This window comes from Afipia sp. OHSU_II-C1 (assembly GCF_000497575.1).
Taxonomy (GTDB): domain Bacteria; phylum Pseudomonadota; class Alphaproteobacteria; order Rhizobiales; family Xanthobacteraceae; genus Afipia.
Genome location: NZ_APJI01000016.1, coordinates 57672 through 169152, shown reverse-complemented (window position 1 = coordinate 169152; position 111481 = coordinate 57672). Strand labels below are relative to the sequence as shown.

120 protein-coding genes and 2 pseudogenes (2 of these 122 only partly in view) are annotated in these 111481 nt (G+C 61.4%); 41 read left to right on the top strand and 81 right to left on the bottom strand.

Annotated elements, in window-relative coordinates; translation table 11 throughout:
• The 10 genes and pseudogenes from I554_RS26495 to I554_RS0118705 form a co-directional block, all read right to left on the bottom strand.
• Positions 1–1692, bottom strand: a pseudogene (locus tag I554_RS26495) (bifunctional [glutamine synthetase] adenylyltransferase/[glutamine synthetase]-adenylyl-L-tyrosine phosphorylase) (its annotated part extends 1191 nt beyond the left edge of the window); the annotation flags it as partial.
• An 11-nt stretch (positions 1693–1703) separates the two neighbouring features.
• Complete coding sequence (locus tag I554_RS0118745; protein WP_024574052.1) at positions 1704–3134, bottom strand: ATP-binding protein; 1431 nt, start codon at positions 3132–3134, stop codon at positions 1704–1706.
• The gene (locus I554_RS0118740) at positions 3118–3843 is read right to left on the bottom strand and encodes a response regulator transcription factor (protein ID WP_024574051.1); all 726 of its coding nucleotides are present in this window, start codon (positions 3841–3843) and stop codon (positions 3118–3120) included. Before I554_RS0118740 ends, I554_RS0118745 begins: the two co-directional genes overlap by 17 nt.
• A 373-nt stretch (positions 3844–4216) precedes the next feature.
• Complete coding sequence (locus I554_RS0118735) at positions 4217–5809, bottom strand: Do family serine endopeptidase (protein WP_024574050.1); 1593 nt, start codon at positions 5807–5809, stop codon at positions 4217–4219.
• Positions 5810–6003: 194 nt separating this feature from the next.
• Positions 6004–6525 carry a cytochrome c-type biogenesis protein gene (locus I554_RS0118730; protein ID WP_051373146.1) on the bottom strand — a complete coding sequence of 174 codons (522 nt, stop codon included), beginning with the start codon at positions 6523–6525 and terminating at the stop codon, positions 6004–6006.
• Between the two features lie 212 nt (positions 6526–6737).
• Entirely contained in the window at positions 6738–8729 is a 1992-nt protein-coding gene (locus tag I554_RS0118725; RefSeq protein WP_024574048.1) for a heme lyase CcmF/NrfE family subunit, read from the bottom strand.
• Positions 8726–9205, bottom strand: coding sequence for a cytochrome c maturation protein CcmE (gene ccmE / locus I554_RS0118720; protein WP_024574047.1), 480 nt, complete (start codon positions 9203–9205; stop codon positions 8726–8728). Before ccmE ends, I554_RS0118725 begins: the two co-directional genes overlap by 4 nt.
• Before the next feature lie 278 nt (positions 9206–9483).
• A complete protein-coding gene (gene ccmI / locus I554_RS0118715) occupies positions 9484–10584 on the bottom strand; it encodes a c-type cytochrome biogenesis protein CcmI (protein ID WP_024574046.1) in 1101 nt (366 codons plus the stop codon).
• A gap of 196 nt (positions 10585–10780) precedes the next feature.
• Positions 10781–12199 carry a hypothetical protein gene (locus tag I554_RS0118710; protein WP_024574045.1) on the bottom strand — a complete coding sequence of 473 codons (1419 nt, stop codon included), beginning with the start codon at positions 12197–12199 and terminating at the stop codon, positions 10781–10783.
• A 103-nt stretch (positions 12200–12302) separates the two neighbouring features.
• Positions 12303–12890: an ABATE domain-containing protein gene (locus I554_RS0118705; RefSeq protein WP_024574044.1), complete on the bottom strand. Its 588-nt coding sequence runs from the start codon at positions 12888–12890 to the stop codon at positions 12303–12305.
• Between the two features lie 112 nt (positions 12891–13002).
• Between I554_RS0118705 and I554_RS0118700 the strand changes: the two genes are divergently transcribed.
• Complete coding sequence (locus I554_RS0118700) at positions 13003–13881, top strand: alpha/beta hydrolase (protein WP_029659619.1); 879 nt, start codon at positions 13003–13005, stop codon at positions 13879–13881.
• An 86-nt stretch (positions 13882–13967) separates the two neighbouring features.
• Here I554_RS0118700 and I554_RS0118695 read toward each other — a convergent pair whose 3' ends face one another.
• The 5 genes from I554_RS0118695 to I554_RS0118675 form a co-directional block, all read right to left on the bottom strand.
• Positions 13968–14441 (bottom strand): RT0821/Lpp0805 family surface protein, encoded by a 474-nt coding sequence (locus I554_RS0118695; protein WP_024574042.1) that lies wholly within the window; start codon positions 14439–14441, stop codon positions 13968–13970.
• An 83-nt stretch (positions 14442–14524) separates the two neighbouring features.
• Positions 14525–15925: a sensor histidine kinase gene (locus I554_RS0118690; RefSeq protein WP_024574041.1), complete on the bottom strand. Its 1401-nt coding sequence runs from the start codon at positions 15923–15925 to the stop codon at positions 14525–14527.
• A 158-nt stretch (positions 15926–16083) separates the two neighbouring features.
• Entirely contained in the window at positions 16084–16779 is a 696-nt protein-coding gene (locus I554_RS0118685) for a response regulator transcription factor (protein ID WP_024574040.1), read from the bottom strand.
• A gap of 101 nt (positions 16780–16880) precedes the next feature.
• The gene (locus I554_RS0118680) at positions 16881–17453 is read right to left on the bottom strand and encodes a 3TM-type holin (RefSeq protein ID WP_024574039.1); all 573 of its coding nucleotides are present in this window, start codon (positions 17451–17453) and stop codon (positions 16881–16883) included.
• Entirely contained in the window at positions 17440–18231 is a 792-nt protein-coding gene (locus I554_RS0118675) for a glycosyl hydrolase 108 family protein (protein WP_024574038.1), read from the bottom strand. The genes I554_RS0118680 and I554_RS0118675 overlap by 14 nt, the downstream gene beginning before the upstream one ends.
• Positions 18232–18547: 316 nt before the next feature.
• Between I554_RS0118675 and I554_RS0118665 the strand changes: the two genes are divergently transcribed.
• The 3 genes from I554_RS0118665 to I554_RS0118655 all read left to right on the top strand — a co-directional run bounded on the left by I554_RS0118665 (position 18548) and on the right by I554_RS0118655 (position 22509).
• The gene (locus I554_RS0118665) at positions 18548–19210 is read left to right on the top strand and encodes a hypothetical protein (RefSeq protein ID WP_024574036.1); all 663 of its coding nucleotides are present in this window, start codon (positions 18548–18550) and stop codon (positions 19208–19210) included.
• Positions 19211–19449: 239 nt separating this feature from the next.
• Positions 19450–21390, top strand: a complete 1941-nt coding sequence (locus I554_RS0118660) for a glycosyltransferase family 39 protein (RefSeq protein WP_024574035.1) — start codon at positions 19450–19452, stop codon at positions 21388–21390.
• Between the two features lie 72 nt (positions 21391–21462).
• On the top strand, positions 21463–22509 hold the full coding sequence (locus tag I554_RS0118655; RefSeq protein WP_024574034.1) for a DUF4214 domain-containing protein: 1047 nt from the start codon (positions 21463–21465) through the stop codon (positions 22507–22509).
• Positions 22510–22515: 6 nt separating this feature from the next.
• Here I554_RS0118655 and I554_RS0118650 read toward each other — a convergent pair whose 3' ends face one another.
• The 5 genes from I554_RS0118650 to I554_RS0118630 all read right to left on the bottom strand — a co-directional run bounded on the left by I554_RS0118650 (position 22516) and on the right by I554_RS0118630 (position 30541).
• Entirely contained in the window at positions 22516–24297 is a 1782-nt protein-coding gene (locus I554_RS0118650) for a DUF2793 domain-containing protein (protein WP_024574033.1), read from the bottom strand.
• Positions 24298–24492: 195 nt separating this feature from the next.
• The gene (locus tag I554_RS0118645) at positions 24493–28350 is read right to left on the bottom strand and encodes a glycoside hydrolase/phage tail family protein (RefSeq protein WP_024574032.1); all 3858 of its coding nucleotides are present in this window, start codon (positions 28348–28350) and stop codon (positions 24493–24495) included.
• Between the two features lie 216 nt (positions 28351–28566).
• Complete coding sequence (locus I554_RS0118640; protein WP_024574031.1) at positions 28567–29007, bottom strand: NlpC/P60 family protein; 441 nt, start codon at positions 29005–29007, stop codon at positions 28567–28569.
• Positions 29004–29900 carry a DUF2163 domain-containing protein gene (locus I554_RS0118635; protein ID WP_024574030.1) on the bottom strand — a complete coding sequence of 299 codons (897 nt, stop codon included), beginning with the start codon at positions 29898–29900 and terminating at the stop codon, positions 29004–29006. The genes I554_RS0118640 and I554_RS0118635 overlap by 4 nt, the downstream gene beginning before the upstream one ends.
• Positions 29897–30541: a DUF2460 domain-containing protein gene (locus I554_RS0118630; RefSeq protein ID WP_024574029.1), complete on the bottom strand. Its 645-nt coding sequence runs from the start codon at positions 30539–30541 to the stop codon at positions 29897–29899. The genes I554_RS0118635 and I554_RS0118630 overlap by 4 nt, the downstream gene beginning before the upstream one ends.
• A 93-nt stretch (positions 30542–30634) precedes the next feature.
• On the opposite strand from I554_RS0118630, the gene I554_RS0118625 reads away from it, so the two are divergent.
• Entirely contained in the window at positions 30635–30871 is a 237-nt protein-coding gene (locus I554_RS0118625) for a hypothetical protein (protein WP_024574028.1), read from the top strand.
• On the opposite strand, the gene I554_RS0118620 is transcribed toward I554_RS0118625, so the two are convergent.
• The 7 genes from I554_RS0118620 to I554_RS0118590 form a co-directional block, all read right to left on the bottom strand.
• Positions 30868–31452, bottom strand: coding sequence for a phage tail tape measure protein (locus I554_RS0118620; RefSeq protein ID WP_024574027.1), 585 nt, complete (start codon positions 31450–31452; stop codon positions 30868–30870). The two genes, I554_RS0118625 and I554_RS0118620, sit on opposite strands and share 4 nt — an antisense overlap.
• 3 nt (positions 31453–31455) lie before the next feature.
• A complete protein-coding gene (locus I554_RS0118615; RefSeq protein WP_024574026.1) occupies positions 31456–31656 on the bottom strand; it encodes a rcc01693 family protein in 201 nt (66 codons plus the stop codon).
• Positions 31653–31982, bottom strand: a complete 330-nt coding sequence (locus I554_RS0118610) for a gene transfer agent family protein (protein WP_024574025.1) — start codon at positions 31980–31982, stop codon at positions 31653–31655. Before I554_RS0118610 ends, I554_RS0118615 begins: the two co-directional genes overlap by 4 nt.
• A gap of 150 nt (positions 31983–32132) precedes the next feature.
• Positions 32133–32540 carry a phage major tail protein, TP901-1 family gene (locus tag I554_RS0118605; RefSeq protein ID WP_024574024.1) on the bottom strand — a complete coding sequence of 136 codons (408 nt, stop codon included), beginning with the start codon at positions 32538–32540 and terminating at the stop codon, positions 32133–32135.
• A 10-nt stretch (positions 32541–32550) separates the two neighbouring features.
• On the bottom strand, positions 32551–32961 hold the full coding sequence (locus I554_RS0118600; protein ID WP_024574023.1) for a DUF3168 domain-containing protein: 411 nt from the start codon (positions 32959–32961) through the stop codon (positions 32551–32553).
• A 185-nt stretch (positions 32962–33146) separates the two neighbouring features.
• Positions 33147–33467 (bottom strand): phage head closure protein, encoded by a 321-nt coding sequence (locus I554_RS0118595; RefSeq protein ID WP_024574022.1) that lies wholly within the window; start codon positions 33465–33467, stop codon positions 33147–33149.
• Complete coding sequence (locus tag I554_RS0118590; RefSeq protein WP_024574021.1) at positions 33464–34033, bottom strand: head-tail connector protein; 570 nt, start codon at positions 34031–34033, stop codon at positions 33464–33466. Before I554_RS0118590 ends, I554_RS0118595 begins: the two co-directional genes overlap by 4 nt.
• 74 nt (positions 34034–34107) lie before the next feature.
• Between I554_RS0118590 and I554_RS0118585 the strand changes: the two genes are divergently transcribed.
• Together I554_RS0118585 and I554_RS0118580 are read left to right on the top strand one after the other, a co-directional pair.
• Positions 34108–34875, top strand: a complete 768-nt coding sequence (locus tag I554_RS0118585) for a trypsin-like serine protease (protein ID WP_024574020.1) — start codon at positions 34108–34110, stop codon at positions 34873–34875.
• 109 nt (positions 34876–34984) lie between these two features.
• The gene (locus I554_RS0118580; RefSeq protein ID WP_029660816.1) at positions 34985–35395 is read left to right on the top strand and encodes a YbaY family lipoprotein; all 411 of its coding nucleotides are present in this window, start codon (positions 34985–34987) and stop codon (positions 35393–35395) included.
• A gap of 372 nt (positions 35396–35767) precedes the next feature.
• Here I554_RS0118580 and I554_RS25720 read toward each other — a convergent pair whose 3' ends face one another.
• From I554_RS25720 to I554_RS0118530, 9 genes are all read right to left on the bottom strand, one after another.
• Positions 35768–35980 carry a hypothetical protein gene (locus I554_RS25720; RefSeq protein WP_024574018.1) on the bottom strand — a complete coding sequence of 71 codons (213 nt, stop codon included), beginning with the start codon at positions 35978–35980 and terminating at the stop codon, positions 35768–35770.
• A gap of 71 nt (positions 35981–36051) precedes the next feature.
• Entirely contained in the window at positions 36052–36432 is a 381-nt protein-coding gene (locus I554_RS0118565; RefSeq protein ID WP_024574017.1) for a DUF2019 domain-containing protein, read from the bottom strand.
• On the bottom strand, positions 36429–37331 hold the full coding sequence (locus I554_RS0118560) for a hypothetical protein (RefSeq protein ID WP_024574016.1): 903 nt from the start codon (positions 37329–37331) through the stop codon (positions 36429–36431). The genes I554_RS0118565 and I554_RS0118560 overlap by 4 nt, the downstream gene beginning before the upstream one ends.
• A 183-nt stretch (positions 37332–37514) precedes the next feature.
• A complete protein-coding gene (locus I554_RS0118555; RefSeq protein WP_024574015.1) occupies positions 37515–38786 on the bottom strand; it encodes a phage major capsid protein in 1272 nt (423 codons plus the stop codon).
• Between the two features lie 105 nt (positions 38787–38891).
• Positions 38892–39266 carry a hypothetical protein gene (locus I554_RS0118550; RefSeq protein WP_152527746.1) on the bottom strand — a complete coding sequence of 125 codons (375 nt, stop codon included), beginning with the start codon at positions 39264–39266 and terminating at the stop codon, positions 38892–38894.
• A gap of 5 nt (positions 39267–39271) precedes the next feature.
• Complete coding sequence (locus I554_RS26055; protein ID WP_051373144.1) at positions 39272–39994, bottom strand: hypothetical protein; 723 nt, start codon at positions 39992–39994, stop codon at positions 39272–39274.
• Positions 39991–40503: an HK97 family phage prohead protease gene (locus I554_RS0118540; protein ID WP_024574012.1), complete on the bottom strand. Its 513-nt coding sequence runs from the start codon at positions 40501–40503 to the stop codon at positions 39991–39993. Before I554_RS0118540 ends, I554_RS26055 begins: the two co-directional genes overlap by 4 nt.
• A gap of 241 nt (positions 40504–40744) precedes the next feature.
• Positions 40745–40936 (bottom strand): hypothetical protein, encoded by a 192-nt coding sequence (locus I554_RS0118535; protein ID WP_024574011.1) that lies wholly within the window; start codon positions 40934–40936, stop codon positions 40745–40747.
• A gap of 3 nt (positions 40937–40939) precedes the next feature.
• Positions 40940–41155 carry a hypothetical protein gene (locus I554_RS0118530; RefSeq protein WP_024574010.1) on the bottom strand — a complete coding sequence of 72 codons (216 nt, stop codon included), beginning with the start codon at positions 41153–41155 and terminating at the stop codon, positions 40940–40942.
• Positions 41156–41251: 96 nt separating this feature from the next.
• On the opposite strand from I554_RS0118530, the gene I554_RS0118525 reads away from it, so the two are divergent.
• On the top strand, positions 41252–42328 hold the full coding sequence (locus I554_RS0118525) for an acyltransferase (RefSeq protein ID WP_024574009.1): 1077 nt from the start codon (positions 41252–41254) through the stop codon (positions 42326–42328).
• A 4-nt stretch (positions 42329–42332) separates the two neighbouring features.
• On the opposite strand, the gene I554_RS0118520 is transcribed toward I554_RS0118525, so the two are convergent.
• The 3 genes from I554_RS0118520 to I554_RS27630 all read right to left on the bottom strand — a co-directional run bounded on the left by I554_RS0118520 (position 42333) and on the right by I554_RS27630 (position 45301).
• Positions 42333–43505, bottom strand: coding sequence for a phage portal protein (locus I554_RS0118520; RefSeq protein WP_024574008.1), 1173 nt, complete (start codon positions 43503–43505; stop codon positions 42333–42335).
• 217 nt (positions 43506–43722) lie between these two features.
• A complete protein-coding gene (locus tag I554_RS0118515; protein WP_024574007.1) occupies positions 43723–44991 on the bottom strand; it encodes a terminase family protein in 1269 nt (422 codons plus the stop codon).
• Positions 44978–45301: a hypothetical protein gene (locus I554_RS27630; RefSeq protein WP_244432787.1), complete on the bottom strand. Its 324-nt coding sequence runs from the start codon at positions 45299–45301 to the stop codon at positions 44978–44980. Before I554_RS27630 ends, I554_RS0118515 begins: the two co-directional genes overlap by 14 nt.
• A gap of 163 nt (positions 45302–45464) precedes the next feature.
• Between I554_RS27630 and I554_RS27625 the strand changes: the two genes are divergently transcribed.
• Positions 45465–45890: a hypothetical protein gene (locus tag I554_RS27625; protein WP_244432786.1), complete on the top strand. Its 426-nt coding sequence runs from the start codon at positions 45465–45467 to the stop codon at positions 45888–45890.
• Here I554_RS27625 and I554_RS27355 read toward each other — a convergent pair.
• Positions 45880–46044 (bottom strand): hypothetical protein, encoded by a 165-nt coding sequence (locus I554_RS27355; protein WP_192817746.1) that lies wholly within the window; start codon positions 46042–46044, stop codon positions 45880–45882. The genes I554_RS27625 and I554_RS27355 overlap by 11 nt on opposite strands.
• A 206-nt stretch (positions 46045–46250) precedes the next feature.
• Positions 46251–46628 carry a response regulator gene (locus I554_RS0118495; RefSeq protein WP_024574005.1) on the bottom strand — a complete coding sequence of 126 codons (378 nt, stop codon included), beginning with the start codon at positions 46626–46628 and terminating at the stop codon, positions 46251–46253.
• Between the two features lie 125 nt (positions 46629–46753).
• Here I554_RS0118495 and I554_RS0118490 point away from each other — a divergent pair, with 125 nt between their 5' ends.
• Both I554_RS0118490 and I554_RS0118485 read left to right on the top strand, forming a co-directional pair.
• On the top strand, positions 46754–46939 hold the full coding sequence (locus I554_RS0118490) for a hypothetical protein (RefSeq protein ID WP_024574004.1): 186 nt from the start codon (positions 46754–46756) through the stop codon (positions 46937–46939).
• Between the two features lie 138 nt (positions 46940–47077).
• Positions 47078–47317 (top strand): hypothetical protein, encoded by a 240-nt coding sequence (locus I554_RS0118485; RefSeq protein ID WP_024574003.1) that lies wholly within the window; start codon positions 47078–47080, stop codon positions 47315–47317.
• A gap of 99 nt (positions 47318–47416) precedes the next feature.
• Here I554_RS0118485 and I554_RS0118480 read toward each other — a convergent pair whose 3' ends face one another.
• From I554_RS0118480 to I554_RS0118460, 5 genes are all read right to left on the bottom strand, one after another.
• Positions 47417–48133 (bottom strand): RES family NAD+ phosphorylase, encoded by a 717-nt coding sequence (locus I554_RS0118480; protein WP_244432785.1) that lies wholly within the window; start codon positions 48131–48133, stop codon positions 47417–47419.
• Positions 48124–48522: an MbcA/ParS/Xre antitoxin family protein gene (locus I554_RS0118475; protein WP_024574001.1), complete on the bottom strand. Its 399-nt coding sequence runs from the start codon at positions 48520–48522 to the stop codon at positions 48124–48126. Before I554_RS0118475 ends, I554_RS0118480 begins: the two co-directional genes overlap by 10 nt.
• A 537-nt stretch (positions 48523–49059) precedes the next feature.
• Positions 49060–49269 (bottom strand): hypothetical protein, encoded by a 210-nt coding sequence (locus I554_RS26485; protein ID WP_034473364.1) that lies wholly within the window; start codon positions 49267–49269, stop codon positions 49060–49062.
• Positions 49270–49391: 122 nt separating this feature from the next.
• Positions 49392–50987: an MDR family MFS transporter gene (locus I554_RS0118465; protein WP_024574000.1), complete on the bottom strand. Its 1596-nt coding sequence runs from the start codon at positions 50985–50987 to the stop codon at positions 49392–49394.
• A gap of 199 nt (positions 50988–51186) precedes the next feature.
• A complete protein-coding gene (locus I554_RS0118460) occupies positions 51187–51705 on the bottom strand; it encodes a YcgN family cysteine cluster protein (protein ID WP_024573999.1) in 519 nt (172 codons plus the stop codon).
• A 316-nt stretch (positions 51706–52021) separates the two neighbouring features.
• Between I554_RS0118460 and I554_RS0118455 the strand changes: the two genes are divergently transcribed.
• The 3 genes from I554_RS0118455 to I554_RS0118445 are packed head-to-tail and all read left to right on the top strand — an operon-like array spanning position 52022 to position 55464.
• A complete protein-coding gene (locus I554_RS0118455; protein WP_024573998.1) occupies positions 52022–54298 on the top strand; it encodes a PBP1A family penicillin-binding protein in 2277 nt (758 codons plus the stop codon).
• 24 nt (positions 54299–54322) lie between these two features.
• Entirely contained in the window at positions 54323–54901 is a 579-nt protein-coding gene (locus I554_RS0118450; protein ID WP_024573997.1) for a DUF1214 domain-containing protein, read from the top strand.
• A complete protein-coding gene (locus I554_RS0118445) occupies positions 54898–55464 on the top strand; it encodes a DUF1254 domain-containing protein (protein ID WP_024573996.1) in 567 nt (188 codons plus the stop codon). Before I554_RS0118450 ends, I554_RS0118445 begins: the two co-directional genes overlap by 4 nt.
• A gap of 63 nt (positions 55465–55527) precedes the next feature.
• Here the strand turns inward: I554_RS0118445 and I554_RS0118440 are convergent, their stop codons facing one another.
• The 4 genes from I554_RS0118440 to I554_RS0118425 form a co-directional block, all read right to left on the bottom strand.
• On the bottom strand, positions 55528–56145 hold the full coding sequence (locus tag I554_RS0118440; RefSeq protein ID WP_024573995.1) for a TerC family protein: 618 nt from the start codon (positions 56143–56145) through the stop codon (positions 55528–55530).
• Between the two features lie 221 nt (positions 56146–56366).
• Positions 56367–56708: a hypothetical protein gene (locus tag I554_RS0118435; RefSeq protein WP_024573994.1), complete on the bottom strand. Its 342-nt coding sequence runs from the start codon at positions 56706–56708 to the stop codon at positions 56367–56369.
• Between the two features lie 142 nt (positions 56709–56850).
• On the bottom strand, positions 56851–57579 hold the full coding sequence (locus I554_RS0118430; RefSeq protein ID WP_024573993.1) for a hypothetical protein: 729 nt from the start codon (positions 57577–57579) through the stop codon (positions 56851–56853).
• A gap of 63 nt (positions 57580–57642) precedes the next feature.
• The gene (locus I554_RS0118425; protein WP_024573992.1) at positions 57643–57849 is read right to left on the bottom strand and encodes a hypothetical protein; all 207 of its coding nucleotides are present in this window, start codon (positions 57847–57849) and stop codon (positions 57643–57645) included.
• Positions 57850–57975: 126 nt separating this feature from the next.
• Here I554_RS0118425 and I554_RS0118420 point away from each other — a divergent pair, with 126 nt between their 5' ends.
• Positions 57976–58974: a DUF2336 domain-containing protein gene (locus I554_RS0118420; RefSeq protein ID WP_024573991.1), complete on the top strand. Its 999-nt coding sequence runs from the start codon at positions 57976–57978 to the stop codon at positions 58972–58974.
• On the opposite strand, the gene I554_RS0118415 is transcribed toward I554_RS0118420, so the two are convergent.
• Positions 58971–59318 carry a DUF1491 family protein gene (locus I554_RS0118415; protein ID WP_024573990.1) on the bottom strand — a complete coding sequence of 116 codons (348 nt, stop codon included), beginning with the start codon at positions 59316–59318 and terminating at the stop codon, positions 58971–58973. The genes I554_RS0118420 and I554_RS0118415 overlap by 4 nt on opposite strands.
• A gap of 62 nt (positions 59319–59380) precedes the next feature.
• Here I554_RS0118415 and I554_RS27350 point away from each other — a divergent pair, with 62 nt between their 5' ends.
• The gene (locus I554_RS27350) at positions 59381–59539 is read left to right on the top strand and encodes a hypothetical protein (RefSeq protein WP_192817745.1); all 159 of its coding nucleotides are present in this window, start codon (positions 59381–59383) and stop codon (positions 59537–59539) included.
• Between the two features lie 3 nt (positions 59540–59542).
• On the opposite strand, the gene I554_RS0118410 is transcribed toward I554_RS27350, so the two are convergent.
• Together I554_RS0118410 and I554_RS0118405 are read right to left on the bottom strand one after the other, a co-directional pair.
• Positions 59543–60178: a peptidoglycan-binding domain-containing protein gene (locus I554_RS0118410; protein WP_024573989.1), complete on the bottom strand. Its 636-nt coding sequence runs from the start codon at positions 60176–60178 to the stop codon at positions 59543–59545.
• Entirely contained in the window at positions 60171–62000 is a 1830-nt protein-coding gene (locus I554_RS0118405; RefSeq protein ID WP_024573988.1) for an ATP-binding protein, read from the bottom strand. The genes I554_RS0118410 and I554_RS0118405 overlap by 8 nt, the downstream gene beginning before the upstream one ends.
• A 440-nt stretch (positions 62001–62440) precedes the next feature.
• Between I554_RS0118405 and I554_RS0118395 the strand changes: the two genes are divergently transcribed.
• Entirely contained in the window at positions 62441–62899 is a 459-nt protein-coding gene (locus I554_RS0118395) for a DUF5330 domain-containing protein (protein ID WP_024573987.1), read from the top strand.
• Positions 62900–63014: 115 nt separating this feature from the next.
• Positions 63015–63440 carry a SufE family protein gene (locus tag I554_RS0118390; protein WP_024573986.1) on the top strand — a complete coding sequence of 142 codons (426 nt, stop codon included), beginning with the start codon at positions 63015–63017 and terminating at the stop codon, positions 63438–63440.
• 4 nt (positions 63441–63444) lie between these two features.
• On the opposite strand, the pseudogene I554_RS27620 reads toward I554_RS0118390, so the two are convergent.
• Positions 63445–63555 (bottom strand): annotated as a pseudogene (locus I554_RS27620) (DNA replication protein); the annotation flags it as partial.
• Between the two features lie 137 nt (positions 63556–63692).
• On the opposite strand from I554_RS27620, the gene I554_RS27345 reads away from it, so the two are divergent.
• The 4 genes from I554_RS27345 to I554_RS0118370 are packed head-to-tail and all read left to right on the top strand — an operon-like array spanning position 63693 to position 67099.
• Positions 63693–64829 (top strand): hypothetical protein, encoded by a 1137-nt coding sequence (locus I554_RS27345; RefSeq protein ID WP_192817744.1) that lies wholly within the window; start codon positions 63693–63695, stop codon positions 64827–64829.
• Positions 64830–64841: 12 nt separating this feature from the next.
• Entirely contained in the window at positions 64842–65483 is a 642-nt protein-coding gene (locus tag I554_RS0118380; protein WP_024573984.1) for a hypothetical protein, read from the top strand.
• Between the two features lie 36 nt (positions 65484–65519).
• A complete protein-coding gene (locus I554_RS0118375) occupies positions 65520–65996 on the top strand; it encodes a GNAT family N-acetyltransferase (protein WP_024573983.1) in 477 nt (158 codons plus the stop codon).
• On the top strand, positions 65993–67099 hold the full coding sequence (locus I554_RS0118370; protein WP_081710809.1) for a DUF4238 domain-containing protein: 1107 nt from the start codon (positions 65993–65995) through the stop codon (positions 67097–67099). The genes I554_RS0118375 and I554_RS0118370 overlap by 4 nt, the downstream gene beginning before the upstream one ends.
• 30 nt (positions 67100–67129) lie before the next feature.
• Here the strand turns inward: I554_RS0118370 and I554_RS0118365 are convergent, their stop codons facing one another.
• Together I554_RS0118365 and I554_RS27495 are read right to left on the bottom strand one after the other, a co-directional pair.
• Positions 67130–67639, bottom strand: coding sequence for a hypothetical protein (locus I554_RS0118365; protein ID WP_024573981.1), 510 nt, complete (start codon positions 67637–67639; stop codon positions 67130–67132).
• A gap of 3 nt (positions 67640–67642) precedes the next feature.
• Positions 67643–67849 carry a hypothetical protein gene (locus tag I554_RS27495; protein WP_024573980.1) on the bottom strand — a complete coding sequence of 69 codons (207 nt, stop codon included), beginning with the start codon at positions 67847–67849 and terminating at the stop codon, positions 67643–67645.
• Between the two features lie 911 nt (positions 67850–68760).
• Here I554_RS27495 and I554_RS0118350 point away from each other — a divergent pair.
• Both I554_RS0118350 and I554_RS0118345 read left to right on the top strand, forming a co-directional pair.
• Positions 68761–69405 (top strand): LapA family protein, encoded by a 645-nt coding sequence (locus I554_RS0118350; protein WP_034473359.1) that lies wholly within the window; start codon positions 68761–68763, stop codon positions 69403–69405.
• 130 nt (positions 69406–69535) lie between these two features.
• Positions 69536–70528 carry an acyltransferase gene (locus tag I554_RS0118345; RefSeq protein ID WP_024573977.1) on the top strand — a complete coding sequence of 331 codons (993 nt, stop codon included), beginning with the start codon at positions 69536–69538 and terminating at the stop codon, positions 70526–70528.
• On the opposite strand, the gene I554_RS26945 is transcribed toward I554_RS0118345, so the two are convergent.
• The 15 genes from I554_RS26945 to I554_RS0118265 form a co-directional block, all read right to left on the bottom strand.
• Complete coding sequence (locus I554_RS26945; protein WP_024573976.1) at positions 70431–70817, bottom strand: hypothetical protein; 387 nt, start codon at positions 70815–70817, stop codon at positions 70431–70433. The genes I554_RS0118345 and I554_RS26945 overlap by 98 nt on opposite strands.
• Positions 70818–70832: 15 nt before the next feature.
• A complete protein-coding gene (locus I554_RS0118335; RefSeq protein ID WP_024573975.1) occupies positions 70833–72011 on the bottom strand; it encodes a hypothetical protein in 1179 nt (392 codons plus the stop codon).
• 7 nt (positions 72012–72018) lie between these two features.
• Positions 72019–72351 carry a hypothetical protein gene (locus tag I554_RS0118330; protein ID WP_024573974.1) on the bottom strand — a complete coding sequence of 111 codons (333 nt, stop codon included), beginning with the start codon at positions 72349–72351 and terminating at the stop codon, positions 72019–72021.
• Positions 72348–73187: a hypothetical protein gene (locus I554_RS0118325; protein ID WP_024573973.1), complete on the bottom strand. Its 840-nt coding sequence runs from the start codon at positions 73185–73187 to the stop codon at positions 72348–72350. Before I554_RS0118325 ends, I554_RS0118330 begins: the two co-directional genes overlap by 4 nt.
• Positions 73188–73193: 6 nt before the next feature.
• On the bottom strand, positions 73194–73520 hold the full coding sequence (locus I554_RS0118320) for a hypothetical protein (protein WP_024573972.1): 327 nt from the start codon (positions 73518–73520) through the stop codon (positions 73194–73196).
• Entirely contained in the window at positions 73521–75056 is a 1536-nt protein-coding gene (locus tag I554_RS26045) for a hypothetical protein (RefSeq protein WP_024573971.1), read from the bottom strand. It lies immediately after the preceding gene.
• A 595-nt stretch (positions 75057–75651) separates the two neighbouring features.
• Complete coding sequence (locus tag I554_RS0118305; RefSeq protein ID WP_024573969.1) at positions 75652–76449, bottom strand: hypothetical protein; 798 nt, start codon at positions 76447–76449, stop codon at positions 75652–75654.
• On the bottom strand, positions 76446–76967 hold the full coding sequence (locus I554_RS25700) for a hypothetical protein (protein WP_024578189.1): 522 nt from the start codon (positions 76965–76967) through the stop codon (positions 76446–76448). Before I554_RS25700 ends, I554_RS0118305 begins: the two co-directional genes overlap by 4 nt.
• A 53-nt stretch (positions 76968–77020) precedes the next feature.
• A complete protein-coding gene (locus I554_RS0118295) occupies positions 77021–77269 on the bottom strand; it encodes a DUF6074 family protein (RefSeq protein ID WP_024573967.1) in 249 nt (82 codons plus the stop codon).
• Entirely contained in the window at positions 77266–77466 is a 201-nt protein-coding gene (locus tag I554_RS0118290; protein WP_024573966.1) for an AlpA family phage regulatory protein, read from the bottom strand. Before I554_RS0118290 ends, I554_RS0118295 begins: the two co-directional genes overlap by 4 nt.
• Before the next feature lie 303 nt (positions 77467–77769).
• Complete coding sequence (locus I554_RS0118285) at positions 77770–79080, bottom strand: integrase arm-type DNA-binding domain-containing protein (protein ID WP_024573965.1); 1311 nt, start codon at positions 79078–79080, stop codon at positions 77770–77772.
• Between the two features lie 155 nt (positions 79081–79235).
• Positions 79236–79748, bottom strand: coding sequence for a DUF6456 domain-containing protein (locus tag I554_RS0118280; RefSeq protein WP_029659328.1), 513 nt, complete (start codon positions 79746–79748; stop codon positions 79236–79238).
• Positions 79745–80119 (bottom strand): helix-turn-helix domain-containing protein, encoded by a 375-nt coding sequence (locus I554_RS0118275; protein ID WP_024573964.1) that lies wholly within the window; start codon positions 80117–80119, stop codon positions 79745–79747. Before I554_RS0118275 ends, I554_RS0118280 begins: the two co-directional genes overlap by 4 nt.
• 147 nt (positions 80120–80266) lie before the next feature.
• The gene (locus I554_RS0118270; RefSeq protein WP_024573963.1) at positions 80267–80680 is read right to left on the bottom strand and encodes a MucR family transcriptional regulator; all 414 of its coding nucleotides are present in this window, start codon (positions 80678–80680) and stop codon (positions 80267–80269) included.
• Between the two features lie 186 nt (positions 80681–80866).
• Complete coding sequence (locus I554_RS0118265; RefSeq protein ID WP_024573962.1) at positions 80867–81844, bottom strand: hypothetical protein; 978 nt, start codon at positions 81842–81844, stop codon at positions 80867–80869.
• A 327-nt stretch (positions 81845–82171) separates the two neighbouring features.
• Between I554_RS0118265 and I554_RS0118260 the strand changes: the two genes are divergently transcribed.
• Entirely contained in the window at positions 82172–83821 is a 1650-nt protein-coding gene (locus I554_RS0118260; RefSeq protein ID WP_024573961.1) for a glycosyltransferase family 39 protein, read from the top strand.
• A gap of 122 nt (positions 83822–83943) precedes the next feature.
• Positions 83944–84723 carry a class II aldolase/adducin family protein gene (locus I554_RS0118255; RefSeq protein ID WP_024573960.1) on the top strand — a complete coding sequence of 260 codons (780 nt, stop codon included), beginning with the start codon at positions 83944–83946 and terminating at the stop codon, positions 84721–84723.
• A 118-nt stretch (positions 84724–84841) separates the two neighbouring features.
• Here the strand turns inward: I554_RS0118255 and I554_RS0118250 are convergent, their stop codons facing one another.
• Both I554_RS0118250 and I554_RS0118245 read right to left on the bottom strand, forming a co-directional pair.
• Entirely contained in the window at positions 84842–86242 is a 1401-nt protein-coding gene (locus tag I554_RS0118250) for a M20/M25/M40 family metallo-hydrolase (protein ID WP_024573959.1), read from the bottom strand.
• Between the two features lie 48 nt (positions 86243–86290).
• Positions 86291–88006 (bottom strand): helicase HerA-like domain-containing protein, encoded by a 1716-nt coding sequence (locus I554_RS0118245; protein WP_024573958.1) that lies wholly within the window; start codon positions 88004–88006, stop codon positions 86291–86293.
• 466 nt (positions 88007–88472) lie between these two features.
• Here I554_RS0118245 and I554_RS0118240 point away from each other — a divergent pair, with 466 nt between their 5' ends.
• From I554_RS0118240 to I554_RS0118185, 12 genes are all read left to right on the top strand, one after another.
• Entirely contained in the window at positions 88473–88838 is a 366-nt protein-coding gene (locus tag I554_RS0118240; RefSeq protein ID WP_024573957.1) for a hypothetical protein, read from the top strand.
• A 26-nt stretch (positions 88839–88864) separates the two neighbouring features.
• Positions 88865–89287: a DUF4332 domain-containing protein gene (locus tag I554_RS0118235; RefSeq protein ID WP_024573956.1), complete on the top strand. Its 423-nt coding sequence runs from the start codon at positions 88865–88867 to the stop codon at positions 89285–89287.
• Between the two features lie 105 nt (positions 89288–89392).
• On the top strand, positions 89393–90247 hold the full coding sequence (gene folP / locus I554_RS0118230; RefSeq protein ID WP_024573955.1) for a dihydropteroate synthase: 855 nt from the start codon (positions 89393–89395) through the stop codon (positions 90245–90247).
• Positions 90244–90609 carry a dihydroneopterin aldolase gene (gene folB, locus I554_RS0118225; RefSeq protein WP_024573954.1) on the top strand — a complete coding sequence of 122 codons (366 nt, stop codon included), beginning with the start codon at positions 90244–90246 and terminating at the stop codon, positions 90607–90609. The genes folP and folB overlap by 4 nt, the downstream gene beginning before the upstream one ends.
• A gap of 6 nt (positions 90610–90615) precedes the next feature.
• Positions 90616–91107, top strand: coding sequence for a 2-amino-4-hydroxy-6-hydroxymethyldihydropteridine diphosphokinase (folK, locus tag I554_RS0118220; RefSeq protein ID WP_024573953.1), 492 nt, complete (start codon positions 90616–90618; stop codon positions 91105–91107).
• Positions 91108–91191: 84 nt separating this feature from the next.
• Positions 91192–93054: a methylmalonyl-CoA mutase family protein gene (locus I554_RS0118215; protein WP_024573952.1), complete on the top strand. Its 1863-nt coding sequence runs from the start codon at positions 91192–91194 to the stop codon at positions 93052–93054.
• Positions 93055–93058: 4 nt separating this feature from the next.
• Positions 93059–93523: a GFA family protein gene (locus I554_RS0118210; protein ID WP_024573951.1), complete on the top strand. Its 465-nt coding sequence runs from the start codon at positions 93059–93061 to the stop codon at positions 93521–93523.
• Positions 93524–93567: 44 nt separating this feature from the next.
• Entirely contained in the window at positions 93568–95727 is a 2160-nt protein-coding gene (scpA, locus tag I554_RS0118205) for a methylmalonyl-CoA mutase (protein WP_024573950.1), read from the top strand.
• 24 nt (positions 95728–95751) lie between these two features.
• Positions 95752–96747, top strand: a complete 996-nt coding sequence (gene meaB, locus I554_RS0118200) for a methylmalonyl Co-A mutase-associated GTPase MeaB (RefSeq protein ID WP_024573949.1) — start codon at positions 95752–95754, stop codon at positions 96745–96747.
• Positions 96747–97394 carry a pyroglutamyl-peptidase I gene (locus I554_RS0118195; RefSeq protein ID WP_024573948.1) on the top strand — a complete coding sequence of 216 codons (648 nt, stop codon included), beginning with the start codon at positions 96747–96749 and terminating at the stop codon, positions 97392–97394. The genes meaB and I554_RS0118195 overlap by 1 nt, the downstream gene beginning before the upstream one ends.
• Positions 97395–97495: 101 nt before the next feature.
• Positions 97496–98743, top strand: a complete 1248-nt coding sequence (locus I554_RS0118190; RefSeq protein ID WP_024573947.1) for a multidrug effflux MFS transporter — start codon at positions 97496–97498, stop codon at positions 98741–98743.
• Between the two features lie 143 nt (positions 98744–98886).
• Complete coding sequence (locus I554_RS0118185) at positions 98887–100257, top strand: TIGR03808 family TAT-translocated repetitive protein (RefSeq protein WP_024573946.1); 1371 nt, start codon at positions 98887–98889, stop codon at positions 100255–100257.
• Here the strand turns inward: I554_RS0118185 and I554_RS0118180 are convergent.
• The 6 genes from I554_RS0118180 to I554_RS0118155 all read right to left on the bottom strand — a co-directional run bounded on the left by I554_RS0118180 (position 100213) and on the right by I554_RS0118155 (position 106711).
• On the bottom strand, positions 100213–100542 hold the full coding sequence (locus tag I554_RS0118180) for a TIGR03809 family protein (RefSeq protein ID WP_024578266.1): 330 nt from the start codon (positions 100540–100542) through the stop codon (positions 100213–100215). The two genes, I554_RS0118185 and I554_RS0118180, sit on opposite strands and share 45 nt — an antisense overlap.
• 161 nt (positions 100543–100703) lie before the next feature.
• On the bottom strand, positions 100704–102989 hold the full coding sequence (locus I554_RS0118175; protein WP_024573945.1) for a DUF4384 domain-containing protein: 2286 nt from the start codon (positions 102987–102989) through the stop codon (positions 100704–100706).
• An 81-nt stretch (positions 102990–103070) separates the two neighbouring features.
• Entirely contained in the window at positions 103071–103691 is a 621-nt protein-coding gene (locus tag I554_RS0118170) for an OmpA family protein (protein WP_024573944.1), read from the bottom strand.
• A gap of 204 nt (positions 103692–103895) precedes the next feature.
• Positions 103896–105383, bottom strand: coding sequence for a S8 family serine peptidase (locus tag I554_RS0118165; RefSeq protein ID WP_024573943.1), 1488 nt, complete (start codon positions 105381–105383; stop codon positions 103896–103898).
• A gap of 90 nt (positions 105384–105473) precedes the next feature.
• Positions 105474–106145: a hypothetical protein gene (locus I554_RS0118160; RefSeq protein WP_024573942.1), complete on the bottom strand. Its 672-nt coding sequence runs from the start codon at positions 106143–106145 to the stop codon at positions 105474–105476.
• Entirely contained in the window at positions 106142–106711 is a 570-nt protein-coding gene (locus I554_RS0118155; protein WP_024573941.1) for a sigma-70 family RNA polymerase sigma factor, read from the bottom strand. The genes I554_RS0118160 and I554_RS0118155 overlap by 4 nt, the downstream gene beginning before the upstream one ends.
• Positions 106712–107010: 299 nt before the next feature.
• Here I554_RS0118155 and I554_RS0118150 point away from each other — a divergent pair, with 299 nt between their 5' ends.
• Both I554_RS0118150 and I554_RS0118145 read left to right on the top strand, forming a co-directional pair.
• Complete coding sequence (locus tag I554_RS0118150) at positions 107011–108171, top strand: GGDEF domain-containing protein (RefSeq protein ID WP_024573940.1); 1161 nt, start codon at positions 107011–107013, stop codon at positions 108169–108171.
• A gap of 67 nt (positions 108172–108238) precedes the next feature.
• Positions 108239–109348 (top strand): DUF2336 domain-containing protein, encoded by a 1110-nt coding sequence (locus tag I554_RS0118145; protein ID WP_024573939.1) that lies wholly within the window; start codon positions 108239–108241, stop codon positions 109346–109348.
• A gap of 24 nt (positions 109349–109372) precedes the next feature.
• Here I554_RS0118145 and I554_RS0118140 read toward each other — a convergent pair whose 3' ends face one another.
• Positions 109373–110014, bottom strand: coding sequence for a DUF1109 domain-containing protein (locus tag I554_RS0118140; protein WP_024573938.1), 642 nt, complete (start codon positions 110012–110014; stop codon positions 109373–109375).
• Between the two features lie 2 nt (positions 110015–110016).
• Positions 110017–110562: a sigma-70 family RNA polymerase sigma factor gene (locus tag I554_RS0118135; protein WP_024573937.1), complete on the bottom strand. Its 546-nt coding sequence runs from the start codon at positions 110560–110562 to the stop codon at positions 110017–110019.
• Between the two features lie 233 nt (positions 110563–110795).
• Here I554_RS0118135 and I554_RS0118130 point away from each other — a divergent pair, with 233 nt between their 5' ends.
• On the top strand, positions 110796–111481 hold the 5' portion of the coding sequence (locus I554_RS0118130; protein WP_024573936.1) for a hypothetical protein. Its footprint extends 46 nt past the window's final position; only the first 686 of its 732 coding nucleotides appear in the window; it begins with the start codon at positions 110796–110798; the stop codon falls past the right edge of the window.

The following is a 111481-nucleotide window of genomic DNA, read 5'->3' as shown; positions in this document are numbered from 1 at the left end:
CAGCCGCCCGCCCCGCTGCAAGGCCTGCAGGAAGCGGTCGAACGCCATCACCGCGTCATCGGGCTCCTCGGCGCGCGACAGCCCGCGCATCAGGTCAGGAACGAACTCGTTGAAGGCCTGCCGCGTCGCCTCAACCTTGAACACGCGGTACTCGCCGCTCAGCCAGCGCTGGACGGTCTCCGCCACCATCTTCGGCTTCTTGAAACCCAGCGTGAGAAGATGTTCCAGCAGCCGATTATCGTCAGGCCCCTTGCCGTAATCGATGTCCGGCAGCTTCTCCGTGCCGGTCGGGTCTCCCTCGAACAACCGGCTGTAGTGGTTCTGCACGCAGTTGAGATGCGCCAGCAGATCCTTCGCAAACGCGGCGCGGTCGTCGTATCCGAAGAACCGCGCGAAACGCTCGACGGCCTCTGCCTCGGTCGGCAGCGCATGGGTCTGTTCGTCGGCGATCATTTGCAGCCGATGCTCGACCCGCCGCAGGAATTCATAGGCAGAGGTCAGTTCGTCGCGCGCCTCGTTCGTGATCCAATTGCTGGCGGCGAGAATGTTCAGCGCCTCCAGCGTCGGACGCACGCGCAATTCGGGATGCCGTCCGCCCGCGATCAATTGCTGGGTCTGGGCAAAAAACTCGATCTCGCGAATGCCGCCGCGGCCAACCTTGACATTGTGGCCTTCGACCGAAATCTCGTTCTGACCGCGGAACGTCTGCATCTGCCGCTTCATGTCGTGAACATCGGCGAGCGCGGCGAAATCCAGATGCTTGCGCCAGACGAACGGAGCAATCTCCGCCAGCAAAGCGTTGCCGGCCTTCTGGTCGCCCGCGCAAGGCAGCGCCTTGATCATCGCGGCGCGCTCCCAGGTGCGGCCCTCGCGCTCGTAATAGTGCAGCGCCGCCGCTGTCGAGATCGCCACCGGCGTGGACGCCGGATCGGGCCGCAGCCGCAGATCGACGCGGAACACGTAACCGTCGGCGGTGCGCTGTTGCAGCAGGCGCGACAGCCCCTGCGCAACCTTGACGAAAAACGGTGACGGCTCGATGTCCTCTGCGAGGGTCGGTGCTTCCAGTTCGTAGAACACGATCAGGTCGATGTCGCTGGAGTAGTTCAGCTCATGCGCCCCCATCTTGCCCATGGCAAGCACGACAAGGCCGCTGCCGACTTCAGGATGTTCGGCATCAGGGGGCAGCAGGCGTCCGCGCGCCGCCTCCTGTTTCAGCAGAAAACGGATGGCGCACTGAACGGAGGTCACCGCAACGTCGGTCAGGGCCCGCGTCACCCGCATCACCGGCCAGACGCCGCCGATGTCGCACAGCGCGATCATCAATGCGGCTTCGGATTTCATCCGGCGAAGCACCGTCATCACATCGGCTTCGGTCGCAGCGGCGGCGACATCGGCCACCGCCTTGTCGATCAGCGCCGCGAGATGATCGTCGGGATCGCATTGAAGGAGCCGCACAACGCGGCCCGCATCGGCGCGCATCAGGTCGAACAGATAGGGCGAGGCTTCCGCGATGCCTTCAAGGATCGCTTTGGCATGCGGGAAGGAACCGGGCACCTTCCTGAGCGCGGTCGCGACGTCAGGCGGCACGTCGCCCAGCCAGTCGGCCAGCCGCCGCTCGGCGTCCTGCGATGCAAACAGTTTCGGTCCGGCCACAAAACGGGCCGCCAGGGTGGGCCGGTCGGCGCGGCCCATCTCAGGTGAACTCATACAGTCTTCTGTTCCACGCCCCGGCTCGGGATCACAAGCGTCACGCGCAGCCCCGGCTGGCTGTCGGCGAGTCGCAGGTCGCCACCATGCAACGTCGCGACTGCGGATGCCAGACTCAAACCGAGCCCCGATCCGGGCTGGGTCCGGCTGGCCTCGAGGCGGACAAAGCGTTCGACCGCACGCTGACGGTCGGCCTCTGGAATGCCAGGCCCGTGGTCTGTGACACTGAGAAGAACATTGTCCCCGTCCCGCCGCGCTTCGATCAGAATATCCGGGGGTTTTGAGCCCGCAGCAGCATCCACGGAAGTCGCCGTGGCAGCCGGCTGGCCATACTTGATGGCGTTCTCGACCAGATTGGCCAGCGCCTGGCTGATCAGTTCGCGGTTGCCATGAATCGTGGCGGGATCGGCTGCGACCTCCAGGGCCAGGCCTTTGTCCTCGGCTAGCGGTTCGTAAAGTTCGTGGATACCGTGGGCGACTTCGGCAGCGTCGAAATCGGTCATGTTGTCGCGCGCCTGGCCGGACTCGGCACGTGCGATCATCAGGAGTGCATTGAAGGTCCTGATCAGGCCGTCGGACTCATCGATGGTCCGCTCCAGCGCCGCGCGGTACTCACTCTCGTTGCCAGCTTTCGCCAGCGCATCCTCGGCGCGGTTGCGCAGCCGCGTCAGCGGCGTCTTGAGATCATGGGCGATATTGTCGGACACCTCCTTGAGTCCGACCATCAGCGCCTCGATGCGCTCCAGCATCGCATTGAGATTTTCCGCGAGCCGGTCGATCTCGTCGCCGCTTCGCCCCACCGGCAATCGTTCGGACAGATCGCCCGCCATGATCCGCTGCGTGGTGCCGGTCATGGCGTCGATCCGGCGCAGCACGCGGCGAGCGACGAACACGCCGCCGCTGAGGCCGAGCACGACCACGATCAGCACCGACCATTGCGCTGCCTTGGCGACGATGGCGAACAGCCGCCGCCGCTCTTCGAGATCGCGTCCCACCAGAATCCGGAAGCCGCCGGAAAGCTGGGACACTTTCACCAGCGCGAAGTGGCTCTTGGTGTCGGTCTCTTCAAGCCGCTTGTAAAATGTCTCGGCCCAGCCGGGATGATCCATCACGCCCGGCTCAAGCGAGGCGACATTGCCGGCAACGCCCTGTCCCTGGGGCGTGGTGACGAGATACAGATTGGCGCCTGGGCGCAGTGCGCGTCCTTCGACTGCGGCGACGAGTCCGCGCAAGCCGCCGCGCGTATACTGGTCGGTCAGTTCACCCAATTCGGAATTGACGGTGTCGGTGATCTGCTCGGTGATCATGCGCCGCGTGTTCCAGGCGAAGTAGCCCAGCAACGACGCGGCGAACAGCGCAAACAGGAACAGGTAGACCAGCGTCAGCCGGAACGCGGTCGTTCGTATCAGTTTACCGAATGCCGTCACGGATCATGTATCCGGCACCACGAATGGTGTGCAGCAGCGGACGATCCTGTCCCTTGTCAATCTTGGAGCGCAGCCGCGAAATATGCACATCGATCACGTTGGTCTGCGGATCGAAGTGATAGTCCCACACGTTTTCGAGCAGCATGGTGCGGGTCACGACCTGCCCCGCATGTTTCATCAAGTATTCGAGCAGCCGAAATTCGCGCGGCTGCAAAGTGATCTCGGTGGTGCCGCGCTTGACCTGGTGCGAGAGCCGGTCGAGTTCGAGATCGCCGACGCGATAGGTCGTTTCTTCGGATGGACCGCCGTGGCGGCGCGACAGCACTTCGACGCGCGCCAGCAGTTCGGCAAATGAATAGGGCTTCGGCAGATAGTCGTCGCCGCCGGCGCGAAGTCCCTTGATGCGGTCGTCGACCTGGCCGAGCGCCGAAAGGATCAGCGCCGGGGTATGATTGCCCTTGCCGCGCAGGGTACCGATGATCGACAGCCCGTCGCGCTTGGGCAGCATGCGATCGATCACGAGTACGTCGTAATCGCCGGACTCTGCCAGCGCGAGGCCTTCCTCGCCGTCACCCGCATGGTCCGCGATATGGCCGACCTCGCGAAATGCCTTCACGAGATAGTCCGCCGACTCGCGGTCGTCTTCAACGATGAGCAGTCGCATCTGTGATTCGGTCTGGGTCTGAGCAGCGGAGCTTTGTGTCACCATGGCGCGACGATCGTCCTCATGCAAGGCAGCGGATGACGTGCCCGCGGCCGCCAGCCCCGACAAGAGAAAGAGAACGGGCGGCGAAGCTGGGGGACTTCGCCGCCCGCATTGCACGACCGACTGGAGTGCGATCGCGCCGCTTTCGACGGAGGGGGGCGTTTTCCATCGAAAGCATCCCTGCATGATGCTGAAAATCGCATCATGCCTTGATTTCAAGGGACGGGCTTGTGGCCCGCCCCCGGGAAGGAGCCGTCGGCGGGGGCTACTTTGCCGGCGACAACTCCCCATTTCTCACCCGCTTGCGCGGATGTTAAACTATCGAAGTGGGCATGATCTGATCCGAAAACCGGTGCCCACTTTTCGGGATCATGCCTCAACCCTTGGCGACCGGCATCGCGACGAAGCGCGACGAGTCTCCGGACTTCACGCGAACCAGAACGCTGTTCTTGTTCTCGCTGCGCGCGGTGTTGATCGCCTCGCGGACTTCAGCCGGGTTCGAAACCAGCTTGCCGGCGACTTCGAGAATGACGTCGCCTTCCTTGAAGCCGCGCTCAGCCGACGGGCTGTTCGGATCGACGTCGGTCACGACCACGCCTTCCTTGCCCGCGCCGGCCACGCTGTTCGCGGGAGCCAGCGTCAAACCGAGGTTCGGCACGGTGACGTTGCCACGGCCCGACTTGCCGCTGTCCTTCTGATCGGTATCGGCACTTGCAGCCCTGGCGTTCGGCAATTCGCCGAGCGTCATGCTGAGGATCTTGTCCTGGCCCTTGTGAACCACGACCAGCTTGACCGTCTGACCCGGCGCCATGCTGCCGATGGTGCGGGCGAGTTCGCGCGCATCCTTCACCGGCTGGTCGTTGACCCGCGTGATCACGTCACCGGATTCAACGCCCGCCTTCGCAGCCGGACCGTTGGCCTGCGGCTCCGCAACCAGCGCGCCTTCGGTCTTCTTCAGACCGAGGCTTTCGGCGATCTCAGGCGTCACCTGCTGGATCTGAACACCGATCCAGCCGCGGCTGACCGTGCCCTTGTCCTTGAGCTGCTGCACGACACTCTTCACGGTCGAAGCCGGGATCGCGAAGGCAATGCCGACGCTACCGCCCGACGGCGAATAGATCGCAGTGTTCACGCCGACAACATCGCCTTCGGTGTTGAAGGTCGGACCACCAGAGTTGCCCTTGTTCACGGGCGCGTCGATCTGGATGAAATCGTCATACGGACCGTTGCCGATGTCACGGCCGCGGGCTGAAACGATGCCGGCGGTCACGGTGCCGCCGAGGCCGAACGGATTGCCGACCGCAAGCACCCAGTCGCCGATCCGCGGCTGACCGTCAGACAATTTAGCGAACGGCATGTTGCTGACGCCATCGACCTTGATCAGCGCGAGATCGGTGCGCGGATCGGTGCCGATCACCTTAGCGGTGTGAACCTTGCCGTCGTCTGTGGTGACTTCGACCTTGTCGGCACCATCGACCACGTGATTATTGGTCACGGCGAAACCATCAGCGGAGATGAAGAAGCCCGAGCCCTGCCCGGTCATCTGACCACCGCCACGACCACCGCGGCCGCCACGGCCACCGGGGAATCCATCCGGACCGCCGAAGCGGCGGAAGAAGCGCTCCATCGGCGAGTTCGGCGGGAACGGATTGTCTTCCGGGCTCGCGTTTTCGCCCGTGGTCACCTTCTCCGCGATCTTGACGCGCACCGAAACCACCGAGGGCTTCACGCGCTCGACGATGTCGGCAAAGCCGATCGGCTGCTGAACCTGACGAACTTCCTTGTTGACCTGCGCATGCGCGGTCGTGGTCAGCAGGTCGAAGTTATTCGACGGGCTGAGACCATAAGCGGCGACGCCGAGGCCCGCGACGACCGAAGCCATCAGCGCGAACTTGCGCGCGGAGAAAATGGAACGGCGGGGAGCGACGTAGGATGGAAGTTTGGAAAGATCGGTGGGGCGGTCGGTCATGAACAATCTCCAGAAGGGCGCGAAAACGGGGTGCGAATCTCGCGGTGCATGTGTGCACCTGTGCTCTGGAAGATGGGGGGCGCAGCCTTACCGCGCTCTGACGGGGGAATTAATGTTTTGTAATGAAAACAGGGCCTCAGCGGCCCTTGATGCCTGCGCCGGATCGAGATCGGAACCGGCGCGCGAAAAGCCCGCTAAACGGACGTTTTCGGCGGTTCCTCGCCCGCGATGAGCTTCTCCAGCCGCGCCTCTTCCTCGGGGGTGAGTTGGAATGACGCACCCTCCTCGGCTGCGGCAGCCCTGTTGCGGCGGCGGTTACCGAACCAGAGCGCCAGCCCGCCCCCGGCCAGCACCAGCGGGGGAATCAGCCACAGCAAAAGAGTCCGGCTTTCGACGCGCGGCTTGAGCAGCACGAACTCGCCGTAGCGCGCGACGAGGAAGTCCATTACCTGCTGATCGGTGTTGCCGGCAGCGATGCGCTCGCGCACCAGCAGGCGCAGATCGCGCGCCAGCGGCGCGTCGGAATCGTCGATCGACTGATTTTGGCAGACCATGCAGCGCAGTTCGCGCGACAGGTTGCGCGCCCGCGCCTCCTGCGCAGGATCGGCCATGATCTCGTCAGGCTGCACGGCTAAGGCGACGGAGGGCAGGAGAACGGCACCAACAATCAACAGAATCGCTACGCTGGAAGCCAATGCGCGCGAAACACGGAGGATGCGCCCCCTCTCCCCCACGGGGAGAGGGTTGGGGTGAGGGGCGCTGGATGTCAGAGTTGAAATCCGATCCCCCTCACCCGGCGCTGCGCGCCGACCTCTCCCCATCGGGGAGAGGTGAAGAAACATCCGCAGACGTTCGCTCCATGCGCGATGTCGTCCCGCCAAATGCGCGGACGACATCGCAAATATCTTTGCGTTCGCGCGCAACATCCCTACTCCGCAGCCTGCAACGCGCCGGAAGTCTTGTTTGCCTTTGCCGGCTTCGGCGCACCGACACGCAGCCGGCGGTCGGTCAGCGACAGGAATCCGCCGAACGCCATCAGCACCGGCCCGAACCAGATCAGCAGCACCATTGGCTTGTGATAGATACGGACCGCCACCGACCCGTCGGCGTGAGCATCGCCGAGCGAGACATAAATCTGGCTCACACCGCGTGTCAGCAGCGCGGCTTCCGTGGTTGACATGCCGCGCGTCGCGAAATTGCGCTTCGACGGCGACAGGATGCCGATGGTCTTGCCGTCCTGCATGACCGTGAAGTGCGAAATTGCCTCGCGGTAATTCGGCCCCTGCTGCTGCGTCACATCATCGAGCCGCACCTGATAACCGCCGACAGTGACGACATCCTTCGGCTGCATCGAGGCGATGCTCTCGCTGTTCCACGTCGTCTCGCAGACGATTCCGATCAGCGCGATCCCAAGCCCGGCGTGCGCAAAGGCCGACCCCCAGGTCGAGCGCGGCAATCCTCGTGCGCGGCTCAATGAGATCGCGAACGGCGCGCGGAACAGTTGCGTGCGCTCGACAATGTCTGTGAGCGAGCCGAGCACCACGAACGCCGCGACGCCGATCATCAGCGGCGCGAACGCGCCGCCGCCCTTGGTCCAGGCCCACAGCACGGCCATGGTCACCAGCGCGACAATGCCCGCCGCAGTCAGGCGCTGCGCCGCACCGACGATGTCGCCGCGCTTCCACGCCAGCAGCGGCCCGAACGGCACCGCGAGCAAGAGCGGCAGGAACAGCGGCGCAAATGTCAGATTGAAGAACGGCGCACCGACCGAGATCTTGTCGCCGGTGAGAACCTCAAGCGCTAGGGGATACAGTGTGCCGACGAACACCGTCGCGCAGGCTGTTGTGAGCAGCAGGTTGTTCAGCACCAGCGCGCCTTCGCGCGAAATCGGCGCGAACAAGCCGCCCTGCTTCAACGCCGCCGCCCGCCACGCATACAGGCTGAGGCTGCCGCCGATGAACAGGCACAGGATCATCAGGATGAACACGCCGCGCGCGGGATCGCTGGCGAAGGTATGCACCGAAGTCAGCACACCGGAGCGCACCAGGAAGGTGCCGAGCAGCGAGAGCGAGAATGTCAGGATCGCCAGAAGAATGGTCCAGACCTTCAGCGCGTCGCGTTTCTCCATCACCACCGCCGAATGAAGCAGCGCAGTGCCCGCGAGCCACGGCATCAGCGAGGCATTCTCCACCGGGTCCCAGAACCACCAGCCGCCCCAACCGAGTTCGTAATAGGCCCAGTACGACCCCATCGCGATGCCGAGCGTGAGAAAAATCCATGCCATCAGCGTCCATGGCCGCACCCACCGTGCCCATGCAGCATCGATGCGGCCTTCGATCAGCGCGGCCACCGCAAAGGAAAACGAAATCGAGAACCCGACGTAGCCGAGGTAGAGCATCGGCGGATGGATCGCGAGGCCGATGTCCTGCAGGATCGGATTGAGGTCACGGCCCTCGATCGGCGGATTGGCAATCCGCGCGAACGGGTTCGAGGTCGCGAGAATGAACAGATAGAACGCCGCGCCGATCCACGCCTGCGCCGCCAGAACGAGCGCACGCAACGTGCGCGGCAGGTTATTACCGAATGCCGCCACCATCGCGCCGAACAACGCCAGGATCAGCACCCACAGCAGCATCGAGCCTTCGTGATTTCCCCATACGCCGGTGATCTTGTAGATCATCGGCTTCAGCGAATGGGAATTCTCATAGACGTTTGCGACCGAAAAATCCGACGTGACATGCAGCCATGTCAGTGCCGCGAACGACAGCGCGGCGAATGCGAACTGCGTCAGCGCCGTGGAGCGCGCGACATTCATCAGCGCAGGATCACGCAGACGCGCGCCGATCACTGGCACCACCGACTGGATCAGCGCCAGAACCAGCGCCAGCACCAGCGCGTAATGTCCCGCCTCGGCGATCACTTCGCGCTCCCCTGCACGTTTTGTGCGGACGGCTTCTTGTCGTAGTCGTCCTTCCAGTGGCCGGTCTTTTTCAGTTCGTCCGCGACGGCCTTGGGCATGTAGGTTTCGTCATGCTTGGCAAGGACCGTGTCGGCCTTGAACACGCCCTGCGCGTCGAGCGCGCCCTCTGAAATGATGCCCTGCCCCTCGCGGAACAGATCTGGAAGAATCCCCTGATAAGTCACCGGCAGGGTTGCATTTCCATCGGTCACATCAAACTTCACTTTAAGCTGCTCGCCGCGCACCAGCGATCCCTCGCGCACCATGCCGCCGAGGCGGAAGCGCTGGCCGGGCTGAATGTGCTTTTCGGCGGCCATGGTCGGCGTGGAGAAGAACAGGATAGAGTCGCGCAGCCCGTTCAGAACAAGTGCGGCCGCAATCGCCAGCACCGCCAGCGCACACCCGATCAATGTCAATCGCCGCTGCTTGCGCGTCATAGTATCATTTCCGTTTGTATCTGAATGCTTGCCGTCCTCGCGCTCTGCTCCCTCTCCCAAATGGGGAGAGGGTTGGGGTGAGGGGCGCTAGATGCTCGAAGTGAAATCCGATCCCCCTCACCCGGATTGCTTCGCAATCCGACCTCTCCCCGTCGGGGAGAGGTGAAAAGAGCTCCGTCATTGCGAGGAGCACTCGCGACGAAGCAATCCATTCTTTCTGTTCCAAAAGATGGCTTGCTTCGCTTCGCTCGCAATGACGTGGCTGATGCAACTCGCATTTACCCGTCCAATCCAAGGCTCTTGAGGCCGTCATTCAGAAGCTGCAGCCGCGCGGCATCGTTGCCAACCGCGCCCCGCGCATCGATCAGCGCTGCCTGCGCCTTGTCGCGTTCACCGAGGACCATATAGGCCCGCACCAGCCGCAACCAGCCCTCGACATCGTTGCCGTTATCCTTCAGCCGCGTCGCGAGACGATCCACCATGCTGCGGATCATGATGTTGCGATCGCCTTCGGTCATGTCCTTGGCAGCCGCGATCGTGTCGTCGGACAGTTTGGGCGCGACAACGCCGACGCGCACCAGCGCGCCCTGCACCAGCGGACGCCACGGCGCATCGGCCGGCGCCGACGCCAGCATTGTGCGCCAGATGTTGACGGCATCGTCCTTGCGGCCATCCTGCTCGGCAGCGAGGCCGGTGAAATAGCGCGCCTTCACCTCATTCGGATCGAGCGCGATGGCGCGGTCGAACTCGGCCTTGGCTTCCGCAGTCACGACGCCGCCGCTTGCGGCGGCCATTGCTTCGCCGAGATCGGCGCGGCGCGATGCGCTCTCGCCGTTGTAGGTGATGGAATTGCGCCAGGCCCTCACCGCGTCGTCATAACGGCCGATCCGCGCCAGCACCGGCGCGAGCACGTCCCAGCCGCGACCGTCGGTCGGATTTTTCTCGAGATGGGTTTCGACCTGCGCCACCAGCTTGTCCATCGACGCGGTCGCGACAGCCGCGCGGCTGCGCTCCGCGAGCGGAAAGTCGCCGAGCGATGGCGAGCCGAATTTCGCGTAAAGTCCCGCGGCGAACAGCGGCAGGCCGATGAGCGCGATCACGGCGACCGCCCGGCGGAGCGAAAGGCTCGACGTCGATGGAGCAACCGCTGCGGCGTCCGACGCCGCGAGCAGACGGCGGCTGATTTCGATGCGCGCCGCTTCCGCCTCTTTTTCTCCGATCATACCAGCGGCGGCATCGCGCTGGACCTCGGCGAGCTGATCCTTGTAGACGACCGCTTCGCTGCCCTCACGCGCCGAGGCATTGCTGCGCCCGAGCGGCCACAGCACGGCAAATACCGCTGCGGCAGTCATCAGCGCGAACACGAACCAGAGCGTCATTTCAAAGGGTTCCCGGCAAAGTAGAACCGTTACAAGCGGCTATTCCGTGCCGGGTTACACCATGGCTGGCCGATGGGCGCAATTGACATTTCCGTCACGGATTCAATGGGATTCGAGGCCATCTTGCGGCCTTTTGAGAATCGCAGCGTCAGGTGGAGGCAATAGCGCGCGGGGGTCTTGAGACCCTTGCGCCAGATCAACCGGCGCGTGGCTGCTTGGCAGGTTTTGCGGGCTCGGCCGCCTTGCGCTCCACCGGCCGCGCCATCTCGGCCGCCTTGCTCATCAGCGAGGCGTAATCCGGTCCGAACATCACCTCGCAGAACCGGATTGCGGCCTTCATCTGCATCAGGCGGAAAGCGCGGACCCTCTGGTCGTGGGTGCGCAGCGATTCCACCAGCGTCTCGGTGGCCTTCTCGACATAGTGCTGCAATTCGGTATGCGCGCGCAGCGACACTTCGTTGATCGCAAGCTCGCTGGCGTAGTTGCGGCACACGGCGACGAAATCGATCAGCGCCGCTGTCTCCTCGACGTCCACCGGATCGATCCGGTTCGCGGTGGTAACGTCCTTGTCCGGCCCCTGCCGTAGCAGCCGGCGCACGCGGCCCGGCACGCTGTCGATTTCCGATTGCAGCGAATTGGAAATTTCTGAGCGGATCGCGGCGAGCTGCTTGCCCCACGCCGAATCTGAGCGGATGTCGAGTTCGGTGCGCAGACCGCGAACGCCGTCATGCAGCGTCTTGAGATGGTTGGATGTGTCCTGAAACTGGCCGCGCTTGATGTCGTTGCGCAGCTCGGCGGCCACGCGCGACAGATCGTGGATCGCCATCGTCACGGTGACGCCGAACGGCGTGCCGGCCACGCGGATCTCGTCGTCAGATGCGGCCACCGCGATGCCGAGGCGGACGATCTGCCAAGGCGACGCGAGCCGCTGCATCACCAGCGAGATCGCGAACGGCAGCACCTGCGGAGTTTGCAGCGACGGAACGTTGAGCGCAGCCATTGTCGAAGTGATATGGGAATCCGCGAACACCCGGATATGTCCGGTCAGCTTGTTGTTGAGCTTTTCCAGTGCATCGTTGGCGCTGAGCACGGCGCCGATCGGCACGATATCCTCGACTACACTCGGCGCGCCGAGGCGTCCGAGTGTGCGCTGTCGCTCGCCGCTGGACAGCGCGCCGGTAACATTGGCGATCGCGTCTGAAGCTGCAGCCTGCACGGCACGGACAGCGGCATTGATTTCGGGTGTGGCAGTCGCCTGCGCCAGCGCCGCCTCGAACGCGCGAACCGCATCGGGAGCGCCCTCGCGGCCGAGCCAGATCCAGATCGGGCCCAGCGACGAGCGCCTGATCTGGCCGGGCCTGACATGGGGAATGTTTTCGACCAGAAACGGCTCGAGCGGACGGAACACCAGCCGCATCGGGTCGCTGGTGCGCGGGGTCATGTCCTCGCTCGGCGCGCGCACGATCATGCGCAGTTGTTCGAGCACGAAGCCCGCCACTGCAACGTCCTCGCCGCGCTCGATCGCACGCTCGAACTCGCGCATCAGCAGCGCCTGCGCCTTCGGCGGCAGCTGCCCGAGATACTCTCTCAATCGCTCGATCGACGATTGGCTCATGCGCCCAAACGCTCACCTTCGGTGACACCGGCGGGTGTCCACCGGGTGTCATAGCCGGGGCGTCGTTAATTTGGCGTTGAGGAGACCGGCCGGAGCGTGCGGCTCAGCCCTGCCTGCGCTGGCGAAACGCAGCGACCTTGTTCCGGTTGCCGCACAGCGCCATGCTGCACCACCGGCGCCGGTGGGACTTGGTGCGGTCGTAGAACCACATCACGCAGGTCCTGTCCTCGCACTTGCGGATCAGGTTGAAGTCGCCGGTGGCGAGCAGTTCGGCGGCTGCTTCCGCGACAGGCCCGAGCACCTGATCGGGCGTCTTCAGCGTCCGCCGGCGCGTCAGCCGCAAGCCCGGCTCGTCGCAGACAAGTTCCGAATGACCGGGCGACTTTGCGAGAAGGTCGTTAAGCGGCGACGGATCGATCGCACCGCCGCCTTTACGATCCACCACCAGCGCGCGCACCGTCTCGCGCAGGCGGCGCGCGGATGTCAGCAGACCCGGCATGGCGGGCGGAAGTTCGCCTTCGCCGTACCCCCCCGTCCGCACCAGCCAGTCCCGCACATCGGCATCCGAGGCCCACGAATCCACGGCTTTCCCGTCGATCTGCGCCAGGGTGTTCAGCATGTCGAGCACCGGATGATCCGCCGCCACATGGGGCAGGACAGGCTCGGACGGATCGAAAATCTGTTGGGTCATCATTGTCTCTCGCAGCCATGAACGTAACCATCAAAATAGCATTTGACAAGTTACAGCCCAGTTTGTAACCAGCAAAGACAGCTTTAACGGTTTCAACCCCGGAGTGCCTGCGATGTCCCCCTTATCCGTACCCGCCACCTCAATCCGGACCATCGACGCCGACGGCGTCAAAGTCTTCTATCGGGAGGCCGGGCAGCCGGACGCGCCCGTCATTCTCCTGCTTCACGGCTTCCCGACCTCCTCCCATATGTTCCGGACGCTGATTCCCCAACTCGCCAGCAAGTATCGTGTCATTGCACCCGATCTGCCCGGCTTCGGCTTCACAAGCGTCCCCTCAGAACGCAACTATCGCTACAGCTTCGATTCACTTGCAAAGACGGCGCTTGCCTTCGTCGACGCACTCGGTCTGAAGCGTTACGCCATCTACGTTTTCGATTACGGCGCGCCGGTCGGCTTCCGGCTGGCTCTCGCCCATCCAGAGCGTGTCTCAGCCATCGTCTCGCAGAACGGCAATGCCTACGAGGAAGGCCTGAGCGATGCGTGGAATCCAATCCAGCGTTACTGGCAAGACCCGACACCCGAAAATCGCGATGTGCTGCGCGGCTTTCTCACGCTGGACGGAACGCGCATGCAATACGTCACCGGTGTCAGTAATCCGGAGACGATTGCGCCGGAGTCCTACATGCTTGACCAGGCGCTGCTGGAGCGGCCGGGTAACGACACCATCCAGCTCGACCTGTTTCTCGATTACGCCTCGAACGTGAAACTGTATCCGGCGTTTCAGGATTACTTCCGGTCGGCGAAGCCTCCGATGCTCGCCATCTGGGGCAAGAACGATCCGTTCTTCATTCCGCCGGGCGCCGAAGCCTATCGCCGCGACAATCCCAATGCCGTCGTCGAGCTTCTCGATACTGGCCACTTCGCGCTGGAAACCCACGCGCCGGAGATTGCATCATCGATTGACCGACTGATGGCACGCGCGGCCGCTTGAGTTCATGAATCAAAAAGCCGCCCGGCTCGTCGGATGACGAACCGGGCGGCGATGAAGCGGACTCGTTTACGTGATCGGAAGTGCTGTCAGCCCACTGCCGTCCAGGTGCCGTCCGGATTGCGGCAGGCTGTGCCACGCTCGGCGGTCGGCTGACCGTTGATATAGACGGTGTGGGTAAAGGCCCGGCAGCGAGTCCCGCGCTTGGTATAGGCCGGACCCGGCACGATGTTGCCGTAACGGCCGGTGTCAGGATTACGCCAGTCCACAGGCGCGCCCGGCGCACCCCGATCGAGGGCGGTCATCTCCGCCTCGTAGGCGTATTGCCGATCCTGATCGTCCATCGATGCACCGATCCGGTTGCCGATGAGACCGCCGATTGCCGCGCCAGCCATTGCGGCCCCAACGCGCTCACCCGTGCCGCCGCCAATAGCCGAACCGATCAGCGCACCGCTCAATGCGCCAATGACGGTTCCGGAATTTTCCTTCGGTCCGCTGTCGGCGGCACAGCCGCCGAGCGTCAGCGCGGCCGCGAACAGAATGGCTGCTTTCGGATGATGCATATTGTCGTCCCCAAATTCGCTGCGGACACAAATCGTCCGGCGGGCGCTTTGAACGGACGAATGGGGCGAGAGAGCGGCGGGTTTCAGATTCCCGGCAGCACCAGTTCCGCCCGCAGGCCGCCGATCGGGGCCGCGCTGAGCGTGAGGCTGCCACCGTAAAGCGCGGCCAGATCGGTGACGATGGACAGGCCGAGGCCGGAACCCGGCTTGGTCTCATCCAGCCGCTTGCCGCGGCGCGCCACCTGCGTCCGTTCCGCCGGTGACAATCCCGGGCCGTCGTCATCGACGATGATGCGCAGCGTCGGATCGAGTGCGCCGCCGGGAGTCAGTTCCAGCAGCACCTCAATGAAGACCTTCTGCGCCGCCCACTTGCAGGCGTTGTCGACGAGATTGCCGACCATCTCCTCGAGATCCTGCTTCTCGCCGCGGAATTTCGCACCGGCATTGACTTCGGCATCGATGAGAATGTCACGGTCACGATGAATCTTTTCCATCGTCCGCGCCAACGCTTCAATCACCGGCGCAACCTCAGTCACGGTGCCGATGGTGGTGACACGGGCGGCGATGCGCGCGCGCTCCAGATGATGCGCGACCTGATCGCGCATGATGTCGGCCTGCTCCAGAACCTTGATCGCCAGCGGATCGTCCCGGTTGGCGCCCGCTTCATTGACGATCACCGACAGCGGCGTCTTGATCGCATGGGCAAGATTGCCGACATGGGTGCGCGAGCGTTCGACGATGGCGCGGTTGGCGTCGAGCAGCGCATTGGTTTCGCGCGCGAGCGGCGCGATCTCCTCGGGAAACTCTCCCTCCAGCCGGTCGGCCTGACCCGAGCGAATGGCCGCCAGCGAATTGGAAATGCGCTTGAGCGGCGCGAGGCCGTAACGCACCTGAAAGATCGTGGTCAGCAACAGTCCGACAGTGAGCGCCGCGAACGTCACCGCCAGATAAGTATTGAACGCCCAGGTCTCTTCCTCGATCTCGGTGGCGTCGCCCGCCACCGTCGCGAGGAATTTTCCCTCGGTGCCGAGATCGACCGGCCGCTCCACCATGCGCAGATGCTGGTTTTCCGGTCCGATGACATAGCCGAGCCGCACGCCGGACTGATCCAGTTCGATACCTTTGTCTTCGAGCTTGGGCAGCGACGCATCCCACAGCGACCGCGACGCGCGCACCTCCGGCTTGTCGCCATCGGTTCGCGCCATGCGCCAGTACCAGCCGGACAACGGCAGTTCGAACAGCGGCTCGCCGAGTGACTGCACGGATCGTTCGGACTTGTCGCTCTTGTCGCTCGGATCGTCAGGCTGCGCGGCTTCGGCGATCAGGGTGCGGAGATAGAAATTGAGCCGGCGGTCGAAGGCGCGCTCGGTCGAACGCTTGTAGACCGTCGACAGCACGATCCCGGTGATGACAAGGATCAGCACCACCCACGCCGTCGCCGACAGGAACAGTCGTGTTGCGAGGGATTTCGCGTGACGATTCAAAAAAACTCATCCCAAGTATGGCGCTTGCCCAGTGACGTGTTCGACCGCGTCATTGCGAGGAGCGCTTGCGACGAAGCAATCCAGCTCTTCGCACTGCCTTGGATTGCTTCGCTTGCAATGACGGTGGGCGATTCCGCTCCGCCTGAGCCTATCACACTTTACCGCGCGTCGGTTGCGGAAGCCTTTGTATCCGCCACCGGCGGCGCCAGCAGATAGCCAAGGCCTCGCACGGTCTGAATAATATCGACGTCGAGCTTCTTGCGGATGCGGCCGACGAACACTTCGATCGTATTCGAGTCGCGATCGAAGTCCTGATCGTAGAGATGCTCGACCAGTTCAGTGCGCGACACCACGCGGCCGGAATGATGCATCAGATACGCCAGCAGGCGATACTCATGCGACGTCATCTTGATCGGATTTCCGTTGACGCTGACGCGGTTGGTGCGCGTATCCAGCATCACCGGCCCGCAGGTCAGTTCGGACTGGGCATGGCCCGCGCTCCGGCGCAGCAGCGCGCGGATGCGCGCGAGGACCTCTTCGAGATGAAACGGCTTGGCGACATAGTCGTCCGCGCCGGCATCGAAGCCCTGCACCTTGTCGCTCCAGCGGTCGCGTGCGGTGAGGATCAGCACCGGCATGGTGCGCTTGTTGCGCCGCCAGGCCTCCAGCACCGAAATGCCGTCCATTTTGGGGAGTCCGATGTCGAGCACCACGGCGTCGTAGGGCTCGCTGTCGCCGAGGAAGTGCCCCTCCTCGCCATCGAATGCGCGGTCAACGACATAGCCTGCGTCCGACAAGGCCGTCGTGAGCTGGCGGTTGAGATCGGGATCGTCTTCAACAACAAGAAGGCGCAACGTCGTCTCCAGTGACAGGCTTGCAATAACCTAACATGAACGCCGCGGCGGTGAATGCTCCATGAACGGAAGCCGGGCCGGAGATTACTTTTTCTCCATACTCATTTCTTCTTCGCGACCGCCTTGACCAGCTTGTCAAACGCGCCGGGGGTCTCCTGACCGGTCGCGAGACAGAGTTTTTCCCGGGTTCGGCCGCTGACGTAAACGCCTAACACGCCGAATCGGAACCCCCAATAGCTGACCAGAAGGCCGGTCGCGCCGATCAGGGCGTTGATCGCCGTCATATCGCCGGTCCAGAATTCGTGGACAAGGACCACCCAGAGTGCGGCGCACTCCAGTGTTAACTCCAGCGCGTAAAGGGGGCGCCAAAGCCGCTGGAATAAATCCTGACTGGAGAGTTCCGCCCGGATTGTCGCCTGTGTCTCGGCGACCGAACCGCGGGCGGCTTCTGCTTCGGCGCGGACAGCTTCGGCCCACGTATTCTCGGCCTGCGCGATCCGCTCCGCACCGCAGGTCGGTAGCGCCTTGCCGACGGCCTCGGGCGTTGCGTCCGACGCACCGACGGCTTCCGCCAGGATGCGTCCCGCCGCGCCGCCGAGCGGCCCGCCAAGCGCGGTTCCGAGAATCGGCGCGCCAAGCCCGATCACCTGTTTGGCGATGTCACCCCAATCCATTGGATGTCCTTTCCGAGTGTCCCGTGACCGCCGCCTCTTGCTGCCGGCGGTGACGCCAGCGCCAGATCAGAAACACCGCGACTGACGCCGCGAGCGCGGCCGCGATAACAAGTGCCGCCACCTCGAAGCGTGACGTAACCGCTGCGGCCGCGGTGCCTGCCGCGATCACCGCGCCGGCTGACGCGGGACCGGCAGGGTTCTTCACCGGCACAACGGCTTTCCCTGCTGAGGTCTCAGAAGACGTCATCGTGACCAAGGCACGTCCCTGCGCCATGGCGGTTGCGGCCGCGCGCACCCCGTTGACGCGCGCCGTCCAGCCGCGTCCGAACACCGGAAAGATTTTCAGCCCTTGCAAAAACGCCAGCCGTTCCGTGCAAATCGCGGCAACAAGATCACTCGCATTGCATCCGGCAGCCGCAGCGATGACCTCATTCGTGATCGTGCTTGCGGTGTCCGGCATCTCGAGCACGCGGCGCAGCACCTTGCCGGCACGGCCGATGCCGGAGTTCACGCCGTAATCGAACACCGCATAATCGACGCCGGCGGGAAGCTCGTCGCAGCGCATCGCATTCCAGTAGCGCTCGCGATAGATCTTCCGCGCAACACTCTGCGGCATCGTCCGCACGTCATCGGCCGTGGCGTTGCCCTTCCAGTAGCGCCGCGCATCAATGAGCGTGATGCCGAAGTTGGTCGGTCCGCCGGGATCGGAAGGATGATCGGTATAACCGCCCTCGTCTTTCAGAAGACGCGTGAGCGATGCGTCGTATGACGACAGCATGACTCAGATCCTCGTCTTCAGGACATTCGCCCATGCAATGATTTTCGGCACACACAAACCGGTAAGCACGCCGAAGGCGTACAGGACCGCGAGCCCGACAATGGTCAGGAAGGTCATGGATGTTCTCCGTTTTCAGAGGCAGATGAACCAGACGAAGACGCAGGAAAGCGTCAGCAGGATTCCGATGGCAGGCCAGCGCATGGGCTTGGCTCTATGGGTTCGCGGCCCGCGAAGGCCGGCTGGTCAGATCGATATTTCCTGGGGTTATTGCCGGAGTGGCCGGCGCGCGGCGGCCACAACGTGATACGACCATCGCATGCTCAGAGCCCTGGCGGACCGCACATCGAGTTTCATCGGACGGAAGATCATCCCCTCCGGGGGTGAGCGTTTCCGGATCGGATTATCGCTGCGGTCGTTCCCCTACTTCCATCACGCGCATAATTGCGGTTTTCCCGGCAAGCGGAAAACCGAGCGCACGATCGAGCTGGCGCTGGCGGACTTCTGGCTGGACAGGGTGACGGACGCTGTCGAGGTCGGTGCCGTTACACCTTATTATTGGCCGGGACGGGTCAAGCACGTCATCGATCCCGCGGATCAGTCACCTCACGTCACACAACAGGCATCTCTGCTCGAGGTGGATCTTACCGGCCGAAACGTTCTCAGCATTTCGACGGTCGAGCACATCGGCGAACAGCGCTACGGCATGAACGAAACCGCGACGCCGATGCAGGGACTGGAAAAGCTGTTCCGGGAATGCGCGCGTTATCTCGTCACATTTCCTGCCGGCTACAACCCGATCCTCGATGAATTCGTATTCGCGGGCGGCGCGGACAAATTCGGCAAGGTCCGCTATCTCGTCCGCAACCCGGACGAAAGCTGGCGCCCGGCACCTCGCTCGCTGGCGTGGCGCGCCTATGGCGGCGACGGAATCACCTGGGCGAACTGCGTTGTCGTGATCGAAAAAGGCGGCGTTCTGTAGCGGTATTTGCTGCAATCCGGGCGCGTCTGGCGGATGCCCGGGAGATGTGGCATGTAGCAGACCGGCCGGTGAATTCGCATCTTTCCCACTGCAGAAAAGCACTCATGACCATTTCGACTGTCTTGCGGAAGCCGCCCGTCATTTTAGCTGCGGGGACCCTTCTGGTCGCTCTTGTGGTCTTCTTCCGGATTCACGCGCTGTACCCCACCGTATTCGGGGATGAGTGGACGTACAGCAGGATGTCCCGTCTCGAGCCCCTGCCTCGCGCGGCCATTCCCTCGTTCCTGTATCTTTCGCTCTACCGGCTGACGAATTTCTGCGGCGACGGGTTTCTGTCCTGCGCCCGGCTGATGAATGTCGCGTTTTTCTTCTCCGCAATCCCATTCATCTATCTCATTGCGCGGAAAGTCGCGACGCCGGCGCTGGCGGTCTGGATCGCCCTTCTCGTCGCGATCGATCCGATGAATTCCTACACGGCCTACTTCATGCCGGAGGCGATGTTCTTTTTCGTCTTCTGGCTATTTGCGTGGAGCGTGCTGCGGCTCGACGCAGCACACAAGTCCGTGGACCTGATCGTTCCCGCTGTTCTGTTCGGGTTTCTGGCTCTCGTCAAACCGCATCCGATCTTCATGTACCCCGCGCTGATCGTGTATCTCGGATACATGTCCCGGCAGGCGACGTATGCCGCATGGCTAAGGCTGTGGGCGATGCGGTCCGCGATCTTCGTTGGTGTTTCACTGCTTGCGAAACTGGCGATCAGCTCCATCTTCGCGGGAAAGGCCGGCCTGACACTGTTCGGCGGCTTTTATGGCTCAATCGTCACGCACGCCAACGGCCCCGAAAGATATGTCGAGTTGGCCTTGAAGTCGGCGACAAGCCTCAGCGGCCACCTGATGATCCTTTCCATTCTGTTCGGAACGGCCATCTGCGCCATGTTTTATGTCGCGGCGAAAGCCCTCAGTGAGAAAGACGACGGTGACGGCTCCCGGCGCATCGCCATCTTCACTTTTCTCGTCATCGGATCGATGGTCGGGCTGTCGGCGATTTTCACCGCAGCCATCGCGGGCTTGGGGCCTTCGGAGTCCCTCGCGCGCGTTCACATGCGTTACTACAACTTTGCACTGCCGCTTCTGCTCATTCTGGCCGGTGCGGGAATTGCCGATCATTCACGCCGCAGACTTAACATCGGCGTGACGATCGCCGTCGCCATTGCCGCTCTCACGGCCTACGCCATTGCCACCCGCATTTCAGGAGCGATCCCGACATGGGTGGACGCCCCGGAAGCCACGGCGGCGTCCGATCTGCCGTCACGCTTCTATCTCCTTGCCGTTTTTGGCCTGCTGGCCACCGTCGTATGGGCTTTCAATCAGCGCGCAGGCAGCAGGATATTCCTGCTCGCCTTTGCTCCAGTGATGATCGTCCTCAATCTGTACGCGGTGAATGAGTTCGCCCAGCGGTTTGAGAAGCCGGATGTCTACGACCGGGCGGGTATTGTTGCCCATCAGCTCTTTCCCCCGTCGGAGCGTTCGAACATCATTCTGTATGGACCTGATACAGGCTACCTCACCAAGGTCCTGTTCCATATCGACAGCCCGCTGCCGAAAACGGTGGGAACAAACCCGGCATCGCCTCCAGATCTCTCATCCATCCGCAACTCACAGAAGATCGCTATCGTATTCGAACCCAATACCGGCGCTCCTGCCGGTGTGACGGAAATACATGCGGACGGGTACTCGATCTTCAGGAGCGCGGTCCGTCCCGAACTTGAACTCGATCTGGATTTCACCAAACCCATTCAGTTTCCCGGACTCGCCAGCGCAACAGGCATCTCTGTCCCGGAACACTGGGGGGCATGGTCCGAGGGCGCCCTCGTGACATTGAAGTTCAGAAAGAACTTGCCGGAATCCCTGCGCGTTCACCTGCGCGCGAAAGCGTTCGGCCCGAATGTCGGCAAGCCATTCACGATGCGCGTCGGCGACCAGGCCAGGGATTTCTTACTCACCGACATTCCCCGCAACATCGAACTCAAATTCGGCAATCCCGGCGCAAGCGACACCATCACCATCGCGGTCCCTCAACCGGCCTCGCCTCACGAAACCGGTGTCGGCGGCGACCCTCGCAAGCTCGGAATCGCCATGATAGAATTCCGGATCGAGAAGCTGGACGGGTCCGGCAACTAGAACACCTCACAAGAAACTGCGGTCTCGGCACATGCGGCTGCCGAAACCACGGACACCTTCTGGAGACAGACAATGGGTTTGGGTTCTGTTCTGAACCTCATCAAATATCGCAACGTCGTCGATGAGCTTTACCGCGGCCTGCTCGGCCGGGAGGCCGATGCCGATGGCCGTGCGCACCATTTGAACCTGCTCAGGAGCGGCGTGCCGCTGTCGCAACTCATCAGCGGCCTGGTCTCGTCCGATGAATTCAGACAGAAGAATCCGAAGAGCGGTGAAGAAGAGCCCGAAGGCTGCTCGAAGGCCGAAGCGATCGCCATGTTCGCGAAATTCGAGGACCCGGACCGCAAGCCACGCGAAGGCTTCACGACAAATTTCATGGGCGGCGTCGTGGCCGTCAACGTGATCGACATGCTCGGCGGCCGATCCGGCTTTGTCGAAGGTTACCCGATTCCGGCGAACATTCAGGGCCGCACCATCGAGTGGATGGGCACACTGCAATCCGTGCTCGATGCACGTGGCTCCTACTCCATCGTCGAACTCGGCGCCGGATGGGCGCCGTGGTGCGCTGCCGGATATGTTGCCGCTAAGAAAATGGGGATCACCGACATTTCCGTCGTCGCGGTCGAAGGCGACAAGGGCAAGATCGCCTTCATCCGCGACAACTTTGCAGCGCATGGAATCGACGAGAAAGCCACCACGATCACCTATGGCGTCGTCGGCCCGTTCGACGGCTTCGCGGAGTTTCCCGACCTGTCGGTCGATCCCAACATCAACTACGGCCTTGCCGCGGACTTCAATGCCGCGAAAAAAGACGTCAAGATGCTGAAGGTCCCTGCCTTCAGTCTCAAGACCATCCTGGCGCCGTTCGACCGCGTCGATCTTATTCACTGCGATGTGCAGGGCGCGGAAGCCGACGTGTTCGAGGCCGGAAGGGATGTCGCGCTTGCGAAGGTCAAACGCGTCGTCATCGGCACCCATTCGCTCGACATCGAAAGGCGTTTGATCGGAATCTTCAAGGGCTGGGTCTGCGAAGGCATGACATCCGGCGAATACATCGTCCCGTCGATCCTGACCCGGGACGGCTGCCAGATCTGGCGCAACCCCAATCTCACATCGTAACGTACACTACAGGATCTGCCCGCCGGTCGCGGTGGTGCCGTTCGCATTGCCAGGAAAATACGCGGTGGATGGCGTCGCCTGCGCGCCGGACGTGAAGATCACGCTGTTGCCCTCGATGGCGTAGCGCGGTCCGGTGGTCGCGCCGCTGTAGGTGTTGGCGTTTCCATAGATTAGCGACAGCGTATCGGCATGGGCGAAGCCGCCGGCGAATGCCGGTGTGCCGGTGATGGTCACCGTCGCCGCCTGATAGCGGATCGAGCCGCCGATGCTGGCGTGCAGATGATAGTAAGCGCCGCCGGTGATGCTGTAAGCGACGAAACCGATGATCGATCCGCCTTGCAGCGCCATCATGTGAGCAACATCGCATGCCCCGAATTCCATCTTGCCCGTGATGTTGCACTGGGCACCGAGATCGGCGGAGATGCCGACGCCTGCCGTGGTGGTGATCTTGAGACCTTCCACCGAGACCACGGCATAATTCGAGCAGTAAATGGCGTTGGCGCCGCCACCGCTGATCACGACATTCGCCGGCGTCGTGGTGTCGCCCTTCACCTTGATCGTCCCCGCGCCGATCTGCGGAGAACTCACCTGAAATCCTGCGAACGTTCCCGCGCCGAGCTGGATCGTGACATTGAACCCGCCGAGATCGAGCTTGTTGTAGACGGTGTCGATCGCCTTCTGCACGGTCAGAAATGCGCCGCCCGATGTATTGGCCAGCCCGTCGTTGCTGTTGCTGCCATCCGAGCAGACATAATAGGTCCTGGCTGCGGTCAGCAGCTCGCGGACCACGGGGGCTGGACGCGCGATCGCATACCAGCGCGACGCGGTGCCGTCATAGCGCAGCAGCGCTGCTCTCTTCGCGCCAATCACGACATCGCTGCCGAGCGCAAAGCGATTGGCGGCGGATGAGGACGCGCTCTCGTTCAGGAGCGTGATGATCTGGCTGCCGGTATTGAGGATGACGACGACGCGGCCCTCTGCCCCGCCCGCCAGACCCGAGACGCTGCGCGATGCATCGGACGACAGGTTGACGACAGATGCCGAACTGAAGCCGGTTGGACTGTAATCGTTCTGGTTCGAGCTGATCTGCGACGGCGAGATGACACCCGTCAGCAACATCCCGCGTGAAAACGCCGCGTTACCCGAACTCTGATCGATGGCCAGCGCCTCGACAAACGCCGATCCATCGCTCGAAACCTTGAGCCTGAAGGCATCCGATCCAATCAGGCCGAACTCGGCGCGGCCGGAGAACGCATCGGAGAACACCACCGATGCGGTTTTCGCGCTGCTCTCCTTGGAGATTTGCAGGCGCATGTCGCCGGTGCCGCCGCCGGCGACAGTGACTGCGCCGAACAGCGCGGCATTGGATTTCACCGTCAGAAGATTCGGACTGCTCGCGGTATCGTTGATGCCGAGTTGAGCGACACTGCCTGACATGGCGCCAGCGCCGCCCGCGACATCGGTCCACGCCGTCCCGTCATAGACCAGCAACGCGCCATCGGCGTCGCACCACGCACACCAGCCGGGCTTCGGGACCAGAAAGCGCCATGCGCCGTCTTCATAAGCGGCAACCGCGTCAGCGTGTCCTGCCCATGCGCCGGTCGGCCCCGCCGCGACGATATGACGGTCGCCTTCCGCCGGTGCGGTGGGAGGCGCGGTGCGATCGGCATCGAGCACGCCAATCTGCACCACGGCGTCCAGAATCCGCAACGCCTCGTTGTGCGTGACATGCTTCTGCGCCTGGCTGCCTTCGATGAAAGGCATCCCGAGATGAACTGTGTCTGTCATGAGAGAGATAACTCTGTTTGCGATGAAATACGCGGCTCTCCGCCGGCATGATCAAGCTCCCTCTCCCGTGGGAGAGGGTTGGGGTGAGGGCGTAGAAGCTATCGAGAGAGCGTACTCCCTCACCCGATGCACTTCGTGCATCGACCTCTCCCCACGGGAGAGGTCACGCAGAACTGGACACCTTCGGCGACACCCTCAGAGTGCGAGGGTGAATTCTGCCGGATGGCCGCGTCCGACGGTGCTCGACATCTGCGAGACGCGGCCATGCAGGCTCGATTGCGGCGTGCCGAAATCGGCAAGTTCGTCGGCGCTCGCATACAGCACGGATGGCAATGCCGACGAGATGCTCCGCACCACGGAGGAGCCCGAAAGAATATCCAGCGTGTAGGCCTCGGTGTCTTCACCAAGAGGCACCTCGACAGTCCAGTTGTCGCCGTCGCGGCGGGTCCGCCTGATCCAGGAGACATGGATGCCGTCAACCCCACGCACCGCTTTGACATGCACAGGCGACAGCGGAAGCAGCGCAGTCGGTTGCGGTGTCACCGTGAGCGCGAGTGTCGACGGATCATCATGGCTGCGGCCGGTCGCCACGATGCGCAGATCGATGGCGCGATCGAGTGCACCAAGGCCGCGCGCAATCGTCGCCACATGATCGTCGAGCAACACAAACGGCGAACCGGCGGGCAATGGACCGGCAATCGCGTATTCGCTGCCCGCCTGCCCGCGCAAGAGCCGCGAGAGCTTGTAAGTCTTATCGTCCACCAGCTCGGCGTTGGCGAACTGCAGGATCTCCCATTCACCTGATGCGTTCAGCACCGCTGCCGCATTGGCGCCGTCAAGCACGCGCGCATCGGCCACGGACGCCAGCGCGCCGCCGTAAAGCATCACGCGCGCTTTACTTCCGCGATCCCAGCGGCTCGTGGGCCCGGCGGGAAGCGGATCGAGCGTCTCTCCGATGATCGAGGGCGCGAACGCCGTCGCCGCTTTCTCGAAACTCAAACCGTCAGCCGAGCGCCACACCGTCACCGAACCCGGCCAGGGATCGGCGAAAATCGCCAGACGCGTCAGCACGGGCGGCTCGGATGAATCGATGCCCGGCAGACTGAGCACCAGCGCCTGCACCGGACCTAATGCCGGTGGAATGGCTGGCGGTTTCACCCGCGGCGCGGACAACGGCACGGAGAAGACCTCCGGATCGATGCTGCGCGCCTTGACCTGCCGCGATTGCGTATCGACCAGTTCCGAAATCTCGAACAGCCGCCGCCGCGCATTGATGGTCACGCCGATCACATCGCCCGGTGCGAGCGCCAGCGCGTTCATGCCGAGCGAAAATTCCGCGCTTTCGCGCCCGGCCCACAGATCCTGCAGCCAGATGTCGGCGCGGCGTGTCGCGGCGGCATCATCGGTGATGACGGCGAAATCCGAATGCAGGGTGCGGTTCGATCCGCCGACCAGCCGCCGCGAGGTGACGGCAGAGCGGCGATAGTCCGCCGCGCCATCCGTGAAGCCGAACGAGATTTCGCGCGGCAACTCGGTTTCCTGCCCGCGTGTCAGCCGCGCCCGTGCTCCCTTCTGCGGATCGACCATCTCGTCCTCATCGATCTCCGCCACTGGCGGCACGCCGCGCTGGACGAACGTCAGGTCGCCGCCCGCCACCGTCGCGTCGAACGCATAGGCCATCGCCAGCGGATCGATCGCGGCACGCGGCGACATCGGCCGGTCGATGACATAGCCGTCGCAGCTTTCGCGCAGATTGTCGGTGCGCGCGTCCGTGACATTTGCATCATCGAGGATCGCGCCGACCAGTGCATCGAGCGGCGCGGCACCTAGCCGTCCGGTCAGCCAGTGCCCGGTCTGCCAGTTCGGGCCGTCGCTCCAGACATCTTCCGCTGCCGGAAACACCGGATAAGGCCGCGCGTCCCAGGTCCACAGGTGCAGACCGGAAACATCGAGCATCCGCCCGCCGTAAACCGGCGACACCGGATTAAGCGTCGCCGCCCCGAAGTCGGGATCGAACGCAGCGATAACCGCCTCGAGATAGCGGCGCTGGATCAGATCGTCGCGCTGACCGTTCGAGAAATATGGAACGGTGCCCTCGATCGACCGTGCATCGGGAAACGCGCTCGGCTGGTTCGCGCCCTTGTCCACGGCGGGACACCCCACTTCCGTCAGCCAGATCGGCTTGCTGCGCGGCGTCCATGACGTTGCGCTTCCGACTTCGACGCCGCCGACGCGCTCGATGTGCGGGTTGGCCCACCAGCTCCACAAATCCTTCGCCCGATAGATCCACGGCTTGCCGAGGCCGTCGGTGATCGGCGCGCGTGTCTGTGCAGAACGCGCGGCATCGTCGGCATAATACCAGTCATAGGCCTCACCGCCGCTGAGGTTCGCCATGAGGTAGTCGCGATCATGGATCGATAACGCGATGGTCGCATCAAGCTGTCCTGCATCATCGCGCCAGTCGGACAGCGGCGCATAGTAATCGATACCCACTGCATCGATGGCCGATGACGCCCACAGCGGATCGAGCGGAAAACGGACCTCGCCGCCGATGACATGCGCGCCGTATTCGGTCCAGTCCGCGCCATACGTCACGACAGTGCCTGCGCCGACGACGGCCTTTACATCCGAGGCCAGTGTCGTCAGCGCCTGCACCGCCGGATACACGCCTGACGCCGAGCGAACGCGCGTCAGCGCTTTCAGTTCCGAGCCGATCAGGAATGCATCGACGCCGCCGCAGGACAACGCGAGACTGGCGTAATGCAAAATCATCCTGCGATAATTCCAGCCGCTGGTGCCGCCGCCGGAAAAGAAGTTCGCAATCTGCGTCGCAGCCGTGCTCGTCCCGTCTGGCGAGCCGCTCACGCCCGGCGCTGGATTGCATGTGATACGCCCGCGCCAGGGATAGACCGGCTGCGAGGACGCGCCGGTCCATGGATCGGTCAGCGCGTTGCCCGCCGGAATATCCATCATCAGGAACGGATAGAGCGTGACCTTCAATCCGCGCGCTTTCAGCTCCGCGATCAGATGCCGCACGCTGTCGTCGGACGGGGTGCCCCCGTAGGCCGGACGCCCTTCCACCGAGGAAACAACCGAGGCAGTCCCCCGGCTCAGCCCCGCCACAGACCACGTCCCGCCGGATGTGACCTTGATCGCGTTATCCACGCGCGGCTGCACGGTGCAATTTCCCGCGCGCAGATCGTTGCCGAACCACGTAACGACAATCGCGACACGTTCGAGATTGGGACAGGTCGCCTGAAGATCGTCCAGCGAAGCGATCACATCGGAGGGCGCATTGGCGACGTGACGGTTTTCCGGCGCGGACTGGCCGGGGCCGAGTACGCGCACCACGGCCGATGTTTCGTAACCGAATTCGGTCGCGCCGGGGATCAGCGTCACCGCGCGCGTCATCTGTTCGAGCTTGCCGATCGGCCGTACGATCTCGAACGACAGTTGCGGAATGCGATTGCCGAAATCCGCCAGCGGCAGCCGCTCGAACACGACATAGGCCAGCCCGCGATAGGCCGGCGCATTGCCTGCGCCCTCCTTCGCGACGATCAGATCGTCCGCGGCCTGGTCTTCGCCGCCGCGATGAACGCGCACGTTGAGGTTCGACGTATCGAGCGGCTTGCCGTCGGCCCAGATGCGGCCGACATGGCCGATCTCACCTTCGCAAAGCCCGACCGCGAAGTTCGCATAATAGGAATACGTCGTCGTGGTGACGCTGCCGCCGCCACCTGTGATCCCGCCTTTGCCCCCGCCGCTGCCACCCTCGGTGCGCGTGGAGACGACTTCCTCCAGCCGCGTCGCCCAGATCACCTGCCCCGACAGCCGCGCGCGGCCATAGACCCGCGGGATCGGCGCGCCCTCAGTGGAGGCCATGACGTCGAGGTCCGCAAGGCGCGGCCCCTGCACGGTGCGGTTTTCCGCAAACAGCGAATGATCGATGACATTGCCGACCAGCGCGCCGGCGATCCGCCCCGCGATGGCGCCGGCCGGACCGAATACCGCACCCGCCGCGCCGCCCGCGATTGAAAGAACGAGAGCTGCCATGGAAGGCCTATTCAAACACAATCAGAATGTGAAACCAAAACGAGCACGATGCGCTCCCTCTCCCCGCCCGCGGGGAGAGGGTTGGGGTGAGGGGCAGCGAGGTGCGCGGAGCCCGCCCCTCACCCGGATTGCTTCGCAATCCGACCTCTCCCCGTAAAAACGGGGAGAGGTGAAAGCGGGATTGCTTCGTCGCTACGCTCCTCGCAATGACAGGGGTTAGTCCGTCACTCCCGGAAACCGAAACGCAAATGCGAGCCGCCGCCACCAGGGCGACAGCGCGACTTCGCACACCGCAGCACCATCGTGAGCGTGAATCATGGTGCCCTCGCCGGTCGCAATCGCAGCGTGCTTGGCGACAAATCCCTCGCGCCAGCGGAACAGCAGCACGTCGCCTCCGCCGATCTCGTCGCGCGCCACCGGCACGAGATGCCGCGTGGCGGCGTCCACCAGCGTCTCCGCGCCAGAGGCTTCGGCCCAGTCCGGCGCATAAGGTGGCGGCAGCTCCGGCTCCTCGCCGATACAGTTGCGCCAGACCCCGCGCACGAGGCCGAGGCAATCGCAGCCGACACCTTTCAGCGAACCTTGATGGCGATAGCGCGTGCCGATCCATGCGCGCGCCTCGGTAACGATGGCGGCGCGGGTGAGAGGTGTGCTCATGAGTCGCCACCAAAAGCCCGACCATCATTGCCCGCCCCCGCATCCGGCGACGCGATGACGAAGTCATTGCCCGGAATATGCGGGAAGCCGCGAAAGTTGACGGCATTGGAAAAACGCTCGCGACAGGTGGCAAACCGCTTGTCGCATCCCGCCGTCACGGCGAATGCATCACCGCTCGTGATCGCTTCTGGCATCGCCTGCCACAGCGACAGCCGCGCGTGTCCCGACGCCATGCGGTGATCCTTGATCTCCACGGACAGTCCGGCGTTGGCGCCGGACGTCCAGGTCAGCCTGCCGCCGGTGAAAACGCCATCCGCAAACGCATCGAGCCCTGCCGCAACGAGTGCAGACGCGGACTCGATGGACATCACGCTGCCCGCGCCTTGCAGCCCCGCAGCCACGAGATCGAACCTGCAATGCACGTCGCCCAGATCAGCGCTGCATCGCGCGGTGAACAGCCGCCCGCTCTGTTGCGAAAGCGAGTCCGCCAGCCCCCGCAACTCGGCGCTGAACGCCTGCCCCTCGCGCTTGACCTCGCCGAGCGTCGAGCGCGCCGTCAGCACACGCAGCGACACGTCGCTCCAGTCCACCAGCCAGCTTTCGACACCTGCAGCGTCATAGCGGCCCGCGGCGAGATCGCTTTCGAGCAGCGCGTCGTCCGACAGCGCGCCGGCGATTTCCGCGCCATCGACCGAAAGGTCGAAGCGGCTGGTGGCTTCTGAAGACGTAAAGCCGGTGCCGGCGCGATAGGTCACGCCGGCGATGACCAGATCGTCATCATGATCGGTGAAGCCCTGCACCACACCGTCGCGCCGCGAGAGCTTCCAGCAATGCGCCAGTGTGGTGACGCCGGAATCAAGCCTGGCCTGAAGTTCCGATGGAATGTCTCTCATGGGCGGATCTCCACCAGAGGAATCTTCGGGATCGCGCCCGCAGCGAAAGCCGACAGGTCGACCTCGAGATAATCGGTGTCGAACCGCACCGGCACATCGAACAGGAAGCCTGCCGTCACTGCCGCGCCGCTCGCAGGGGCGTGTCCCGGCAAAAACGTGACAACGCCCGTTGTGGGGTCACAGGTAAACGCGATGCCCGCTGAAACCTCGCTGCCTGCGACCGCGACCCGCACGCTGCCCGGCACCGGCTTCGCGACAGTACGTGTGTAAGGCGCATAGGTGCTGCCGTAGGTCTTGACCAACTGAAAAGCCGCACGAGCGCCATCGCCGATGCCCAGCGTCTGGTCGAGCGGCGTCGCGTTCGACGCAGGCGCCGCGGAGGAATGATCAAGCCGGTCGCGCCAGCGGAAGCCGTAGAGCTGTCCGCGCCGCTCCTCAAAGAACGCTACTACCTGCTGCAATGCGTCGAGCGTCTTGACGCCGTAACCGGCATCGAAGCGGCGGCGGGAATGGGCCCAGCGTGCGTTGCGCTCTTCGCGCCCGGAGCCAAAGGTAATAATGTCGGTGCGCCGCTCGGGTCCGCCCGCGCTTTTCAGCGCGACATCGAGCGGAAACAGCACCTCATGAAAACCGGCGGGCATGGTTCAGTCCCGTGTTTGTTAACGACGGCCGGGAACCGATGCGCCCGGCGGACATTGATTGATCGGAGATCGCCACGAACGGGAGACCGGACCATGGCCCAGTGCGAAACCTGCGGAAACGACTACGACAAGGCATTTCAGGTCACGATGGGTGGCAAGACCCACACCTATGACAGCTTCGAATGCGCGATCCACGCCCTGGCGCCGTCATGCGCCAACTGCGGCACGCGCATTGTCGGTCACGGGCTCGAGAACAAGGGCACGTTCTATTGCTGCGACCACTGCGCCGAGCACAAGGGCGTCAAGGGGTTGCGCGACCGCGTGCATTAAAGGCTGCGTTGCCCGCGCGACACCGCGCGCGCGATCTGGCCGGTGATGTAGTTCTCCGAACGGCGGAAACTTTCAAGATCCGGCGTGGCGATCTGGATTGTGACGTTGTTACCGCTCGTGCGCCCGGTCACGCCGAGCTTGCCGTCCGGTCCCCGCGCCAGCGGCATGATCGCTTCCGGCCCCGCCTCGCCCGCAAGGCCGACGCCGCCCTGCATCAGCGGGAAATATGTCGGCGTGCCGATCACCCCGCCGCTCGCGAACGGCTTCACCGCCCCGGAGGCAGCAGCCAAAGAGACCCCGGCCGATGACCCCGTTCCGGTGAGGCCCGAGAGCAGGTTAGACAACCCGCCCGCAATGCTTTTCTCCAGCGGCCTGAATGCGAGACGCACCGCCATGTCGGACAGCCGCAGCGTCAGCGACTTCAGCACGTCGTCAAACTGCCTGCCGCCGACGACCGACGCCGTAAACGCGCTGGTCATCGCCCGCGAAAATGCCATCGCTCCGGTCGTGAGTTCGCGCGTGCGCAACCCAAGCGCGCCAAGCGTCAGCGAAACGTCGTCGCCAGATGAATCGATTGCCATGAATTACTCTCCACGCGGTTTATCGGGAAACGCCTTCATCAAGTTGTCGAGCGCTGTGCGGTCCATCGGCGCTGTGATCGGACCGCGCACCGCCGCGACTGCGCAGGCCAGTTCGCGCGGCGTCATCCGCCAGAATTGATCCGGCGACAGATGCAGCACGCCGATGCCAAAGCCAATCGCTTCATGCCAGGGAAACGGCTTCATCGCGCCTCACCGATCGGTGTGTCGTCGAACGTCGCCGCAATCAGGTCGGCGGCAACGCGCACATAACCCGCCGCACCGCCGTCAACTGTCATGGCCGCGACTTCATCGTCCGACACAGCCTCGCCCGCGCCGCGCAGGCCCGCGGCGATAATTTTCGTCAGATCGCGCGATGACAGCCGCCCGGTGCCGAAGCGCTCCGCCAGTGCCATAAGGTCATTCGCACCGAACGCGGATTCCAGTTCGGCGAGTGCACCGAGCGTCAGCACCAATGTGCGCCGCCTGCCGCCGATGTCGGCGGAAATTTCCCCGCGATAGGTGTTGGGCATCTTTCTCTCTCATAAAGGCGCCCCCACCCCGGCGCTACGCGCCGACCCTCCCCACAAGGGGGAGGGAGAAGGAAGACGCCGCTGCGAATTTTTCATCCCTCCCCTCGATGGGGAGGGTGGCTGACCGAAGGTCAGCCGGGTGGGGTGAAATCAGTTCGCCGTAAATGTGAGCGCGCCGGCCGATTCCAGCGAAAGGTCGAACGTCACCTCGCCGTTGTGCTCGCCGGAAAACTCGAGACTCGAAATCTGGAACAGGCCTTCGATAATGCCGAAGTCCGGCACCAAGACCTGGCACAATTTCAGTGCGCCGTCGAAGAACGCCTGACGCACCAGCGCGTCAGAAGCTGTGTCCCTGAACAGTCCCCTGCCCGAGACCGACGCACGCTTGATTCCGGCACCCGCGAGCAGTTCGCGCCAGCGCTCGGTGGATTCCGCGTGGGTGACATCCACCGTTTCCGCGTTGAACGCGATCCTGCGGCTGCGCAATCCGGCGACGGTGACGAAGCTCGTGCCGTCGTGCATCTTCAGCAACAGATCCTTGCCTTTCTGGGCGCCCATTATTGTCTCCTCAGATCACGGGTTCAGTAACCGCGCGAAACCGCACCAGCGCGTGATAGGTGCGTCCGTCGGACTCGCGGCGGATGTCGGCGATTGAAAATCGTAAGTTGACCAGCCGGTGGCCATCCGGCTCCAGCGGTGCGTCGTCGAGCGCCTGCAACAGCGCACCGGCGATCACATGCGCCTCACGGTGGCCACCCTTGCGCGACCAGGCATGCAGCGTGAGCTGATGTTCCTGTGTCTGCCCGCCGTCGGACGAGGCATCGATCAGCCGCGCCTCGCCCAGCGTTACGTAAGGGAATTCAGCATCGCGCGGCGGCTCATCGTAAACCCGCGCCCCACCGAGAACGGATGCGAGCGCGCTATCCGCGAGCAGCGCGTCATGGATCGCAGCGCGCAGCGCCACGTTGGCAAGAGTCATAAATGGGGTCTTTCTTTCGATCTCCCCTTGAGGGGAGCTGAGTGTGTATGGCTCCCTCTCCCCGCCCGCGGGGAGAGGGTTGGGGTGAGGGGCAGCTTCTTTGACAAATCTGAGATCGGCCCCTCACCCGGATCGCTTCGCGACCCGACCTCTCCCCGTAAAAACGGGGAGAGGTTTCAAGAGGGTCACCCCATCCGCACGTCCGCATCGATCTCGATGAAGCGGCGATCGTCGCGCTCGCGAATCGAGACGATGCGATAGATCCGCGCGCCGTCGCTGAAGCGATGCTGGAGCGTCAGCGACAGATTGCTGCGCAGGACGATGCGATAATCCTGCGTCGCGCCGTCGGCATCGGCCTGTACGTCGCGGCGCGAGCCAAGCGGCGTCACCTGCGCCCACACCGTGGCGAACGTTGTCCAGGTCCGCACGACGCCGCCCTGATCGTCGGGCGTCTCGACCGGTTGCTGGACCGCCAGCCGTGTTTTCAACTGTCCGGGATCGATCATAGCGACAGCACCCGATGCGACGAAATCATGGCGTTGACGCTGGCCGGCATCATCGGCACAGACTGGCCAATGGCAATCAGCCCGCGGTTCTCATACCAGTGCGCCACCAGCATGCGGATCGCCTGCAACAATGTCGGCGGCACGTCCGCCCCGGACGCACCGAAGCCGACGTCGAGATCGAGTTCGATCCCCGCGACGCTGCGTCCCGGCACCGGCAGCGACCAGCTCGGCGCCGCGATGACGCCTGTGGCGGCATCGATCACAAAGATTTCCGGATCGATCGCGCTTGCTTCATTCGCCGCGCTGAACACGCGGGCCGCCGCAAGCGCCCGCAGCGGGCCGATGCGGGGTACGATGCGCCCGCTGTCCGGCCAGCGATCCAGCACCAGCCGCCAGGTCTGCGCGATCAATGCACTGCGCGTCAGCGCCTCGACATGGTTGCGTGCCGCGGAGACCAGCGACGAGATGATGGCGTCGTCGTCGCCGTGCTCCACGCGCAGAAAGCGCTTCGCGTCCACAAGCGAGAGCGGCTCCGCCGCAGGCGCGGTAAGAAGGTATGCAGGCATTGATGAAACCTTTGTGTTCAGTCGGTTACGCAACGCGGTTGACAAAGCGCGCCCGGCGAGGCTCAACCTTGCGGATGATCCCGCTTTCCCGCCTTTGCGCCGCCCTCGTCATTTCGTCGGTGTTCGTGCAGCCGTCGCATTCGATCACCGGCAGCCGCTCCGCGCCGAGCAGCGACGTTGCGCGATCCATCGTCACAGTGGTTGCCGCGGGTGGCGGCGTCTGCACCGGCACGATGATTTCGCCGAGCATTATCCTGACCGCCGCGCATTGCATCGCGCCGGGCACGGCCAATCGTGTGATCGACTATTCATCGAAGCCGCCGACGCTGATCGCGCCGAAGCAGGTCGCGGTGCATCCGCGCTACAACGCGCAATCCATCGCCGCGCATCGGGCAACAGCGGATGTCGCGCTGCTGCGCCTGTCCGCGCCGATGCCCGGCAAGTCGGCCGCGCTTCTCGGCGTGCCGCGCATTCCGTTTTCGCCGGTGTCGCGCTTCACTGTCGTCGGCATCGGATCGACGGTCGCCGGCAGCGATAGCGGCGTCGGCACCGTCCGCGCGGCGCCGCTCGCCGTCACCGGCCAGCCCGGCACATTGCAGGTGCGCCTGGTCGATCCGCAAACCCAGAATAAAAGCGCTGGCATGGGCGCCTGCACCGGAGACTCCGGCGCGCCCGCGTTCGAGGATCAGGACGGCCGCAGCGTCATCACCGGTGTGGTGAGCTGGTCGACCGGCGCAAACAACTCGGCGGGCTGCGGCGGCCTCACCGGCGTAACGCCGCTGACGCTCTACCGCGACTGGATCGTCACCACCGCGCGAAGCTGGGGCGCTGGGATTCCGTAAACGCCATGCGGCGGCGTGCCGCATCGCCGCTCCGGTTCCCCCCCAAGGGCCTGACAAACGGCCGGCGATCGCCTACCCTTCGATTCATAAAAAGAAACGGGAGCTCCTCATGATCTCACGACGCGGTATCGTCGCACTTCTCGCCGCGCCGCTGCTGTTGCCCGCCGCAACCGCAGGCGCGCAGACCACCATGCTGATGGGAACCGTGAACTACAATGAGCGCATGGCGCTGCCGCAGAATGCAACCGTTCTGGTGCAGCTCCTCGATATCTCGCTTGCCGATGCGCCCGCCCAGGTAATCGCCGAGGATCGCATCACCGGCGCCGCCGGCAGCCCGATTCCCTACAAACTGCGCTTCGACCAGAACCTGATCAAGCCGCGCCGCACCTACGCTTTGCAAGCCCGCATCTCGGACGGCGATCGCCTGATGTTCATCAACACCAACCGCCACGCTGTCTTCGCGGGCGGCCGCAACAACACGCGCATCCTGGTGCAGCGCGTGGACTCGCAGCAGCGCTAGGATCCGTCCGCGAATAAAACAATCTGTGAGGGACAAAGATGCATCGGGATCTCGCATATGGTCTTCGGCCAGTCGCCGTTGCTGCGTTGTCAGTCGCGCTAATGGCCGCCGCGTCGGCGCAGCAGAGCGACCCGAAAGTCAGGCAACGCCAGCACGCGGCGCCATCGCATCAGGCGGCAAAGCCGCAGCCCGTCGCGCGTCCGCGCCCAACACCCTGCTCCGAGTTCGGCGCAGGCTTCGTGCGAATGCCTGGCTCGGACAGCTGCATCCGCTTCGGCGGCGGTGTCGGGATCGGCGTGGGCGCGGTGCCTTGAGAAGCAACGCAAACGGCGGCGCGCGAAAGATCGCGCCTGCCAGGACCTTCCTCGCCCTTCAGCGCTGATAGTGATGGTGCTTCTTGCGCTTGTGGACTTTTGACGGTTGAACGGGTTGTACGGACTGCTGATACCGCTTTCGGGATTCTTCCAGCGCCCGCTGATAGCCCGGCGAATTCATGATGTTTTGTGCCGCCCCGCGCGCGGAAGCCGGGGACGCGGCGGAGAGGCCGGACGCCGCAACAAGCATCAACAAGGCAATTCTGATCATGGCGTCACGTCCGACCTTTTTTCACTCTTCCCAACTTTTCTCGCGAAAGACAGACCGCGAGCGGAGTAAATTCAGTTTCGCCGCAACATCTCAGCCAATTCTCCATCGAGCGAGCTAAGGTATAAGCCGGCTTCGATAGCGAATGGATATTTTCCTGAGTCCGCTATAGCTTGGATTTGCATTCGAGCCTTCTCGGGAAACATATTCATCAAACTTCTGCCAGCGTTGAGCCGCACGTTAAGATTTGGATGATCGAAAAGCCTCATGAGAGTCCTACCTCGATCGTCCGGCCGAGATTTCAGCTCGTCGCCGATTTCACGGATTTCGCCGCCTAGCCGGTTGACGACGGACATTTGCGCTAAATCGGATGCAACACTCTGACGTACACTGAGCTCAGCATATTGCTCGCACAAATCATCGACCTTCCAGGTCGTAAAGTCTCGCTTGCTCATTTGAGAACTCCATAATCCCGGAGCACTTTGAGTCCGTATTCCCTTCGGGTCTCAAAGTCCTTGTCTTTCAACAGGTCCCGGGGCGAAAGCCAGCTTCCGTCTCCCTGTTCGACCTTCCTCGCGTAGTGGCTGGTAATATCAAGATGCTTCAAGAACGGCACCAGAACGAGATTTTCGCGCCCCTGAACCAAATCCTCGGAAAAGCCCGCCGTTCGTGCAGCTTTTTCCTCTACAATGTGATGTCGGTGGTAGCCGCTCCTATCTTCTAGATTAACTCGATCCTGCAGTTCCTCAAGTGATCTTGGCGGATCATTAGCCGATTTAATCGTATTTATGATCTCGTTCGTTTCATCGATTTGCCTAACTGCTCCGAAGAAGGCATCTGCGAACGGAGAATATCGCCCTGCCAGCTTGATCCAATCGGCAGCTGAGCGAACAAACCTCATCCAGTCGCCACCTTTTTTCGGCGTCTCTGCCGGCACCTCAGGCGGCTCGTTGGATGGCAGCTCCGGCCCGCCGTCCTCGGATGTATTCCCCGCAAGCTGCGCGTAATCGGTATTGTCCGTCTCGCCCGGTGTGATCTGAAACAGCGAAAATACATCGCTGAAATTCGGAAGATCGCCGAAGTCGACATGTCCCATCGGCGACGCGGCAGGATTGGCTCCGTTGCCGGCACCGCCGCTTGAAGCGTCCGTCCAACGACCGCTCTCCCGCCCGTTCCCGGCAGGCACGCGCGGCTGGCTTGGGCTGTATTTCTGCTCCAGCGCCGGATAGACGCTCGCGGGATCGGTATCTGGTTTCAGAAACCGCGCGGCATCAGGGCGCAGCCAGCGATTGGCGTCAGGCCGCAGCCATCTTTGCCGTTGATGGCGTGCGAGGGCATCCTCGCGTGCGGACATGCGAAGAGATCCTGTGGGACATAATGAAAGGAAAAGCGGTCACACGTGCTGTACGGCGCTCACCTCTCCCCGCGCGCGGGGAGAGGTCGGAGACAGAGCGAAGCGAAGTCTCCGGATGAGGGGCAACTTTTTAAAGACCCCTCACCCCAACCCTCTCCCCGCAAGGGCGGGGAGAGGGCGAAGTCAACTCGCCGCGAACTTCACCAGCTTGATCGCATCAAAATCCTGGACGCCGCCGCCGACACGCTTGGTGGTATAGAACAGCACATAGGGCTTTGCGGAATACGGATCGCGCAGCACGCGCACGCCGACGCGATCCACGATCAGGTAGCCGCGGCGGAAATCGCCGAACGCGATGGAGAGCGAGTTCGCGCCGATGTCCGGCATGTCCTCGGCCTCTATCAGCGGGAACGTCATCAGCGATGCACGCCCGCCCGCCTGCGCCGGCGGCTGCCACAGATACGCGCCGCCCGAGTCCTTGAACTTGCGGATCGCGGCCTGCGTCTTGCGGTTCATCACGAAGGTGCCGTTCTGGCGATAGCCCGCCTTCAGCGCATAGATCGTGTCGACCAGCACATCGGACGGATTGGAGCCGGGAAACGCGCCCGCGCTGCCGCTCGCGACATAGCCGAGATTGCCCCAGGTCCACGAACTGTTCGCGACCGCCGTGTAGTTGAGAAAACCCTTCGGCTTGTTGCTGCCGTCGCCGTTGACGAAGGCGGCGCCCTCCTGCACCGCGAAGGTCAGCTCCACTTCGGAGGCGATCCACTCGTCGATGTTCACCGCCGAGTCATCGAGCAGCGTCGCGGTCGCTGCCGGCATGGCGTAAAGCTCCATCGCCGGGAAGCTCAGTGCATCGAGCGTCGGCGACGTGGTCTGCGCGCGCGAATCCGTCTCGCCGACCCAGCCGGTGGCGGGGCCCGCCGTCATAAACGGCTTCTTGTAGACATTGCCGGAGATCTCGCGCACCGACGAGATGGCGCGGATCGGCGAGATCACCGCAAGCCGCGCGCCGATCTCGTGCTCGAGTTCGGTGGGCACGAGATAACCGCCGTCGGCATTGGAGCCGGCGGAGAGCGCCTTGGTCTCCAGCGCGCGCAGCGCCCCGCTCTCGCCCTGGCGCACATAAGTCTCGAAAGCACTCTTGTGCTCACGCGCCGCGCCATCCGCAAAGCGCGAACGGCTGTTGTCCCGCCGGGTACCCTCAAGCAAGGGACGCGCGGATTTCAGCGCGAGCTCGTCGATCCGCTTCATCTGCGCGTCGAGCGCACTATTGATGCGATCGACTTTCTCATCGAGCAGCACATCGGCGCGGCGGCCCATCGATGCGAGGCGCTCGTCGTTCGACGCCTTGAACTCCTCGAACATCGCCATGATGGCGTCGTGCTCGCCGCGCGCGGCGGACGAGATGCCGGACTTGTGCTCCGGCGCAGTGTCGTTGATGTCGTAGTCCATATGGTTCTCCTTGGTTAGGATCGGGTTGAAGGTGAAATGCACAAACAAAAACGCCGCCCGGAGGGGGCGGCGAATTGCGGTCAGCAGTATCGTTAGCGACGATTGTTAATCAAAAGTGAGACTGCGAAGCAGTTCAGGAAAATACTCGCGCTTCAGATCGTCGATAATCTTATCTCTGGAAATAACAATGCCCATGCCAGGCCAGCCCTGCGGGCGTCCCGCAAGGCGAATGGTGATCCGCCAATCAGGATGCCGCTCAAGAATAAGCTGCAGCTTCTTTGCAATTGGGGGCCACGCCAAAGACAACGGCAATTCGATCTGCAGGACATCCCAGCCCCAGTCCTCATCGACGAGCCAGTAGTCTTTCTCCCCAATTATCCCCTCATGTGCAAAATCCTTGAGAACGGCTTCGGCTTCGTCAAACAACTTCTTCCAGATAATTTCGTGCGCTCGTATTCCTTCAAGATCATTGTCGCTCATCAGGGTCATTCCCTTCCACCGCGAATCCGGAATATTCGACGCAACATCCTCATGGTGCGATTAAAGTCCCGAATCTGAGGATTTTCCGTCTCCCTAATTTCCTTCAGAAGGTCCCTCGCTTGTTCGGGTGTCATCCTATTGGGTTCAATGTTCCGCTCTTTCATAAAGCGCTCGCTAAATTCACGAGTCGCGTCATTGTATCTGCGGTGTTCTTCGTCCCAATAATGCCCCTTCAACATACCGTCTATGTCAGTTCGCCCTTTTGGCAAGGTGCCCGTACTCGCCTGATCGAAAACACGACGGGTCTCTTCAGGCAAATCCCACTTCCCGAAAATGCTTTGCGGCAATTCATGACGACCACCCTTTGCATAATACGGCTCTCCGAAGCTATCGAGAAGAGGTTTTCCGTTGTCGCCCGCGAGCTGAACGCCATCGAACGCACCGTCGTTTGGCGTGATCTGAAACAGCCCGAACAGGTCACTGAAAGTCGGCAAATCACCGAGGTTGATCTGCCCCATCGGCGATCCGGAAATGGTGTTAGACCCGCCGCCTCCAACTTCCGTCCACCGGCCTCGCCAGTCACGCGGCTGGCTCGGACTGTACTTCTGCTCATCGGGATGCGGCGGCTTCTGCCAACGCGAAGTATCCGGATGAATATACCGCGCAGCGTCCGGCCGCATGAAACGTGCCTGCTGATGCGCGTTGTAGAGATCGCCATGCCGGATCATCGGCGCGCCTCCGTGTAACTACGCACACACGAAGACCTGCACTGCGGCGGCGCACCTTTTACCGCCCTCACCCGCGCGCCGGCGAGGAGCGGAAAGGTGACAATCGAGACTTCCCAGAGATCGACCTGATAGAGCTTGCGCACGCGCGTCTTCGGATCGATCTGGCCGCGCACGGTGCGATAGCCGATGGAGAGGCCGTCGATGGCCCCCTGCTCCACCAGCGCGAACAGTTCGCGTCCGCGCGCGACATCGGGGATCAGGCGTCCCCTCGCCCACAGCCCGCGAAAGTCTTCATGCAGATCGAGCCAGATGCCGACCGGCTCGGCGGGATCGTGCTGGAACAGCATCGGGATTTTTCGCAGGCCGCGCTGCGCCAGCGTCTTCGTGAACGCCCCGGGCATCACCATGTCCCGCGCCTGGTCCACCTCGCCGAACAGGCTGGCATAGCCTTCGACATTGCCGTCGCTTGAGAGCGAGATGCGGGAGGACGATGACATCGGCGCGTGCATGGGCATCCTCGCGAACGGCGCGTGGGTGGAGAGGCGTGAACTTTCAAAGATGGCTTGCGCCGCAAAGCGCGATTCAAACTCGGAGTCGTCCCCGCGAAAGCGGGGACCCATAACCGCTAGATTTTCCCCTGATCAAAGGAGGCCGTCCCGAACCATCGCGGGAAAGTCGATGGCTTAGGGAGTATGGGTCCCCGCTTTCGCGGGGACGACATCGGAAATAATCGCAGCGTTTTTTCGCGGGTTACTTCCCGCGCTTGGGACTCTTCCGCCGCGCCGGCTTGCAGCGCGGCGATTTCGCGGCCGGAGATTTCACCGGCGCTTTGTGCTGAATGCGATCGAGATGCGCGAGAAATTCGCGAAACACCGTCAGATGATCCGGCGACGACTTCTTCTCCGGCTGTATCGCGCGCAGCACCGTGTGCAACGTATCCATAACTCAATCCTCGCTGATGAAATGAGAGAGACTGCGATGGCCCTTCGCCCTGCGGTTGAAACGCGAGAGCTGGCGGACGAATTCGTCGAAGCGCCGCGACGCCGCCGCCAGTTCGCGCAGCGTCACCAGGAACGCGGCGCTCGCCGCCAGCGCCCACAACAGCAGCGCCAGATGCGCGAGATCGCCGCGCTCGGTGAAGATGCGGATCAGGTCGGACATGGGCGTCGTGCCCTCCAATTGGGGGGACAGCGGCCGTCCCGCGGTTGAGACCCTCTATCCTCTCGGATATGGTTTTCCGTCTCACCGGGTTTATCCATGCCGTCCGAAGCCATCGACCTGTCGCGGACCGTATCGCCTGCGGCATCAGCCAGCCGCATTCGCGGCATCGACGGATTGCGCGCGCTCGCCGCGGTCAGTGTTTACCTTCTTCATGCCGGGCTCCCCTTCGCCCAGCGCGGCGGCATTGGCGTCGATGTCTTCTTCGTTATCAGCGGTTTCGTCATCACCCGATCGCTGCTCGCCGAGCATGGCCGCAGCGGTGTGATCGATATCCCCGCCTTCTACCTCCGCCGCGCCGTCCGGTTATGGCCCGCGCTTGCTGTGATGATCCTGACGTTCGTGCTGATCGACTCTTCCCGGATGCCGCTGAAGAACGAGATCCTGCCGTCTCTACTCTATTATTCGAACTGGACACGCGCCTTCGACCTCGGCGGCCCGGTTCTCATGGGACACACATGGACGCTGGCCGTGGAGGAGCAGTTCTATCTGGTCTGGCCTTTCGCCCTGCTCGCCTGTCTGCGCTGGCGGTCGCATGCCGTCACAATTGCGCTCGCGCTCGCGGCCGCGTCGGCGGTCTGGCGTGCGCACCTTCTCCTGAGCGGCCATTCCGAAAACGAAATCTTCCACCGCTTCGATACGCGGTTCGACGGGCTGATGGTCGGCGCAGCATTGGCGTTCGCGAGCATCGGCACGATCAGAGCGATCGGAAGGCTCTTTCCGCTCGCGGCGGTGGTCCTTGCTGCTGCACTCTATAACTATCAGTGGCCGAAGGCCTGGCTCTTCCTTGGCGGCTACCTGCTCGTCGCATGTGCCACGGCGATCGTGCTGGCCAGAGTCATCGCCACTCCCCGAAGCGTGGTCACGCAATGTCTGGAATGGTCTCCACTGGTGTTCTTCGGACGGATCTCTTACGGATTTTATCTGTGGCACCTGCCGGTGCTGCTGACGCTGCCCGGCTTCGGTTTGCCGATCTGGCAAAGAGCGGTGGTCTGCTTTCTCATCACGCTCGGCTTTGCAGTCCTGTCCTGGTTTCTGATCGAGACGCCCGCGAAACGATATTTGTTGCCGCGCTGGGCTGCGGCAGGTAGCAGCCGTCCCGTTCCTGCGGCCTAGCAGGTCATCCCAGCCTGTCTCCATCCGCCACCGGCGCATAGCCGGTCGCTTCGCGTTTTTCGTTGAGCGTCAGGAACGGCGCACTGGCGACGCGATCCCACAGCGCAGCGCGGTCGCTTGCCAGCGCATCGATGCGATCGGTGTCGACAACGATGCGCAGGCTCTCGCCGAACTGCGGCGACAGCCAGTGCGCCAGCGAGCTGCCGACGCGCGAGGCCAGCGGCAAAATCGTCTGCCGCCAGAACACGCGGTTGGCTTCCTGGAAATTCGCATAGGTGTTGTCGCCGGGAATACCGAGCAGCATCGGCGGCACGCCGAAGGCGAGCGCGATCTCGCGCGCGGCGGAATTCTTCGCCTCGAGAAAATCCATGTCCTTCGGCGTCAGCGACATCGCCTTCCAGTCGAGCCCGCCTTCCAGCAGCAGCGGCCGCCCGGCATTCACCGCGCCCTGATAGGTGTCGGTGAGTTCGCGCTTGAGCCGGTCGAACTGCTGATCCGACAGCACCGCCCCTTCCGGCCCGGAGTAAACCAGCGCGCCGGACGGCCGCGCCGCGTTGTCGAGCAGCGCCTTGTTCCATTGCGAGCTGGCATTGTGCGTATCGACTGCGACCGCCGCAGCCTCGACCGGAGCCAATCCATAGTGATCGTCGAGCGGATGAAAGAAGGTCAGATGCAGGATCGGCGGCACGTTCGAGGCAAGCTGATCGAACCGCACGCTGCGTCCCGCGACGCTGTATTCATACGCCTCCGCCCAGCCGTCGTGACCGGGCACCACCTTCATGCGATCGGGCCTCAGCGCGTAAAGCTCGCGCACCTCGTCGCCGAGCGCGACGGCTTCGACATAAGCGTTGCCGGCGAGCAGCATGTGCGCATAGAGCGCCTCGAAGAAACTTGCACCGTCCTGCCGCGCGTTCGGCCTGGTCAGCAGTTGCAGCAGCGGATGCGCGTCACGCTCCTGCGCGCCGTCATACAAAAGGAAGCCGCACGACGCGGCGTTCTCCGCGATCAGCCGCACCGCGCGATGCACGATGGCATTGGCGAGATACCCCTCGCGCGCCAGCGCCGCGTAATCGCGCGGCGTCCATCGTGCCCGCCCGCCGGACTCGAACGCCAGCACCTGCGACGTGCGCGAGGCCTTGGCTTCGGGCGCGCGGAAGAGGTTTTTGAAGTTGAGCATGGATGTCCTTTCTCTCAGGAGGCAGAGAGAACGTCGGGGCAAGCATCATCATCAGGGTCGTCCCCGCGAAAGCGGGGACCCATACTCCCTGAATTATCGTTATGAACGCTGCTGTGTCGGCAAGGCCGCTATCTCCACGCCGTTCCAGTTGTTATGGGTCCCCGCTTTCGCGGGGACGACATCGTGAAAAATTGCCAGGCCGCGCATAACAGCTAACCTACAACCCCCGTACCCTCGGCTGCGCCCGCGTCGTGAACGTCAGCGACGCGATCGCCCAAACCAGCGCATCGAGCCGGTCCGGCGAGCGGCCCGACGACAGGCCCGAGGGTCCGAAGTCGCACATCTCGTCTTCAAGTGCGGGGAAACTCCCCGCATGCCTGACGCGGCCCTGCTCATAGAGGGTCGCCACTGGCTCCGCGCGCAGATATTTTCCGCGATGCGCACGCACGGACACCACCGGCACGCTCGCATCCACCTCATTGATGACGCTTTTCACCATCTCCCCGCCCTGATTGGTCTCCGCGACAAGTGCATCGGCCTCGAGCCGGCGCCACAGGGCAATGGCCTTTGCGGCCCAGACCGCAGGCGTTGCGTGCGACACGGTTTCATCAGCGATCACATGGATCGCGCCCTCGCTTGTGATGCCCGCCGCGACGATGCCGCACGCATCCGCGCGCTTGCCGGATGAGGCCGGCGGGTCGACCGCAACGACAATACGCGCCAGCGGCGGCGCGTCGCTTACGCGGCAACTCTCGATCAGCGCGCGCGACCACAGCGCATCGGGCCGGTCCTCGATGATCTCGCCATCCAGTTCCTGCCGCCCGAGCCGCGTATCCTTGTAGCGCGCGAGCACGCTTTTCAGGAACGTTGGCGCAAGATGCCAGGCGTTGGCCTGCGTCGCCGCGCGCGTGACGACACTGGTCGGCTCCAGCATCAGCCGTTTGATCAGCGCGGTCGGCCGCGGCGTGGTCGTGATCAGTTGCCGCGGTTGCGCGCCGAGGCGCAGGCCGAACTGCAGCATGTCGAAGGTGGCCTGCGCGTAACGCCACTTCGCCATTTCGTCGGACCAGGCGCAGCCGAACTGCGGCCCGCGCAGACTTTCCGGATCTTCCGCCGAGAAGGCATAGGCCACCGCGCCATTGCTCCACTCGAGTCGGCGCCGCGACGACGTCCAGACCGGGCGCTCATCGCGCGGGTGCACGGCGAGCAGCCCCGAAATTCCCTCCACCATCACTTCACGAACATCATGCTCGGTCTCCCCAACCAGCGCGATGTTCCGAACCGGCGCATCGGCCAGCGGCGGAAGCCCGAGCGCCTGCGCCCTCACCCATTCCGCCCCCGCGCGGGTCTTGCCCGCGCCGCGTCCGCCGATCAGCAGCCATGTCAGCCATGGCTGGCCGTTCGGCGCCAATGACGGCGGCACCTGATGCTCATGCGCGAAGATATCCCAGCGCGACAGCACCAGCTCTATCTCAGCCCGGCTCATCCCCTTGATCAGAAACCGGCGCTGCGCTTTGGACCAGCCCTTCCAGGCGTCGCGAAAGCTCGCGGCGGAATTCGTCGAGGTCTCGGGGAACGGCGTCGTCATCGGCGGCTTTCGTAGTGTCGTCTCCTGCCCCGCGCTCCTGATCGCGAAGCCGCATCACTTCCTTCAGCGTGCGCGCCAGCGAGGCCAGCACGCGGGCGCGGCTTTCGGTCTCGATGCGCTGCGCCGGATACAGCCGCGACGGGTTACCCACGATGCGCTCGATCTTCGACAGTTCGCGTTCGATCGCGTTGCTCACGCGCTCAACCATGGACCCCGCCGGCGTCTCGCCCGGCGGCGGAACGGCGGCGATGTCGGTAGCCGTCTGCTTTCTGGGCTTGGGGCGCGTTGTCCGCCGTGCGCTGCGCGCCGCGATCGCCTCGTTCGCGGCATGATCGTGCGGATCGGCGACAAGATTGCCGGGATGTTCGTGAGTGACTCTCGCACGCGGACGCTTTTCCTTTTCAGGCTTCGCCGCGATGGGCTTCTTTGCAGTCTTCGCGGCAATGTTTCCGGCGCTGGTCGTTTTGACAGGCGCCTTCTTGACCGCAGTTTTCCTGGCAGTTGTCTTGGCAGTTGTCTTGGCAGTTGTCTTGGCAGTTGTCCTGGCCGTCTTCTTCACAACCGTCTTGCGTCCAGCCTTCTTCGCCGCCGGCCGCTTGACCGGGGGTGAGAAAGGCTTTTTCCGCATTGTGAAAGCTCTCGCACTGAAACGAAAACGCCGCGCTCAAGGCGCGGCGATCAACCAGATTATTGCTGTCATTGCCGGGCTCGACCCGGCAATCCATCTGCTTGAGGAAGCTTTCCGGCGCATGACACTTCGAGCATCACGCGATCTGTTCAGCGTGCCTACGTCCTGAAGAAGACGAACCAGATAATCGCCAGTACGAAGACAGCAGCGATGGTGCTGACGGTCAGCAGCGCCAGGATCGACGGCCCCGGCTCCGCCTGCCGCGCTTCGGTGGGCGTTTCGACAATCCGGCGATGGCCTTCTGCGTGTTCGACTTTTGCCATTGCGTCCTCATTCACTGAATGCGCGAAACAGCCCGCGCATCATATGAAGGGCAACGCCCGATGGCAGACGAGGTTCCTGATCGAACCGACGCCGCCGCGTGCATGTCTCTCGGGCACAACTCTGGAGCATGCCAGAACCCTACTGCGGCAGCGTGACGCTGTCAAGGACTATTTTCCTAGAATCAATCCTGCTTAAATCCGGTCCGTCAGTGCACCGTGTGCCGCTGGCGCGAAATCTCGGCCTGCCGCAAAATTTCAAGCGGCAGCCATGGCTTTTGCATGAACATCGCGTTGTCGGGGACCTCCTCGATGGCCTGCTCCGATGTCACGATGACATCGATATGCGGAAACCGCTCCATCGCGATCCAGGCCAGTTCGACTCCCGACATCTCGCCGTGAAGATCCGCGTTGGTGAACATCAGCATCAGGTCACCGCCGGTTTGTTCAAGCACGGCAGCGGCCGCCTCAGCGCTCCTGCACTGAATGACGTTGAGGTCGCTCTCTTCGAAAATCAGGCTGACGAGTTCCCGCTGCAGCTGGTCGTCTTCGACAACCAGCACAGTCTGTTTCAGAGCGTGTCCCATGGGTCTCCCCTTTCCATGAAGAAAGGCAATGCACAAAGGCGGGAGAAGTTCGCCTGGTGCTGAGGAACCAAATGAGCAATGTCACGTTTTCCTTCGCGAAACGAGCTACACCATCGAGGTACATCGTGAAGCAAACTGTCGACCGCGTGATGAAGGCGTTCGCACAAAAGCACAAGGCGATGACGCCCGAACAGGAGCGCCGCGTCCGCGACGAGGTTTCTGATTTCGTTGCAGAACTTCTGGAGAAACGCGCGGCGCAACTCACCAAATTCGGCAATGCGCGGCTGCGGGAAACCGAGCCGCATATTTAATTCTCATTCGACAGAAGCTGCCGCAAAACTGCATGACCCGCCTGACCGAGGCGGATTTTTCATTGCCGAATTGGAACTCCGCCGGAGGAACCGGAACCCTCGAAGGCCGTTTCCACCTCACAGTGTGGAGACCCGATCATGACAGCTCAAGAGCATGTTCTCGACGCGGTTCTACGGGCACAGGGCGTTCTGGCCGACTATATCGAACCAGGCCCACGCGACTGTGCCCAGACGCTTACCAAGCTTTACGCGATCTTCGCTGACGACAGGCTGACCAACGCCGTCAACATTCTGAATCTGGAAGCAGTTCACGCGGCGATGGCGTCGGATACGTCCAAGCACATATCCGCCTCTCCTCCTCGTCGAACCAGCAGTTGACGCGACCGCCATTCGTATGGCGCGCCGCTCCTGCGGCAACATTGTATGGATAGCGATGATCAATCTGGATCGTGGTGGCTCGCGACACGATCGGTAGCGCTAAAACGCGCTCACCCACCTCTCCTCCTTGTAATCGAACCACCGGCTGAAGCGGCTGCCGTCCCATTCGTACTGCAGGTGCCGTTCCTGCACAGGCACGCCCGCCACGTCCGGCCAGAACGCGGCAATGCACGAGCCCCCCTTGTCCCGCACGCTCGGATAAACGATGCCGTCGCTGCCGCTCTCGCGCAGGTTCGCCGCGAACGGCCGGCTGTGCGCGTAGCTCTCGCGATCCATGACCAGCCGGCTCGACTTGTCATCGAGCTTGGACACATCATGCAGCGTTGCGCTTACATGTCCGAGCAGCACGCGCATGTCTTCCCGGCGCGGCGGGTCGTTGGAATCCGCCGCGAAGCGCGCGAAGTGATAGCCGGTTTCCTTCACGGCCGTCTGCAATGTGCGGGCGGCGTAATAGACGCCATAGCTGCCGTCCGAAAACCGCGAGCCGTTGCGGTTTACATGGGTGAACGGCGCCATCACCCACGATGCGTTCGGCCCGGTCACGCGCCGCTCCGGCGGCACCAGCGCGATCTCGCCTGTCTCATCACGCACGCGCGGGTTGGTCGCCTGCTCAAGGTCAATCAGCACATCCCACACGGCAGGATCATCCGAGACGCGCTCGAACAGCGCAATCGGCGGATAGCGCGAGGCAATGATGCGCCACGCTTCGCGCCAGCGCACCCGCGTCGTGTCAGGCGCTTTTGCCGTCACGACCACGGCGCGCGCGCGGCATCGACATAGGCGCGCACAGCGGCGAGATCGGTGACATCGCCTGCGGTCATCCGCGCCAGCGGAGTCTGTCCCGCAAAGGCACGGTTCGGGCGCAGCACCCAGCCGTCGGCGAGCACGGCATCGGAATAGACGATCTGCAGCGCCTTCCAGATGCCCGCCACATAACCGATCCGGCGCAGTGTATCGTCCGGCAGGCGCGCAGCCTTGCCGCTCTTCCATTGAAAGAACGTGCGCTCCGCGGGGTTGCCTAGGATGCGCCGCGCGTCGCTGTTGCCGACGCCCCAGCGGGCCATGATGCGGAAGAAACCTTCCAGCGCGAGGCCGTGACGGTCGGCAGGAATAAGTTCCGATGCTTTCTGCAGATTTGCAGACATATGCCTATCCTCTGCGATACTGCATAAGATAGGAACCCCGCCGGCGCGCGTCAACGGCGTTCAAACCCCTGCCGGGGGCCGAAACACAATTCTGGAGCATGGACCGACCCTAACCCGGCAGCGTCACGCTGTCAAGGATTTATTTCCTAGAAACTCAAGGTACCGCTGGAACAAGGGCCGCCGCCCATAAAGCGGCGCGCCATTTGGCCTATTCCTCATCCAGCACGACGGCCTCGGTTCGGGTGTAGCCGCACAGGGTACAGAAATAGACGGCACGATCTGTCGTGCCGCCTCCGCGCGTCCGAAGCGCCAGTCCCTGGATTTCCATGGGATAGCCTTTGCAATTGGGGCATCCCACCACCGGAGGTAGCGCTGGCTTTGTTTCGAAGTGACGATCCGTTTTCATCCCATCATCCTTTGGCAACAGCCATGGGAATTCTGATCGCTCAAACTTGCGTGACCGGGTTTTGTTCCTTGATTGCCAGGCACTTCGTTCGGAACATCTGGATGCGCGTGTAGCCGCTGGCATCGACAGGCTTACGATGCGGCACAAAGTCCCGCCGCAACCCGTTGCCGGATTCGCGCGTCGCAGTAACTGTTGCAGATGGACCCGTTGAGCCGGGTGCATTTCGCCATGCATGCCTGATAGGTGCAGGTCACACCCACGGGTTGAGAGGCGGCCGCCGTCCCCGGCAACGATGTTGCGGTTGCGATCAGATGAACGATGAGCCAGGCGGCGTTGAGCATGCAACCCTCCTCGGAGAGTGCAGCACGACGCGGCAGACCGCGCAACACCGCCCTCAGGGTCCGCCTTATGCGCCGAAGTTCGTCACCGTTTCGCCTTTTCGCGCGAACGATCGGATCCTGCCCTATTCCGCCATCTCGGCAGGAGCCTGTTGCGGCCCGGCCAGCGGGCGCTCTTCCATCAGGATCACGAGAGTCGCAGCGGTCGTCAGCAGCACGGCCGCCGCGGCGAACACGTAACGGAACGCGACGATCATGTCGCTCGCAGCAATCGCATGCCGGGAGCCGATCTGATGCTCCGCGCCGATGGTGAGATTTCCCCCGAGCACCATCAGCAGGATCGCAGTGAACACCGCAACGGTGAACGACGCCATCAGCGAGCGGAAGAAATTCATCGCGCCCGTCGCGGTGCCGACCTGCATGCGCGGCACGGCATTCTGGATCGACACCACGCTGACTGGAAACACCGTGCCGAGACCGACCGCCATCAACGACAGCGCCGCAAGCAGTTGCCACAGCGGCAGCGGCGTTGCCAGCGCGAGCGCGGTCGCGGCACAAGCCGCGAGCGATACGCCCCCGATAGCCGCGCGCTTGTAGTGTCTGGTGAACATCATTGCGCGGCCCGCCGCCCATGCGCCGAGCACCGACACCGCGACCAGCGGAATCAAAGCGAGTCCCGCTTCACTCGCAGAGAGGCCGTACACCACCTCGTAGTACAGCGGCATATGCACCGTGAGGCCGATCATCGTGCCGATGGCGCAGCCGCCTGCGGCCATCGCGAACGGCACCACCGATCCCGACAGCAATGGAATCGGCAGGAACGGTTCACTGGTGCGCTTCGCATGCCACACGAATGCGACGCCGAGAAACAACGCGGACCCGATCATCGCAAGGATCGCAGGCGACGCCCACGCGAAGCGGTTGCCGCCCCATGTCAGCACCAGCATCACGATCACGGCGGACGCCATCAGCAGCACGCCGCCAAGCCAGTCGACCTTTCGCCTGCGGTGGAACACCGGAATCTTTTTCATCTTCGGCAGCAGCAGCGCCAGCGAGAGCGCGCCGAGTGGCAGGTTGATCCAGAAGATCACCGACCAGTGCAGATGTTCGGCGAACAACCCGCCGAGCACCGGGCCACCGATGCCGGCGGCAACCCACACCGACGAGAAATAGGCCTGGTACTGGCCGCGTTCGCGCGGCGTCACCACATCGGAGATCACGGTTTGCACGAGCGGCAGGATGCCGCCGCCGCCGATGCCCTGAAGGGCGCGGGCGAGAATCAACGTGAGCATGTTCGGCGCGATCGCGCACAGCACCGAGCCGAGCAGGAACAGCGCCAGCGAAACGATAATCATCGCGCGGCGGCCGTAGATGTCGCTCAGCGTGCCATAGACCGGCGCGACCGCGGTCCCCGACAACAGATACGCGGTAATGACCCAGGACAGATTGCTGACGTCGCCGAACTGGCGGCCGATGGTCGGCAGCGCGGTCGCGACAATGGTCTGGTCGAGTGCGGTCAGGAACATCGTGAGCATCAGGCTCAGCAGGATGGTCCGCACTTCGCTTTTCGAGAGCGGCGGCGCCGGCACGATCGGCGGCGCTTCAGTAAGATCGATCACTTCGGTGGCGATGTTTGCAACGTCATCAGGTGAATCCAGCGCCTGAGCTTCGTCGGCCGAGTCACTGGCCATGTCGCCGCGCTGTCGATGTGTCTCGGTCATGAGTCTGGACGGGGTCCGGAAAATGCTTCTGCGGAAGGATCAAGTCGCAAATGACTTGAACTCGAAATGTACGGAATGAGGTCAGCTTTATCCTGTTTCGCATCCCTTCATAACCGGCAACGCCGCATGGGTGTACCGCGCGGAAAGGCCATCACGTGGCCGTTATCCGAGCGGAACGCGGTCTTGATCGAGGAATGGATTACTTGGACGCGGGTCGCTTTTTGAGCCGGGCGCGCCTTGGAATCACGCCGGGCCACTGCACGATGTGCTCCTCGAGGTCGGCGTCCTCGATCTCGTCCTCGGTGCCCCAGACCCTGCCCTGCACCGAAACGCCGGCCTCGTGGACGGTGTTGGGATCGCCGGAAATCAGCGGATGCCACCAGTACAGATCGCGGCCCTCCGCCACGAGCTTGTACCCGCAACTCGGCGGCAGCCAATTCAACGTCCGGACGTTCTCCGGCGTCAGCCGCACGCAATCGGATACTTTGGCCGACCGGTTGGGATAATCTTTGCAGGCACAAAGCCCGGCATCGAGCAGCGAGCAGGAGATATGGGTGAAGTAGATCTTGCCCGTATCCTCGTCTTCCAGCTTTTCCAGGCAGCAGCGCGCGCAGCCATCGCACAGGCTCTCCCACTCGCTGTCGGACATCTCCTCCAACGTCTTGGTTTTCCAGAAAGATTCCCTCTGGGTCGAGGGCGGCCGAGGCCGGGCTGTCATGGCTTTGAACCTGTTGGGATATTAAAGCGTCCTTACGCTAATATGGTGCTTTATGAGCCTTGGCGGCTGTTGCGCAAGCGGCAAGGTGCCGGTCGATGTTTCCGGCGCTAAAAAGCGTGGGCAGCATTCACCGTCATCATTAAAAAACCAACGCGGCCATTGGTTTATGGTTCATGGTCGGCTAGAAGATGGCGGATTCCCGCTGGCAAAATCGGCTCTCCTAGCGCCTTGGGGATGCCGCAAATAGATCAGCATCGTCTGACCAGCGATTTTCTCAGGCTGCGACTCGGTCGCCGCGTCATTTTCAAGGGTTCCGGTGCGCCAGATCGTACCCAGCGAGTGGAAGAAATGGTTCCGGCATTTCCTGCTGGACCTCGACGCGCGAATTGATTCATCGCTATTTAATTCGGCTGTCGGCCTGCGCGAGCTCTGGGAGCGCTATTCCACCTTCATGGATCGCTTCTATGTCGGCCGCTGGAAGCGCTGGGTTTTCATCGAGCCGCTTTCCGAAGGCGCAACAATCGGCCTCGCCGGCCTCGTTCTGATGCTCGCGCTAGCTATCCCGGCTTTTCGCGAAACTTCCGATGATGACTGGCTGAAAAAATCCGATCTCGCTGTGACCTTCCTCGATCGCTACGGCAATCCGATCGGCAGCCGCGGCATCAAGCACAACGATTCGATTCCGCTCGAAGATTTCCCCGACAACCTGATCAAGGCCACCCTCGCCACCGAGGACCGCCGCTTCTACGATCACTTCGGCATCGATGTGGCCGGCACGGCGCGCGCTCTTATGACCAACGCGCAGGCGGGCGGTGTGCGCCAAGGCGGCTCGTCAATCACACAGCAGCTTGCGAAGAACCTGTTCCTCAACAACGAGCGCACCATCGAGCGCAAGGTGAAGGAAGCGTTCCTCGCCATCTGGCTTGAAACACGGCTGACCAAGAACGAAATCCTGAAGCTCTATCTCGACCGCGCCTATATGGGCGGCGGCACCTTCGGCGTCGACGGCGCCGCGCACTTCTATTTCAACAAGTCCGCACGCGATGTGAATCTCGCAGAAGCCGCCATGCTCGCCGGCCTGTTCAAGGCGCCGACCAAATACGCGCCGCACATTAACCTGCCCGCAGCCCGCGCCCGCGCCAACGTCGTGCTCGACAATCTGGTCGACGCCGGTTTCATGACCGAGGGCCAGGTATTCGGCGCACGCCGCAATCCCGCCAACGCCGTCGACCGGCGTGACGAGAACTCGCCCAACTATTATCTCGACTACGCCTTCGACGAGATGCGCAAGCTCGTCATGACGTTCCCGAAATCCTATGTCGAGCGCGTCTTCGTGGTCCGCACCGCGATCGACATGAATGTGCAGCACGCCGCGGAATCCGCCGTCGAAAATCAGTTGCGCCAGTTCGGCCGCGACTATCACGCGACCCAAGCCGCCGTGGTTCTTGCCGATCTCGACGGCGGCGTGCGCGCCATGGTGGGCGGCCGCGACTACGGAGCCAGCCAGTTCAACCGCGCCGTCGACGCGATGCGCCAGCCTGGCTCCTCGTTCAAGCCTTACGTGTACGCCACTGCGCTGATGAACGGCTTCACGCCAAAATCCATCGTGGTGGACGGCCCGGTTTGTATCGGCAACTGGTGTCCGCAGAACTATGGACGTTCGTATTCGGGCTCAGTGACGCTGACGCAGGCCATCACGCGCTCGATCAACGTTGTGCCCGTCAAGCTGTCGATCGCGATGGGCAAAGGCAGTCCCAATCCACCGAAGGCGGGCCGCGCGAAGATCGTCGAGACGGCGCGCAAGATGGGCATCACGGCTCCCCTCGTCGATACGCCGTCGCTGCCGATCGGCTCGACCGAAGTGAGCGTTGTCGAGCACGCGGTCGCCTACGCCACGTTCCCGAATAAGGGACGCGCGGTAAAGCCGCATTCCGTGCTCGAGGTCCGCACCGGCGCAGGCGATCTGGTCTGGCGCTGGGACCGCGACGGCAAGAAACCGACACAAGCCATTCCTGCATCGGTGGCGGCCGACATGGCGGAAATGATGAGCCACGTTGTCGACGAAGGCACCGCCAGGCGCGCCCAACTCGACGGCATTCCCGCGGCCGGCAAGACCGGCACGACGAACGCGTTCCGCGACGCATGGTTCGTCGGCTACACCGGCAACTTCACTGCGGCCGTATGGTACGGCAACGACGACTACTCATCGACCAATCGCATGACCGGCGGTTCGCTGCCGGCACAGACATGGCACGACGTGATGGTCGTCGCGCACCAGGGCGTTGAGATCAAGGACATCCCCGGCATCGGTGCCGGCAAGAAGCGGCCGGACGCCGTTGCATCGGCAAACGCCAATGCGAAAGCCTCCGAGGTCAATCCCGGCCCTCCTCCAATCCTGACACGGCGCGGCGCGAACATTCTGGTGCGCGTCGAGAAGCTGTTTGACGACGCGGCAAAGACCATCACCGTGCCCGGCAAGACTTCCTCGAACGAAAGCGGGAAGCCCGCGCCGACCTCGAACGTGACCTTCCCGGACAGCTTCGCATCGGCAACCGATCAGCCTGCGGCGGCCCAGCCGCCGCGCAAGAACTAACCGCGTCATGAGTGCGCTTCGATCGTGCGGCTGATCCTTATCACCCTTGTTACGCTGATCATCGCAACCGTCGTCGGCCTCGGCGCGACGTGGACGACGGCGACACGCGGCGTCAACGTCGGTACCATCACGATCGGCGCATGGACCGCCCGCCCCCGGACCGGCACCAGCAGTATCGATCCCTACTCGCGCGCCTCGGTCGCCCGCAGCGGCGAGCTACCGGTCGGCACGGGTGACGGCGTGATGTTCACCGCAAACAAGGATGATGCAGGCCGCGCGCTCGACGGACGATGCGATGTGGTCGTGAAAGGCGTGACGCCCCCGGCGCGTTTCTGGACCATGACGATCTATGATCCCAAGGGCCAGCTCGTCGCCAACTCGCTCCAGCGTTACGGATTCACCAGCCAGGAAATCGTGCGCGCCTCGGATGGCAGCTTCGAGATGCGGGTGACATCGCGCCCGCGCGCCGGCAACTGGCTGCCGACCGGGGGCCTCGACCGGTACATGCTGGTGCTGCGGCTCTATGATACGCCGGTCGGCGTCGGAACACGCACGCAAAAGGATGCGCCGATGCCATCGATCAGCACGGTGAGCTGCCCATGATCCGCTGGCTGTTTGCAATTCTCGGTGGCGTGATCCTGGGCGGCGTGGTTCATCTCGTGAGCGTGCTGGTGCTTCCGCGCGTCGCAACGCTCGATGCATATTCCCGCCTCGCTCCGATCACGAAGCTGAATGCAGTGACGGCGTTGCCGGTGGCTGCGCCGAACAGCGCTCCGATGCCGTTCATGGACCCCGCTTTCGCCAGCGCCGCCTGCCGCTATGACCTTTCCAGTGGTCCGCTCAAACTCACCGTCCCGGTGAGTCAGGCCTATACCTCGGTGTCGTTCTACACCCGCAACGATGTCGCCTATTACGCGATCAACGATCGCTCGGCGGGACGGCGCGTCATCGAGCTCGACCTGATGACGGAGGCACAGCATGCCGAACTGCCGGAAGACGAAGAAGTCACCGCAGCCGACCGCCTGATCATCGACTCACCGACCACAACGGGCCTCATCTTGCTCAAGGCGCTGGCGGCAGAGCCTGGCCTGATGCCACAGGCGCAGGCGTCACTGGCGGCAGCGAAATGCGGCCTGCAAACCGATACACCGCAAGCCAAACGATAGCTTCAGATCTCCGGAACACGCCAACGCCGCCCGCAATGCTGCGAGCGGCGTCGACAGCGCAGTTCACTTCAGATGCGGCCAGATCTCCAGCGCGCCGCGATAGATCATCTCGCCTGCAACATAGAGAATGACCGCGAGGCCGACATAGGCGATCCAGCGATGCTTCTGGAGCAGCTTCGCAATGAACGAAGCAGCAAGCCCCATCAGCGCAATCGACAAGGCGAGGCCGAAAACCAGCACCATGGGATGCTCGCGCGCCGCACCGGCGACCGCGAGCACGTTGTCGAGCGACATCGAGACGTCGGCGACAATGATCTGCCATGTGGCTTGGGCCAGCGTCTTGGTCGGAGCTCCTGAGGTCTCACCATCAGGCGTCACAACGTGCTGTTCATGCCCGGCGCTGAGCTCACGCCACATCTTCCAGCAGACCCACAGCAGCAAGATGCCGCCCGCGAGCAGCAGACCGACAATGGCCAGAAGCTGGGTTGTGAGAGTTGCGAAGACAATTCGCAGGAGTGTCGCGGCGCCAACGCCGATCAGAATTGCCTTGTTGCGCTGCTCTTTTGGCAGACCCGCAGCGGCGAGACCGATGACAATCGCATTGTCACCGGCGAGTACAAGGTCGATGAGGATGACCTGAACAAGTGCAGTCAGGGCTTCTGGGGTGATAAGATCGAACATGAGCCGGGCTTCCCTATTTTGTGGAAGAGCGGCCCCTGTCACAGGCGAATACGACGCGTCACAACAGGCATCACGCACCGATCAGAGATCGGTGGATCATGTTGCCGGACAACAGCCGTATATTCTAAAGGGCCACTCCAATTGAATTCCAGTCCGACATCGCAGCATCAAAGCTGCCAGAGGGGCCCGGCCTGGTCGTCTAACGTCTAAAACATCTCCCGTTACTGTATGTTGCTTCTGCGTTCGAACAGATGCTCGAACAGTTGTGCGACCTGTTCCGGTTCGCCCAGCACTGAGGCTGCGCAACCGGTGATGACAAGGCCGCCGGCGACATCCCAGAGATTCAGATTCTCCGTGTTTTTGTTGGTCCTGATCGAGAGCGCCGTGATCGCGGCGAGAGCTGCGGCCGCGAAAAACAGCACACTGAGCGCCGGAAGCACCAGATGCGGTTCCAGTGCGTAGACAATGAAAAACGCAGGCACAGCAACGGCAAAACTCAGCGCGATCAGAGTTCCAAAAGACTTTCCGAGAAGAAACATTCTTTCGACTGGGGAACCTGTCATTCCATCCCCCATCTTCATGGCAAATCAGTTGGTTCGATGTCTTGGAAAAGCAAACAACCGATTGCAGACGGACTCAACGCGACCATCCGCCGCGTGTCCGAACGACGCGTGTCGGAACGTCGCAGAGATTCCGGATTTTGATTTATCCGCCGACGCGAAGCGCGCGGCCGACGACAGGCGTCGCCTTGATCCAAAGTTCCGATGCGCGCTGGGACAGTTGCGCGATCAGGCGATCGGCATCGGCGGCCATCGGATCAGGTGCGTGAATCACCAGCCGATCCAACGCCCATCGGTACGACGCTACACGCTGTTGCAGACATTGCTGTGCCCACTGCACGACAAGAACGTTCTCGCGCATCCGGGCCTGCGCATCGTCATATTCGCGCGGTGAAATTTCAGAGACGATTCCGAGCGCCTTGTTGCGCTTGATGTCGAGATCGTTGACCTTCAGGGCGACGGGAATGAACTGATCGAGCATCACGCCGTCGTTGCGCACGTCTTCGATCAATCCTGCATAGGCCGCGGTCTGAGACCGGTGCGGCTCATCGATCATGCGCCGGCCATACAGCGTGTGGTCAAAGACGGCCTTTTGATTCCACGGCGCGGGAATCTTCTTGTAGTCGCCGAACACCGCTTTCCAGGCCGGATGCGAATGCGGCGGCTCGATGAAGTAGTAGGCGAGATCGCGCAGCGATCGTTCCAGATCGGTCAACTGGAATTGCGACGGCTGCCCGCCCAGACTTGTGGTGGCTTCGGTGCCGACCCACCTGTGCATGTCTTCATGATAGAAGGTCGAGCGGGTACGGCCGAAATCGTCGCTCGGGCAAGCGAGACTCGCAACGAATGGCAAAAGATAGAGCGGATTACACATCGCGGTCCGGTCTGAAAGCGTTGCTGATCCGGCGTGTTGTCCGCCGGAGAGCCTGACTTGTCTTCAGGAACGCGCCCTGCGCTTGCGGCGGCGTCCCGGAGCCGCTCCCTCCCCCGGCCCGACCCCATCGCTGGTTTCGTCAGCGTAGCGCTCGATCCGGATAGCAGGGAGAATCAGGATCGTTGCCGTTCCCTCGCGCGGGACCATGTTCACGTCCGGCCCGGCGCGCCGCGCCGCTGCATCCGCCGGAAATTCAACAATGATGCCCATATCGATCTCTCCTGACCGCCTGCTTCCTGCGCCGACGGCACCCGGTCATTAAGAGCGGTCATGGTTAATGGCTTGTTAACAGGCACCCGATAACGTCAGGCGCAGACTTAAACCCGCGTATCCGGCATGACGACACTTCCGATGTTTCACGGCTTCGATGGCCTGATGACACTGTCCCGGCGCGAGGGCGTCGACATACGCCCGACGCTGCTTCGCGTGTTGACGGATCTCTATGTCCAGACCTCGGACCATACCCTCGACGAGGAGCGCCAGTTCGCCGAACTCGCCACGCGCCTGATCGACGAGGTGGACGATGCCACCCGCGCGGCTGTGCGCGCACGCCTTGCGATCTATCCCAACACGCCGCGTGAGATCGCCTGGAAGCTGCAACTGAAACACACGACCGGAAATCGCCAGCCGGTCGCGCCGGACGACGAGCATATCCTTGACGACACGCTTGAAGCCGACCCTGCGGCAGATATCGAAATCGTATCAGAGCCCGAAGCTCCGCTCGCTCCCGTCATGCCTGCGCCGACCATGTCGATGCAGCCCGACGATGCAGCAGAACTGATCGAGATGTTTCTGTCCGCAGACAAGAGCCGCCGCGCCCAATTGCTGCGTGGTCTCACCGAGACACCGCTGAAACCGTCCACCCAGGTCGATCCGCGCCGCGCCGCGCGCGCGGTCATCTCGCTCGAGCAGGCCGCGCTGGCGGCCGACCCAGCAGGATTCGCGGCCGAACTCGCTGATGCGCTGATCCTGACATCGAAGGTTGCGACCCAGATCGTCAACGAACCGGGCGGAGAACCGCTCGCCTGCGCGCTCAAGGCCCTCGGCATGCCGGGCGAGTCGTATCAGCGCGTGCTGTTGTTCCTGAATCCGTCGCTCGGCGCATCGGTGATGGACGTCTACCGGCTGGCGCGGCTCTATGAGGTGATCGAACTGCGAACCGCCCTGATCATGCTTGCCGCATGGCGTGGCTCGGCGCTCGCTGCCACCCGCGCGAAATACCGCCCTGCTCTCTACGATGACGAGCGTCAGCGCGCCCGTTCAACGCCCGCGCAATCGCGCCCGGTGGCCCAGCCCGGCACGCACATCACAACCCGGAACACCTCGCGCGGCTAGGCTTTGGCCAGATCGAGGAAGTGCCGTCCTTCCCTGTCCTCAATTTCGACAATCCAGACATCTGGATCGAAACCAATTTCCTTCGCAAGACGCGATTCGACCACCTGCTCGTCAACGGCCTGCGCCGGTGACTGGATGAAGACTCGCTCGGCAGGCCGGCTGTCGTCATAAGCGGTCTGCGGGGCCGGAACGAACAGCATGGCCGTGCCATCCATCAAGGCGATCTTGACGAAGACCGCGCCCGCCTCTTCCGCGCCGCGGCGGCGGACGGCACCGAACATGCCGGCACCCTGGCATCGCCGCAGATAGCCCGCGACCCAGATCGATGATTTTAGACGGGACATGGAGATTTGAACCGATCAGGCGAATGGAAAGACGAGCAGGTGCTACCATAGTCCGAGCCCCGATGTTTACAGCCTTTCTCGAATTCCTGCCCTATGTGCTCGGTGGTGCACTGTGCCTTTTTGTGCTGGCAGCATTCTGGCGCGGATTGACGCTGCCTCCGCACAAGGAAGGGCATCGCCTGCGCCAATCAATCCATTGGTGGTATGGGCCGCGCGACTGACTCTTATTCGATCGGCCGTCCCGTCAGAACCGTCAGATCGCGGATCAGACGGTCGGACAACTGGCCGGTGACCGGCATCTTGCGGTCCCGTTCGAATTTCTGGATCGCGGCCTGCGTATCCGTGCCGACAACGCCAGTGGGCTTGAGCTGGCCATAGCCATACTCGGTCAGGGCACGCTGAACGGCAGCTATGCGCCGGGTCGACACGATCAGATCGCCGACCGGATCACTCTTTGCAGCGTGAACGGGGGCCGATGGCCGCGGCGCAGCGGCTGTTGCAGCCTGCTTCGCCGGTACCGGCGTTGCTGATTCCACGGGCTTCTCGACAACGCGCGGCTCAGCTTCAGCCGGACGGACGCGCGGCAATGGCGCGGAAGCCGGAGCAACGGCCGGCAGCGACGACACCGAAGCCGTGCTGAACATCGGCGATGGATGCCGCCCGGCCTGCAGGAACATTGCATTGGTGACGATCGCGATGACAGCCGCGAGCGCCGCCGTTGCCGCCAGCGTATCCTTCGGGCTGTGCAACAAAACGCGCATGATCAGGCCTCGTTCCGGCTCTGCCTCGACCGCAGCAACTGCGGCAGCGCGACGGCGGCGGCGTGGTTTCTCGTCATCTTCTGCGATCTGTCTAGGCACTTTTCTTCACCTGATAATCTTGAGGTTCCGCGCGCACGGGCGCGAGCTTTGCAACGTTGCTGGATTTCTCGGCCGGCGGCGAAAACACCATCGGCAGCGCGACCGTCACCGTCGTACCCTCATCGATCTGGCTCTGCACGATCATTTCACCGCCATGCATCGCAACCAGGCTCTTGACGATGGAGAGCCCGAGACCGGTGCCTTCGTGGCGGCGCTGGTAGGTTTTCCCGGCCTGGAAGAACGGATCGCCGATCCGCTTCAGATCCTCGGCGCCAATTCCGACACCGCTGTCGATCACGCGAACCAGCAGGCGCGATCCTTCGATCGCCGCGGTGACGGTGACCGTACCGCCGCGCTCGGAGAACTTGATCGCGTTGGACAGCAGATTCAGGATCATCTGCTTGAAGGCACGCGGATCGCCGGTGATCTGCGGTAAGTCGGCCGGCGCTCGCGTCACGACATCAATGCCGTTTTCGCGCGCCTTCAGGACCATCAGGTTGCAGCAGCTGATCAGGGACTCGCGCGGTGAGAACAGCTCGGGAAGAATCTCGAAGTTGCCGCTTTCCATCTTCGACATATCGAGGATGCCGTTGACCACCGACAGCAGATGCAGACCCGATTCATTGATCAGCTTGGCGTATTCCTGCCGCCGCGCTGCGTCGATCATCATCTCGTTCTCACGGACGATCATCTCCGAAAATCCGATGATGGCATTCAGCGGGGTACGCAGTTCATGGCTCATCGTGGCGAGGAAGCGCGACTTGGAGGCTCCTGCGCGCTCCGCTTCCATGTGAGCGTTTTCCAGCGCCTGCTCCTGAAGCTTGCGCTCAGTCACATCGCGCATCACCGCGACAACTTCGACGCCAGGATCGGCGAGCGACTGCGACACCGCATCGATCGGCCGGCAACGCATTTCGATCCAGATGAATTCGGCGGCCGCTGTACGCTCGTGTTCGGAACTGCGGGCAGCATCCCGCTTCACACGAAACTCGACGCTGCGCTCGTCGCCGCTGCGCGCGGCCTCCGAGAGAGCGGTCAGATAGGCCGGCCGGTCGGCGACATGGACCCTGTCGAACAGGCCATGTTCGTGAAGCAGCGCTGCCGGTGTGCCAAGCAGGGTTTCCGCCGCCGGGGAAATGAACCGGATCGCGCCGTTGCGGCTGTGCCGGGAAATCACGTCGCTGATGTTGTGCGCAAGCAGCCGATAGCGCTCCTCTTCGACCATCAGAAGCTTTCTGCTCATCCGGGCCAGCGATTCCGCGCTGAACGCGAGAGCCGATGCATAGATCGTCGCCGAAGCAATCCCGAGAGCCTCGAACAGCGAACTGTAGGACGCAGGCACCCTCGAAGCCGGAAGGACGCCGAAAGCGTCGATCATGACAAGGCCCAGCGCGCAGCCGAGCGCCAGCGCCACCGCGATGATAACGGCGCGCCGCGAGGCGGACAGCGCCGCGTCGAGCGGAACGGCCACGAGCCAGATTGCCGCGAAAGACGAAATTCCTCCGGTATTGACGCAGACCGCCATGACCACCGCCGCCAGCGCGGTCGACGACAGAATATGCGCGCGCTCATAATGGCCGGTGCGCGACAGATAGTATGAGACGAGAATGGGCGCGATCAGCCATGCGAATACCATGACCTCGACTTCCTGCGGAGCGCCGCGAATCGCAAGATAAAGCGGAAGCGATGCAAGTGCCGCGAGGCCGCCCAGCAGCCGCGGCCCGATGAAGGCGCGGTGGCGGGCTTTCGTCATCAGATCCCGCCGCGCTGATGGATGCAGCAGCGAGTCCAGATGATCGCGTATGATGCCGGACAATCTCACGTTGTTCTCACCGTTCGGCCGGTCGTCGTCTTGACGGCCGGAACGCCCCCGTTTTTCGTTTGGCGGATCGTGTCAGAGTGAACTTAAGCGAACGCTAAGGCGCGCATCCGATTGCAAGTTACGTCGGCTGGATGCGCTGTTTTCACCGATAATCGGCGGTTTCATCCGGTCGAATGGTGAACGCGAAGTTTCCATGCCGCGCCGTTATGGTTTCGAAATCGTGCACGGCGCGCGGACATGCCTGCGCGTATCGAAGCAAAATGCCGCCGTATCAATCGAAAATTTACGCCAAATCAAACCATTCAAATTTTAGACAGCGCAAGAACCGGAGATTTATCCGCGTCTGATACGACGCGGAATGATTGCGAGATCAATCGCAACGGGGCGGAGTGCTTCCTCGCGTGAAGCCACTCCGGTGAAAGTGACTAACGGGGTGTGAGATGTTTTTCCTCCTTCGCATGGCGTTCTGGCTGGGGCTGGTGCTTGTGCTGCTCCCGACCGACAAGACGCCCGATTCGGACAAGGGTCCACAGATCGGCGCGTCGGACGCCATCTCGGCCGCCACTGCGGCCATGTCAGACATGAGCCAGTTCTGTAACCGGCAGCCTGCGGCATGCGTCGTCGGCGGACAGGCTGCGACCGTGATCGGCGAGCGCGCCCAGTCCGGCGCCAAGAAGGTCTATCAGTTCATCACGGACAAGGCCGACAAGAACGAGAAGAAGGCACCTGATTCGACCGACAAGGCCGGCAAGAAGGCACCTGATCATACCGGCTCCATCGGAACGCCGGATGATCGCACGACCGGCGAGGCGGAAATCGCTGCGGTTGTCCGTCAGACACTAACGCAGGACGATCTTGCGATCGACTGGCAGCCACCGGGAGCCACAGCGGCACCCTGAAGGCTCCGACAGGCAATATTCCGGGCCGAAAAAGGCCCGGAACTTATGGCTATCGATACCCCGCGATCTCATATAAGGGTCGAATGAGACCTTTGATACGAGTATGCGGGCCGCCATGACCATCGACGACATCAGGGACAATTTCGAACTGCTCGATGAGTGGGACGACCGCTATCGCTATGTGATCGAGCTTGGCCGCACGCTGGCCCCGATGTCCGACGCCGAGCATTCCGCCGGGAACAAGGTTCAGGGCTGCGCCAGCCAGGTCTGGTTGTCGCGCGACATCGACCGCAGCGGCGAAGAGCCCGTGCTGAATTTCAAGGGCGACAGCGACGCGCATATCGTGCGCGGGCTGATCGCGATCCTGCTCTCCATCCAGTCCGGAAGAACACCGCGGCAGATTCTCGACACCGACCCGATCGCGATCTTCGACGAGTTGGGTTTCCGCGAACATCTGACACCGCAGCGCTCCAATGGCCTGCGGTCCATGGTGGAGCGGATCAAGAACGACGCCCGCGAAACGCTGGCGGCGGCATCCTGAATCCTTACGGCGTGAAAGCCGCATCGTCCGCGAGCCAGGTCCTGATAGCCGTGCCGGTGCCGGTCGTATCGCTGCGCAATCCGTAATGACGCGCCAGCCGGTCGAGCGCCAGTTGTCAATTACGAATTCGGAGAGAAATTCTTAAATTATCTCAATAGGTTATATGGTCTAGGCAACTGCGCAATTGACGAGCTTGCCGCTCAGGGGCCACTTTTAGGGCCACATATTGCGCGTTGTCCCAATTTTATAGCTGTGGCTAAGTTCCGCGCCAGCATCCTGCGGCTTCCGGTAATGGAGCGCGAGGGGCATCCTTATCCAAGCTTTATCAAGCGTGTTTTGATGCTCACCGACATTTTTGCCCACCGCTATAAGCATGTTGAACTCTGGAAGGCCTACGACCCTCCAGCCCAACGGCTTTTAGTACAGTTATTTCGGATTTTTTCCGAGCAGGTCTGCCCGTTTCAAGTTGGAGAAGCTTATCCGGGGCGGCCGATCTGGACCGCACTACAGAGTCGTCTCTCCATGGAATTTGGCCTCCTATCCTTGGCTCCTCTAACTTACAACTTCATGGGCGAGTGGTTAGGGAAACCACATCACTATCATGGAACATGGGCCATTAACGATGTCTGTACGACGTGGTTCACGGAGAAATTTGACGGTAAGATTTCGGCCGATGCTTACATCAAAGAACGATTGAGTTTCATTGAACTCGGCTTTCGTATGCGAGAGCAAGAAATTGCTCTCTTAAATGCCAATCTTTCAGATGCGATGAAAGCGGCTGATTCCGCGATCTTTGTTCGCCCCGCGCGAATGAAGCCTGCGGAAAAATACTCAGATGCTTTGAGAAGGAACAACATCGCAATCAATCAAACGATACGATCATCAATCGAAGAGCTAAACGTCAGACTTGGCCAAGCAGAAGCTAAATTAAACTATCACAATGGCTTTCTGCAGATGTCGCCAGATGCCCTGGTGGAAACGCATATCGAAACTCCTTTTTGGAAGTTGGTATCAGATCCGAAATGGAAGAATGTTGATATAGACATGAAAGAGGCCTTCGATCGCCGCGACTCGGGTGATCGTGATCCCGCATTCTACGCAGTGAGAGCCTTAGAGAGCGCAATTAAGGTCATATCTGGAGCGCGTGGATGGACTCACGGCCGAGAAACCGGTGCTCATAATTTCATTGATAATTTAGCCAGCAAGCGCGCCGACTATTTTATAGCGGACTGGGAAGCAAGTGCGCTTAAATACCTTTTTGCCAAGGTGCGTAATCCCCTCGGTCACGGTCCCGGTGCAGAAGAAATGCCCGCGCTTACTCGGGAGCAGACCGATTGGGCGATCGAAACCAGTGTGAGCTGGGTTAAAAGCATTATTCGCCGCTCTTAGCGGAGACATAGATTGAAGAGCCAAGCCTTAACGGACGCGACAGCTGAACTCTATTGCGATTTTATGGAGGAGATTAAGCGTCGCACCTCTGTAATCGACGATATTCTCAATTCGAAATTCGCCCTACCGATGATCGTAGCTGTCGAATTTTGTTACCTTGAGCTTCGATTCATCTGTGAGTTGATCGCCTTAGCCAGTTTGACGGCGCACGGCGACATCCCAGGCGCGAAGGCAAAACGCCTGACTAGGGCATACCAAGCTGACAACATCCTCAGAATGCTCGAAGGACTGCATCCCAAATTCTATCCTACACCAGGTCGTCAGGTTCGCAACGACAAGGGACAGGTGGCGGAGATCGAGAAGGTCACAGCGCCGTATTTAACAAAGCCCGAGTTGCAAAAGCTGTACGTCGAATGCGGTAGCTTTTTGCACCGCGGAAGTCTCGAGAACGTTGTGAAGGGTAAAAAGCTCCCGACCTTTGATCATCTTCGCGTGTGGATCAACAAAGTGCGAACGCTTCTGAATCACCATCAAATTCAGCTCGCAGATCCTGAATGGCAGCTTTGGGTCATCATGCAGAGCAATGTCGACGGTAAGGTCCACAGTTATCAGATGCTTCGGATCAAAGCCGCTCCGACTTCGAATTCGATCTGACCGCATGACTCAACGCGAGTAAGAGGCGAGGCTGAAATGATCTATCGAACTGCTGTTTCCGGCGATGAAACCGACATTCTCAAGGTTTTCGAGGAGGTGGCTCCCGAGGTCCCGACCGCTGTTCGCCCGGGGACGAAAGCGCTTATTGAAGAATTAGTGGCGTCTGGCCAGTCACGGGTAGCGGTCAACGCGGATGGAGTCATCATCGGATACGCGCTCGCTAAGCCCCAAGACGCTAACACGCTCTCGCTATACTACCTGGGCGTTTCTAAGGCGGCTCGAGGTCAGCGTATCTCGTCATCTCTAGTATCAGAGCTAAAAGAGATCGGTGCGCCCATAGTCACGGACGTACGCCACGATAATAAGAGCTCCATGGTGGAGCGCTTCGAGCGTTGGGGCTTCGTCAAAGGCGCCGAGGGAATTTTAGGTCAAGACCAAACGAAGCTTCGTTGGGAGAAGAAGCCACCCGCCGTTGCGGCCGATGAAGAGATAGTCCTCCGCGCAAAGAATTGAAAACGAAAGTCGGCCAAGGATTGCCCAATCAAAAAAATCAACACTATGTTCCACGTTGCTTGTTGAAGCCGTTCACTTTGAATGGGCAAGGCCACGCGTTGAATGTTGTGAACATTGACCGACAAAAAGCGATAGAGCGAGCCCCCGTCAAGGGACAGTGCGCACGCGATTATCTATATGGGAAAGATCTAAGAGCCGAGAACATCCTTATGGGATTGGAGGGGCACTTCGCGCGTATCGCCAGATATTTGTCAACGGGAAAAGACCTTTCCAAAGACGATGTAGGCTGGCTGAGAGTATTCTTGGCCGTCCAGTCACGACGTACCGTGCAGGCGATCGAAGAAATCCGCATCGCTAGGAAGCAGATGGAAGACGTTACATACGCAGCGCATCCAGAACAGCGCCCACCTGATTTGTCGACGGACGCACAGGTAATGATTTTTTCTCTAAAATTGGGCTTAGATCTAGCAAAGTACTTGGATGACCTGAAACCTGTTGTTCTGCGGAACAACACGAATCGAGATTTCGTAATCGGAGATCATCCCTCTTTGCTCGTGAACAAATTTGCGAACGAACGGCGCGGAGAGAATAAATTCGGCGTAGCAAGTTCCGGGGCCATCTTCACGATGCCGCTCAGTCCAAGGCTGAGTTTTCTCCTCTTTGATAGTCAAGTTTATACAGTTCCCAATATCTCAGGAACAGCATTCGTGGAGCTGAAAAATTCATCCGATGTGTCAGCTTTAAATGAGTTGCAGATTCTTAGCGCCGGCCACAATTTCTATTTTTCCGATTGGGCTAAACGCGATGTAGCGCTCGATGAATTAGGTCGACTCACAACCAAGCGGGCTTTACCCCGATCAGGACCACTCGTCCTTATTCGCGATACTGACAAACCTAATGAAGAAGTTTACAGGGAAGGTACGCCAAGCGAGATTTTGAAGGCTAGGGAGCGGTTGATTGGAACATCTTTCTGGCATCCCACCCCATCCCGTTGGCCGTCCGTTATCAAGTATCGAAAGAAGCCCATAATCTTTGATAGTGGCTCTATGGCTGGTGCGCTGCGCAAACCGGAATGGCTCCGCGGCAGACAAGACACTCGATAGCCGCGGAGAATTTTCAAAGGATCAACCAACCTATCGCAGGACGACCCACGACCCTTCGTTGAGGCGTGATCGTATCATCGTTTTTTGTTCGATCGGGAGGCCTGATAGGAAGCGTCGATAAGTGTTTTCAACGACCAGTTGTTCGCGCTCAATACGTTGGGTTCGCTTCCGGCATTCGATGAACGCGCCTTTCTCTAGGTCGTCCACCCCACCGATCATCCCCAGTCCTTGATTAATCCGCGCTTCCGGCCAGCCGAGCGACGGTTCATCGTCCGGACTCCCGTCTCCGTCCTCGTTGACCTCCTCCGGATTACTACCCGGATCGTCTTCAAGCTCGGTCTGAACGTAGCTATCCGTTAGGTCCAGAAACTGGATGAGGCGGTCGATCTGCTCGGCTACGTCCTTGCGCAACTCCGAAACACTCTTGGTGCGTTTTGCGGGCTTGCTGGAGCGCCCTTTCCTCCCGCGCTGCCTGGGAGCGGGTTGGAGAGAAACCAAATCCACAAGGCTGTAGGGGCCGCTAAATGACTCTCGCTTCATAGATCAGCCCTCCGCCGATTCCAAAGCGCGGCTTTTGAAGCCCGTCATAAGCACTGCGGCCCCACCACTGAGGCTCGGCGGGTGGTCGACCTCCGTCAGAACCCCGAAATCGCCGCCCTCGTCCTCCACCCGTTCGAACGCGGCACGGACGAAAGGATCGCGGATCAAAACAGACAGTCTTGTGCTAGAATAGGCCTTAGCCTGGCGCATATGGGTCTCTCCATCGCGTGGGGTTAGAGCCGAGGCGGAAGCGCCAACTTCCCCTCGGCTTGATTTTTGGATATCCTAAATAAATGGCAAAGTCAATTCGGGATATCCCAAAAAAGAAGCGCGGACGCCCGTCGACCGGTGGCCGGCGCGATGGCGTCCTAGTGCGGTTTGAGACCGAACAACTAGACGAGATTGACCGTTGGGCCGCCAAGCAAGACGAGGTGCCATCGCGGCCGGCCGCCATTCGCCACCTTGTCGAACTCGGTTTACGTGCCAAGGGCAATTAAGCCCCAACGTCCGTAAATGAAGCCGGTAAAAATCTTTGGACGCTTCCGCGGGGACGCGCTTGCGCTCCATTGCCGGTTGCGTTTGGATAGCTGCGGGTCTGGGGAGACACACAATGAGAACAACGCTTGGCTCGTGGCAACCTTCGCCGCGACTTGCGCATACGCGCAGACGGCCGCACCAAACGTTCAAAAAGCCGGCGTCGAGCCATCCGTCGCGGCGACACTATCGCCGTCAATGCCGGCGCACAGGGCGGGATCTTTGCAGTCGGACGACTCTGCGATTTCAACAAGGCAATTGTCGGTGTGGGCGAACAAGTGGTGCGTCCTGGGCGGCGAACGAACCATTCGTTGATTGATTAGAACATGCGCGCGGTAATCCTTCTCATCGTGATTGTACTAGCTGCTGGGCAGTATCAGCCGCTTGTATACGAGTCATTCGAAGTGAAACAGACTTATGGCACTAAGCCCGAAATGCAGGCGCGCACGTGTATTTTCTTTTCAGGCTATACACTGGTTGCTCATCGTCTGGTAGGAAACTGGGAATACGCGTGCCCGCGACGTCGCGGGGTGCCCTCAGCGGATTCTCCAGGCGTTTTGGTCGATTGAGTATTCTGGAAATTTGCAATGCCCCGCTTAGCCCCTTTCTATCCCGCAATGGTGGTCTTCGTTGGAGCTGTCCTAGTCGCACTTGGAGGTTTCTGGGCCTCTTGGCGCCAATCGAATTTCAATCAGGAGATCCGAAAGAAGAACGAAGAGATATCCGCTCTTCAGAAAGACAGTATGGAGGCCGTGATTGGCGGCGATTCGTATGCCTATATCATTTTCCAAGCATTCGACCGCGAAGGAAAGATCCCCAACGGGAACGCCATGCCGGATCAATTGTTACTTGTCCCAATGTTCATCCATCGCGGAAAGCATCCACTGTATGATGTTTCGGCGCGCATCGTTGATCTCGACCTAATGAAGAAAAACATCAACTCGGCGATGAACAACTATTCGGTTGGCAACATGACTCCTAATCTCGCTGCAACCACGGCACATCAAATTCTGCATGAAGGCAAGGATTTTAGTTTCAATATCTTCTTCACTGCTCGCAACGGGACGTGGACGCAGTTTCTGCGAATGCCTTGGATCGGAAATGGCTGGGGTTCCGCGATCAAAGTCATCCGGGATGGGAGGGTTGTCTTTCGCGAAGTGTCCGATAACTTTCCGCGCACCAGTGATGGAAAGGTCGATTGGGGCGAGCCGGGAGCTCAGGACGTAGACTAAAAGTTGGGCCAACCGTTCTTAAATCACACGCTAAACAACTTGTAGTCTTCGCACCTCGTTTGCCTCCATAGGATCGCGGGCCGCTAAGTGGCTGGCGTGGGCTCTTTCCCGTGATAGGGTCGGCACCGAAATGGGCACCTATCGATATATCTTGGCCGTGCTGGTCTTGCTCTCTCACGCCGAGGGCAAGCTGTCAGGACTCAGTCCGGGCGTGTTCGCGGTGATCTCGTTCTATCTCATCAGCGGGTACGTGATGACCTTGCTGATCGCGAAGCACTATGAAGATCCCCGCCGCATTGGCGCGTTCTATTTGGACCGGTGCCTTCGCCTTTTTCCGCAGTTCATCTTCTATAGCGTCATCACGCTCGCTCTCGCTGCGACAGTTACATTCTGGTCGCGCTGGCTCGCCACATGCACGGGAACGGACTACGTCCTCAATTTTCTGATGCTACCGATCGGCTACTACAAGATTTTTGGGAATCAGTGCTTCATTATCCCCCAGGCATGGAGCCTTGGGCTTGAGCTGACGTTTTACCTCGTCATTCCGTTCGTGCTTCTCGCCCAAGCTTCGGCGAAGTGGTTGGCGTCTCTATCATTTGTCATATTTCTCGCGGCCTATGTCGGCGTGCTGGACACCGACCTTTTCGGCTACAGGCTGTTGCCCGGAACGCTCTTCATGTTCCTGTCCGGCGCAGCGATAGCGAAGCCAACACTTTTTTGGCGCGGCCAATTGCTATTTTTCTGGGGCCTCTGCGCACTGATGTTCGTCGGCTTGTTTGCTTTCCCGAGTTTGATGGCGCTTAAGCATAACGGTGAGGTCTTGCTTGGATTCCTCGTGGGCCTGCCCGCCCTCGCCATTCTTTCGCGGTTGAGGTTTTCAGATTTTGACGAGTTCGCGGGAAACCTCAGCTATGGCGTATTCCTAAACCATTTCGTGTTCGTCTATGTCTTCCGCGCGTTCGGTTACAACAAGGAATACGGACTGGTCGATTACGTCATTCTGATCGGACTTTCGACCTTTGCCGCTATCCTGTCGTACTATCTTGTGGAGCGGCCTGCGCTTCTGATGCGGCGCGGTTTGCGATCTCAAGCGCAGCATTCAGCCGCTGAACCAGCGCTGTGAGATCGGATACCTGAGTATTGAGGTCGGCCACCGTTTGCGCCGATTGCTCGCGCTCAACCTGTAAGATTTTATGAAGGTCGGATATCTGCTTCGCTGCCCCCGCGAACTCGACAGTCAGCAACGGCCCCACCTCGTCAACATTCAGAACTTCCGCGAGTCCTTCTTTGTTGAAAAGAAGGTTCCCCTCCTCGTCCGTGAAGGCGGTCGACCAGATCTGATGAGCCCCGGAGACTTCGCCCTTGACGTTTCCGCGTATCAGAACCTCATAGAGGTACTTCTTCTCAGGCATTCTCGTTCCTTTCGACTACGCCACAGCGGTGACATTCGTTCCTGCGATCTTCCACGCGAACCCGTTGTATGAAACGTGGCCGCCCGTACCCGCGCCCCCGCTTTCTTGGGTGCCGGCGCCGTTAAAAACACGGCAATTGCTGCAATAGACCATTCTTCCCGCGACACCGGCTGGAAGCGTGGCCACCGTGAACGACCCGGTCTGTATCGCGCCGGCAACGCTCAGGTTGCCTGTTCCGGGATCTGAAAGAGCCGACCCGATGCTAACTCCTGCGCTGCCCCATTGCGTGAGGCCAACTGTACGCACAGTTCCTCCGATCGGCGTCGTGCCGAGCGTGAACTTCGTTCCCCACGCGGTGCTGGTGAAGTTTTCCTCGGCCATAAAATTGAAAGACCCCGTCACGCCCGAGTAATTCGATGCGTCGTATCGACCGGCAGAATTGAATGACCCGATGCTGTTGCCGCTCGCGATGGCTGACGGAGATGCAAGAGTGCCGCCCGAACGACGCGAGAAAAAGCCCGGACCGGCCGAGAAGGAATCCATGATAATCTGGGTGCTCTGTGTGTCCGCACCCACAATGTGCATGACGACGTTGGAACCTGGGCTAGGAACAGTCACCACGGCATTTCTGTTGATCGTGAACTTTGCGAGCGGAGTCGGCGTTCCGATTCCTACCGATCCGTCAGTAAGAACTCGCCACGCCTCCGTCGCACCGTTGCTGCCGACAAGCGCGCGGATGAAGTCAGTTGTCCCTACTCCGGTCGTCGATTGGAGTTCGAGAGACGAACCCGCTCCGGTGCCGCCCACAGCTTTCGGAACACGGAGTGCTGCTCCATCCCAAACGAACGATGCGCTGCCACCGAAGTTGCCCAAATTGTTAAATTGAACCTGCCTATCTGTGCCACCAGGTAGCCCGCTGCCGGCTCCGTTGACTTTCTTGAAACGATTGCCATCGAAGTCGATGATGCAAGTCGCTCCATCGTCCGGCGTTGTGGTGTCCGCAGCGTCAAGATCGAAATTGGATTGCAGGGAGGAAATATATAGTCCCCCGTACTGGCCAGACAGGCGCGTGTTGCGCACCTCTGTCGCATCTCCCATTCGCTTTCGGACGCGAAGCTTTTCATAAGCGCGCACGTCGCTTTTTGCGACTGGCACGCCATCGACAATGATAACATCAACCGGGTTCGAGGCCATTTTACTCCTACGCGCGTTCAGGAAGCATTCGACGGAGAGCTTTGCGTGCTCCGGCGCGTAGTTCGATCAATGTCTCTTCGGACGCTTCGTCGGAGTGCAAACCATCAATCAGGCCTGAAAGCTCGGTCCGCAGAATCGACCGGGTACTTGGAGCACTCAACTCAACCACATCGCATATCTGACAAAGAAGCAGTTCGATGCAGAGTACATGCCCGTGAAGATTGACGTCAAAACCCTGCGATCGCGATGCGGACGGCGCGTCGGATGCCACGCCGCCCGCGTGCGCTCGGGCGGTATCCACCGCCGCAGTCCGATCATCCAACCGGACGTCGCAATTCATGCTGCCCTCCTTGCAAGATATTCGGCTTGGTCCTTGACGCCGTGAGCTTTGAAGAACGCTTCCGCACTTTCAAAGAAAACGCCGTCGCGCATCTCGTCCGCGGTGGCCGGCTGATACGTCGCTTGTCCGGGGACAACGACCACGACGGCATCACCCTCCTTTTTGAGCCACGGAGCGTCTGCCTTGTTCTCAATCGGAAGCATGATCCGATCAAACCCGCGCTGGTCTATCTGCATAGTGTTCATCAGGTCGCCACGTGCAATGACCGCGGCGTTCTGTGATTCACTCAGCAACGAGTCGAGGTCGGCAATTTCCTTGAGCAACGGCCCATGAAGTTGCTCTTCTCGCCATGCCTTCACCTGTGCGAAGTATGGCTCGGGCACTCCACTGAGCGCCGCTGGCGCGTCTAGCACCGCGTCCAGAACACGGGGATCGCTACCCGGCGTCAGTAGCTTCGTGCGTTCCTGCACGTTAAGGCCGCGGACGAAAGCCCGGATTTCCTGTCTCTCAAGCGCAGCCACAACGTCTGTACGATCGACCTGCGCCGGCTTGACCTGCTCCCGCATGGACTTGAGCTTCGCCGCAGCCGCGTCAAAAGGCTTGCGAGCGTCGCGAAGGTCGCGACCATACGTCCGGCGAAGTGCTTCAGTGAGCTGCGCCCGAACGCCCTCTTGGGTCAGATGGCCGTTTTGCGCGATCAAGTCACGCTCCCGCGCAAACCGCTCAGATACTGCCAAGCAGTTTTCAGCGGCCTTGCGCAGAGCATTGGCTGACGGGTGCTCCGCGTGTCGATCGACGCGCTCCAGAATACTCTTGTTGCGATCTGCAAGGCTCATTGGCGTTTACCCCGCGGCTACTGCGGCACGGACAATTTGCGCCGCCAAAAGGTCGACTTGGCGCCCGTTCTGATTTGCCACGATGCGCTTCGCCTGGTGATAAGCCGTCAGGGCGCCGGTGCCGCCACCTTGAAGCGCGAGCCAAATGATCGACTCGACTTGGTCACGCTCAACTTGAGCGCAAGCTGCCTTTCCGGATCGCTCGATCCGCTGACAGAACTCATCTGCCGTCGGCGTGAGAAGGTTACCGAGCAGTGTGTTGAAAGCAGCCGGCATCGCGAACGTAAAGGCCTCGGTATTCACCGTGGCATTGATGGTCGACATTTGAGCCATTCAGTTCTCCTGTGTCTCTGCAGAAATCCAACCTTCCTGAATCGCCCGTTCTTTTGAGCAGTAGCCACGCCTTACTGCTTCCGCGGGAGGCAGGTTGTCGATCCAGTTTCGTGGTGATGTGAAGCCGAACGAGCCGATATGTATTTTCGGATCAAACGCTACGCCGAATTGCCGTTCCGTATTCGCGACACACCATACCGCGCCGGCGGCAGCATTAATCCAGTCGTCATGTTCGCCTGGGAGATGGTCCACACGCGCGCCACGCACAACGAGACCTAACCCTTGCTCTCGCAAACGTGCGAGATCGGGTAACTCAACCTCCCCGGCGTTTAGGATGGGCTCGAGCTGTTCGTACAACTCAGTCTTGGGTACGCGGCACGGCTTATACGCGATACCGAAATCCTCAAAGTCATACTTGAACGTCAACCCCGCGTAGGCGTCGCCGACGACACGCCGAATGCCGTATGCCTTTAGCTGCTTAACGAAGCGCGCAACCGCACTTCTTGGATTGAATGGCACTTCTCCGGCTTGCTTGATCACCATGTCAACGATGATCTTGTCACCTTCAGCGTGTGCGATGCTGAGCGTTGCGTCGTCACTGCTACCGCCGCTCATGTCGACGAAGCCAACGTATCGTTGGCGCGCATCGTATGGGAGTGCTGCCCTACCCTTGTCGATTGCAGCTTCGAAGTTGTCGGGATCAAAGAACGCACCGTTCGGCGCTCCCGGTAGATTCAGATGGAGCCGACGGAATTTATGGGACGGCAGGCGGCGCCGTTGTTGGTCGATGTAGCCCATACCCTCGGGCCACGATGCCATGGACGGGTTTGCCCGCCGCTCTGCCGATAGTTCTGTGAAATCGGGATCGGTGCAGTAGTCGCCCGAATACCAACTGAAGAGAAAGCGTGGATCGTCGCCGACCTTTCCACGTTCCTTCAGATCGTGAAGCGGAATGCCCGGCTGATTCCAAAGCGTATCATAGCTGGTGATCCACATGCGCGCGTCAGAGCGCGTCGGGTCCATCGCCATGGCTTCGAGTAGATCGTAGTCGCGCCAACCATGGATCTCGTCCAATCCAAGAAACAGGTAGGTCTTGCCGTGAGCGCCGATGCTGTCTCGCGCTGGCAAAATCTGTAAGAAGCCTCGTCCGTCAACGCGCTTGATCTCCTCGGAAAAGACCGTGACCTCGTCTCCTATTTCAGGTCGGTTGGCCTCAACAAGCTTCTTGGCCAGGCTTAGGTCATCGCCGGCCTGTTTCAGGTCGTTTGCGATGATGAAGCATTCATTGCCCTGCGGACTATCGAGGCAGAGGAGGCAATAGAGGCCAGCGAGCACAAGGTCGGCACTCTTCCAGTTCTTCTTCCCTCGGCCCGCCAGCGTCATGTTGTATGCCGGTGAGCCATCATCCCTGAACGTGTAGAGTGACCGCATGAATAGCGCGCGGCGGTAGGGCTCAATCGTATCGAGCAACGGCTTGCCATCGATCCACCTGAGGGTGGCGAAGAAGTCCAACGGCGATGGATGCTGAGTGCTCATGCGTTGGCCCTCAGGCGGTCCCTGATCGGCCGAACCGTTCGAGCTGGAGCATCTCCTATCCGCAAGGAGCGCCGTGCCCTGTCCGCCAAGTTCTCTGCTTTGATCAGGTCGCCGGGTGCAATTGCCTCCCCCCGCAGAGAGCGCGTCCGCAGCGTTTCGGCGGTCACCTGCAACTCTGCGGCGCGCTGGACTGCATCTCGCTTCATCGGATCGAGAGCGCCACCCAGCGCCCGCGCAAAGCCGTCGGCAACCTCTTTCACGCGACGCGCCGCTGCAGTCCGCCCATCCAGGCCGGCTATCCAGCCGCTTCGCTCACTGATCTGCACCGCATCCGACATTCAACTGCCACCCACCAACCATGCATCCCGCAAGCAACTCGCTCGCCGGTTTCTGCATGCTCGTGGCCCTCAAGTGGCCCCAGTGTGGAGTCGCTGTCAAAACAGCGTCGGCAAATCTCTGCAATGGCTATCAAAGCTATTCATAGAACAACCGGCTGATTGCCGATTGGCCACGCACTCAGAATCAATCGTGCGTCTCGCGCTTGGCTCTTGCTGCTCCGCTTTATGGTGCAACTGCAAACGGGCGGAATTGCATACTAATCGGGATATTGATCTGCCACTGCTGCGAAGCTTACGGTTCCCTCGGCGTGTACCGCCAAGACAGCATCAGGACCCAGCGGCTTTGTTGAATAGAAATCGAAATCTGCCCCACTCGCATGCAGTCCGAGACTACGAGCGAAAGTGCAGACTACGGCTTGTCCCGCCCAATACCATTGGCCGGTGTAGGATATCGGGACGGCAATCTCTAGGACATAAGGCCGTCCAATGTTGCTAACGCGATTCTTAAGCTTCTGATCTTGCAGCCAGAAGTAGGCGGCTTCGCCTCCCCAATTGTTCAGAAGGAGCTCAACACCACTGTACATCGGATCGAAAGGGCGTGAGGCAAACCAGAATTTTCCAAGGCGACCGAGTTTCTGTTCGTTATGGTGGCACGGACTTGCTCGATATATTTCGTCCGCTTCCTGTTCACTGAGGTCGCCGGCACACACACGAGCATTCAGTCGCTCTCGTAAAGTCTCCAGTGTCCCTGGATAAATGCCGTTACGGTGGATTGCTGCGACTTCATCGTCTGTCAAACGAGTATAATGCCAGCCCCGAATTGCTCGATTTTTCATGGCAAGACCGACGCGCTCCATAAACGCCATATATTCGCTGCCGCGGGGATTTTGTTTAGGCGGCCTCCAGCCGTCGGTCGACTCCCGGTCAAGGAATTCCTGACGATCAAAAATCAGATACTCGGAGATCAACTCGGCGTGTTGTTGTAAGAGCTCACGCAGTTCGTCATCGAACGTCTCCGTGTCCCATACATCAATAGCTTTTGGACCTGATCTCACGCTGCATCCCTTCCCGAGATATAGATAGTAGTGGTGGAATCCGCACTAAGCTCTGTAGTGGTGGAATCCGCACCAAGGATGGGACATTTTCGGTGGCGTTTCTCGCCACCAAGGATCGGCGTTTTCCGCCACTGGGATTTTGATTTTTCGGGCTTGGCATGCCGAGCCGCCTTTGCAATGGCCTTCGCCTGTTCCTCGGTGACGTGCCGCCATTCATGGGTACCGTCGCCAATGTCCCGCCCCGCCCGATGGAAGGTCAGACGATACCGACTAGGCGACCGAAATTCGGCGTTGCCGGCGCGCCCTCTCTCGACGACTTCGATGAAACCGAGTGCTTCGGCCTCCCTAATCGCCGGTCCGATCGCATGCCGATGAACACCGTACCTCTCGAAGTCGTCATAGGTCACGATTAAGCGACCATTTTCTGCGCCGCCCTGATTGCAATGTTCAACAGCAATTCGATCGATCACACGATGAGCGGACAAAGACAGTGCGCGATACGCTGGAGATTCGAGCATGTCCTTGCGCCTAGCGGAGAACTGTCCACCGATTTGCGTACGTCGACGCCGACTCATTGAGCACCCCCCGCGGTGTTATTCGTAAGCCTGGAGCGAATAGCACCCTCCATGCATCGGAGCTCCCTAGCGATCAGGCGCTCGTCGATACCCTTTCGGCGCATCGCATCACGCTGGATCTTCAACTGATGCGCGATATGACGATCAGCCGCATCCGGGTTAATCTCGGCAGCGTACATCGCTTGCCGCTCAATCATGTCGTGCCGACGCGCGAGCGGGAATGGTATGATGTCCGCGGATTTCATGCTGCTTTCTCGTCGCGCTCGGCAATCTTGGCCTCAAGATAGGCATCGATCTCAGCTTCGACGTATCCGTAACGACCCGGCCCTATCGGTACGCGCTTAGGGAACTGACCGGCCTTCTCAAGCCGCCACAGATGCGGTTTAGAATAGCTGATGCACTTGTCTTTGAGAGCTTCGTAGGGAATGAGGCGCTGAGCCATGACGTTCTCCTAGTGGAGGTCTCGTCACGACGATTGCCGTTAGCAGCACCGCACGGAGCGAGACCTGATTTGGGACCCTTTTCGGGAAATCAGACTCTCTCCGGGCTTCTCGATGGAAATCCGGTTCGCCTCAGCCATACGGCGCAGCCGCTGCCACCTTAGTTATTGATGGTTCAGCCCGAGGTCCCGCCTCGGCTTGGCTCTCGTTCTCACCGAACTACCCGCAGCACTTCAGCTAGAGCGCAGGGAAATACGTTGGACCGCACCCCCGCAGGAACATAATGCGAACATCGCTTTGCTTCGTCAAGCCCTAGCATGCAGTCTTATTACGTTGTTGAATTGTGGTGGCGAAACGATCTGGCTCAACCTAAAGCTCCAAAGGTTTAAGGCCTCACGCTTTTCCTCGAGGTAATCATAGCAATCATACGTGCCGGCAATCCCAGGTCGAGCATGCGCTAGAACCGCCTCCCTTGCTTCCTCTGTCACCTTTAGCCGTGAGAGCTGACTGCGAACGGTGCGCCTGATGTCATGGTTGACCCAATGCGGAAGCGTGACGACCGTCGGATCGTTACCACGAGAGCGTGCGAGCGCCTTTAGCGTCCGCAACATGCGGGCGTCGATCCTCGCCTTAACCCAACTGGAGATCCACACCGGGGATTTGCCGAAGTTCGTCGTGAACAAGAAGGGGCCGGACTTGAACTTTGGAAGGCTATCGAAGAGCCCATGAATAGCATCGGTAATCGGCACGATATGGTCGCGCGCCTCTCCGTCTTCGCCCTTCATACGAGCCGCAGGAATTGTCCAAATCATCTGCTGCCAATTGAATTCAGCCTTGTTAGCGTCCGCCATCTCGTTGAGGCGCAAAGCTGTCAGCATCAACCCACGGTAAACTGGCCCATGAGGATAAGGAAGACGTTTCGTGACTCTCCAAAGTGCGAACAACTCATCGTCGTTCAAGATGCGATTTCGCTTCTTCTTCTTGCCGATGATTTTCGTTGGCTTAATCTGATCGCACGGAGAGCTTGCCACTCCGTAGCAGCGCTGGTCAACAGTCCACGCGAAAAACCGCTTTAGATTGCCAAGTAGATTCCGAGCCTGCGCCGGCGCCTCGCGTTTTTTCTCACGGATGAAGCGAAGGATATCCGACTCAGACAATTCGGTGATGGGCTTTTCTTTCCATAGGGGGAAGAATTGGCTCCGAAAGTCGCGCTCGACTTCATGCCCTTTGCGCTCCGCCCTTACCTTGTCTCGAAACCAATCTTCAACAACGACAGAAAACGTATTCTCGCGCTTTGTCGCGTTTGCAGATGCCAGGCGATCTTCCTCCGCCGAAGGATCAATGCCCTGCTTCACCAGCGCCATCCATCGGCGTGCTTTTTCTCGCGCATCGGCAAGAGAGATCGTCGGGTATTTTCCTATCTCGCGGCGGCTGGCGCTGCTTCCGCCAGGATATCGCGTGCGCAAAATGAATGTTCGCTGGCCGGTGTCAGTCACGCGCACGCCGAAACCCGAAACCTCGATGTCCATTACCTGATATCGCTGCCCCTCTTTCGCAGGCTTCAACGATTGCACCTTGCGATCGGTGAGATTGATACGGTGATTGATCTTTGGCATAGGCGGTCCTGTCGGGCCACTTGAGGGCCACATCTCTTGCGAGATTGAATGCGCAGCTTTGAGGCCTGATGTTATGGCGCACTCAAAGGAATGCAATCAAATCGGGGCTTTCTCATCGCTCTTGAGAAGCAATGCAAAGCGGTGAGACGAAATAATCACCGGTCGAGCGCCAGTTGCAGCACAACTTTGGCCGAACGCGACGGCCAGCCGCGCTCGCGCTCGATATCCTCCAGACCGCGCAGAAAACAGCAGACATCGAGCAACAGCCCGGAAAACTCCGGACCGCAGGCGTCGAGCGCAAGGCGCACGCGCTGGCGTGACGCGACGATCAGATCCGTCATTTCGCCGCCACCACCGCTGCCACGCGTCCGTCCGATCCCCGACCAGCTCGATGTGATGCGCGGCGTCATGTGCCCACGGGTGAAGTCTGCACGCAGGCGCTCACCGGCGATGAATTGATCCGGTCCGATCATGGCCCGGCCATCGCGTCCTTTGCGGCGCGCCAGCCATGCCAGCGGACTTTCGCTGTCATTCACAATGACTTTTGTCAGTCCGGCTTCCGTCATGAGATCGCGCGTTGCAAGATCGAGATGCTGCGCGCGGAATGAATCGATTTCGTCACCGGAAACCCGTGCAGCAGATTGCCCGGTCTTCTCCTGTCGCTTCATCGGACGCCTCCGCCGGTTTTCGCGCGGCAGATCAGCTCAAGCGTCGCGACACGGCAATCGAACCAGATGTCGTCGCGGCCGTCTTCCACGACGCGGCACGCATGGGCGACGGTGGTCCGGTCTCGCCCGAAGACGTGTCCGACGATCTCGAAGCTGAGCCCAAATCCGACATGGGCGAGGTACATCGCGATCTGCCGCGCAAAAGCCAGACGCTGCGAGCCCCGCAAGCCGCTTTCAAGGGCGGCAGCATTGACACTAAAATCGAACGCGACAGTGGCTGCGACCACGCGGCAGATTTCATCTGGAGGCGGCCCGGCGATACTGGTTTGCGGCGGGTGGAAAGCTGGCGCAGGCGGCTGGATTTCAAGCATCGTCGGAACCTCACTAGGAATTTATACCTATATCCTAGTGACGATGCCAACACCGGGGATAGCCATCCCCGAAAAATATAAAAGCCTCTCCGGACTTGACTCCGGAAACGTCTAATGTGGAATTATTCCTAGACTACGGCAAGTCTGTTATTTCCGCCGCCGCCGCTGCTGGCCGAGGCCCATCTTCCTGGCCAGTTGCGAGCGGGCCACCGCATAGTTCGGGGCAACCATCGGATAGTCGGCCGGAAGACCCCATTTCTCCCGATACTGCTCGGGGCTCATATTGTACTGCGAGCGCAGATGCCGCTTCAGGGACTTGAAGCGTTTTCCGTCCTCCAGGCACACGAGGTAGTCCGAGGTCATCGATTTCTTGACAGAAACGGCAGGCTTGGCCGGCTCCGCCGCAGCCTCGGTGCCGCCATTCGAAACCCGCACGAGCGCAGCATGAATCTGACTGATGAGGGCCGGAATTTCGGCTGCGGTGGTCGCGTTGTTGCTGACATAGGCGGAAACGATCGACGCGGTCAGGTCGACGAATCCCTTCGGGGTGGTTTCACTCATCGCGATGTCTTTCAGGGCGCAAGCGTAGCCGAAAAGCAGATGGCCCAAGCAAATGTGCGCCGGGCGGCAGTTTTCGGCGCCATCTATACTTGGGAGTATGTGAGAAATGCTGCCGGGCTGACAAGCACAACAAGAATACCGGCCTGCATTATTTACAACGGAAAGTACCTGCCCGCGGAGGATGGATCAGCCGCGCTGATCCAGATGCGCGCGCAATTCGTCAATCGATGCAAACCGCACCATGCCTTCAGGCATCTGCGCCTCGATCGATCCGTCGGAATACAGGGAATACGCCATCGAATCGACGACACCCGACTTCACGATGGTGACCGACGAAGCATCCGCACGCCGAGGCGGAAATCGTTCGCGCACGGGCTCAGGCGCGTCAGGCTCGGGCTCCGGCGGCGGCGCGCTCCGGCCTGGCCGGGACAGGGATGAATCGTGGCGTCCCTTGTCGGAATGAGGCCACGCGCTATCGAACGCGCCACCGGTTTCCGGTTCAGGATCGCGATGCCCGAAGTCCTCCGTTGCAGGCCTGTCAGCGGTATCGTCCAGCGGCGGATCGCGCGGTGGCAGGTCGCGAGACTTATCGCGCCGATGCGACGAAAACATGATGTTGCGGCGCTGGCGCGGAGCTTCTGCTGGGGGGTCTAGTGACTCTGCAGCGGGCACAGGATTGCGAGCGCGCGAGACCGGATGCTCCGGCCAGGGCGCAGACTCCTGCGTGGAAAGCGGCGCACGCCCATGATCGTCCCGTGTGTCGGTGAAATCGTCCCGGTCTTGCAAATCCGCCGGCTGGTCGCGCGTAAACAGGGTGTCTTCACGGCCCGGCCTTGGCGGCATCGGACGCGGCGTGAGCGGCGGTTCAGGCAGGGTCCGCGCCGGACGAATTGGCGGCGCGGAAGTTTCGGCCCCGGCTTCCGCCACTGACTCGCGCGGCAATACGGCTGGAACTGGCAAACCGGTTTCCAGACGGCGCGCGAGATTCCGGAATTCCCGGCCGACGGAATACAGTCCGATCAGGACCAGCCCGGTGCAGGACACCACGGCCCCGGCCAGGATCATCGTGTTGCCGAAACTGAACTCCTTGATCGGAATCCCGAAAACGACCGTCAGAAGGCCGATGCACACGACGACCGTTCCGCCGATCAATAGCGCAATCATTACAATCTCCAGACCCGCGCCAGCGGACTCAACAGGGTGAGTTCCATAATAGTTTCAAGTCGACGCATTACCAATTGGTAATTGAGCGCTTTTTCGATGAAAGGGGCCGCTGGTCAGACGCTGTTCAGGTTCAGAAGCGCAATCTGTCCGGCATGGAACACACGCTTGGAGCATGGTTTTTTACCCTGACGGCAAATGTTGCATTGCAATTAGAGAAAATGCGCCACATTTGGCAATTACCTGAACACCGATCTGGGATACAAAGTTCCCGGGACGGCCTGCCCGGAAGAGACGCAGGCACGGAAACGGCTGGGTTCATTAGCTGAGATGTCATCCATTACAACATCAGCCCTCGACACGCCGGCCGGGCGCTCGATCGAGCAGACGTGTGACGATCTTGCGCTGGCCGTGCTGGCTGTTGTCACAGTCGTCGCGGGCCTGACGTTCAAGGACTACGGCCTCGGCTGGGACGACTACACGCACGCGGAATATGCCGACCTGCTGCTGAAGATGTTCGGCAGCGGCTTCACCGACACCAGCGCGCTCTCATTCGCCAACCTATATATGTATGGTGGCGGCTTCGACATGGCGGCCGCGCTTCTGCACAAGATCATTCCGCTCGAACTGTTCGAAACGCGGCGCCTTCTCGGCGCTATCGTCGGTGTGATCGGCATCGGCGTCACATGGCGGCTGGCGCGGCGCGTCGGCGGACCGGTGGCCGGTCTTGCCGCGATCGTCCTGCTCGTGCTGTGTCCGACCTTCTACGGACACATGTTCATGAATCCGAAGGATGCGCCGTTCGCCGTGGCGATGGTGATCCTGATGCTCGGACTCGTCAGGCTGGCGCAGGAATATCCCTCGCCAAAGCCGAACACGATCCTGATCATCGGTCTCGGTGCAGGTCTGTCGATCGGTTGCCGCATCCTTGGCGGACTGGCGCTGGTCTATGCCACGATCGGATTTCTGCCGATCTGGATTTCCGACATCCGCACCCATGGCCTGCGCGAAGCCGCGCACCGGCTCGGTCATGTCGTTTATGTTCTGCTGCCCGGCGTGCTGCTGGGCTATCTGATCATGGGCCTCGTCTGGCCCTGGTCGATTATCAACCCCGCCAATCCATTCCACGCGCTGACCTACTTCTCGCATTTCTTCGAGAAGCCGTGGAAGGAGCTGTTCAACGGCGCGATCGTCTCCGTGCCGGACATGCCGTGGTCCTATCTGCCGACGCTGTTCGCACTCCAGCTTCCCGAAGTGTTGCTCGGCCTGCTCGGCGCCGCCTTCGCCGGCACATTCGTTGCGCTGATGCGCTCCAACGTCGACACCCGGCGCAAAAGCATTCTGCTGATGTTAACGCTAGCGGCGACGCTTCCGCTCATCATCGCGATGGTGAAGCGTCCTGCGCTTTACAACGGCATTCGCCATTTCATCTTCGTCATCCCGCCGATGGCCGTTCTCGCCGGCGTTGCCTTTGCCACGATCATCGGCTGGCTGAAGGAACGCAGCCGTCCCGCGCAGGCCGTGTTCGCAGCGATATTTTTGCTGGGGCTGATGCTGCCGCTCAACGAAATGATCCGGCTGCATCCCTATCAGTACACGCACTTCAATCACATCGCCGGCACGGTTCGCGCCGCCGACGACCGCTACATGCTCGACTACTGGGGGCTCGCGCTCAAACAGGCGTCTGAGGGACTGCGGCAGGAGATCGAGGAACGTCAGGAACCTGCTCCCAAGAATCGCAAGTGGCGTGTCGCGGTGTGCGGTCCGCAGCGTCCGGCACAGGTCGCACTTGGCCCCGATTTCACCATCGGCTGGGACAGCCAGGCCGCGGATTTCGCCATGACGCTCGGCGAGTTCTACTGCAAGGGACTGAACGCGCCGGTTGTGGTCGAAATCAAGCGTGACGACGTGGTGTTCGCGCGGGTGTACGACATCCGCGGCAAGAGCATCGCCAGCCTGCTCACTATTCCGGCACCCTGATCCCTGTGCGTTTCGGGTTCGCGGCATGGCGCCCCTGCGGGCGTCGCATGTTGCGATAGCGGTATCCCGGGACTAGGCTCCTCCCCGAGTAAGATCAAAACAAATCGCGGGAGAAAATCGCCATGTCACCGGCTGAGGCACGTCTCAAGGAAGTCCAATCCAATATGGTTCCCGGTGAGTGGGAGCAGCGCGTCAATCTCGCCGCGGCCTATCGCCTTGTTGCGTATTATGGCTGGGATGATCTGGTGGATACGCACATCTCCGCCCGTGTCCCCGGTCCAGAACATCACTTCCTGATCAATCCCTATGGCCTGATGTTCGACGAGATCACCGCATCGAGCCTGGTGAAGGTGGACCTCGACGGCAACCAGCTCACCCCAAGCGAATACAGCATCAATCCCGCCGGCTTCACCATTCACTCGGCAATCCACGAAGTTCGCGAAGACGCGGGCTGCGTTCTGCACCTTCACACGCCCGACGGCACCGCGGTTGCAAGCTGCATGGAAGGGCTGTTGCCGCTGAATCAGACCGCACAGCTGGTCACCGGCGACCTCGCCTATCACGACTACGAAGGGATTGCGCTCGACCACGACGAACGCCCGCGCATCCAGAAGGATCTCGGCACCAAGAACCACCTCTTGCTGCGCAATCACGGCACGCTGACAGTCGGACGTTCAGTCGCTTCCGCATTCGAGCGCATGTTTCATCTTGAGCGCGCCTGCACGATGCAGGTCCGCACCCGCATGCTCGGGCCGACCGCCTACCCGGTCGAAAAGCTGGTGATCGAGAAAAACGAAAAGCTGGTCAGCGACCCGGATCGTTCGGACCTGCGCTCCACCAAGCTCGTCTGGCCGCCGTTGCTGCGCAAGCTCGACCGGCTCGATCCAAGCTACAAGACTTGACAGGATCGGCTTCGGATATAGATTCCATCCGTCAGCCTCTACACTGACAGAGACTAAAAACGCCGCCCAATTCCGGGCGGCGTTTTTGCGTTTGGCGGATGCTTCAGCATCAACCGCCTCAGCGCGGCGTGTCCGCGAACGCTGCGAGAATGCGCGCCCACGAGCGGATACCCTTGTGGAAGCTCTTCAGGTCGTATTTCTCGTTCGGCGAGTGGATGTTGTCATCCTCGAGGCCGAAACCTATCAGCACCGTGTCGAGTCCAAGCGTCTTCTTGAAGTCGGCAACAATCGGAATCGACGCCCCCGACCCGATCAGCAGCGCATCCTTGCCCCATTCATCGGTCAGCGCATGCTTTGCCGCCGCCAGCGGCTTCATGCCCCAATCGAGCGCGATCGCTGGCGCACCAGCGTGATCGATGAACTCAGCCGAGCAGTCGGCAGGCAGACGCGAGGTGACGAAATGCCGGAAGGCTTTGCGGATTTTCTCCGGGTCTTGTCCCTCCACCAGACGGAACGAGACTTTCGCCGATGCGTGCGCGGGAATGACGGTCTTGGAGCCTTCGCCGGTGTAGCCGCCGAAGATGCCATTGATATCGCAGGTCGGCCGCGACGAAACCTGCTCGATCAGCAACCGGTCCTTTTCACCGGCCGGCACCGACAGCCCGATCGGCTTGAGAAATGTCTCCGGCGACAGGTTGAGATTCTTCCACTGCGCGAGAATATCCGCCGGAAGATCTTTCACGCCGTCGTAAAAACCCGGAATGGTGATGTGGCCGTTGTCGTCGTGGATGCTGCCGAGAATGCGGGTCAACACGCGGATCGGGTTTTGCGCGCCGCCGCCGAAAATACCTGAATGCAGATCGCGGTTCGCCGCCTTGATCCTGACCTCGTCATAAACGAGACCGCGCAGCGACGTCGTAATCGCCGGCGTGTTCTGGTCCCACATGCCGGTGTCGCAGACCAGCACGAAATCAGCTGCGAGATCCTTCTTGTTCTTGTCGAGGAATGGGCCGAAGTTCTTCGAACCGATTTCCTCCTCACCTTCGATCAGGATCGTCACATTGAGCGGCAACGATCCTGTGACGTTCTTCCAGGCACGGCAGGCTTCAACGAAGGTCATCAACTGACCTTTGTCGTCTTCGGCGCCGCGCGCGACAATGATCTTGCGGCCGTCGGCATGATCGGTGACGACGGGCTCGAACGGCGGGCGGTGCCAGAGGTCCAGCGGATCGACCGGCTGCACGTCATAGTGACCGTAGAACAGGACATGCGCACCGCTCTGACCGTTGCTCTTGCCGACGATCGCCGGATGCCCCGCGGTCGGGCGCACGTCGGTCGCAAAACCGATGGAGGCGATATCCGCAGCGAGATGATCCGCCGCCTTTTTGCAATCATCCACGAAAGCCGGATCGGCGGAGATAGACTTGATCCGGAGCAGCGTGAACAACCGCTCAAGGCTGTTGTCGAATTCCTTGTCGATGTGATCGAGAACGGCGGCGAGTTGCGGTGTGGCTGACATGCTTGATTGTTCCTCTGATCCGGGCAGTTCGCGTGCGAAGAGCAGAAACTACCGCCGCAGCAGGCTCCCCAGCACATTGCGCACGATGGAACGGCCGATCGACCCGCCAAGCGAACCGCCGACCGACTTGCCGATGCTGGAAGCAACATCTCCGGCGACCTTGTTGGTCACAGAACGGGTGACGCTGCGTGCGATGACCTGGGTGGTCGACAATTTGCCGCGGGGCGTGTTGGTGCCAAAGACCGTCCCGACAATCGATCCGATCTGGCCGAGCACGCCGCCGCCTTCCGGCGCCGATCCGTCGGCACCCGGCGTGCCGACCGGCGCGGCAGTGTTTGACAGACGCTTCTGCAAGATTTCGAATGCAGTTTCCCCGTCGATCGCGGTGTCGTATTTCCCCTTCACCGGGCTCGCGGCAATAATCGCCTTGCGTTCCTCAGGAGTGATCGGCCCGATCCGCGCCGTCGGCGGGCGGATCATCACGCGCTCGACCATCGACGGCGTACCGTTGCCTTCCAGGAACGACACGAGAGCTTCGCCCTTGCCGAGCTCCGTGATGACCTGGGCGGTATCGAGATTGGGATTGGGCCTGAACGTCTGCGCCGCCGCCTGAACGGCCTTCTGATCACGCGGGGTAAACGCGCGCAGCGCGTGCTGAACGCGGTTACCAAGCTGGGCGAGAATCTTGTCCGGAACGTCGATCGGGTTCTGGGTCACGAAATAGACACCGATACCCTTCGAGCGGATCAGACGGACGACCTGCTCGATCTTGTCCATCAGGGCTTTGGGCGCATCGTCGAAAAGCAGATGCGCTTCGTCGAAGAAGAACACCAGCTTGGGCTTTGCCGGGTCGCCGACCTCGGGCAGTTCCTCAAACAGCTCCGAGAGCATCCAGAGCAGGAACGTCGAATACAGTTTCGGGCTCGACATCAGCTTGTCGGCGACAAGGATGTTGACCATGCCGCGGCCGCTGGAGTCGGTCCGCATGAAATCCTTCAACTGGAGCGCAGGTTCGCCGAAGAACTTGTCTGCCCCTTGATTTTCCAGCACCAGCAACTGGCGCTGAATGGTGCCGACCGTCGCCTTGCTGACATTGCCGAAGGATTGCGCGGCCTTGCGGATATCCTGCAACGGATCAAGGTCGGCGTCCTTCGCTGAGCCAGGTACGATGGCGTCCAGCAAGGCCCGCAGATCCTTCATGTCGACCAGCGCGAGGCCATGCTCATCAGCGACGCGGAACGCGACGTTGAGGACGCCCTCCTGCACATCGTTGAGCTGGAGCATCTGGGACAGCAGCAACGGTCCCATTTCGGTGACGGTGGCACGGACCGGGTGTCCCTGCTCGCCGAACACGTCCCAGAATACTGTCGAGAACTGATCCGGCTGAAACTGAAGACCCATTTCCTTGGCGCGGCTGAGGATGAAATCCTTTGCCTCGCCTACTTCCGCGATGCCGGAGAGATCGCCTTTGATGTCGGCTGCGAACACAGGAACGCCCGCGCGGGCGAAACCTTCGGCCATCACCTGAAGCGTAACTGTCTTGCCGGTACCGGTGGCACCCGTGACAAGGCCGTGGCGGTTCGCCAGCCCGAGCGTCAAAAATGCTGACTGGTCGCCCTTTCCGATGAAAAGCGTCTTGTCGGTATCGGCTGATGCAACATTTCCGCTACCAGCAGGCCTCGCCGCCGAGGCAGCTTTTGGAGAGGAAACGGTTTTGTCGGAAGCAGCCTTGTCAGAAACGGTCTTGGACGTCTTCTTGGCCATGTCTCGCCTCTCGCAGGCTTTCGATACCTTGCGCTCGCCTCAGAAGCGGCGCGTCATGCATGATCTTGCAGGCCGGAACCCGCCGGTCAACCCGCAGAACGCGTCTCCTCGCACAAGCCAATACCGCGCCGCATTATATATATGGCGTCCAGCCGCCGCGGATGAACGAATTATTCCCCGGACATCGGGAATTCTTATCCGTATCGTCCGCGAAAGATCGATCGTAGATCTGAAACCAATTCTAATTCGCCTCGTAATCTTGGGCCGCACCTCATCAAGGGGCACCATTCACACGGAAATGCTCATCAAGACAGCGGCAACGCTTGCATAGCTGCAACACTTCACGATCGATTGCGCTCAAACCGCGGTTCCGAAAAGCGGCATCGCTTGTAATTCACAACGCACACGCTCAAGATAAAATCACAAACAAAGATCCGGCAAGCAACCGGAGGGCACGGGGCATTTAATGGACGAATTGACTGACGCTCTGGCTGCAAAAGCCGGCATCGATAAAGCCGTGGCTGAAAAGGCCATCGGCGCGATTCTGGGGTTCCTGCGCAAGGAAGGTCCTGCCGATCAGGTGCGTGCGCTGATCGAAAAGATTCCCGGTGCAGAACCGGCGATCGAAGCTGCTGGTTCCACCGGCGGCTTCGCGAGCATGCTGGGCGGCGGTGTGATGGCGCTCGGCGCCAAACTGATGGGTTTCGGTCTTGGTATGAACGAGATTCAAAGTCTCGCGCGTGAACTTTTCCGGTTTGGCCGCGACAAAATTGGCGCGGACGGAATGCGCACGATCATTGCCGAGACCCCCGGCCTTTCCAAGTTCGCTTAAGATTCATTTTCCAAGTTCGAGTACCCATGTCCAATCCGCTTGCAGCGTATCCACTCTCCAAAATCGACGGCCTGAGCACGCATGCCCAGGCCAAACTCAAAGCCCAGGGTATTCGGACGACGGCCGCGCTGCTTGACAGCGCGAGTACGCCAAAAGGCCGCAAGGCGCTTGCGGCAAAAACCGGGCTCAGCGAACAGCAGTTGCTGGCTTGGGCGAATATGGTCGACTGCATGCGTATCAAGGGGATGGGCAAGGCCAAGGCTGAGCTGCTCCGGGCGGCCGGGGTGGTGACGGTGCGCGAGTTCGTGCAGCGCAACCCCCAGCGGCTGGCTCAGGCCATGAAGGAAGCCAACGACAAGCGAAAGCTTGTTCAGGTTCTCCCCTCGGACAAGTCTGTCGCGGAGCTGATCCAGCGCGCCCGCAAGCTGCCGCTGAAGATTTCCTACTGAAACTCCGCCCACGGGTACGGCTGAACCGGCTACCCGAAACTCCTTGGGCCATATCCCCTCCCGCTACCGCTTGACTCGTCAGCGGGGACCGCGCAAAGCCACCGCATGATGGCTGCTCCGTCCCGCTCAAATCCGGCTGCCTCGCAGTATCATCCAGTGCTGCAGGACCTCTTCGTGCGGCGTTATCCGGCGGTGATGGGCGTGCTCAATGTCACCCCCGACTCCTTCTCCGACGGCGGCCGGTTCATCGTGCCCGAGCAGGCGCTCGTACAGGCGAAACGCATGATCGCCGAGGGCGCGGATATCCTCGATATCGGCGCGGAATCCACCCGCCCGTATGGCTCGAAGCCCGTCTCGGCGGACGACGAATTGCAACGGTTGCGGGATGTCCTGCCCGCCGTTGCCCGCCTGGGAAGTCCCGTCTCGATCGACACCATGAAGGCATCAGTGGCCACATGGGCGCTGGGCAATGGCGCAGTGATCGCCAACGACGTATGGGGCCTGCAACGCGATCCCGACATGGCGCGGGTCGTCGCAGATCACGGCGCGCCGGTGATCGTCATGCACAACCGCGACAGCGTCGATCCCGCTATCGATATTGTCGCCGACATGGTGGGATTCTTCGCCCGATCGCTCGACATCGCGACCAATGCAAATATCCCACGGGAAAACATTGTCCTCGACCCCGGCATCGGCTTTGGCAAGACACCCGAGCAAAGCATGATCGCGCTGGCGCGACTCGATGATTTGAGCCAGTTCGGCCTTCCGTTACTGGTCGGCGCATCGCGAAAACGCTTCATCGCGTCGGTCGCCCCGTCCGAACCGGATCAGCGGCTCGGCGGATCCATCGCGGCGCACCTATTGGCCGCACAGCGCGGCGCAAAAATCATCCGCGCGCACGATGTCGCGGAAACCGTGCAGGCCCTGCGCGTGGCATCGGCAATCGAGGACAAACGATGAGCGACGTGATTTTCATCAAGGGACTTTTGATCCACGCCCGGCACGGAGTGATGGATCATGAGGCCGAAGTCGGCCAGCGGTTCGTGATCGACCTCGAACTGTCGATTGATCTGGCAGAGTCCTCCCGCACCGACAAGCTCGCCGACACGGTATCCTATTCGGATGTGGTCGCGACCGCGAGCGCGGCTTTCAAGGGGCACAACTACTATCTGCTGGAGCGCGCAGCGGGTGCCGTGGCGGAAGCAGTCCTCGCTGCATTTGTCCGCGTCAGCGCGGTGAAGGTCACGGTACACAAGCCGCACGCCCCCATCGCTGCGATCTTCGACGATGTCGGCGTCGTCATCACGCGAACACGGTCCTGAACTGATATGGCGAGCATCCTGATTGCTCTCGGCGGCAATGTCGGCGATGTCCGCGCAACCTTCGTCAAGGCCATCGCCAATATCTGCGGCATGGCGCAGGCCGCCCTGGTCGCACGGTCATCAGATTATAAGACACCGCCGTGGGGTGACGAGCATCAGGAACCATTCATCAACGCCTGCATCGAGATCGAGACCAGTCTCGATCCGCATGCGTTGCTGTTCACACTGCACAAGATCGAAAAGAAATTCGGCCGTGACCGTGCCAATGAGCGGCGTTGGGGGCCGCGCACTCTGGACCTCGACATCATCGCCTATGACGACGTCCGCCTGGACAAGCCCGAACTAACGTTGCCGCACCCTCGCCTGTTCGAACGGGCCTTCGTGCTGGTGCCGCTGGCCGAGATCGTACCCAATCGTCCGATTGCAGGACAAACGCCGCTTCAGGCCCTCGCCCGGCTTCCCGCCGATGGCATCGAACGCCTGCCTGATTTGCAGTAAACGCCTGAAACAACCATTTGGCTTGCGCCCCGCCACATGGCATTTTCCGGCCAACAAACACGTGTCCGGGAGCTAACCCTCTGAATGTCCGCTGAAACCGATGACCTGCCGCTCGCGGCCGATTTCCCCCCTGCCACGCGTGACGACTGGCGGCAGCTGGCTGACGGGGTTCTCAAGGGTGCTCCATTCGACAAGCTGGTGGGCAAGACCTACGACGGGCTGCGGATCGATCCGATCTATGAGCGTGCCCGCAATGCGACCGCCATTCCCGCGCGTGCCGCAGGCAGCCCCTGGCAGATCATGCAGCGGGTGGATCATCCCGATGCGGCGATCGCGAACGCGCAGGCGCTGCATGATCTCGAGAACGGCGCCACCGGTCTGACGCTCGTCTTCGCCGGAGCCAACGGCGCGCGCGGCTACGGCCTGCCGCCGACCAAGGAGGCGCTGGCGCGCGCGCTCGACGGTGTGTACCTCGACGCCGGCATCGGCATTGAGTTCGAGATCGGCCCGCAGTCGCGCGACATGGGGCTGCACCTTGCCGAGTTGCTCGCCGCACGCAAGATTTCACCCGCGGCTGTCAATGTCCGCTTCGGTCTCGATCCGATTGGCGGCGGCGGCGTGCGCGGCAGCAGCCACGGCCCGTGGGAGTCCATCGCCAAGGTTTTCGGCGGCAAGATCGCCCAGCTTGCGAAACTCGGCTTTCGCGGGCCCTTCGCCCCGGCCGATGGCCGGGTGATCCATGACGCGGGCGGCTCGGAAGCGCAGGAACTGGCTTACGTTCTCGCGGTCGGTGTCGCCTATCTGCGCGCGCTGGAAGACGCCGGCATTGCGCTCGACGACGCACGGCGGATGATATACGCCCGCCTCAGCGCCGACGCCGACCAGTTTCTAACCATGGCGAAATTCCGTGCGCTGCGTCTGCTCTGGGCGCGGGTCGAGCACAGCTGCGGGCTTACCCCACAGCCGCTTTTCATTGCGGCGGACACCGCGTGGCGAATGCTCACACAGCGAGATCCCGACGTGAACATGCTGCGCGCGACCATCGCAGCGTTCTCGGCGGGACTCGGCGGCGCGAACAGCATCAATGTTCTGCCGCACACGCTGGCGCTCGGACTGCCGGATGCATTCGCACGCCGTATCGCACGAAACACCCAGCTCGTGCTGCTGGAAGAATCCAACCTCGACAAGGTCTCCGATCCGGCCGCAGGATCGGGCGGAATCGAAACACTCACCAGACAGCTTTGCGAAGCCGCATGGACGCAGTTTCAGGACATCGAAAAGGCCGGCGGCCCGTTTGCCGCGCTCGAAAAGAACATCATCCAGACCAAGGTGGCCGCCGTGCGCGCCGCGCGCGATGTCAATATCGCCAGGCGTAAGGATGTGTTGACCGGAGCCAGCGAGTTTCCGAACCTTAACGAGAAGACACCAGCCGTGCTCGATGCCAAACCGGTGACGGGACTGTTGCCGGATGACATCGTGATCCGGTTCGACGCGCTCGCGCCCATTCGGCTCGCGGCACCTTTCGAGGCGCTGCGCGATCGCTCCGATCAGATGTCGAAGGCCGGCAAGCGCCCGAAGGTGTTTCTGGCCAATCTCGGCACCGCTGCCGATTTCACTGCGCGGGCGACCTTCGCGAAAAGCTTTTTCGAGACCGGCGGCATCGAGGCCATCGATACCGAAGGCTTCTCCGATCCGGCGGCGCTCGCCGCGGCTTTCAAGTCGTCAGGCGCGGCGCTCGTCTGCCTCTGCTCGTCCGACAAGGTCTATGCCGCGCATGCCGAGGCAGCCGTGAAAGCTCTTCACGACGCCGGCGCAAAACATATCTATCTGGCAGGCCGGCCCGGCGAACTCGAAGCCCCCCTACGCGCTGCGGGTGTCGGCGATTTCATCTTTGCGGGAGGCGACGCCCTCGCAATGCTCAAGGCGGCCTACGAACGAATTGGGTGAAGCCATGAAGGAACGAGTTCCTGTTCTGACCGGCGGCTGCCAATGTGGCGCGGTGCGCTTTGCGTCGTACAGCAATCCGGGCCGGATCAGCGTCTGCCATTGCCGTATGTGCCAGAAAGCCGTGGCGGGACCGTTCGCCTGTTTCGTCGAAATTCCTCACGGCGACTTCGCATGGACGCGCGGCACGCCGGGGACGTTTCGTTCGTCATCGATGGCGGAGCGCGATTTCTGCAAGGAATGCGGAACACCGCTGAGCTATCGCAAGCTGAACGGCTCGGTGATCGAGCTTCTGACCGGCGCTTTCGATCGCCCGGATCGCGTGATTCCGACCTATCAGATCGGCATTGAATCGAAGCTCGCCTGGGTCGCCCATCTGCACAACCTGCCGGGTAAAACGACAGCCGAATCATGGGGTTCTGCCGAGGCGGGCAGCATTGTCAGCTATCAGCATCCGGACCATAATACGTGAGCTGCGCATCCCCGCTCTGATCGCGCAAAACTTGAGACAGCAGAATGACCCGCATACCGAATTTCGCCGACGTTGCATTCGAACCCGCGGCCGTGAAGGGCAGCGAAAGCAACGCGCAGCCGTGGCTCACGCCTGAGGGTCTTCTCGTTAAGCCGAGCTACAGCGAAGCCGATCTCAACGGCATCGATTTCCTCGACACATGGCCCGGCATCGCACCATTCCTGCGCGGTCCCTACCCGACCATGTATGTCAATCAGCCATGGACCGTGCGCCAGTACGCCGGCTTTTCGACGGCGGAAGATTCCAACGCCTTCTATCGCCGCAACCTCGCAGCCGGCCAGAAGGGTCTCTCGGTGGCGTTCGATCTCGCCACCCACCGCGGCTATGACTCGGATCATCCGCGCGTGTCCGGCGACGTCGGCATGGCGGGCGTCGCCATAGACTCCATCTACGACATGCGCACGCTGTTCGCAGGCATCCCGCTCGACCAGATGAGCGTGTCGATGACCATGAACGGCGCAGTCTTGCCGATTCTCGCGCTGTTCGTGGCTGCCGCCGAGGAACAGGGCGTGCCGCCGGAGAAACTGTCGGGCACCATCCAGAACGACATTCTCAAAGAATTCATGGTGCGCAACACCTACATCTATCCGCCGGCTCCCTCGATGCGGATCATCTCGGATATCTTCGCATACACGTCGCAGAAGATGCCGAAGTACAATTCGATTTCGATTTCCGGCTACCATATGCAGGAAGCCGGCGCGACGCAGGATCTCGAGCTCGCCTACACGCTCGCCGATGGCGTCGAATATCTCCGCGCCGGATTGGCCGCCGGCCTCGATGTCGATCGCTTCGCCCCCCGACTGTCGTTCTTCTGGGCCATCGGCATGAACTTCTTCATGGAAGTCGCCAAGATGCGCGCGGCCCGGCTGCTGTGGGCCAAGCTGCTGAAGCCGTTCAATCCGAAGGATCCACGCTCGCTGTCGCTGCGCACCCATTGCCAGACATCCGGATGGTCGCTGACTGCGCAGGATGTGTTCAACAACGTCGTCCGCACCAACATCGAGGCGATGGCCGCAACGCAGGGTCATACCCAGTCGCTGCACACCAACGCGCTCGACGAGGCGCTGGCGCTGCCGACAGATTTCTCCGCGCGCATTGCCCGCAACACGCAATTGTTCCTGCAACAGGAAAGCGGCACCACGCGGATCATCGATCCGTGGGGCGGCTCCTATTATGTCGAGCGGCTCACGCACGACCTCGCCGCCAAGGCCTGGGCGCATATTCAGGAAGTCGAGGAACTCGGCGGCATGGCGAAGGCCATCGAGGCCGGTGTGCCGAAACTGCGGATCGAGGAAGCCTCGGCCAAAACGCAGGCGCGGATCGACGCCGGCAAGCAGGCCGTGATCGGCGTCAACAAATACAAGCCTGAAAATGAAGCACCGATCGACGTTCTCAAGGTCGAGAATTCCACCGTGCGCCGCCTGCAGATCGACAAGCTGGCGCGCCTTCGCTCCGAACGAAAACAGGCAGATGTCGATGCAGCGCTTGCTGCTCTGACGCGCAGCGCAGGCGAAGGCAACGGCAATCTGCTGGCGCTGGCCATCGATGCGGCGCGTGCCAAGGCTACCGTCGGCGAAATTTCCGATGCGATGGAAAAGGTGTTCGGTCGTCACCGTGCCGAAATCAAATCCATCACCGGCGTTTACAAGCGCGAGGCCGCCACCATGTCGGACCGGGTCGAAAAATTGCAGGCTCTTATCGATGCCTTCGAGGATGCGGAAGGCCGCCGCCCACGTATTCTGGTCGCGAAGATCGGTCAGGACGGCCATGATCGCGGACAGAAAGTGATTGCTTCGGCCTTCGCCGACGTCGGTTTCGACGTCGATATCGGGCCGCTGTTCGCCACCGCCGACGAGGCGGCACGGCAGGCAGTCGAGAACGACGTTCACATGCTCGGCTTGTCGTCGCTCGCCGCGGCCCACCTCACAGCCGTTCCGGAGTTGAAGGAAGCGCTGAAAAAGCGCGGCCGCGAAGACATCATGATCATCATCGGCGGCGTGATCCCGCCGCAGGATTACGACGCCCTTTACAAGGCTGGCGCCGAGGCCATCTTCCCGCCGGGCACCGTGATCGCGGATGCCGCCGAGGAACTGATCCGCAAGCTGAATGTCCGGTTGGGGCACTCCAGCGAAGCGGCGGAGTGAGCGGCGATTGAAACAACACCGCGTATGGCCCCGGTGACAGTTCCCGAGAAAGCCTCGCTCCATCTCGCCGATGCCCTTCGCGCCGGTGACCGCGCTGCTCTGGCACGCGCGATCACGCTGATCGAAAGCCGCCGCGCCGATCATCAGGCGCAGGCGCGCGATCTGGTGCAGGCCTTGCTGCCGCTGACCGGCAACGCGGTTCGTGTCGGCATCACCGGCTCGCCGGGCGTCGGCAAATCCACCACCATCGATGCACTCGGCATGGCGCTGATCGCGAAGGGCCACAAGGTCGCGGTGCTCGCGGTCGATCCGTCATCGGCGCGCACCGGCGGCTCGATCCTTGGCGACAAGACGCGGATGGCCCGGCTCTCCGCCGAAGACAATGCCTTCATCCGCCCTTCCCCGTCATCGGGCACGCTCGGCGGCGTCGCTGCGAAAACGCGCGAGGCAATGCTGTTATGCGAGGCCGCCGGTTTCGATGTGGTTCTGGTGGAGACGGTCGGCATCGGACAGTCGGAAACCGCTGTCTGCGACATGACGGATTTCTTCCTGGCGCTAATGTTGCCGGGCGCTGGCGACGAATTGCAGGGCATCAAGAAGGGCCTTGTTGAGCTAGCCGACATGATCGCCGTCAACAAAGCCGATGGCGACAACCTCAAGCGCGCGAAAGCTGCCGCTGCCGAATACAACGCCGCGCTTCACATTCTCGCGCCGCGCTCGGAACACTGGTTTCCACCGGTGCTGACCTATTCCGCTCTGACCGGCGACGGGATCGAGGCGCTGTGGGAGAAAATCCTCGCGCATCGCACGGCCATGATCGCGTGCGGCGACTTCGAGACACGGCGGCGGCAGCAGCAGGTCAAATGGATGTATACCATCCTTGAGGACCGGCTGCACGCGCGGCTGCGTTCCGATCCCGTCATCCGCGCCAAGGTGAAGCAAACCGAAGCCGCGGTAGCCAACGGCCGCATGACGCCCGCCGTCGCTGCGGATACAATTACCGCGCTGCTTGAGCGATGATGGGCGCGAAGCCGCGTATCCTGATCACCGGCTTTCGCCCCTTTCCGGGCGCCCCCTACAATCCGACTGAAAAACTCGTCGAGCGGCTGCTTCGTCTGCGCCGCCCCATGTTCGACGACATCGAGCGGATCGGACACATCTTCCCGGTGACTTACAGCGCGGTGGATCGGCAGCTTCCGGTGCTGATTGAAACACATCGCCCCGATGCGCTTCTGATGTTCGGCCTCGCCACCCGCACGTCGTTCGTGCGCATCGAGACCCGCGCCCGCAACACCGTCACCCAGATCTGGCCGGATGCCGACCATACCCAAGTCAGCAGCCGCACTATCGTGGCGAACTCAGATTCCACACGGCGCTTCGGACCGCACACGCACCGTCTGCTGCGCGCGGCGCAACTGACAGGCGTGGATGCCCGCCTCTCCCTGAGCGCGGGATACTACCTTTGCAATTATCTGAGCTGGCGCGCGATCGAGGCGACCCATGTTGAGGGCGGCCCTCGCCTCGCGAGCTTCGTCCATGTCCCGCTTGTGCCTCGAAGTCCCACCGGGCGCCATGCGCCGGGCCGGATGACGTTCGAGCAACTGGTCGACGCCGGCGAAGCGATGCTCGTGGAAATGGCACGGCTGGCGCGTTATCAGGCAGGCTGATTTCTGTCCGCAAATTCGTCTGGCAGCCATACCCGAAGCGGCATTGTGCATCGCAATATCAACGACTAAGTGAGGAATTCCTCTTCGCGAGCGATTTCTTCATGACCGATACCAGTGCCAACGCTTGGGTTTCATCGACCCATCGCCCGATGGGGTTTCGCGAGTTCGTCGCAATCGTGGCGGCCATCATGGCCCTCAACCCGCTGGCCATGGACCTGATGCTGCCGGGCCTCCCCGACGTGGCCAAGGCGTTCAACATCAGCAACGTCAATCACGCCCAGGCTGTCCTCTCCGTGTTCCTCACCGGCTTCGGCGCCGGCCAGTTCGTCATTGGACCGCTGGCTGACCGTTTCGGACGACGCCCGATACTGCTCGGCGGGTTGATCATTTACGGTATCGCCAGCCTGCTCGCAATTGTCGCGCCCACGTTTGAGACGCTGCTGCTTGCACGCGCGCTGCAAGGTCTGAGCACGGCAACCGCGCGGGTGATCGCCACATCCATCGTGCGTGACTGCTACAGTGGACGCCGCATGGCGAGCGTGATGTCGCTGGCCATGATGATCTTCATCTCGGTCCCCGTGATCGCCCCCTCATTTGGACAGGCGATCATGCTCGCCGCGGAGTGGCATGGCATCTTCATCGTTCTGCTTGTCTATGGCGTGTTGATCCTGAGCTGGATTGTCATTCGCCTGCCGGAAACGTTGCCCGTCAGCGAGCGAAAATCGCTGGCTGTCGGCGAAGTCGCCAGGAACTTCCTTCAGACGATCCGCAACCGGCAAACATTCGGCTATGCGCTGGCCGCAGGTAGCGTTCAGGGAATCCTGTTCGGCTACGTCCTGTCGTCGCAGCAGATCTTCACTGAAATCTACGGGCTCGGCCACTATTTCCCGCTGGCCTTTGCCGCCATCGCAATCGGCATCGCTGTTGCCGGCTTTCTGAACTCGCGCATCGTCGGCCGCTACGGCATGCGCATGATCTCACACATCGCCCTCGTATGCCAGTTGGCCGTTGCCACCGTCATGCTGACCGCGGCGCTCGCCGGATTGCTTCCGCTCTGGCTGATGATGGTCCTCGCCACCGCCAGCCTGTTCACATTCGGGCTGATGTTCTCCAATTTCTCCGCACTGGCGATGGAGCCGCAAGGACATATCGCAGGAACGGCGTCGTCGCTGTTCGGATCGATCACGACCCTGATCGGCATCGCTGTCGGTTCCGCAATCGGGCAGTGTTTCAACGGCACACTCATTCCGCTTGCGACGGGCGCCTTGATCAGTTCTCTGGTCGCGCTGGTTGTCGTGTTCATCGTGGAAAAGGGCCGCCTGTTTAGGCCGCACAACACCCCGGTTTGAGCGGCCTGTCGGCTCTATTCCATTAACCCTACTGCCGACAATCGCGGGCAAATCCGCGGGGGCGGGCATTGTTCGCGGCAATCCTGCATTAGGTCTTACTGTGCGTTCAGGTGAACCTGGGACGCAGCCAGACCGGGCATCGCATGGACATCAGCCGCCGCAACCTCATCAATGCCACCGCCGCCGGCGCGGCGGTAGGTGCGCTGGCGGCAACGCCTGTTCCTGCGCGCGCGGCTCCGCTGACCTCCACACTGGGGCGTGACGCGACCCAGTATGGGGTGCGGCCGAACAGTCCCGACGATCAGACAAAAGCACTTCAGCGTGCCATCGATGCGGCAACCAGCGCGCAGATGCCGCTGGCGCTACCGCCGGGCATCTATCGGACCGGCACGTTGAAATTGCCGAGCGGCGGCCAGCTTGTCGGCGTGCGTGGTGCAACGGTCCTCAAGTTTACCGGCGGCGCATCGCTCATCGGCAGCCAGGGTGCGAGCGGCATCACCCTCACCGGCCTCACGCTAGACGGCGCCGGGATCAAGCTCGCCGACCGGCGCGGGCTCGTACATTTCCAGAATGGACTCGATGTCCGCGTGCAGGATTGCGACATCGTCGGCAGCGGCGGATACGGCATCTGGTTCGAAAGCATCGCGGGCGAAGTCAGCGGCAACACCATTCGCAAGACCGCGAACACGGCGTTCACTTCGTTCGATGCGCTCGGGCTGCTGGTTGCGCAAAACACAATTCAGGATGCTTCCGACAACGGCATCGAAATCCTGCGCCATGCGATTGGCGATGACGGCACGATCGTCGTCAATAACCGCATCGATGATATCAAGGCCGGTCCCGGCGGCTCTGGCCAGCACGGCAATGCCATCAACGCCTTTCGTGCCGGCAATGTCATTGTCAGCGGCAATCGCATCCGCAACTGCGATTATTCCGCCGTGCGTGGCAACTCCGCTTCGAACATCCAGATCACCGGCAACAGCATCAGCAATGTGCGCGAAGTCGCGCTCTATTCAGAATTCGTATTCGAGGGGGCGGTCATCGCCAACAACACCGTCGATGTCTGCGCGGTCGGCGTATCAGTTGCCAATTTCAACGAGGGCGGCCGCATGGTGACCGTCCATGGCAACGTCATCCGGAACATCCTGCCCAAGCGCCCGATCGGCACGGCGCCTGACGACGACGCAGGCATCGGAATCGTCGTGGAGGCGGATGCCGCGGTCACCGGAAATGTGATCGAAAGTGCGCCCTCATTCGGGATCATGGCCGGCTGGGGCAAATACCTCCGCGATGTGACAATTACCGGCAACGTCCTGCGCAATTCCTTCGTCGGCATCGGCGTGTCCGTGGTTCCGGGCGCCGGCACCGCGCTGGTCAGCAATAACCTGATTTCCGGATCGAGAGGCGGCGCGATCGTCGGTCTCGATCATGCCAAGACGGTCACAACCGATCTCGGCGCTGACGGGACATCACGCTTTCCGCAGATCGTTCTTGGCCTTAACGCCGTGCGCTGACCCGATGTCCGCGAAGGGCGACGCGGGAATGGCCGAACTTGCAGCCTGCGCCATCGCCACCTCGACAGGCTTGTCCTGAACCGGATCGGGAGGCGCAAGTTCTTCCCAGGTCTTCAGCGCTGCACGCGCTTCCTGAACGACTTTCAAAAACTCCGGCTCGCTGTAATAGGCCTTCCAACGGTCCGTCTCGTAAAGTTCAACCAGATAGTTGAGCCGTCGTTCCGCGAGCATGCGCCAGCGTGTGACGACATTCCGCCCTTGTTGGGTATTGCCAGGGGTGGTCATTTCGAATCCGGAAAATTCTGGAAATCACTTCTGAACAAACATCAAGCAACGCCACGACTCACGCAGCACCCAAACAACGGGCAAAGAGATAGCTCAACCCGTGCCACACATACATGCAACTTTCGTGACAGACGTTTGCCGACGTCACGGGTACCCAAGCACTAACGCACCTGCAGCCTGATCGCGGCCCGAAGCGACTGCCGCGACCCAGCCGGTGGAGGCTCGCGACTGGAAACGGCAGCCGCACCGGCGTTTGTCGTACCGGCCACCGAAGGCGTACCGGGCCTGACTGCTTCCACCGCAATCGAGCGCGCCAGGGCCGAGGTGTAATTCGGTACCGGCGTGAACTGGTTCTTCTGGAAGTCGTGCTGGATGCGGTCGCCGCCGCTGGCCTGCGTCGCGCACACGGCGGTCACCGTCTCGGAGCCCTTGTCTTTCATGCGGAACTGAAATGGTGCACCGGTGCCCGGAAAGCGGACGGGCACGCCTGCCCTGATAAAGTTATCGCGCTGGAACGTGTTCGGCAGCAACACGGTGCCCTCCCCGCGCTCATCGATATCCGTCAGGGTCAGGAAGCAGTCGCGCGGCGAGACGACGGTGAAGACCGGCGTATCGCCGAGACGATAGCTGTCCTGATCCGAAGTCAGGGAAAGATCGTCCCTGTTGACGATCGGCCTCGCCAGTTGTTCTGGCTGGCGCCCGTTCCTGATTGCGACGACCTTAAGATCGGTGAGATCCGGTGCGATTTCGTGAAATGCCGCTTCAAACTGGTCGCGCGGAACGGCACCTTGAGCAAGACGCCGGACAAGCGGCCTGAACTTCTGATCGACATCCGCGACGCCCTCGTTGAATTCGGACTTTTTGAGACCGAGTTCGGAGGCCGCCAGCGTCAGATCGAGGTCGTCCTCGTAACGTTTGGCAAGCGCGTTGATCATCTCGATGCCGTTCAATTTCAGCGTCGGATCGAGTCCCGCCCGCTTCATCGCGTCTGCGAACCGCTTCGCATCGTCTTCGATCAGCGCGTCCATCTTGTCATGCGGCGGATACAATCCTTCGACTGCATCACGGACGTCCTTCGGGAAGGCCCGCCCCTTCAGCACAAGTTCACGAACCTCATCCTTGGCTTTGCGCATGCCCTGATCATGGCACCCCATGCAGGAGATGCCGTTGGTCACCGCAAAATCCTTGCGCGACGGATCGCGCACAATAGCGGTCGGCCCCTTGTCGAGCCGGTCGCCCTTGGCCGTGTTCAGGTAATAGGCCTGAAAACCGTTCGGCAGGCTGAAGATGGTCTCACCACCGTCGTGGTGGAAGGCGTTCGGACCGCTTGGCCCAAGCGGGAAACTGAACAGGCTCTGGTGATCGCGGTTGCCGGCGAAGTCATACGAGGTCCAAAAGAATCCGCTGCGCGAGGGATGCCGTTCGATCAGTCGATTGTTCTGGCTGACACCGGAGCGCTGGAACGCAGCACGCTGCGCGACGAAGTTGCGGATGTTGCCTTCGACATCGATGCCCTGCTCCCGCGCAAGCTGTTGAAAAGTATTCGGCAGCCGCAGCAAGACGTCATAAAGCGGCGGCTGCGACGCCGTGAACACGAACCAGTCGGCGCGGACATATGACATCGGCGTCCCTGCGCCGGAGGCCAGCGTGCGGCTGAATTCATTGTCCGGCACGGCACCGTAGGGATACACCGCAATCACATTATCCCAGTCGGCAGCCTTCCAGCCGAGATCCAGCAGGTTGAACCGCAGGATGCTTCCTTCAGAATCGACAGTCTCGAGCTTCACAACATCGGACGAGCGGCTCAGCGAGTTGAGAAATTTCACCGCTCCCTGCTGGTAGACTTTCATCGCCTCCGGATCGACGCAGATGTTGGTCAGATGAGTCAGCGTCAGATAGCGAGTCGTCGCCCTGCGCTGTGGCCGCTGCTTGTCGAGGTCCGACACCATCAAGGACACCATGTCCTCAGGCTCAACGAACTTGTGCGTCTCGCAACTGGCGACGGCCTTTGTGCCGAGCGCGGCGATCCAGCCTTCGAGCGCCTTGAGGTCCGATTCCGATGGCGGCGAATGTGAGGCGCCTTCGTAGTAGATGTCGTAAGGCATCTCCTTGTCGACGATCTGCCGGAATAATTTTGATCCCAGCGGGTTGCCGGGCAAAACGTAGTGCGGATTGGCGGCGATTTCATCGAGCTTGAGAACATTGCCGAAGTTCTTGGCAGGCCGCTCGCGATCCACGAGCTTGCCGTTCTGGTGGCAACGCGCGCAGTGCTTGTCGAGGACGTCGAACGCGGCCTTCGCGACCGGATCGGCCGGCGGGGCGACCGCTGCCACCGCGTCGCTGGCTTTCGTATCTTGCGCGGCCGACGTTTGCGCGGAACCAAGAACCAGCCCTGCCGCAACCGCGATGCCAACCGCACGCAGAGCAATCCCTGGAAACCCGCTCATCAATCCGTCCCCTCGAAAAACATCTGTGCGGCGATCGACGCCGCAAATTGGTCGCACCAGCTGTTGGCCAGGTTCAGACACTTATCGGCCCGTCGATGCCCGGACGGTGATGTTCACGATCTGCACGCGCCGATTTTCCTCGCCAAGAGGTTTGGCCGGATTCTTGAGCTGTTCCTTGCCGAAACCAACCGCGATCAGGGTATCCGGGGCGAGCCTGTATTGCTCGATCAGCATGCGCCGTACAGAGGCCGCGCGACGTTGGGACAGTGTCTGGTTGTAGTCCGCGCCGCCCGCCGCATCGGTGTGGCCATTGATGAAAAATACCGATCCCTTCAGATCCTGCCGCGACAGCGCATTCCCAAGCGCAACGAGGGCAGGAACCGCCTTCGGGCTGATATCGGCGGAGTCGTATTCGAACGGGATTTCGAGATCGATCGCCGGCTTGTCGCGCGCGATGTCCGCGATCTGGGCCCGTTCGTCCGCTGTCGGAGCCTGAGCTGGCTCGACACTTATGGATCGCGCCCGCAAGCGATCGACGACCTGCTGCTCTGCCGAAACCTTCGGATCGGGTGTCGCGCCCAGGCTGCGCGTCAAAGGCTGCTTCGACTGCAGCGCGGTTCCAATCCTGTCTTCAAGCGACTGCGCATGAAGCAAACCGGAATGCAATGCCAAAGCTGCCGCCAAGGCCAATGTGCGTCTCATCAAGAATTCCTGTTCAGCAATCGATTCGCCGCGGCGAGATTAAGTATCTTCATAGAATAGCCGAACGAAAGCAGCTTCGTCATCCGGTCTCCCCCCGCATTCAGGCCGCAGGGAACGAGGGTCTCGTCACCCGCATCAGTTGGTTTGCGGAGGGAGGCTGCGGGTTCAGCGTGCGCGACCGGCGGCAATTCGCCGGATAGATGGTCAGCGCTTGTCGCCGGCATTGTCGGACGCCGCAGCCATCGGGGCCGGCGCGACCGCCGAAACCGCACTGAAGGCGTCAGCCTGCCCTGCCCCGAACTGATCATCGCGCCCCTTGGGCCCGAGATCGCGGGCGGTCGACACCAGCGTCGCACGAACATCGGCAGCAGAGATTCCCGGATTCCGCGCAATCATCAGGGCCGCTACGCCGCTGACATACGCGGCGGACAGCGAGGTGCCGGACGACATCTGATACTTGCCGTCAGGCGCTGGCGACAGGATATCCACGCCGGGCGCGGAGATCGCGACGTAACTGCCGCGATTCGATTGAGCGAACAGCTTGTCGGACTGGTCGATGGCCGTCACGGCGATCACGTTGCGGTCGGCGGCCGGATAAAGCGGCGGCGACTTCGCCCCGGCATTGCCGGCGGCGGCCACCAGAACAATGCCCTTGGCCGCGGCGGCGGCAAGTCCACGTTCCATGGCTGGATCGTGCGGACCGGCAAAGCTCATGTTGATGATCCGCGCATTCTTTGCGAGCGCGTAGTCGAGACTCTTGAGGATCAGGAATGACGTGCTTTCCGCACCACTCTTCTGGTTGCCGAACGCCCGGATCGCCAGCAGGTGTGAGGACGGCGCCGTTCCCATCAGGCGCGCGTGCGCGGCGATGACGCCTGCAATGCTGGTGCCGTGGGGGTGCGGTCCCTCGCCATTGTTGAGCGCATCGAACGTCCCCGTAATCACGCCGGCCAGTTCCGGATGTGTCACATCGATACCGGAATCGATCACGGCCACCGTCACATCCGCACCGACCGAAAGCGCGTGAGCCTCGGGCAACCGCATCTTGCCGAGGGCATACTGCACAGGATCGCCCTCGGCCCTCGCCGCTCCCGGAGCCGCACTCTGTTGCAGCTTGAAGATGTTATTGCGTTGTGCCGCCTTGACGTTGCCACCGGCGACCAGTTCGCGCACCACGGCATCGACCGAGCGTCCGTCGGTGATCCGCCACCGGAAGAACGTGCTGTTGGTCAGCGCGAAACTCTGCGACTGAACGCGCGTCAGGCGATGCCGCCGCGCGAGTTGATCGGCCTGCGCATCGGTCGGGTTGCCGTCGATCTCGATCAGCACTTCCTTCGCCACGTAAGTATTGTCGATGGCGACCGGCGCAGATTTCACAGACTTCGACTTGGCGCGGCGACGGGGCATGTCGTCGTCGTCCGGAGGCCCTTGATTGAGATCCTGCATAATGCGGGGGCGTGGCCTCGGATCGCTATACCCATCGTATTGAATGTTCGGCGAATAACGGATCGTCGGATTGACGTTGATGCGCGGCCCCACATTCATGCTGGGTCCGGTACGCATGCTCATGCTGCTGTACTGTGCGAATGCCTGCGGAGGCGCAACACAGAAAGCGACCGAGCAGACAGCGATCCATTGCATGGACCGGATAAGACGCGTCTTTTGGATGAAGCTCATGAATGGCACGATCATCTGACGTCCTCGCAAATCCATGGCGGCGCAGCACCGCGCGCGGGTCATCTTCCTTTTCGCCCAGGCTTGCGTGGCTGACGGCCAGCCTGGTTAGTCGGCGCTCACAACGAGGCTGACGATCTTTTCGGCCTGGAGGCGCGTCATCAGCTGCGCCGCGTCCTGCTTCGACAGGGCCTTGTCGCCGAACTGGATGCGGAACATGCCGGCCTTTGGACCCGAAACGATGGATGCGTTGTAATTGTTAAGCAACTGCATGATGTCGTCAGCCTTCGCATCGGGCGCGAAACGGATCAGGCCGAAGGTGCCTGCCGTCGACTGGGCCGGAAATGCGGCAGTCTGGAAGTTGCCGCCCGTGCGGTCCTTCACCAGCACGGTTCCGATCACACCGGCTTGCAGCAGAACCAGAACCGCACCGGCAACGCCTGCATAGGCCAACGTGCGCGGCGACAGGCTGGAGAAGAACCCGACAACCCGCATTACAGGGTTGAATGACACGCTTGTGCGCGCAGGCTCGGCATCGATCGCGGCGAACAGCTTCTGCATGGCTCGCGACGACGGCGCGCCGAGACTCTCGTTCAGCAAAATCGTTTCGGCATATTCGTCCTGGATCGCCGCATACTGGCGCGCCAGATCGGGATCGCTGGCGAGCGCCTCATCGACACGGCGAGCGTCGCGCAGGCTGAGCGTGCCAGCCGCATGGAACGGCAACAGGGCCTCAAGCTCCGTAGGCTCCCGATCGGCGGTTTGCTTCGTGGCAGTCATGGCCAACCTCGCTCTATGCCAGCTGCCTTAAGCAGCTCGGCTAATTTCTTCCGCGCGTAGAACAGGCGCGTCTTCACCGTATTCTCCGGGATGCCCACGATCTCGGCCACCTCCTCCACGGACTTCTCGTGGTAGTAGACGAGATCGACGATCTCCCGATGTTCTGGCGAAAGTGCGGTCAGGCAATTCCGCAACGCATTACTCGTGTCCTTCTTGGCGACGGTGACTTCCGGATTGTCGGACGTATCCTCGATCGCAGAAGCCGTCTCGTCGTCCAGTTCCGCGTCCTTCCTCTTGCGGAGGGCGGACAGGGCCTTGAACCGGGTGATCGCCAACAGCCACGTAGAGACAGCAGAACGGCCTTCAAACTTGCCAGCCTGACGCCATACATCGAGGAAAACCTCGCTGATGAGATCCTCCGCGATGGACTCGTTCCTCACGAGCCGCAGCGAGAAGCGAAACACCCGTACATGGTGCCTTCCGTAAAGCACCTGCATGGCGAGCCGGTCACCTTGGGCGATGCGACCGATCAGAACCTCGTCCGATGTCGCGTGGGTTGCACTCAATGGCCGTCTCGCAAGGTTGGTCGCATGCGACTGGAAAGGGGTTCGATCAAATCGGTGAAAATCTTCGCGATTTGCCGAAATTGCCGGTTTGGCGGAGCGCCAAAATGCCCCTGAATCATGAACAAGGGCAAGTGATGAGACCGATAGATACTAACGAAGGTATTTAATTACCTATACAGGAGATGGCGATATTCGCGGTGCATCAGCGGGCTTACCGGTGCCGCAGGTCCCTCCAATGATACCAAACCTAAAGGCTTTCCCGCCTACAGTCGCGCATTGCTTCCCTCAACGGCGAATTCATGCGCGGCGCAGCTTCATCGGCCCCCGGATCACTGACAGGCGCTTTCCGCCGGGCGCGTTCTGCCGTCGAGACCGATTTGTCACCGGAGATCCTCGCGCGCCGTGCAAGGCAGCGGCGGCAGATGCTCGACATGGTCGGCGTCAGCTACATGATCGACGCCGCGATTCTGCTGATCTACGCCTACGCAGGCGCTACCAGCTTCATGGTCGCACCGGCCTATGGAGCCTGCGGCCTGCTGTCCGTGGCGGCCTACATTGCGATCTCGGAAGCCAAGGTCAACGACCGGTTCAAGGACCACTACTTCATCTCGCAGCAAACCAGCATCAGCCTCGGGATCATGCTGCTGTTCATCTACCTGGCGCCCGAAGTCGGCTGCCTCTTCCTTTGCTCCATCTTCCTTGTCTTTACCTTCGCCGCATTGCGATCCACGCCCCGCCAGACGATCATCGGATGGACGGCCGCAGCCGTCGGCCTGACCGTCCTGTTTCTTCTCTCGGATAGACCCATCGGAATGCCGACCAGCACGCCGCTGGAGCGTTTCGCGACCATGTTGGTCTTCATTCTGGTGCTTGGCCGCGGCATGGTTGTCGGGCTGTTCAGCAGTTCGCTGCACGAATCTCTCTACCGGCGCGGCATCGAGCTAAAGGCGGCCTACAAGCGCATTGAGGAACTCGCAGAGCTCGACGAACTGACCGGCTCGCTCAACCGACGCAGCATCATGCAGACGCTCGACGAGGAGATCGCCCGCTCCCGGCGCAGCAAGACGCCTTGCGCTGTCGCGTTGATCGACCTCGACTGGTTCAAGCGCATCAACGACCGGTTCGGCCATCCTGTCGGCGACGAAGCATTGCGGGCTTTTGCGATCACCGTGTTCGCCAATATCCGCAGCATTGACAAGTTCGGCCGCTACGGCGGCGAGGAATTCCTGCTCATTCTCCCCGAGACGTCCGATGGCGCAGCATTCCGGGCTGTGGACCGGTTGCGCGCCATCGTCGGCGCGCTCGACTGGAGCGCGATTTCGCAGGACATGAATGTCACGATGTCGGCCGGTCTCGCGATGTTGCACCCGGACGATACCGCGGACAGCATTCTCGCCCGTGCCGATCAACTTCTTTATCAAGCCAAAGACCTAGGGCGGAACCGGGTTGTCTCAGCCTAGCTTCCATTTACGCCGGCCAAGAACCTGGCTGGCATTTCTCGCTTCGGTGTTTCCAGGACAGAAAGTCATGAGTTCGAGATCCACAGCACGGCCGGCCAATCTTCTCGATGAACTGCAGAATGCTCTCGCACATGGCACCGTGGCGCGCCGCGTGGAAACGCTGCGCCGGGTCACCGATCTTTTTCTGTACGGCGCGGCGGATTACTCCGACGAACAGGTGGACGTCTTCGATGATGTCTTTCATTGCCTGATCGAAGAGATCGAAATCTCCGCCAAGGCCCTGCTGGCGAAACGCATGGCGCCAGTGCCGAAAGCACCCCCGCGCCTGATTTGCACGCTTGCCTTCGATGACGAGATCGAGGTCGCTGCACCGGTGCTGTCGCTGTCGGAGCGGCTGAACGACGACATGCTAATCAAGAACGCACGCAGCAAAAGCCAGGGGCATTTGCTCGCGATTTCGAAACGCAAGGTTCTGAGCGACGCCGTCACCGACGTTCTGGTCGAATGCGGCAACAACGACGTGGTCGAGAGCGCCGTCAACAATCCGGGCGCGGAATTCTCCGACAAGGGCTTTACGCAACTGGTCTCCCGCGCCGAGGGAAATGACAATCTGGCGACCTGTCTCGGCGCCCGGCGAGGGATTCCAAGACCGCACTATCTCAAGCTCATCGCAAGAGCGTCGGATTCCGTACGAGCGCGCCTCCAGGCTGCAAACCCCCGCGCGGCGGACGACATTTCGGCCGCCGTGAAGGAAGCCGCGTTCAACGCCGGTCACGGAAAGACCGGGCAGAGCGAAACATCTCAGGCAATGCGTCTCGTCAAGTCTCTGTTCGAAGACGGACGGCTCGACGAACGGCAGATTGCCGAATTCGCAGCCACCGGGCGCTTCGAGGAAACCTGCGCCGCAATCGCCGTCATCGCGAACGTTCCGGTCGCGACCGTTGAAAACATGATGATCGAGCGGCAATCCGAGGGACTGATGGTTCTCGCCAAGGTCGCTGGGCTGTCGTGGATGTCGCTCAAGCTCGTTCTTGAGATGGGCGGCAACGCACCCGAAACCGAAAATATCGACGATCATAAGTCGAGCTACGACATGCTGCGTCCTTCGACGGCCCAGCAGGTGCTGCGCTTCTATCGGATGCGGCAGGATAGCGCGCAGACCGAACCGGCCGCGTGAGAACTGCGGCTCCAGCGGCACACCTTAGAATTTCAGGACTCGTGAGCCCACAAGCGCGCCGATTGCCGTGACGAAAGCGATTGCAATCGAGTACCAGGTTGCAACGAACATCGGCGAGTCGTCGGTGCAATGCGCGGCATAAAGCGTCGCAGCCATTCCCGCAGACAGAAGCCCGGCAAATGCACCGGCAACCGCGGGCCGCGACGGCGCGCCGCGGCGCAGGGCGTACAACGCAGCTGCCAGCAGCGGCAGCGACAACAGCGGAATTGCGGTCAGGCACACCTTCGAATTGGAGCCAACCAGCCGCGTCGCCATCGGCGCACGATTCGGCATCATCATCATTTCGCCCATCATGCCGATGCCGAGCAATCCGACCGGAACAGCCAGCAGCCACGCCCAGCGCCCCAGCGAAGCCTCGGGCCGCGACAGGTGCAGACTGATTGCGATCGCAGCTGCCGCCAGTGCTATCGTGACCATGAACTTCAGATCGAACAGCGGATTGCGCATGGCGGTCATCACGTCGGAGCGCACACCAAGCCCGGTCAGGAACAGCGCAGTCGATACCGGCACCGCAAGCACCAGGGCGGCCAGCAGCAGATGTCCGACAGAGCGTTCGTGTGTGTCGTTGTCTGCGGCGAGGGTGCGGATGAGATCGTTGGTGTCCATGGTCATTCTTTCCGCAGTTTACTTGCGAGACCCGTTAGTCCCCGGTGCAGCGCCACGCGCACAGCGCCCTCGGTCATCGAAAGTTTGGCCGCCGTCTCCTTGATGGAGGCGCTGTCGACGGCGATCGATTGCAACACGTCCCGCTGCCGCTTCGGCAAGCCGTTGAGATGGGCCGTGACCTCGCTCGGCGGAACGGTTTCCTCGACCGGCGCACCCGCCAGCGTCTCGGAAAAATCGTCGATATTGACGAAGACCCGGCGACCCCGGCGGCGCAGGGCGTCGATCAGCTTGTTGCGGGCAATCGCGAAGAGCCACGGCGCGAACGGAGCGTTGGCGTCCCATGTGTGCCGCTTCAAATGCACCGCTAACAAGATGTCCTGCACGATGTCCTCGGATTGGTCGACTGGCTGACCGGCTCTCGCCAGACCGCGGCGCGCCCCTGCTCTCAGGACAGGCGTCACGGCCTTGAGGAGGCGATGATACGCGGCGTTGTCTCCGGCATTGGCCGATCGCATCAGATCGGTCCACTCGTCCTCACGTCCGCGCACGCGCGCTCCTATCAAGGCAATTCGCTCCTGTTCCTAAAGTGTTACGGGAAGAAATTGCAATCACGCAACCGTGAACAGCCCGGTTCCTGGCTCTCGGCGGCCGTAGCCGGCGTCCCTCGCCTGGGTCTTTTTTAGGGCAAAAGATCACAAGATTCCCTTTTTCTGCCGTCCTGTGGCCATTTCGCACCGGTCTGTTCCCCTTGCTGGAGGCTTTGGCAAAAGGGGAAATTGCCATGCGGATTAGGAGTGCAGGATTAGCGGCGCTGGTCGCTGCCGCCGGAATCTGGATGAGCTTTTCGGGCGAGCCGGCAATGGCCGCCAAATCGTCGGCCAAGACAACGACCAAGACTGAAAAAGCCGCGAAGGTCACCTCGGCAAACCGTCCCGTTGTTCTCTCCAAATTCAAAAAGCAGCGCGTGGCTGCGAAGAAATCCAAATCAGCGCGATACGCCGCCAAGTCAACGCGATACGCGAAGAAGGCAGGATCGAAAGTCTCGTCGAAGATTATCGAGGCTCCAGAGACATGGGAGGACAAGCCGGCGCGTAGCGAAGCCAATACCGCCAGCCAGAACAAGACCGAGTTGCCGGCGACGGTCGCCAATGCCCGCGCTCAGGCACTGGCGGAAGATCAGGCACGAAATTTCGCCGCCCTCGACAGCAAAGACGTTCCGGTCGTGGACGGCGTTCAGCTTGCTTCTGCTGACCAGTTGACCGATGCAGATCGCGCTGCGAGGGCCGGTACCGAAATGGCGCAGGATTCCGGTGCTCCGGCATCACCCGCCGCATCTGAGCCCGCGCCGGCGCAAAGCGGCAAGATCATCCGTGCGGTCTCGTCATCGGAAAAGCCGGTGTTCAAGACCGACGACGGGGACCCCTGGAGCAAGACATCGCTGATCGGCAAGATCTTCATCGCCTTCGG

Excerpts from the sequence above, each read along its gene's own strand:
- I554_RS0118740 (WP_024574051.1), bottom strand. The coding sequence starts at position 3,843 with ATGGTGACACAAAGCTCCGCTGCTCAGACCCAGACCGAATCACAGATG.
- I554_RS0118735 (WP_024574050.1), bottom strand. The coding sequence starts at position 5,809 with ATGACCGACCGCCCCACCGATCTTTCCAAACTTCCATCCTACGTCGCT.
- ccmE (WP_024574047.1), bottom strand. The coding sequence starts at position 9,205 with ATGACGCGCAAGCAGCGGCGATTGACATTGATCGGGTGTGCGCTGGCG.
- ccmI (WP_024574046.1), bottom strand. The coding sequence starts at position 10,584 with ATGACGCTCTGGTTCGTGTTCGCGCTGATGACTGCCGCAGCGGTATTT.
- I554_RS0118710 (WP_024574045.1), bottom strand. The coding sequence starts at position 12,199 with ATGAGCCAATCGTCGATCGAGCGATTGAGAGAGTATCTCGGGCAGCTG.
- I554_RS0118705 (WP_024574044.1), bottom strand. The coding sequence starts at position 12,890 with ATGACCCAACAGATTTTCGATCCGTCCGAGCCTGTCCTGCCCCATGTG.
- I554_RS0118700 (WP_029659619.1), top strand. The coding sequence starts at position 13,003 with ATGTCCCCCTTATCCGTACCCGCCACCTCAATCCGGACCATCGACGCC.
- I554_RS0118695 (WP_024574042.1), bottom strand. The coding sequence starts at position 14,441 with ATGCATCATCCGAAAGCAGCCATTCTGTTCGCGGCCGCGCTGACGCTC.
- I554_RS0118680 (WP_024574039.1), bottom strand. The coding sequence starts at position 17,453 with ATGGATTGGGGTGACATCGCCAAACAGGTGATCGGGCTTGGCGCGCCG.
- I554_RS0118675 (WP_024574038.1), bottom strand. The coding sequence starts at position 18,231 with ATGCTGTCGTCATACGACGCATCGCTCACGCGTCTTCTGAAAGACGAG.
- I554_RS0118665 (WP_024574036.1), top strand. The coding sequence starts at position 18,548 with ATGCTCAGAGCCCTGGCGGACCGCACATCGAGTTTCATCGGACGGAAG.
- I554_RS0118660 (WP_024574035.1), top strand. The coding sequence starts at position 19,450 with ATGTCCCGTCTCGAGCCCCTGCCTCGCGCGGCCATTCCCTCGTTCCTG.
- I554_RS0118655 (WP_024574034.1), top strand. The coding sequence starts at position 21,463 with ATGGGTTTGGGTTCTGTTCTGAACCTCATCAAATATCGCAACGTCGTC.
- I554_RS0118650 (WP_024574033.1), bottom strand. The coding sequence starts at position 24,297 with ATGACAGACACAGTTCATCTCGGGATGCCTTTCATCGAAGGCAGCCAG.
- I554_RS0118645 (WP_024574032.1), bottom strand. The coding sequence starts at position 28,350 with ATGGCAGCTCTCGTTCTTTCAATCGCGGGCGGCGCGGCGGGTGCGGTA.
- I554_RS0118640 (WP_024574031.1), bottom strand. The coding sequence starts at position 29,007 with ATGAGCACACCTCTCACCCGCGCCGCCATCGTTACCGAGGCGCGCGCA.
- I554_RS0118635 (WP_024574030.1), bottom strand. The coding sequence starts at position 29,900 with ATGAGAGACATTCCATCGGAACTTCAGGCCAGGCTTGATTCCGGCGTC.
- I554_RS0118630 (WP_024574029.1), bottom strand. The coding sequence starts at position 30,541 with ATGCCCGCCGGTTTTCATGAGGTGCTGTTTCCGCTCGATGTCGCGCTG.
- I554_RS0118625 (WP_024574028.1), top strand. The coding sequence starts at position 30,635 with ATGGCCCAGTGCGAAACCTGCGGAAACGACTACGACAAGGCATTTCAG.
- I554_RS0118620 (WP_024574027.1), bottom strand. The coding sequence starts at position 31,452 with ATGGCAATCGATTCATCTGGCGACGACGTTTCGCTGACGCTTGGCGCG.
- I554_RS0118615 (WP_024574026.1), bottom strand. The coding sequence starts at position 31,656 with ATGAAGCCGTTTCCCTGGCATGAAGCGATTGGCTTTGGCATCGGCGTG.
- I554_RS0118610 (WP_024574025.1), bottom strand. The coding sequence starts at position 31,982 with ATGCCCAACACCTATCGCGGGGAAATTTCCGCCGACATCGGCGGCAGG.
- I554_RS0118605 (WP_024574024.1), bottom strand. The coding sequence starts at position 32,540 with ATGGGCGCCCAGAAAGGCAAGGATCTGTTGCTGAAGATGCACGACGGC.
- I554_RS0118600 (WP_024574023.1), bottom strand. The coding sequence starts at position 32,961 with ATGACTCTTGCCAACGTGGCGCTGCGCGCTGCGATCCATGACGCGCTG.
- I554_RS0118595 (WP_024574022.1), bottom strand. The coding sequence starts at position 33,467 with ATGATCGATCCCGGACAGTTGAAAACACGGCTGGCGGTCCAGCAACCG.
- I554_RS0118590 (WP_024574021.1), bottom strand. The coding sequence starts at position 34,033 with ATGCCTGCATACCTTCTTACCGCGCCTGCGGCGGAGCCGCTCTCGCTT.
- I554_RS0118585 (WP_024574020.1), top strand. The coding sequence starts at position 34,108 with ATGATCCCGCTTTCCCGCCTTTGCGCCGCCCTCGTCATTTCGTCGGTG.
- I554_RS0118580 (WP_029660816.1), top strand. The coding sequence starts at position 34,985 with ATGATCTCACGACGCGGTATCGTCGCACTTCTCGCCGCGCCGCTGCTG.
- I554_RS25720 (WP_024574018.1), bottom strand. The coding sequence starts at position 35,980 with ATGATCAGAATTGCCTTGTTGATGCTTGTTGCGGCGTCCGGCCTCTCC.
- I554_RS0118565 (WP_024574017.1), bottom strand. The coding sequence starts at position 36,432 with ATGAGCAAGCGAGACTTTACGACCTGGAAGGTCGATGATTTGTGCGAG.
- I554_RS0118560 (WP_024574016.1), bottom strand. The coding sequence starts at position 37,331 with ATGTCCGCACGCGAGGATGCCCTCGCACGCCATCAACGGCAAAGATGG.
- I554_RS0118555 (WP_024574015.1), bottom strand. The coding sequence starts at position 38,786 with ATGGACTACGACATCAACGACACTGCGCCGGAGCACAAGTCCGGCATC.
- I554_RS0118550 (WP_152527746.1), bottom strand. The coding sequence starts at position 39,266 with ATGAGCGACAATGATCTTGAAGGAATACGAGCGCACGAAATTATCTGG.
- I554_RS26055 (WP_051373144.1), bottom strand. The coding sequence starts at position 39,994 with ATGATCCGGCATGGCGATCTCTACAACGCGCATCAGCAGGCACGTTTC.
- I554_RS0118540 (WP_024574012.1), bottom strand. The coding sequence starts at position 40,503 with ATGCACGCGCCGATGTCATCGTCCTCCCGCATCTCGCTCTCAAGCGAC.
- I554_RS0118535 (WP_024574011.1), bottom strand. The coding sequence starts at position 40,936 with ATGGATACGTTGCACACGGTGCTGCGCGCGATACAGCCGGAGAAGAAG.
- I554_RS0118530 (WP_024574010.1), bottom strand. The coding sequence starts at position 41,155 with ATGTCCGACCTGATCCGCATCTTCACCGAGCGCGGCGATCTCGCGCAT.
- I554_RS0118525 (WP_024574009.1), top strand. The coding sequence starts at position 41,252 with ATGCCGTCCGAAGCCATCGACCTGTCGCGGACCGTATCGCCTGCGGCA.
- I554_RS0118520 (WP_024574008.1), bottom strand. The coding sequence starts at position 43,505 with ATGCTCAACTTCAAAAACCTCTTCCGCGCGCCCGAAGCCAAGGCCTCG.
- I554_RS0118515 (WP_024574007.1), bottom strand. The coding sequence starts at position 44,991 with ATGAGCCGGGCTGAGATAGAGCTGGTGCTGTCGCGCTGGGATATCTTC.
- I554_RS27630 (WP_244432787.1), bottom strand. The coding sequence starts at position 45,301 with ATGGTTGAGCGCGTGAGCAACGCGATCGAACGCGAACTGTCGAAGATC.
- I554_RS27355 (WP_192817746.1), bottom strand. The coding sequence starts at position 46,044 with ATGGCAAAAGTCGAACACGCAGAAGGCCATCGCCGGATTGTCGAAACG.
- I554_RS0118495 (WP_024574005.1), bottom strand. The coding sequence starts at position 46,628 with ATGGGACACGCTCTGAAACAGACTGTGCTGGTTGTCGAAGACGACCAG.
- I554_RS0118485 (WP_024574003.1), top strand. The coding sequence starts at position 47,078 with ATGACAGCTCAAGAGCATGTTCTCGACGCGGTTCTACGGGCACAGGGC.
- I554_RS0118475 (WP_024574001.1), bottom strand. The coding sequence starts at position 48,522 with ATGTCTGCAAATCTGCAGAAAGCATCGGAACTTATTCCTGCCGACCGT.
- I554_RS26485 (WP_034473364.1), bottom strand. The coding sequence starts at position 49,269 with ATGCTCAACGCCGCCTGGCTCATCGTTCATCTGATCGCAACCGCAACA.
- I554_RS0118465 (WP_024574000.1), bottom strand. The coding sequence starts at position 50,987 with ATGACCGAGACACATCGACAGCGCGGCGACATGGCCAGTGACTCGGCC.
- I554_RS0118460 (WP_024573999.1), bottom strand. The coding sequence starts at position 51,705 with ATGACAGCCCGGCCTCGGCCGCCCTCGACCCAGAGGGAATCTTTCTGG.
- I554_RS0118445 (WP_024573996.1), top strand. The coding sequence starts at position 54,898 with ATGATCCGCTGGCTGTTTGCAATTCTCGGTGGCGTGATCCTGGGCGGC.
- I554_RS0118440 (WP_024573995.1), bottom strand. The coding sequence starts at position 56,145 with ATGTTCGATCTTATCACCCCAGAAGCCCTGACTGCACTTGTTCAGGTC.
- I554_RS0118435 (WP_024573994.1), bottom strand. The coding sequence starts at position 56,708 with ATGACAGGTTCCCCAGTCGAAAGAATGTTTCTTCTCGGAAAGTCTTTT.
- I554_RS0118430 (WP_024573993.1), bottom strand. The coding sequence starts at position 57,579 with ATGTGTAATCCGCTCTATCTTTTGCCATTCGTTGCGAGTCTCGCTTGC.
- I554_RS0118425 (WP_024573992.1), bottom strand. The coding sequence starts at position 57,849 with ATGGGCATCATTGTTGAATTTCCGGCGGATGCAGCGGCGCGGCGCGCC.
- I554_RS0118420 (WP_024573991.1), top strand. The coding sequence starts at position 57,976 with ATGACGACACTTCCGATGTTTCACGGCTTCGATGGCCTGATGACACTG.
- I554_RS0118415 (WP_024573990.1), bottom strand. The coding sequence starts at position 59,318 with ATGTCCCGTCTAAAATCATCGATCTGGGTCGCGGGCTATCTGCGGCGA.
- I554_RS27350 (WP_192817745.1), top strand. The coding sequence starts at position 59,381 with ATGTTTACAGCCTTTCTCGAATTCCTGCCCTATGTGCTCGGTGGTGCA.
- I554_RS0118395 (WP_024573987.1), top strand. The coding sequence starts at position 62,441 with ATGTTTTTCCTCCTTCGCATGGCGTTCTGGCTGGGGCTGGTGCTTGTG.
- I554_RS0118390 (WP_024573986.1), top strand. The coding sequence starts at position 63,015 with ATGACCATCGACGACATCAGGGACAATTTCGAACTGCTCGATGAGTGG.
- I554_RS0118375 (WP_024573983.1), top strand. The coding sequence starts at position 65,520 with ATGATCTATCGAACTGCTGTTTCCGGCGATGAAACCGACATTCTCAAG.
- I554_RS0118365 (WP_024573981.1), bottom strand. The coding sequence starts at position 67,639 with ATGAAGCGAGAGTCATTTAGCGGCCCCTACAGCCTTGTGGATTTGGTT.
- I554_RS27495 (WP_024573980.1), bottom strand. The coding sequence starts at position 67,849 with ATGCGCCAGGCTAAGGCCTATTCTAGCACAAGACTGTCTGTTTTGATC.
- I554_RS0118350 (WP_034473359.1), top strand. The coding sequence starts at position 68,761 with ATGCCCCGCTTAGCCCCTTTCTATCCCGCAATGGTGGTCTTCGTTGGA.
- I554_RS0118345 (WP_024573977.1), top strand. The coding sequence starts at position 69,536 with ATGGGCACCTATCGATATATCTTGGCCGTGCTGGTCTTGCTCTCTCAC.
- I554_RS26945 (WP_024573976.1), bottom strand. The coding sequence starts at position 70,817 with ATGCCTGAGAAGAAGTACCTCTATGAGGTTCTGATACGCGGAAACGTC.
- I554_RS0118335 (WP_024573975.1), bottom strand. The coding sequence starts at position 72,011 with ATGGCCTCGAACCCGGTTGATGTTATCATTGTCGATGGCGTGCCAGTC.
- I554_RS0118330 (WP_024573974.1), bottom strand. The coding sequence starts at position 72,351 with ATGAATTGCGACGTCCGGTTGGATGATCGGACTGCGGCGGTGGATACC.
- I554_RS0118325 (WP_024573973.1), bottom strand. The coding sequence starts at position 73,187 with ATGAGCCTTGCAGATCGCAACAAGAGTATTCTGGAGCGCGTCGATCGA.
- I554_RS0118320 (WP_024573972.1), bottom strand. The coding sequence starts at position 73,520 with ATGGCTCAAATGTCGACCATCAATGCCACGGTGAATACCGAGGCCTTT.
- I554_RS26045 (WP_024573971.1), bottom strand. The coding sequence starts at position 75,056 with ATGAGCACTCAGCATCCATCGCCGTTGGACTTCTTCGCCACCCTCAGG.
- I554_RS25700 (WP_024578189.1), bottom strand. The coding sequence starts at position 76,967 with ATGCTCGAATCTCCAGCGTATCGCGCACTGTCTTTGTCCGCTCATCGT.
- I554_RS0118295 (WP_024573967.1), bottom strand. The coding sequence starts at position 77,269 with ATGAAATCCGCGGACATCATACCATTCCCGCTCGCGCGTCGGCACGAC.
- I554_RS0118290 (WP_024573966.1), bottom strand. The coding sequence starts at position 77,466 with ATGGCTCAGCGCCTCATTCCCTACGAAGCTCTCAAAGACAAGTGCATC.
- I554_RS0118285 (WP_024573965.1), bottom strand. The coding sequence starts at position 79,080 with ATGCCAAAGATCAATCACCGTATCAATCTCACCGATCGCAAGGTGCAA.
- I554_RS0118280 (WP_029659328.1), bottom strand. The coding sequence starts at position 79,748 with ATGAAGCGACAGGAGAAGACCGGGCAATCTGCTGCACGGGTTTCCGGT.
- I554_RS0118275 (WP_024573964.1), bottom strand. The coding sequence starts at position 80,119 with ATGCTTGAAATCCAGCCGCCTGCGCCAGCTTTCCACCCGCCGCAAACC.
- I554_RS0118270 (WP_024573963.1), bottom strand. The coding sequence starts at position 80,680 with ATGAGTGAAACCACCCCGAAGGGATTCGTCGACCTGACCGCGTCGATC.
- I554_RS0118265 (WP_024573962.1), bottom strand. The coding sequence starts at position 81,844 with ATGATTGCGCTATTGATCGGCGGAACGGTCGTCGTGTGCATCGGCCTT.
- I554_RS0118260 (WP_024573961.1), top strand. The coding sequence starts at position 82,172 with ATGTCATCCATTACAACATCAGCCCTCGACACGCCGGCCGGGCGCTCG.
- I554_RS0118255 (WP_024573960.1), top strand. The coding sequence starts at position 83,944 with ATGTCACCGGCTGAGGCACGTCTCAAGGAAGTCCAATCCAATATGGTT.
- I554_RS0118250 (WP_024573959.1), bottom strand. The coding sequence starts at position 86,242 with ATGTCAGCCACACCGCAACTCGCCGCCGTTCTCGATCACATCGACAAG.
- I554_RS0118245 (WP_024573958.1), bottom strand. The coding sequence starts at position 88,006 with ATGGCCAAGAAGACGTCCAAGACCGTTTCTGACAAGGCTGCTTCCGAC.
- I554_RS0118240 (WP_024573957.1), top strand. The coding sequence starts at position 88,473 with ATGGACGAATTGACTGACGCTCTGGCTGCAAAAGCCGGCATCGATAAA.
- I554_RS0118235 (WP_024573956.1), top strand. The coding sequence starts at position 88,865 with ATGTCCAATCCGCTTGCAGCGTATCCACTCTCCAAAATCGACGGCCTG.
- folP (WP_024573955.1), top strand. The coding sequence starts at position 89,393 with ATGATGGCTGCTCCGTCCCGCTCAAATCCGGCTGCCTCGCAGTATCAT.
- folB (WP_024573954.1), top strand. The coding sequence starts at position 90,244 with ATGAGCGACGTGATTTTCATCAAGGGACTTTTGATCCACGCCCGGCAC.
- folK (WP_024573953.1), top strand. The coding sequence starts at position 90,616 with ATGGCGAGCATCCTGATTGCTCTCGGCGGCAATGTCGGCGATGTCCGC.
- I554_RS0118215 (WP_024573952.1), top strand. The coding sequence starts at position 91,192 with ATGTCCGCTGAAACCGATGACCTGCCGCTCGCGGCCGATTTCCCCCCT.
- I554_RS0118210 (WP_024573951.1), top strand. The coding sequence starts at position 93,059 with ATGAAGGAACGAGTTCCTGTTCTGACCGGCGGCTGCCAATGTGGCGCG.
- scpA (WP_024573950.1), top strand. The coding sequence starts at position 93,568 with ATGACCCGCATACCGAATTTCGCCGACGTTGCATTCGAACCCGCGGCC.
- meaB (WP_024573949.1), top strand. The coding sequence starts at position 95,752 with ATGGCCCCGGTGACAGTTCCCGAGAAAGCCTCGCTCCATCTCGCCGAT.
- I554_RS0118195 (WP_024573948.1), top strand. The coding sequence starts at position 96,747 with ATGGGCGCGAAGCCGCGTATCCTGATCACCGGCTTTCGCCCCTTTCCG.
- I554_RS0118190 (WP_024573947.1), top strand. The coding sequence starts at position 97,496 with ATGACCGATACCAGTGCCAACGCTTGGGTTTCATCGACCCATCGCCCG.
- I554_RS0118185 (WP_024573946.1), top strand. The coding sequence starts at position 98,887 with ATGGACATCAGCCGCCGCAACCTCATCAATGCCACCGCCGCCGGCGCG.
- I554_RS0118180 (WP_024578266.1), bottom strand. The coding sequence starts at position 100,542 with ATGACCACCCCTGGCAATACCCAACAAGGGCGGAATGTCGTCACACGC.
- I554_RS0118175 (WP_024573945.1), bottom strand. The coding sequence starts at position 102,989 with ATGAGCGGGTTTCCAGGGATTGCTCTGCGTGCGGTTGGCATCGCGGTT.
- I554_RS0118170 (WP_024573944.1), bottom strand. The coding sequence starts at position 103,691 with ATGAGACGCACATTGGCCTTGGCGGCAGCTTTGGCATTGCATTCCGGT.
- I554_RS0118165 (WP_024573943.1), bottom strand. The coding sequence starts at position 105,383 with ATGATCGTGCCATTCATGAGCTTCATCCAAAAGACGCGTCTTATCCGG.
- I554_RS0118160 (WP_024573942.1), bottom strand. The coding sequence starts at position 106,145 with ATGACTGCCACGAAGCAAACCGCCGATCGGGAGCCTACGGAGCTTGAG.
- I554_RS0118150 (WP_024573940.1), top strand. The coding sequence starts at position 107,011 with ATGCGCGGCGCAGCTTCATCGGCCCCCGGATCACTGACAGGCGCTTTC.
- I554_RS0118145 (WP_024573939.1), top strand. The coding sequence starts at position 108,239 with ATGAGTTCGAGATCCACAGCACGGCCGGCCAATCTTCTCGATGAACTG.
- I554_RS0118140 (WP_024573938.1), bottom strand. The coding sequence starts at position 110,014 with ATGGACACCAACGATCTCATCCGCACCCTCGCCGCAGACAACGACACA.